The sequence below is a fragment of the Streptomyces sp. RLA131 genome, assembly GCF_056270125.1.
In genome coordinates, this window is record NZ_JBWDOQ010000002.1 from 4111469 (window position 1) to 4226811 (window position 115343).

The 115343-nt window shown below is 70.1% G+C and carries 104 protein-coding genes, 3 tRNA genes and 2 pseudogenes; 55 read left to right on the top strand and 54 right to left on the bottom strand.

Annotation, left to right across the window (positions count from 1 at the left end; all coding sequences use genetic code 11):
• Positions 1-104 precede the first annotated feature (104 nt).
• Together RWE79_RS19655 and RWE79_RS19660 are read left to right on the top strand one after the other, a co-directional pair.
• Positions 105-1001, top strand: coding sequence for a LysR family transcriptional regulator (locus RWE79_RS19655; protein WP_475941378.1), 897 nt, complete (start codon positions 105-107; stop codon positions 999-1001).
• Between the two features lie 67 nt (positions 1002-1068).
• Positions 1069-1596 (top strand): NUDIX domain-containing protein, encoded by a 528-nt coding sequence (locus RWE79_RS19660; RefSeq protein ID WP_475941379.1) that lies wholly within the window; start codon positions 1069-1071, stop codon positions 1594-1596.
• 80 nt (positions 1597-1676) lie between these two features.
• Here RWE79_RS19660 and RWE79_RS19665 read toward each other — a convergent pair whose 3' ends face one another.
• The 3 genes from RWE79_RS19665 to RWE79_RS19675 form a co-directional block, all read right to left on the bottom strand.
• Complete coding sequence (locus RWE79_RS19665; protein ID WP_475945940.1) at positions 1677-3029, bottom strand: globin domain-containing protein; 1353 nt, start codon at positions 3027-3029, stop codon at positions 1677-1679.
• A gap of 189 nt (positions 3030-3218) precedes the next feature.
• Positions 3219-3869, bottom strand: coding sequence for an HAD family hydrolase (locus RWE79_RS19670; protein WP_475941380.1), 651 nt, complete (start codon positions 3867-3869; stop codon positions 3219-3221).
• A 94-nt stretch (positions 3870-3963) separates the two neighbouring features.
• A complete protein-coding gene (locus RWE79_RS19675; protein WP_475941381.1) occupies positions 3964-4419 on the bottom strand; it encodes a carboxymuconolactone decarboxylase family protein in 456 nt (151 codons plus the stop codon).
• A gap of 47 nt (positions 4420-4466) precedes the next feature.
• Here RWE79_RS19675 and pdxR (RWE79_RS19680) point away from each other — a divergent pair, with 47 nt between their 5' ends.
• Together pdxR (RWE79_RS19680) and sigJ are read left to right on the top strand one after the other, a co-directional pair.
• A complete protein-coding gene (gene pdxR, locus RWE79_RS19680) occupies positions 4467-6020 on the top strand; it encodes a MocR-like pyridoxine biosynthesis transcription factor PdxR (RefSeq protein WP_475941382.1) in 1554 nt (517 codons plus the stop codon).
• On the top strand, positions 6017-6910 hold the full coding sequence (gene sigJ / locus RWE79_RS19685) for an RNA polymerase sigma factor SigJ (protein ID WP_475941383.1): 894 nt from the start codon (positions 6017-6019) through the stop codon (positions 6908-6910). Before pdxR (RWE79_RS19680) ends, sigJ begins: the two co-directional genes overlap by 4 nt.
• A 44-nt stretch (positions 6911-6954) precedes the next feature.
• On the opposite strand, the gene RWE79_RS19690 is transcribed toward sigJ, so the two are convergent.
• Genes RWE79_RS19690 through RWE79_RS19700 form a run of 3 tightly spaced genes read right to left on the bottom strand, consistent with a single transcriptional unit; the run spans position 6955 to position 8637 of the window.
• Positions 6955-7494: a GNAT family N-acetyltransferase gene (locus tag RWE79_RS19690; RefSeq protein WP_475941384.1), complete on the bottom strand. Its 540-nt coding sequence runs from the start codon at positions 7492-7494 to the stop codon at positions 6955-6957.
• 16 nt (positions 7495-7510) lie between these two features.
• Positions 7511-7714: a hypothetical protein gene (locus tag RWE79_RS19695; protein ID WP_475941385.1), complete on the bottom strand. Its 204-nt coding sequence runs from the start codon at positions 7712-7714 to the stop codon at positions 7511-7513.
• A complete protein-coding gene (locus tag RWE79_RS19700; protein ID WP_475941386.1) occupies positions 7711-8637 on the bottom strand; it encodes a methyltransferase domain-containing protein in 927 nt (308 codons plus the stop codon). The genes RWE79_RS19695 and RWE79_RS19700 overlap by 4 nt, the downstream gene beginning before the upstream one ends.
• 28 nt (positions 8638-8665) lie before the next feature.
• On the opposite strand from RWE79_RS19700, the gene pdxR (RWE79_RS19705) reads away from it, so the two are divergent.
• A complete protein-coding gene (pdxR, locus tag RWE79_RS19705; protein ID WP_475941387.1) occupies positions 8666-10177 on the top strand; it encodes a MocR-like pyridoxine biosynthesis transcription factor PdxR in 1512 nt (503 codons plus the stop codon).
• 88 nt (positions 10178-10265) lie between these two features.
• Here the strand turns inward: pdxR (RWE79_RS19705) and RWE79_RS19710 are convergent.
• The 5 genes and pseudogenes from RWE79_RS19710 to RWE79_RS19730 all read right to left on the bottom strand — a co-directional run.
• Positions 10266-10496 (bottom strand): annotated as a pseudogene (locus RWE79_RS19710) (quinone oxidoreductase family protein); the annotation flags it as partial.
• Between the two features lie 44 nt (positions 10497-10540).
• Positions 10541-12010 (bottom strand): FG-GAP-like repeat-containing protein, encoded by a 1470-nt coding sequence (locus tag RWE79_RS19715; RefSeq protein ID WP_475941388.1) that lies wholly within the window; start codon positions 12008-12010, stop codon positions 10541-10543.
• 98 nt (positions 12011-12108) lie between these two features.
• Entirely contained in the window at positions 12109-12258 is a 150-nt protein-coding gene (locus RWE79_RS19720; RefSeq protein WP_475941389.1) for a hypothetical protein, read from the bottom strand.
• A gap of 56 nt (positions 12259-12314) precedes the next feature.
• Entirely contained in the window at positions 12315-12707 is a 393-nt protein-coding gene (locus RWE79_RS19725) for a transposase (protein ID WP_475945942.1), read from the bottom strand.
• Positions 12708-12752: 45 nt separating this feature from the next.
• A complete protein-coding gene (locus tag RWE79_RS19730) occupies positions 12753-13700 on the bottom strand; it encodes a LysR family transcriptional regulator (RefSeq protein ID WP_475941390.1) in 948 nt (315 codons plus the stop codon).
• A 71-nt stretch (positions 13701-13771) separates the two neighbouring features.
• On the opposite strand from RWE79_RS19730, the gene RWE79_RS19735 reads away from it, so the two are divergent.
• Complete coding sequence (locus tag RWE79_RS19735; RefSeq protein WP_475941391.1) at positions 13772-14506, top strand: SDR family oxidoreductase; 735 nt, start codon at positions 13772-13774, stop codon at positions 14504-14506.
• Positions 14507-14693: 187 nt separating this feature from the next.
• On the opposite strand, the gene RWE79_RS19740 is transcribed toward RWE79_RS19735, so the two are convergent.
• The 6 genes from RWE79_RS19740 to RWE79_RS19765 all read right to left on the bottom strand — a co-directional run bounded on the left by RWE79_RS19740 (position 14694) and on the right by RWE79_RS19765 (position 18634).
• Complete coding sequence (locus RWE79_RS19740; RefSeq protein WP_475941392.1) at positions 14694-14858, bottom strand: hypothetical protein; 165 nt, start codon at positions 14856-14858, stop codon at positions 14694-14696.
• Positions 14859-15172: 314 nt separating this feature from the next.
• Positions 15173-16222, bottom strand: coding sequence for a TniQ family protein (locus RWE79_RS19745; protein WP_475941393.1), 1050 nt, complete (start codon positions 16220-16222; stop codon positions 15173-15175).
• A 414-nt stretch (positions 16223-16636) separates the two neighbouring features.
• Positions 16637-17233: a hypothetical protein gene (locus tag RWE79_RS19750; RefSeq protein WP_475941394.1), complete on the bottom strand. Its 597-nt coding sequence runs from the start codon at positions 17231-17233 to the stop codon at positions 16637-16639.
• Positions 17234-17502: 269 nt separating this feature from the next.
• The gene (locus RWE79_RS19755; protein WP_475941395.1) at positions 17503-17898 is read right to left on the bottom strand and encodes a hypothetical protein; all 396 of its coding nucleotides are present in this window, start codon (positions 17896-17898) and stop codon (positions 17503-17505) included.
• 38 nt (positions 17899-17936) lie between these two features.
• Positions 17937-18239 (bottom strand): hypothetical protein, encoded by a 303-nt coding sequence (locus tag RWE79_RS19760; protein WP_475945944.1) that lies wholly within the window; start codon positions 18237-18239, stop codon positions 17937-17939.
• A gap of 59 nt (positions 18240-18298) precedes the next feature.
• The gene (locus RWE79_RS19765; protein WP_475945946.1) at positions 18299-18634 is read right to left on the bottom strand and encodes a hypothetical protein; all 336 of its coding nucleotides are present in this window, start codon (positions 18632-18634) and stop codon (positions 18299-18301) included.
• A gap of 200 nt (positions 18635-18834) precedes the next feature.
• Here RWE79_RS19765 and RWE79_RS19770 point away from each other — a divergent pair, with 200 nt between their 5' ends.
• The 3 genes from RWE79_RS19770 (at position 18835) to RWE79_RS19780 (ending at position 21198) form a co-directional block, all read left to right on the top strand.
• On the top strand, positions 18835-20076 hold the full coding sequence (locus RWE79_RS19770) for a hypothetical protein (RefSeq protein ID WP_475941396.1): 1242 nt from the start codon (positions 18835-18837) through the stop codon (positions 20074-20076).
• 325 nt (positions 20077-20401) lie between these two features.
• On the top strand, positions 20402-20800 hold the full coding sequence (locus tag RWE79_RS19775; protein WP_093895073.1) for a hypothetical protein: 399 nt from the start codon (positions 20402-20404) through the stop codon (positions 20798-20800).
• On the top strand, positions 20797-21198 hold the full coding sequence (locus RWE79_RS19780) for a hypothetical protein (RefSeq protein WP_376501253.1): 402 nt from the start codon (positions 20797-20799) through the stop codon (positions 21196-21198). The genes RWE79_RS19775 and RWE79_RS19780 overlap by 4 nt, the downstream gene beginning before the upstream one ends.
• A gap of 12 nt (positions 21199-21210) precedes the next feature.
• Here the strand turns inward: RWE79_RS19780 and RWE79_RS19785 are convergent, their stop codons facing one another.
• The 6 genes and pseudogenes from RWE79_RS19785 to dnaB all read right to left on the bottom strand — a co-directional run bounded on the left by RWE79_RS19785 (position 21211) and on the right by dnaB (position 29547).
• On the bottom strand, positions 21211-23211 hold the full coding sequence (locus RWE79_RS19785) for a LysR family transcriptional regulator (protein WP_475945948.1): 2001 nt from the start codon (positions 23209-23211) through the stop codon (positions 21211-21213).
• Positions 23212-23472: 261 nt separating this feature from the next.
• A pseudogene (locus RWE79_RS19790) lies at positions 23473-23865 on the bottom strand (TniQ family protein); the annotation flags it as partial.
• Positions 23862-24980: an AAA family ATPase gene (locus tag RWE79_RS19795; RefSeq protein ID WP_361251793.1), complete on the bottom strand. Its 1119-nt coding sequence runs from the start codon at positions 24978-24980 to the stop codon at positions 23862-23864. The pseudogene RWE79_RS19790 and the gene RWE79_RS19795, both read right to left, overlap by 4 nt.
• On the bottom strand, positions 24977-27106 hold the full coding sequence (locus tag RWE79_RS19800) for a helix-turn-helix domain-containing protein (protein ID WP_475941397.1): 2130 nt from the start codon (positions 27104-27106) through the stop codon (positions 24977-24979). Before RWE79_RS19800 ends, RWE79_RS19795 begins: the two co-directional genes overlap by 4 nt.
• The gene (locus RWE79_RS19805; protein WP_475941398.1) at positions 27103-27834 is read right to left on the bottom strand and encodes a TnsA-like heteromeric transposase endonuclease subunit; all 732 of its coding nucleotides are present in this window, start codon (positions 27832-27834) and stop codon (positions 27103-27105) included. Before RWE79_RS19805 ends, RWE79_RS19800 begins: the two co-directional genes overlap by 4 nt.
• Before the next feature lie 204 nt (positions 27835-28038).
• Positions 28039-29547, bottom strand: a complete 1509-nt coding sequence (gene dnaB, locus RWE79_RS19810) for a replicative DNA helicase (RefSeq protein WP_475941399.1) — start codon at positions 29545-29547, stop codon at positions 28039-28041.
• A gap of 455 nt (positions 29548-30002) precedes the next feature.
• On the opposite strand from dnaB, the gene RWE79_RS19815 reads away from it, so the two are divergent.
• Entirely contained in the window at positions 30003-31373 is a 1371-nt protein-coding gene (locus tag RWE79_RS19815) for an MATE family efflux transporter (RefSeq protein WP_475941400.1), read from the top strand.
• Positions 31374-31450: 77 nt separating this feature from the next.
• On the opposite strand, the gene rplI is transcribed toward RWE79_RS19815, so the two are convergent.
• The 4 genes from rplI to rpsF form a co-directional block, all read right to left on the bottom strand.
• Positions 31451-31900 carry a 50S ribosomal protein L9 gene (gene rplI, locus RWE79_RS19820; protein WP_475941401.1) on the bottom strand — a complete coding sequence of 150 codons (450 nt, stop codon included), beginning with the start codon at positions 31898-31900 and terminating at the stop codon, positions 31451-31453.
• 17 nt (positions 31901-31917) lie between these two features.
• Positions 31918-32154 (bottom strand): 30S ribosomal protein S18, encoded by a 237-nt coding sequence (gene rpsR / locus RWE79_RS19825; RefSeq protein WP_055590023.1) that lies wholly within the window; start codon positions 32152-32154, stop codon positions 31918-31920.
• A 43-nt stretch (positions 32155-32197) separates the two neighbouring features.
• Positions 32198-32809, bottom strand: coding sequence for a single-stranded DNA-binding protein (locus RWE79_RS19830; protein ID WP_475941402.1), 612 nt, complete (start codon positions 32807-32809; stop codon positions 32198-32200).
• Between the two features lie 61 nt (positions 32810-32870).
• The gene (gene rpsF / locus RWE79_RS19835) at positions 32871-33161 is read right to left on the bottom strand and encodes a 30S ribosomal protein S6 (protein ID WP_329315540.1); all 291 of its coding nucleotides are present in this window, start codon (positions 33159-33161) and stop codon (positions 32871-32873) included.
• A gap of 264 nt (positions 33162-33425) precedes the next feature.
• Between rpsF and RWE79_RS19840 the strand changes: the two genes are divergently transcribed.
• From RWE79_RS19840 to RWE79_RS19850, 3 genes are all read left to right on the top strand, one after another.
• Entirely contained in the window at positions 33426-33761 is a 336-nt protein-coding gene (locus tag RWE79_RS19840; protein WP_475941403.1) for a hypothetical protein, read from the top strand.
• Positions 33762-33836: 75 nt separating this feature from the next.
• Positions 33837-34958: a lipid II:glycine glycyltransferase FemX gene (locus RWE79_RS19845; RefSeq protein ID WP_475941404.1), complete on the top strand. Its 1122-nt coding sequence runs from the start codon at positions 33837-33839 to the stop codon at positions 34956-34958.
• Positions 34959-34978: 20 nt separating this feature from the next.
• Entirely contained in the window at positions 34979-36010 is a 1032-nt protein-coding gene (locus RWE79_RS19850) for an alanine racemase (RefSeq protein ID WP_475941405.1), read from the top strand.
• A gap of 40 nt (positions 36011-36050) precedes the next feature.
• Here RWE79_RS19850 and RWE79_RS19855 read toward each other — a convergent pair whose 3' ends face one another.
• Together RWE79_RS19855 and RWE79_RS19860 are read right to left on the bottom strand one after the other, a co-directional pair.
• On the bottom strand, positions 36051-37469 hold the full coding sequence (locus tag RWE79_RS19855) for a glycosyltransferase family 87 protein (RefSeq protein WP_475941406.1): 1419 nt from the start codon (positions 37467-37469) through the stop codon (positions 36051-36053).
• Positions 37470-37597: 128 nt separating this feature from the next.
• Positions 37598-39853, bottom strand: coding sequence for a transglycosylase domain-containing protein (locus RWE79_RS19860; RefSeq protein WP_475945950.1), 2256 nt, complete (start codon positions 39851-39853; stop codon positions 37598-37600).
• Positions 39854-40664: 811 nt separating this feature from the next.
• Between RWE79_RS19860 and RWE79_RS19865 the strand changes: the two genes are divergently transcribed.
• The 5 genes from RWE79_RS19865 to RWE79_RS19885 all read left to right on the top strand — a co-directional run bounded on the left by RWE79_RS19865 (position 40665) and on the right by RWE79_RS19885 (position 45001).
• A complete protein-coding gene (locus tag RWE79_RS19865; RefSeq protein ID WP_475941407.1) occupies positions 40665-41267 on the top strand; it encodes a PadR family transcriptional regulator in 603 nt (200 codons plus the stop codon).
• Positions 41268-41303: 36 nt separating this feature from the next.
• Positions 41304-42386 carry an inositol-3-phosphate synthase gene (locus RWE79_RS19870; protein ID WP_475941408.1) on the top strand — a complete coding sequence of 361 codons (1083 nt, stop codon included), beginning with the start codon at positions 41304-41306 and terminating at the stop codon, positions 42384-42386.
• Positions 42387-42475: 89 nt separating this feature from the next.
• The gene (locus tag RWE79_RS19875) at positions 42476-43780 is read left to right on the top strand and encodes an MFS transporter (protein WP_475941409.1); all 1305 of its coding nucleotides are present in this window, start codon (positions 42476-42478) and stop codon (positions 43778-43780) included.
• Positions 43781-43825: 45 nt separating this feature from the next.
• Entirely contained in the window at positions 43826-44365 is a 540-nt protein-coding gene (locus tag RWE79_RS19880) for an LppU/SCO3897 family protein (RefSeq protein ID WP_475941410.1), read from the top strand.
• A gap of 165 nt (positions 44366-44530) precedes the next feature.
• Complete coding sequence (locus tag RWE79_RS19885) at positions 44531-45001, top strand: LppU/SCO3897 family protein (protein ID WP_475941411.1); 471 nt, start codon at positions 44531-44533, stop codon at positions 44999-45001.
• Positions 45002-45064: 63 nt separating this feature from the next.
• Here RWE79_RS19885 and RWE79_RS19890 read toward each other — a convergent pair whose 3' ends face one another.
• The gene (locus RWE79_RS19890) at positions 45065-46489 is read right to left on the bottom strand and encodes a CCA tRNA nucleotidyltransferase (protein ID WP_475941412.1); all 1425 of its coding nucleotides are present in this window, start codon (positions 46487-46489) and stop codon (positions 45065-45067) included.
• Positions 46490-46636: 147 nt separating this feature from the next.
• Here RWE79_RS19890 and RWE79_RS19895 point away from each other — a divergent pair, with 147 nt between their 5' ends.
• The 7 genes from RWE79_RS19895 (at position 46637) to trxA (ending at position 56181) form a co-directional block, all read left to right on the top strand.
• Entirely contained in the window at positions 46637-49048 is a 2412-nt protein-coding gene (locus RWE79_RS19895; protein ID WP_475945952.1) for a DUF6049 family protein, read from the top strand.
• Positions 49049-49057: 9 nt separating this feature from the next.
• Positions 49058-51094 carry a murein biosynthesis integral membrane protein MurJ gene (gene murJ, locus RWE79_RS19900; protein WP_475941413.1) on the top strand — a complete coding sequence of 679 codons (2037 nt, stop codon included), beginning with the start codon at positions 49058-49060 and terminating at the stop codon, positions 51092-51094.
• A 117-nt stretch (positions 51095-51211) separates the two neighbouring features.
• The gene (locus RWE79_RS19905; protein ID WP_475941414.1) at positions 51212-53053 is read left to right on the top strand and encodes a protein kinase family protein; all 1842 of its coding nucleotides are present in this window, start codon (positions 51212-51214) and stop codon (positions 53051-53053) included.
• 17 nt (positions 53054-53070) lie between these two features.
• A complete protein-coding gene (sigM, locus tag RWE79_RS19910; RefSeq protein ID WP_475941415.1) occupies positions 53071-53838 on the top strand; it encodes an RNA polymerase sigma factor SigM in 768 nt (255 codons plus the stop codon).
• The gene (locus RWE79_RS19915; RefSeq protein ID WP_475941416.1) at positions 53835-54713 is read left to right on the top strand and encodes an anti-sigma factor; all 879 of its coding nucleotides are present in this window, start codon (positions 53835-53837) and stop codon (positions 54711-54713) included. Before sigM ends, RWE79_RS19915 begins: the two co-directional genes overlap by 4 nt.
• A 103-nt stretch (positions 54714-54816) precedes the next feature.
• Positions 54817-55800, top strand: a complete 984-nt coding sequence (gene trxB, locus RWE79_RS19920) for a thioredoxin-disulfide reductase (RefSeq protein ID WP_475941417.1) — start codon at positions 54817-54819, stop codon at positions 55798-55800.
• A gap of 51 nt (positions 55801-55851) precedes the next feature.
• Positions 55852-56181 carry a thioredoxin gene (gene trxA, locus RWE79_RS19925; RefSeq protein WP_384627482.1) on the top strand — a complete coding sequence of 110 codons (330 nt, stop codon included), beginning with the start codon at positions 55852-55854 and terminating at the stop codon, positions 56179-56181.
• A gap of 54 nt (positions 56182-56235) precedes the next feature.
• Here trxA and RWE79_RS19930 read toward each other — a convergent pair whose 3' ends face one another.
• The 9 genes from RWE79_RS19930 to rpmH form a co-directional block, all read right to left on the bottom strand.
• A complete protein-coding gene (locus RWE79_RS19930; protein ID WP_475941418.1) occupies positions 56236-56853 on the bottom strand; it encodes a GNAT family N-acetyltransferase in 618 nt (205 codons plus the stop codon).
• 285 nt (positions 56854-57138) lie between these two features.
• A complete protein-coding gene (locus RWE79_RS19935) occupies positions 57139-58293 on the bottom strand; it encodes a ParB/RepB/Spo0J family partition protein (protein ID WP_475941419.1) in 1155 nt (384 codons plus the stop codon).
• On the bottom strand, positions 58290-59348 hold the full coding sequence (locus RWE79_RS19940) for a ParA family protein (RefSeq protein ID WP_475941420.1): 1059 nt from the start codon (positions 59346-59348) through the stop codon (positions 58290-58292). Before RWE79_RS19940 ends, RWE79_RS19935 begins: the two co-directional genes overlap by 4 nt.
• 282 nt (positions 59349-59630) lie before the next feature.
• Positions 59631-60344, bottom strand: a complete 714-nt coding sequence (gene rsmG, locus RWE79_RS19945) for a 16S rRNA (guanine(527)-N(7))-methyltransferase RsmG (protein ID WP_475941421.1) — start codon at positions 60342-60344, stop codon at positions 59631-59633.
• 116 nt (positions 60345-60460) lie between these two features.
• A complete protein-coding gene (locus RWE79_RS19950) occupies positions 60461-60958 on the bottom strand; it encodes a Jag family protein (RefSeq protein WP_475941422.1) in 498 nt (165 codons plus the stop codon).
• 12 nt (positions 60959-60970) lie between these two features.
• On the bottom strand, positions 60971-62026 hold the full coding sequence (gene yidC, locus RWE79_RS19955; protein ID WP_475941423.1) for a membrane protein insertase YidC: 1056 nt from the start codon (positions 62024-62026) through the stop codon (positions 60971-60973).
• A 2-nt stretch (positions 62027-62028) separates the two neighbouring features.
• On the bottom strand, positions 62029-62346 hold the full coding sequence (gene yidD / locus RWE79_RS19960) for a membrane protein insertion efficiency factor YidD (RefSeq protein ID WP_475941424.1): 318 nt from the start codon (positions 62344-62346) through the stop codon (positions 62029-62031).
• Positions 62343-62726 carry a ribonuclease P protein component gene (gene rnpA, locus RWE79_RS19965; RefSeq protein ID WP_475941425.1) on the bottom strand — a complete coding sequence of 128 codons (384 nt, stop codon included), beginning with the start codon at positions 62724-62726 and terminating at the stop codon, positions 62343-62345. Before rnpA ends, yidD begins: the two co-directional genes overlap by 4 nt.
• A 19-nt stretch (positions 62727-62745) precedes the next feature.
• Positions 62746-62883 (bottom strand): 50S ribosomal protein L34, encoded by a 138-nt coding sequence (gene rpmH / locus RWE79_RS19970; protein WP_329315469.1) that lies wholly within the window; start codon positions 62881-62883, stop codon positions 62746-62748.
• A 347-nt stretch (positions 62884-63230) separates the two neighbouring features.
• On the opposite strand from rpmH, the gene dnaA reads away from it, so the two are divergent.
• The 12 genes from dnaA (at position 63231) to RWE79_RS20030 (ending at position 79166) form a co-directional block, all read left to right on the top strand.
• Complete coding sequence (gene dnaA, locus RWE79_RS19975; RefSeq protein WP_475941426.1) at positions 63231-64949, top strand: chromosomal replication initiator protein DnaA; 1719 nt, start codon at positions 63231-63233, stop codon at positions 64947-64949.
• 935 nt (positions 64950-65884) lie between these two features.
• On the top strand, positions 65885-67015 hold the full coding sequence (gene dnaN / locus RWE79_RS19980; RefSeq protein WP_475941427.1) for a DNA polymerase III subunit beta: 1131 nt from the start codon (positions 65885-65887) through the stop codon (positions 67013-67015).
• 88 nt (positions 67016-67103) lie between these two features.
• Positions 67104-67979 (top strand): phosphogluconate dehydrogenase (NAD(+)-dependent, decarboxylating), encoded by an 876-nt coding sequence (gnd, locus tag RWE79_RS19985; protein ID WP_475941428.1) that lies wholly within the window; start codon positions 67104-67106, stop codon positions 67977-67979.
• A gap of 51 nt (positions 67980-68030) precedes the next feature.
• Positions 68031-69173: a DNA replication/repair protein RecF gene (gene recF, locus RWE79_RS19990; RefSeq protein WP_475941429.1), complete on the top strand. Its 1143-nt coding sequence runs from the start codon at positions 68031-68033 to the stop codon at positions 69171-69173.
• Positions 69170-69706 (top strand): DciA family protein, encoded by a 537-nt coding sequence (locus RWE79_RS19995; RefSeq protein ID WP_475941430.1) that lies wholly within the window; start codon positions 69170-69172, stop codon positions 69704-69706. Before recF ends, RWE79_RS19995 begins: the two co-directional genes overlap by 4 nt.
• A gap of 245 nt (positions 69707-69951) precedes the next feature.
• Complete coding sequence (gene gyrB, locus RWE79_RS20000) at positions 69952-71988, top strand: DNA topoisomerase (ATP-hydrolyzing) subunit B (protein WP_475941431.1); 2037 nt, start codon at positions 69952-69954, stop codon at positions 71986-71988.
• 51 nt (positions 71989-72039) lie between these two features.
• Entirely contained in the window at positions 72040-74634 is a 2595-nt protein-coding gene (gyrA, locus tag RWE79_RS20005) for a DNA gyrase subunit A (protein WP_475941432.1), read from the top strand.
• Between the two features lie 3 nt (positions 74635-74637).
• Positions 74638-75408, top strand: coding sequence for a DUF3566 domain-containing protein (locus RWE79_RS20010; RefSeq protein ID WP_475941433.1), 771 nt, complete (start codon positions 74638-74640; stop codon positions 75406-75408).
• A 48-nt stretch (positions 75409-75456) separates the two neighbouring features.
• Positions 75457-75530: transfer RNA gene (locus RWE79_RS20015), tRNA-Ile, on the top strand.
• Positions 75531-75692: 162 nt separating this feature from the next.
• Positions 75693-75833, top strand: a complete 141-nt coding sequence (locus tag RWE79_RS20020) for a DLW-39 family protein (protein WP_018559211.1) — start codon at positions 75693-75695, stop codon at positions 75831-75833.
• A 145-nt stretch (positions 75834-75978) separates the two neighbouring features.
• Positions 75979-77898, top strand: coding sequence for a vWA domain-containing protein (locus RWE79_RS20025; RefSeq protein ID WP_475941434.1), 1920 nt, complete (start codon positions 75979-75981; stop codon positions 77896-77898).
• Positions 77899-77900: 2 nt separating this feature from the next.
• Complete coding sequence (locus tag RWE79_RS20030; RefSeq protein ID WP_475941435.1) at positions 77901-79166, top strand: hypothetical protein; 1266 nt, start codon at positions 77901-77903, stop codon at positions 79164-79166.
• A 7-nt stretch (positions 79167-79173) separates the two neighbouring features.
• Here RWE79_RS20030 and RWE79_RS20035 read toward each other — a convergent pair whose 3' ends face one another.
• A complete protein-coding gene (locus RWE79_RS20035) occupies positions 79174-80460 on the bottom strand; it encodes a serine/threonine-protein kinase (protein WP_475941436.1) in 1287 nt (428 codons plus the stop codon).
• 71 nt (positions 80461-80531) lie between these two features.
• The gene (locus RWE79_RS20040) at positions 80532-81080 is read right to left on the bottom strand and encodes a helix-turn-helix domain-containing protein (RefSeq protein WP_475941437.1); all 549 of its coding nucleotides are present in this window, start codon (positions 81078-81080) and stop codon (positions 80532-80534) included.
• 119 nt (positions 81081-81199) lie between these two features.
• Here RWE79_RS20040 and RWE79_RS20045 point away from each other — a divergent pair.
• From RWE79_RS20045 to RWE79_RS20055, 3 genes are all read left to right on the top strand, one after another.
• Positions 81200-81272, top strand: a tRNA-Ala gene (locus tag RWE79_RS20045).
• 31 nt (positions 81273-81303) lie between these two features.
• The gene (locus RWE79_RS20050; protein ID WP_475941438.1) at positions 81304-84501 is read left to right on the top strand and encodes an AfsR/SARP family transcriptional regulator; all 3198 of its coding nucleotides are present in this window, start codon (positions 81304-81306) and stop codon (positions 84499-84501) included.
• A gap of 66 nt (positions 84502-84567) precedes the next feature.
• Positions 84568-86121 carry an MFS transporter gene (locus tag RWE79_RS20055; protein WP_475941439.1) on the top strand — a complete coding sequence of 518 codons (1554 nt, stop codon included), beginning with the start codon at positions 84568-84570 and terminating at the stop codon, positions 86119-86121.
• Between the two features lie 90 nt (positions 86122-86211).
• Here RWE79_RS20055 and RWE79_RS20060 read toward each other — a convergent pair whose 3' ends face one another.
• Positions 86212-86991 (bottom strand): DUF5324 family protein, encoded by a 780-nt coding sequence (locus RWE79_RS20060; RefSeq protein WP_475941440.1) that lies wholly within the window; start codon positions 86989-86991, stop codon positions 86212-86214.
• A 241-nt stretch (positions 86992-87232) separates the two neighbouring features.
• Here RWE79_RS20060 and RWE79_RS20065 point away from each other — a divergent pair, with 241 nt between their 5' ends.
• Together RWE79_RS20065 and RWE79_RS20070 are read left to right on the top strand one after the other, a co-directional pair.
• Positions 87233-87760, top strand: a complete 528-nt coding sequence (locus RWE79_RS20065; RefSeq protein WP_475941441.1) for a peptidylprolyl isomerase — start codon at positions 87233-87235, stop codon at positions 87758-87760.
• A gap of 362 nt (positions 87761-88122) precedes the next feature.
• On the top strand, positions 88123-88977 hold the full coding sequence (locus RWE79_RS20070) for a rhomboid family intramembrane serine protease (protein WP_475941442.1): 855 nt from the start codon (positions 88123-88125) through the stop codon (positions 88975-88977).
• 252 nt (positions 88978-89229) lie between these two features.
• On the opposite strand, the gene crgA is transcribed toward RWE79_RS20070, so the two are convergent.
• Complete coding sequence (crgA, locus tag RWE79_RS20075; protein ID WP_475941443.1) at positions 89230-89484, bottom strand: cell division protein CrgA; 255 nt, start codon at positions 89482-89484, stop codon at positions 89230-89232.
• 142 nt (positions 89485-89626) lie between these two features.
• On the opposite strand from crgA, the gene RWE79_RS20080 reads away from it, so the two are divergent.
• From RWE79_RS20080 to RWE79_RS20110, 7 genes are all read left to right on the top strand, one after another.
• Positions 89627-90394: a DUF881 domain-containing protein gene (locus RWE79_RS20080; RefSeq protein WP_475941444.1), complete on the top strand. Its 768-nt coding sequence runs from the start codon at positions 89627-89629 to the stop codon at positions 90392-90394.
• 15 nt (positions 90395-90409) lie between these two features.
• Positions 90410-91162: a class E sortase gene (locus tag RWE79_RS20085; RefSeq protein WP_475941445.1), complete on the top strand. Its 753-nt coding sequence runs from the start codon at positions 90410-90412 to the stop codon at positions 91160-91162.
• Between the two features lie 71 nt (positions 91163-91233).
• A complete protein-coding gene (locus tag RWE79_RS20090; RefSeq protein WP_475941446.1) occupies positions 91234-91410 on the top strand; it encodes a hypothetical protein in 177 nt (58 codons plus the stop codon).
• Positions 91407-92057 carry an aminodeoxychorismate/anthranilate synthase component II gene (locus RWE79_RS20095; RefSeq protein WP_475941447.1) on the top strand — a complete coding sequence of 217 codons (651 nt, stop codon included), beginning with the start codon at positions 91407-91409 and terminating at the stop codon, positions 92055-92057. Before RWE79_RS20090 ends, RWE79_RS20095 begins: the two co-directional genes overlap by 4 nt.
• A 1-nt stretch (position 92058) precedes the next feature.
• On the top strand, positions 92059-93516 hold the full coding sequence (locus tag RWE79_RS20100; protein ID WP_475941448.1) for a class E sortase: 1458 nt from the start codon (positions 92059-92061) through the stop codon (positions 93514-93516).
• A gap of 30 nt (positions 93517-93546) precedes the next feature.
• Positions 93547-94281 carry a class E sortase gene (locus RWE79_RS20105; RefSeq protein ID WP_475941449.1) on the top strand — a complete coding sequence of 245 codons (735 nt, stop codon included), beginning with the start codon at positions 93547-93549 and terminating at the stop codon, positions 94279-94281.
• A 107-nt stretch (positions 94282-94388) separates the two neighbouring features.
• On the top strand, positions 94389-95429 hold the full coding sequence (locus RWE79_RS20110) for a BRO-N domain-containing protein (RefSeq protein WP_475941450.1): 1041 nt from the start codon (positions 94389-94391) through the stop codon (positions 95427-95429).
• 195 nt (positions 95430-95624) lie between these two features.
• On the opposite strand, the gene pknB is transcribed toward RWE79_RS20110, so the two are convergent.
• The 6 genes from pknB to RWE79_RS20140 all read right to left on the bottom strand — a co-directional run bounded on the left by pknB (position 95625) and on the right by RWE79_RS20140 (position 103680).
• Positions 95625-97607 carry a Stk1 family PASTA domain-containing Ser/Thr kinase gene (pknB, locus tag RWE79_RS20115; protein WP_475941451.1) on the bottom strand — a complete coding sequence of 661 codons (1983 nt, stop codon included), beginning with the start codon at positions 97605-97607 and terminating at the stop codon, positions 95625-95627.
• Between the two features lie 152 nt (positions 97608-97759).
• Positions 97760-99217: a peptidoglycan D,D-transpeptidase FtsI family protein gene (locus tag RWE79_RS20120; protein ID WP_475941452.1), complete on the bottom strand. Its 1458-nt coding sequence runs from the start codon at positions 99215-99217 to the stop codon at positions 97760-97762.
• Entirely contained in the window at positions 99214-100599 is a 1386-nt protein-coding gene (locus RWE79_RS20125; protein ID WP_475941453.1) for an FtsW/RodA/SpoVE family cell cycle protein, read from the bottom strand. The genes RWE79_RS20120 and RWE79_RS20125 overlap by 4 nt, the downstream gene beginning before the upstream one ends.
• Before the next feature lie 28 nt (positions 100600-100627).
• Positions 100628-102199 carry a PP2C family protein-serine/threonine phosphatase gene (locus RWE79_RS20130; RefSeq protein ID WP_475945954.1) on the bottom strand — a complete coding sequence of 524 codons (1572 nt, stop codon included), beginning with the start codon at positions 102197-102199 and terminating at the stop codon, positions 100628-100630.
• A gap of 61 nt (positions 102200-102260) precedes the next feature.
• A complete protein-coding gene (locus RWE79_RS20135) occupies positions 102261-102788 on the bottom strand; it encodes an FHA domain-containing protein FhaB/FipA (protein WP_475941454.1) in 528 nt (175 codons plus the stop codon).
• Between the two features lie 10 nt (positions 102789-102798).
• Positions 102799-103680 carry an FhaA domain-containing protein gene (locus RWE79_RS20140; protein ID WP_475941455.1) on the bottom strand — a complete coding sequence of 294 codons (882 nt, stop codon included), beginning with the start codon at positions 103678-103680 and terminating at the stop codon, positions 102799-102801.
• A gap of 335 nt (positions 103681-104015) precedes the next feature.
• On the opposite strand from RWE79_RS20140, the gene RWE79_RS20145 reads away from it, so the two are divergent.
• Together RWE79_RS20145 and RWE79_RS20150 are read left to right on the top strand one after the other, a co-directional pair.
• Positions 104016-104099 (top strand) — tRNA-Leu (locus RWE79_RS20145).
• Between the two features lie 172 nt (positions 104100-104271).
• Positions 104272-104847 (top strand): TerD family protein, encoded by a 576-nt coding sequence (locus RWE79_RS20150; protein ID WP_475941456.1) that lies wholly within the window; start codon positions 104272-104274, stop codon positions 104845-104847.
• Here the strand turns inward: RWE79_RS20150 and RWE79_RS20155 are convergent.
• Both RWE79_RS20155 and RWE79_RS20160 read right to left on the bottom strand, forming a co-directional pair.
• Positions 104823-106406, bottom strand: coding sequence for an MFS transporter (locus RWE79_RS20155; protein WP_475941457.1), 1584 nt, complete (start codon positions 106404-106406; stop codon positions 104823-104825). The genes RWE79_RS20150 and RWE79_RS20155 overlap by 25 nt on opposite strands.
• A 199-nt stretch (positions 106407-106605) precedes the next feature.
• The gene (locus RWE79_RS20160; protein WP_475941458.1) at positions 106606-107223 is read right to left on the bottom strand and encodes an FMN-dependent NADH-azoreductase; all 618 of its coding nucleotides are present in this window, start codon (positions 107221-107223) and stop codon (positions 106606-106608) included.
• A gap of 149 nt (positions 107224-107372) precedes the next feature.
• Between RWE79_RS20160 and RWE79_RS20165 the strand changes: the two genes are divergently transcribed.
• Complete coding sequence (locus RWE79_RS20165) at positions 107373-107756, top strand: winged helix-turn-helix transcriptional regulator (RefSeq protein ID WP_475941459.1); 384 nt, start codon at positions 107373-107375, stop codon at positions 107754-107756.
• 31 nt (positions 107757-107787) lie between these two features.
• On the opposite strand, the gene RWE79_RS20170 is transcribed toward RWE79_RS20165, so the two are convergent.
• The gene (locus tag RWE79_RS20170) at positions 107788-108303 is read right to left on the bottom strand and encodes a MarR family winged helix-turn-helix transcriptional regulator (protein WP_475941460.1); all 516 of its coding nucleotides are present in this window, start codon (positions 108301-108303) and stop codon (positions 107788-107790) included.
• A 36-nt stretch (positions 108304-108339) separates the two neighbouring features.
• Positions 108340-110904: an ATP-binding SpoIIE family protein phosphatase gene (locus RWE79_RS20175; RefSeq protein WP_475945956.1), complete on the bottom strand. Its 2565-nt coding sequence runs from the start codon at positions 110902-110904 to the stop codon at positions 108340-108342.
• A 215-nt stretch (positions 110905-111119) separates the two neighbouring features.
• Here RWE79_RS20175 and RWE79_RS20180 point away from each other — a divergent pair, with 215 nt between their 5' ends.
• From RWE79_RS20180 to RWE79_RS20190, 3 genes are all read left to right on the top strand, one after another.
• On the top strand, positions 111120-112562 hold the full coding sequence (locus tag RWE79_RS20180) for a DUF2252 domain-containing protein (protein WP_475941461.1): 1443 nt from the start codon (positions 111120-111122) through the stop codon (positions 112560-112562).
• A 125-nt stretch (positions 112563-112687) separates the two neighbouring features.
• The gene (locus RWE79_RS20185) at positions 112688-113494 is read left to right on the top strand and encodes a J domain-containing protein (protein WP_475941462.1); all 807 of its coding nucleotides are present in this window, start codon (positions 112688-112690) and stop codon (positions 113492-113494) included.
• Positions 113495-113538: 44 nt separating this feature from the next.
• Positions 113539-113871, top strand: coding sequence for a rhodanese-like domain-containing protein (locus RWE79_RS20190; protein WP_475941463.1), 333 nt, complete (start codon positions 113539-113541; stop codon positions 113869-113871).
• 121 nt (positions 113872-113992) lie between these two features.
• Here the strand turns inward: RWE79_RS20190 and RWE79_RS20195 are convergent, their stop codons facing one another.
• Positions 113993-115126 carry an acyl-CoA dehydrogenase family protein gene (locus RWE79_RS20195; RefSeq protein WP_475941464.1) on the bottom strand — a complete coding sequence of 378 codons (1134 nt, stop codon included), beginning with the start codon at positions 115124-115126 and terminating at the stop codon, positions 113993-113995.
• Positions 115127-115343 lie beyond the last annotated feature (217 nt).

The window sequence follows — 115343 nt, forward strand, 5'->3', positions numbered from 1 at the left end:
GACCTATCGATATATTTATAGTTGCGGCTTCGACGAACCACGACCGGACCACTCGCGGACCGGTCGCGGACCGGACCAGGACAGGACTAGGAGGGGACGCCCCGATGGACCTGGCTCTGCTGCGGACGTTCGTGACCGTGCACCGGGCCGGCTCGTTCACCCGGGCCGCCCAGCTCCTCGGCCTCTCCCAGCCCGCCGTCACCGGCCAGATACGCACCCTCGAACGCCAGGTCGGCCGCCCGCTCTTCCACCGCCTGCCGCGCGGCGTCTCGCCCACCAGCATCGGCGACGAACTCGCCCACAAGGTCGCCCCGCATCTGGACGCCCTCCTCCAGATCGCCGAGTACGAACTCGACGACGAGTCCGGCGGCCGCACCCTCCACCTCGCCGGCCCGCCCACCTTCACCGCGCTGCGCGCGCTGCCCGCCCTCGCCTCGCTGGCCAGCGAGGGCCTGGAACTGCGCATCACCATCAGCCGCGAGGACGAGGCGCTGGCCGGGCTCGCCGCCGGCCACCACGACCTGGCCATCGGCACCGTGCAGCCCCGCGACCGGCTGCTCGCCGCCACCCCCCTCTGGGACGAGGAGCAGGTGCTGGTCGCCGCCCCGGCCTGGCTGGAACGGATCGGCGGCCCGGCCGCGGTGCGCACGCACGGGCCCTCGGTCCTCGACGAGGTGCCGGTCATCTCGTACGACGAGTCGCTGCCGCTGCTGACCCACTACTGGTCGGCCGTCTTCGACGCCCGCACCTCGCACGTCCCGGCGATCGTCGTCCCCGACCTGCGGGCCGTCCTGGAGTGCGTGGTCGCCGGGGTGGGCATGGCGGTCCTGCCGCGCTACCTGTGCGGCGAGGCGATCGGCGCCGGGCGGGTCGCGCCGCTGCTGGACCCACCGCTGCCGCCGCTGCGCACCTACTTCCTGTCGGTGCGCGCGGGCACACTGGCGCTGCCGAACGTCGCGCGGGCGCACGACCACCTGCTGCGAGCCGCCTCGTCCTGGTGACGGGCGCGTTCCGGATTCGCCGCCCCGGAGGCGTTTGCCGCCGGCCCTGTCGCGGCAGATCTCTGGCATGCCCCCGGACACCGAATCACCGGCCACACCGACCGGGGCCACCCGGCCCGTGGTCAAACGCACCGCCCGTGCCATCCTGCTCGACGGCGGCGGCGACTGCTGGAACCTGATCCTGATCAAGCGCACCAAGCCGGGCCTGTCCCCGTACTGGATCACTCCCGGCGGCGGCGTGGAGCCCGAGGACGCCACGATCGTCGACGCCCTGCACCGCGAGCTCGACGAGGAACTGGGCGCCAAGGCCACCGACATCGTCCCGGCCTTCGTCGACACCATCGAGCACATCGGCGACGACGGCTCGCACGGCGTCAAGGTGCAGCACTTCTTCGTCTGCCGGCTGGCCTCCATGGACCCCGACCGGCGGCACGGCCCCGAGATCGAGCAGCCCAGCGGCGAATACGACGTCGTGCGCGTGCCGTTCAGCCGGATCGGACTGGCCTCCGTCGAGATCGTGCCGCTCACCCTGCGGCACTACCTGGACGCCAATATCGAGGGTGTGCTGGGACTGCTCTCGCCCGACCTGGGCTGAGACCGGCTGCGCCCGGGCCGGGGCAGGCCGGGCAGATCGGGGCAGTCCGGGCCGCAGAGCCGCCAGAGTGGTCAGGGTGGTCAGTCGCCGGCCGCGACGAGTTCCTCGACCAGGTCGTGGCGGATCCGCCGGGAGGGGACGCCGCTGCGCACCAGGGTGTCCACCCCGCTGCGGATCATGCCGGGCGGCCCGCTCAGATACGCGTCGTACTCGTGCCACGGCCCGAACCGCCGTACCGCCTCGGGCAGCGGGTCGTCCACCACAGGACGTACCGACAGCCATGAGGCGTGTCGTTCCTGCAGCCCCAGCATGCTGTCCAGGTCGTAGAGGTCGCGGCCGTTGCGCGCGCCGTAGAAGACCTCCACGGGGCGCCTGCGGCCGTGCTCGGCGACATCCTCGACCAGCGCCTTGATGGGGGCGATGCCGGTGCCACCGCCCAGGCACAGCAGCCCGTTGTCAGTGCTGTGGTCCACAATCATGGAACCGGCCGCAGGACCGAGCCGGATGACATCGCCCGGCCGGGCGCGGTTCACCAGCGCGTTGCTGACCCAGCCGGCCGGGACGGCCCTGATGTGGAAGGACAGCAGGCCGTCGGGACGGGGGGTGGACGAGAAGGAGTAGTGCCGCCATACCCGCGGCCACCAGGGGGTCTCCAGGCTGGCGTACTGGCCGGCGAGGAAGGGGTACGGCTGGTCGGGGCGGACCGTCAGCACCGCCACGTCGGAGGTGCGCCGTTCATGCGAGACGATCTCCGCACGCCACCACGGCGGGGAGTGGCGCTCGTCCTTCGCCGCCGCGTCGATCATGATCTGCGAGATCGCGGTGTACGCCCGCACCCAGGCCGCCTCGACCTCCGGACTCCAGACGGCCGACGCATAACGGGTGAGCGCGCCGATCAGACACTCGCCGACCGCCGGATAGTGCTCGGGCCGGGTGCCGTACTTGCGGTGCCCGCGGCCGAGGTTGGCCAGGTACTCGCTCAGCACCTGGGCGTCGTCGATGTGCTCGGCAGCGGTGAGCAGCGCCTTCAGCAGCCGGTCCCGCTGGGCGTCCATGGCCGCCGGGAAGAGCTCGCGCAGCTCCGGGTGGCGCAGGAAGAGCAAGGCGTAGAAGTACGAGGTCGTCCGGTCGGCGACCGGGGCGACCTCGGCCATCGTGCGCCGGATCAGAACGGCGTCCGGCGAGGCGCCGGGCCGCTCCCGCGGTTCCGGCGGGAGCAGCGGCTCCGGCGGAGCGGGGCGCTCCGGCTGCGTCGTACGGGATGCCCTGCTGCCCACCGGGCGGATCGGTATTCGCCCCTGCCCGGCCGGCTCCGCGACCGGGCCGGCCCGGTCGTGCCGTACGTCCTCCGCCCCCGGCCCGGTCGCCGGTTTGCCGGGGATGAACCAGCCCGAGCCCCCTGAGTCGGCCGGGTCGGTGGTCAGAGCGTCCATGGTCAAGTCGTTTCCGTGTGTCGGCCGCGAGTCCTGGCGGGAGAGCCTGGCACGAGGAAGCGGCCGCACCGGACAAAATGCCGGAAGTACGGAATAGGGGATACCACCGGCGCTACGCTGTCCGACTACGACGTCGCCCCGCGCAGAACGCAGCCGACCCTACCCGGAGCCACTGACTCCGCAAGCGTGTCAGCGCCGCTCGTGATCCTTGCCACGTGCCAGCTCGTACGCCTCCCGGAGATCGTCACCGACGTAGGCGAAGGTGGCCAGATCGCTCACATGGTGATCGCCGTTGACCGCCACCGACACCGGTACCGCCGCGAACAGGGCGGTGTCCGAGAGCGAGTCGCCGTACGCCACGCAGTCCGCCCGCCCCACCCCGTACCGCGCGCACAGCTCGTCGGCGACCGTCACCTTGGTCTCCGGCAGCATGATCCCGGCCGGGTCCAGCGCCGCCCCCACCGGGAACGGCACCTGGGGAAAGCGCGAGGCCCGCGCCTCGTGCGCGCCCCAGGCCAGCAGCCGCGTCACGAAGAAGTCCGGCGACAGCGACACCACCGCGCAGTACTCCCCGCGCGCCGTGATGTCCGCCCACACCTCCCGTATGCCCGCCAGCCACGGCGAGCTGTCGAAGGCCGCGCTCAAGTGCGCCTCGGTCAGGGCCGCCCACAGCTTGTAGGCGTGCCCGGCGTACCCCGGCGGGTCGAGGACACCCCGTCCCAGCCCGGCCTCCAGCTCCCGGAACTCCTCGACCAGACCGAGCTGCCGGGCGATCTCCATGCTCGCCGACGACCCCCGCATCAGCGTCCCGTCCATGTCGAAGATGTGCAGCCGCGCCACGGCTCCCCTCCCCTTCTCGTCCGCGGACTGCGGATGCCCACGCACCCCCCGCCCCGGCATTCTGCCCGTACGGCAGAACCCGCCGTGAGCCGCGCTAGGCGCGGCCCGGAACCTTGCGGGTGGAGACGGCGATCCGGTTCCAGGTGTTGATGGTGAGGATGAGCGCCAGCAGCCGGGCCAGCTCGTCCTCCTCGAAGTGCTCGGCGGCGCGCGCGTAGACCTCGTCGGGGACACCGGCGTCGGCGATCAGGGTGACGGCCTCGGTGAGCGCCAGGGCCGCCTGCTCCTTCGGGGTGTAGAAGTGCGCCGCCTCCCGCCAGACGCCGACGAGGTGGAGGCGCTCGGGGGACTCACCGGCCTTGGTGGCGTCGGTGGTGTGCATGTGCAGGCAGTAGGCGCAGTGGTTGAGCTGCGACGAGCGGATCTGGACCAGTTCCACGAGGACCGGGTCCAGGCCCTCGCGGGCTGCGGCGTCGAGGCCGATGAGCGCCTTGAAGGCCTTGGGGGCGGAGGTGGCGAAGTTCACCCGGTGCGTCTCAGTCGTTGTCATGTCTTCGACTCTAGAGACATGAATGACCGGGACTATGGTGCATTTCCATGGCGAATCCATGGGTCAATTCCCCCGGTCCCGAAGGCCCCGAGGGCCCCGAGAGTCCCGAGGGCCCCGAAGGCTCCCCCGGCGCCGTCGGACTCGATCTCCACCTGGAGCTGCGGACGACCGGCCCCGGCGGCCGGCGGGCCGCCCTGACCGGCTCGCTGCGCGACGCCGTCCGCACCGGCCGCCTCGCCCCGGGCACCCGGCTGCCCTCCTACCGTTCCCTGGCCGCGGACCTGGGCATCGCCCGCAACACCGTCGCCGACGCCTACGCCGAGCTGGTCGCCGAGGGCTGGCTGACCGCCCGCCAGGGCTCCGGCACCCGGGTGGCGTCGCGGGCCCGGCCCCTGCGGGCGGAGCGCGAACGGCCCCCCACCCCCGCCCGGACTCCCCCGGGGCCCGCGCACAACCTGCTCCAGGGCCGGCCGGACGCCGCCTCCTTCCCCCGGGCCGACTGGCTGGCCTGCGCCCGCCGCGCGCTGACCGCCGCCCCCAACGAGGCGTTCGGGCCCGGTGACCCCCAGGGCCGCCCGGAGCTGCGGAACGCCCTGGCCGAGTACCTGGCGCGGGCACGCGGTGTGCGCACCTCGGCCGAACGGATCGTGATCTGCTCCGGCTTCGCCCACGCCCTGCGGCTGCTGACCCGGCTCGCCGCGGTGCGTGCCGGCGGCACCCTGGCCGTGGAGTCGTACGGACTGCCCTTCCACCGGGACATCCTGGACGAAGCCGGCCTGCGCACGCTCCCGTTGCCCGTCGACGAGGACGGCGCGCGCACGCAGGACCTGGCGGGCGCCGGGGCGGGCGCGGTGCTGCTCACCCCGGCCCACCAGTTCCCCACCGGCGGCCCGTTGTGCGCGGAGCGGCGGGCGGCCGCCGTCGACTGGGCCCGCGGCACCGCGGGCCTGGTCCTGGAGGACGACTACGACGGCGAGTTCCGCTACGACCGCCGGCCGGTCGGCGCCGTCCAGGGCCTCGCCCCGGAGCGGGTCGTCCATGTCGGCTCGGTCAGCAAGAGCCTGTCACCGGCGTTGCGGCTCGGCTGGATGGTGCTCCCGGACCACCTCGTCGATCCGGTGCTGGCGGTCAAGGGCGAGCGCGAGGGCTGGGCGGGCGCCCCGGACCAGCTGACCCTGGCGGAGTTCCTCGCCTCGGGCGCGTACGACCACCACGTACGCCGCATGCGCACGCGCTACCGGCGTCGCCGCGATCGTCTCGTCGCCGTCCTCGCGCAGCGCGCCCCGCACATCCGCGTCACCGGTATCGCCGCGGGCCTGCACGCCGTCCTGCGGCTCCCCCCGGGCACCGAGGGTTCCGCGCTGCGCGCCGCCGCCTGGCAGGGCCTGGCCGTGGACGGCCTGTCCGGCTACCGCCACCCCCACTGCCCCACACCCCCGTACGACGGGCTGGTCGTCGGCTACGCCGCACCCCCGGATCACGCCTTCCCCGCCGCGCTGGACGTACTGTGCCGGTCGCTGCCACCGGCGCCCTCGTCACATCCGGCGGGCCCGGACCGTCAGAGCGGCGAGGGAACCACGACGGAGGGAACCGACCGATGAACGAGCACGAGTGGCTGGCCGAACGCTTCGAGGACAACCGCGCCCACCTGCGGGCCGTGGCCTACCGGATGCTCGGCTCACCGGCCGAGGCGGACGACGCCGTCCAGGAGGCCTGGCTGCGGCTCAGCCGCACCGACAGCAACGGGATCGAGAACCTGGGCGGCTGGCTGACGACGGTCGTCGGCAGGGTCTGCCTGGACCAGCTGCGCTCCCGCCGTTCGCGGCGCGAGACGCCCTGGGACAGCGGGGAGGTCCACGTCCCGGAGCCGATCGTCGGTCACGCCGACCGGGTCGACCCCGAGCAGCAGGCCCTGCTCGCCGACTCCGTCGGTCTGGCGCTGCTGGTGGTCCTGGAGACCCTCACCCCGGCGGAACGGCTCGCCTTCGTGCTGCACGACATGTTCGCCGTGCCCTTCGACGAGATCGCCACCGTCATCGAGCGCACCCCCGCCGCCACCCGGCAGCTCGCCAGCCGGGCCCGCCGCCGGGTCCGGGGCACCGCCCCGGTGCCCGACACCCACGCCGGCCGCCAGCGCGAGGTGGTCGACGCGTTCCTCGCCGCCTCGCGCGAGGGCGACTTCGACGCCCTGCTGGCCCTCCTCGACCCGGACGTCATCCTGCGCGCCGACGGCGGCTCCGGCGCGAACGGCCTCTCCAAGATCGTCCGCGGCGCCCGCTCCGTCGTCGAGCAGGCCATGACCTTCTCCCGCTTCGCGCTCTCCGCCCGCCCCGCCCTCGTCAACGGAACCGCCGGCCTCGTCACCCTCTCCGAGGGCCGGCTCTTCGCGGTCATGGGCCTCACCGTCACCGACGGCAGGATCGTGGAGATCGACATCCTCGCCGACCCGGCCCGCCTCAGCCGGATCGACATCACCGTCCTCGACGAATGACCCCGGGGCGCCGGCGGGCGCGCGCGGCGGCCCGCCCGGAGCCCTCAGCGCAGGCCGCCGGGCTCCACGGCGTACATCACCTGCGGCGCGTCCCACTCGGTGAAGGCGTCGGCCAGGCGCATCCCGAGGGATTCGAGCAGCCGACGCGACCGCGTGTTGGCCTCCTGTGTGACCGCCACGACCGACGGCTCACGGGACGGGACCGCCTCCCAGGCCCACACCACGGCCGCGCGCACCGCCTCCCGCGCGTACCCGCGCCCCCAGTGCTCGGGCAGAAAGGAGTACGAGACCTCCCGCCGGCCGCCGAACCGGGAATCCGCCTCGACGGACACCATGCCGACCAGGACCGGGTCCTGGCGGGTGAGCACGCTGAACACATACGGACGGGCCGTGAAATACCGCCCGTAGAGGGCGAGTTCGGCGCCGGCGACCGGGCCTCCGAGGAAACGGCGGACCTCGGGGTCCGTCCACAGCCGGGTGTAGTGGGCCAGGTCGCCGGGTTCGGCCGGACGCAGCAGCAACCGGGACGTGTCGATGTTCGGGGACGCGGGCGCGGCCGGGCTCGGCGGCCTGCTGTCGGGCATGACGCTCCTTGTGGCGCTACCGGACCGCAGGGCCGCGTCGGGCCCGGCGCGGTACGCGGCCGGCGGCGGCGCGCAGTTCGGCGCGGACGCGTTCGGCGTCCCGGTCGGGGACGTCCACGGCTCCGGGCGGGGACCGCCTCGGGTGGGGCCGGCGGCGGTGGGTGCGCTCCAGACCGTAGACCACGAACGCGATCAGGGCGAGGGCGACAACGACCGTCATCGCGCGGCCCGGACGGGGGACGGGTTCACGGCCAGGGCCTTGAAGAACGTGTAGTGGAAGGTGCCCTCGTCGGCGGTCCGGCGCAGGTCGGCGATGCCCCGGTCCCAGTCCGCCGGGGTGGCCAGCCCGGCGGCCAGCGCATCACCCCGGACGGACTCGATCATGGCGATGAACGTGTCACGGGTGAAACCCTCGGCCAGCGCGGGCCGGGTCCGGTCGGCATAGACCGTCCGGGGGCGGACCACGACGTCCTCATATCCGGCCCCGCGCAGCAAGGGCTGCAACTCCCTTCCCAGCAGGGCGTTTCCGCCGGCGCGGGCCTGCAGCCGGACCTGGCAGCCGATCACGGCACGGGCGTGGACGCTGTCCGGGTGGAAGAACGCGGACCCGTGGTCCCCTTCGATCACGGTGACGGTGCCTCCGGGCCGCAGCACGCGCCGCAGTGCGCCGAGCGCCCGCACGGGATCCGTCAGGTGTTCCAGCACGAAGCAGACGAAGACATGGTCGAACTCCGCCTCGGCGAACGGCAGATCGAACAGATCGGCGCGGTGCCACTCCACGTCGGCCCCCGGGAAGTGGGCCGCCACCCGGGCCCCGGCCCGCGCCAGGGAGTCCTCGCAGGTGTCGACCGCCACGATCCGCGCCCCCGGGGCGGACCGCAGCAGGTGGACCGTCTGGGCGCCGACCCCGCATCCGGCCTCCAGCACCCGGCTGCCCGCCGGATAGCCCGTACCGCCGTGCAGCAGCGCCGCCAGCGTGTCCCCCTGGTCGCTCAGCCGAAGGGTCTCGCGCTCCGAGTAGCCGTGCACATAGCCGGCCGCGGTCTCGGGAGCCGCGGTCGGCGTGGCCGACGCGGTCGCCGCCGGCGCTGTCGTGGCCGTCGTGGCTGTCGTGGCTGTCGTGGCTGTCGTGGCTGTGTTCATACGGCCACCCTGCTGCCACTATGGCCCGATGCACAGGTCCAAAGCAGATGCCTCCGACCGGTCCATAACCGCGTCCGGTGCCGACTTCCTGCAGCTGGACATCGGCGACGCCCCGGCAGGCGGCCGGTCCGACTGGCTCGCCCGGCAGCTGCGGCTCGCCGTCGCCGACGGCCGGCTGCCGGTGGGCAGCAGGCTCCCCGCCACCCGGGTGCTGGCCGCGGAGCTCCAGGTGTCCCGTGGCGTGGTCACGGAGGCCTATCAGCGCCTGATCGAGGACGGCCACGCCGCCGGACGCGGGCGCAACGGCACCGTCGTGGTCGGCGCGCCGACGGTGGCACCTACGGCGCCACCGGCACCGGCGGCATCCCGGCCCGGCGGTCCGCCGGCGGCGGGCGCCCTGTTCGCCACCGCGCCCCGGGCGGACGTCTTCGAGGCGATGCGGGCGGCGCCGGCCCGGATCGACCTGTCGCCCGGAGTGCCCGACCTCGCGGCGTTCCCCCGGACCGCCTGGCTGCGCGCCGAACGTTCCGTGCTCAGCGGCCTCTCGGCGTCCGACCTCGGCTACGGAGACCCCCGGGGCGCGCCCGCGCTGCGCCTCGCCGTCGCCAACTGGCTGGCCCGCAACCGCGGGATCCGGGCGGACCCGGGCGAGGTGCTCGTCGTCGCCGGCACCTCGCAGACCCTCAGCCTGCTCGGGCAGGTGCTGCTCGACGACGGGATCTCCTCGATAGCGGTGGAGGACCCGGGGTCGCTCGGGGCCTGTCAGCTCCTCAACGGCCGCCGGCTGGACACCCCGCCCGTCCCGGTCGACTCCGACGGCGTACGCGTCGACGCGCTGCGCGCCACGGGCGCCAGGGCCGTCCTGCTGACCCCGGCGCACCAGTTCCCCACCGGCGTGGTGCTCGGCGGTGTACGCCGCCGTGAGCTGATGCGATGGGCCCTGGACACCGGGGGCCTGATCGTGGAGGACGACTACGACGCCGAGCACCGTTACGACCGGCCACCGGTTCCCGCCCTGCGCACGATGCTCCCCGAGCAGGTCTGCTACGCCGGGAGCGTGTCCAAGCTCCTCGCCCCCGCGCTGCGCATCGGCTGGGTCCTGGCCCCGCCGAAGTACCAGGAGGCCCTCGTCGACGGCAAGCGGTTCTCCGACCTCGGCAACGCCGTCCTGCCCCAGCTGGTGCTGGCCCGTCTGATGGAATCGGGCGCGCTGGAAAGCCAGTTGCGCCTCCTGCGCAGACGCCACAGGCGCCGTCGTGACGCCATGATCGACGCGATCAGGACCCACCTCCCGGACGCCGTCGTGCACGGCGCCGCGGCGGGCCTCCACCTGATGATCACCTTCGGCGCGGACGCGGACTTCCCCGACACCGCACTCGCCGCCGCCGCGCTCGCGCGCGGCGTGAAGGTGCAGCCGCTCTCCTGGCACAGCCACCGCGCGCAGCGCCCGGGGCTGGTCCTGGGCTACGCCGCCAGCACGTCCACGCAGATCACCGAGGGCGTGGCCGCGCTCGGCGAGGCCGTCCGCAGCGGTCTGTAGTGCGATCCAGGTCACCAGCCGGGCTGAGCGGTTGGTCGAGATCGGTGACAAGGCGGCCCGCTCAGAGCAGGTGGTGGACCGCGGACCGCGCCTTGGTGTGCGAGCCCACGGCCGCGACGACCGGTCCGATCCCCTGAAGCCCGGACAGTTGAACCGCGAGATGCCCCACCCCGCTCGCGGCACCCGTGATCAGGACCGGCTCGCTCACGAGGGGGCGGGCCGTGGCGAGGGCGGCGAAGGCGACGTGTCCACTGCGCACGAGCGCGACGGCCCGAATGGCGCTCGCTCCGCCCGGTGTGCGGCTCGCCATGAAGCCGGGCGGGCCGACGCTGTGGGCGCGGGCGCAACGTCCGCAGGGCGCGCTCAGCGGCCGCCCAGCGGCTTGCCGTACTTCTGGGCCGTGGACAGGTACGGGAGGCCGAGCGTACGGGGCGAGAAGGCCGCCGAACCGCCGGCCGAGCCGCTGCGGAGGAGCCATACGGCGCCCAGGGAGGCGTTCTCGCCAGGGGATCCGACCGTGACATCCGGTACACCGTCGGCGTTGCCGTCACCCGAGGCGACCGCCGCGCCGAAGGCGTCGCCCGCCTCGGCGACGCCCGGGACGCCGGGCGTGTCCTGGTTCCAGGAGACGGACGTGGCAGCACCGTCGGCGTCGAGCAGGCCCTGAGCGCCGCCGTAGAGCAGCCAGGCGGCGCCCGCCCCCGCCTTGCTTCCGACGGCCTCACCGGGAGCGCCCGCGATCAGGTCGTCGCGGCCGTCGCGGTTGACGTCGGCGACGGCGAGGGCGGCGCCGAAGCGGTCGCCGTCCTCGGCCACGCCCGGGACGCCCGGCGTGTCCTGGTCGAGGGTCTGGGCGCGGCTGCCGAACGAACCGCCCGCGGGGCTTCCGTAGTGGATGTGGATGCCGCCCCCCTTGGCGAGTCCCTCGGGGCCGCACGGGTCGTCGATGTTCTCGTCGGCGATCTCACGGCATTCGCCGAGCGCCAGGTCGTCGTGGCCGTCGCCGTCGAAGTCGCCGGCGGCCAGGGCGGTCACGCCGGCGTTGTCCGTGTTCCAGAAGTTGGCCATCGCGGACCGATCGGCGTCCCACTTCCACAGGCGCACATGGGACTGCGTGTCGGGGGCGCCCGCGGTCCAGTACGCCACGGCCAGGTCCGCCGTGCCGTCGCTGTCGAAGTCGCCGGTGGCCAGGACGGGGGCGCGGCCGCCCATGGGGGCGGCGACGACGGTGGTGACCATGCTGTCCTCGCCCTGCGCGACACGAGCGACGACCTTGTCCGTGCCGCCGATCACGATCTCCTTGTTGCCGTCGCCGGTCAGGTCGGCCGCCGCGACCGATTTGCCGTACGCAGCCGACGGCGACGGCCCGGTGAGGACCGTCGACCCCGGCCCCGGCCCGTCCTTCGAGCCGCCTACGCAGATGACCATGCCCGCGTCCGTACCGCGGTCGACGAGGTCCTCGCCGGGGACACCGGCGAGCAGTTCCGCGATGCCGTCGCCGTTGAGGTCCACCAGGGCCACGGACGCGCCGAAGCGGTCGCCCGCCTCCGGGGTGCCGGGAACCTCGGGAGTGGCCTGGCTGACACGGATGCTCCCGTAGGCGCCGACGCCCTTCCGGCCGCCCCAGACGATGTTCACGTACCCGGCCTTGGCCTGGCCGGCAACGGTCCCGTCCGGGACGCCGACGGCGAGGTCCGCGTAGCCGTCGCCGTTGAAGTCGCTCGTGGCGGTACGGGGCGCGGCAGCGGCGGCACCGGACGGGAACACGAACCCGGCGGTGGCCGCGGCGGCGGCTGCGATGGCGTACGTCAGGATGCGGCGGCTGTGTCGCACGGAGGCTCCCACTCGGTCGACGGGGGTGCGGGTTATCCGGTGTGACCGTCGAAGGGCGGAGCTGGTTGTACGGAATTCACCGCTGGTTGGCGCCGGGTTCACGGTGGGCGGGGCCACGAACCGAGGCAGCCGGCCGGGCGGCGTCCGGCCGGGCGGCTGCTCATGATCATGGTCATGGACCACAGCATCATGGCTTCGTGCATGGCGGGCAGCGTCTCGTAGTCGCACACCAGGCGACGCGAGCGCATCAGCCGCTTCAGCGTCCTTTCCACCACCCACCTGCGCGGCAGCACCACGAACCCCGTCAATTCCCGTCCGCCCGGACGAGACGGATGGAGAAGTACTGCCGTCGCAGCCGCTCGCGCAGCGGGACGGTGGCGTCACGGTCCTGGACGTTTGCCGCGGTCACCGCGACGGCCAGGACCAGGCCGAGGCAGTCCACCACCAGGTGCCGCTTGCGGCCGCCCACCTTCTTCCCGCCGTCCCACCCGGAGGCGGGGCGCGCGATGTTCGCCGGTGCCCGCACGGACTGCGAGTCCACGATCGCGGCCGTCGGATCCTGCGTCCGGCCCTCCTTCTGGCGGACTTTGTCGCGCAGCCGGTCGTGGGGTCCGGCGGAGCAGCCCCGGGACCTGCCGCATCGCGGTGGCGGGTGAGGGGGTGCCGGCCCTTCTTCGCGCTGGTGGTTGTCTGAAATTGGTGTCCTGCGGTGATCGTCATGGCGAGGGGTGGGTGCCCCCGGTCAGTAGGCCAATGCGGTCAGGTGGTCGGGGTGGTGGGCGGCGACGTCGTGGGCGGCTTGGACGAAGGCGGCGACGGCTGCGGATCGCGAGGTCTCCGGCCAGGCGACCATGACCGCGCTGGGGCTGAGGCCGGTGACCGGCCGGTATGCGATGTCCGGGCGCTGGTGCCGCTCGGTGGTGGAGAGTGACAGGAACGCCACCGCCTGGCCCAGCGCGACCACCTCCAGGAGTTGCTCGACGCTGGCCACGAGCGGCCCCTCAGGAGTGTCGGCCGGCGCCAAGCCTGTGTGGCCATCGCCTGCTTCCGCTCCGTCGTATCCGGTGTAGTAGGCGGTGGTGGAGGGGGCGGCCCCCTTCCAGCGCGGGATCGGTTCGCCCTTGAGGTCGGTCAGCCGCAGTCGCCGGCGTCCGGCCAGGCGGTGCGCGGCGGGGAGGACGGCCAGTCGCGGCTCGACCACGAGTGTCTGGGAATCCAGCCCTTGACCGTCGAACGGGCTGCGCAGCAGCGCTACGTCGGCACGGCCGTCCCGCAGCATGGCGATCGGCTCTCCGCTGCCGCCGACGACGACTTCAGGCGGCGGCAGATGCGAACCCGTTCCCCGGTAGGCGGCGAGGATCTCCCGCAGCAGCCCGGCATCGCCTCCCGGTTTGACCGCCACGACGAGCTGGGGTGTCGGCTGACCGGCCCGGCGTGCACGCCGGGCCGCCGCGTGCACCGCGTCGACCGCGATCCGGGCCTGGTCGAGCAGCACCTGACCGGCGTTGGTCAGCCTCACCTGCCGGGTGGTGCGCTCCAGCAGGCGTACCCCGAGCCGGGACTCCATCTGAGCGATCGCCTTCGACAGCGGGGGCTGCGCCATCCCCAGGCGTTGCGCGGCCCGGCTGAAGTTCAGTTCCTCGGCGACCGCGATGAAGTACCTCAGCTCCCGCACCTCCAGCTCACTCATATCCGTGGACTATAGATCCAGAGTCTTCTGGTCTTTCCCTGCCGCCCGTGGGCGAGGGGAGGCTGGGTGCCATGACGACTTCGCAGAAGACTGCTCTGATCACCGGCGCGAACAAGGGCATCGGCAAGGAAACGGCGCGCGGGCTCGCAGCCCTCGGCATCACCGTGCTGATCGGCGCCCGCAACGCCGAGCGTGGCGAGGCGGCGGCCGAGGAGCTTCGCGCCGACGGCGCCGAGGTACGGTTCGTTCCGCTGGACGTCACCGACGAGACCTCGGTCCAGGCCGCCGCCAAGCACATCGACGCCACGTTCGGCCGCCTCGACATCCTCGTCAACAACGCCGCGATCGCCGCCGGACCGCAAAAGCCGAGTGAAACCCCAGCCGCCACGGTCCGGCAGGTCTACGAGACCAACGTGGTCGGCGTCATCGCGGTGACCCACGCCATGCTCCCCCTGCTACGCCGCTCCGCCGCCGCACGCATCGTCAACATGTCCAGCGAACTCGGCTCCCTCACCCACCTGGCCGACCCGGGCAGCCCGTGGTCCGCCTACTACTCGATCCTCCTCCCTTACTGCACCTCGAAGAGCGCGCTGAACGCGATCACCGTGCTCTACGCCAATGAACTGCGCGCCGAAGGGATCCTGGTCAACGCGGTGAGCCCCGGCTACTGCGCGACCGACCTCAACCGCCACACCGGGATACGCACGGCGGAGGAGGGCGCGGCCGTCGCGGTTGACCTGGCGACGGCGGGAGAGGACGGCCCGACGGGCGCCTTTTGGGCCGAGGACGGGCCGATTCCCTGGTGAGACCATGCCGCGCCGTCTCCGCCCGAAGCCTGCCGGGGTGTCTTCAACCCCCGCCGTGACGATCACCGGCCTCTTGCGCGGCGCCCATCCCCAGGGGCCTTACTGGTAGTTGGTGGGCGCACAAGCCAAGACGGGCACGAGGTGATCACTCATCTCGCGGAGTCAGCGTCAAGGGCTGGGCCGCGGGTCAGCCGGTGGTTTCCATCGCGGTTGTGTGCTCGTCGTGTTCACGCAGCATGCGCATGACGGTGGCGGGTGAGGGGTGCTGGCCCTTCTTCGTGCCGGTGGTGATCAGGATGTGCAGGGCCGCGATGACCCCGGCGGCGCTGCCGGCGGCCGTGGGAGGGGCCATGAACCCAGGCCGGACGGTGGGGTTGGTCAGTGAGCGAGGACCTGACCGCGGGCTTCCGGCCGCGTTGTGGGCATCGAGTACGTCGGCTGGGACCAGGGTCGCGAGGAGGTCGCTTCTGGAGGCGGCCAGGGTTCGGGAAGCGACCGCTCGGAGGTCGGCCAAGGCATTCAACGAAGGAACCTCGGAATGCTCGTAGATCCCGAAGTCCGCGGTGCGACCGGGTAGGGATGGCTTCTTTGCAGGGACCCGCAGTGCGGGCAGATATCCGCGAGGAGCCTGTGGTGTTGGAGACAGGCGAAGGACCATCCGAGCCGCTATTCCAGCTGCCATCGACCGTCGGAGGCTGCCAGGCAGTCGGGACAGTAGCGGGATCCACTGCCTCGGCCCCAGAGCACCCATCGCTTGACCCGTCGGGTGCGGTGATCAAGTAGCAGGGCTCGGTGGTCATAGTGGGCCAGGGTGGCTGCGATGACCTGGTCAGAATCGATGCCGCAGGTATGCGCAATGTCGTTGACCTCCGCAGGTCGGAGGAGCTGCACCCAGTCGCGCGGAATGCCGGCTTCTGGTTCCCTCTTGCGTCTTGCTCTGGCGTGACGGCCCAGCCCCAGCTGGGCCCAGACCCCAGTGGCGGGCCCGTGAACAGCCTCGGCCTCCACCAGCACCCCGCGGGGAATCCCGTGCTCGGGCCAGGCCGCTTCCCTCGGCCAGCTCTCCGGGACCGGGCTTGCTCCTCCGCGGGGGCGGAGAGGGATCTTGTGGGTGTGTGCCCAGCGGGCCATGTTCGCGGGGCTCATCCCCTTCTCCTGGGCAAGGTCGGGCAGGGTCCGGCGGTGACCGACGTACTGCTCGATGAGCCAGTCGCGGTCGATGGTGCCGCGGCGCTTGTAGTCCTGTGAGCCCTCGCGGAGCGGGATGCCGTACTCCTTGGCGAGGTCAGTCAGCACTCTGCGCGAGAAGCCTGTGAGGGTGGCGATCTGCTGGAGGGACCGGTGTTCGTCGAGGTAGAGCTGGGTGAAGCGCTCTGCTGGGATGGCTTGCCGGGCTTGCTGCCAGATGCGGCCGGTGGCTCTGGCGGTGTTCTTCGTCAGCGGGGGTGCGGGGGCCGGGTGTTCGTCGAGGACATGCCGGATGGCCTCGACGGTTGTTCCCAGGACCTTGGCGGCGTGCTGCACGGGGTGCCGGCGTTCTCGGACGAGCTGGTGCAGGCGGGGCAGGTCGACGTGCGCCGGGTTGGGTCCGGGAAGGGAGAGTCCGGCCAGCAGGGCGGTGGGAGGCTGCCAGGTCACGGGCTCGTCGTGGATGTGGTGCGAGGCGAGGAATTCGAGGGCTTCCTGCTGGAGGGCGTGCCCCCGACGGACACTCACCGTCGCAGCGACACCGTCCATCGCGCACCCCCAGCCCACGGGCGGTGGCCCGTGCAGCCAAGGGTGTCAGCGGAACTTCAACGTGCGGTACGAGCCGGAACCCACTCACCCAAAAGGGTGAACGCCCCGACCGGCGAGTCTCACAACGGCGACATAAGTGCCACCGATGTGCCATCGGAGATGAGATTGTGCCGCGAAATCTGAGACCCTACACATTGTAGGTTCTCACTTTCGGTGTCAGGCGCCGACGCTGTGACCTGGACGTTCCCCTTCAGTCTCACGACGTGTCGGCGGGCGGCTGTCTCAGAGCGGTGTCATTTCCTCAGGCTGTCCAGCAGACTGCACCGCTTGTCTGCGTCCCGGTCTGAGTGCACCACTACGTATGGAGATACGTGCACCAGCAAGCCGTTCATGTCATCGCGCGGGCGTGACGGTGGCAGGGCAGCAAACCTCCAGGATGACTGCGGTGCCGGCCACGGCTCGGTCCTCGTGCATGGTGATCTGCTGGCCGGGCTGGACGTGCGTCCAGTGGGAGGGAGTGAGGGGCACAAGGCGAACCGTGGCTCGCCCGCCGGGCTCCAGCATGGGCATGTTCTCAACCCAGAGCCCAGCGATGCTGACCGCATGTCCGCCGGTGGGTGAGAGGAGACCGATATCCCACATGGGCCGCAGAACGCCCGCGCCGGAGATCGGCGTCGTGCGTCGCGCCTCGGCGGCAGGGCGGAGCGTCAAATCCGCCCTGATCACGCCGTTGCGAAGCTCGGAGCATCGCCAATGGCACCAAGCTGCACTCCGCTCCAGCTGGAGCTGATCAGCCGCTTCGGCGAGCTTCTCCCAGAAAGCCAAAGGGAGCGAGCCAGCATCCCCAAACTCCTCCAGCAGACCCAGGGCGATCTCCCACTCGTCGTGAACGAGGTAGTCCCAGACGTCTCCCACCGTGATGTCATTCTCGGTGGCGGTCTCTTCCGGAACCAGCAGGAAAGCTGCTCCGAGCAGCTCAGGGACGTCCATGCGCTCATTGTCGACCACATGAACGTGCTGCCCGGCCGGAGTTGTCAGACCCTGCGCTTAGAGTGCGGCGAGATGGGGCCGGTCCCGAGGCCGCCAACACCGGAAAACGGCAGCCTCCCTGGTCTGCTCGGGGGTGGTTTCGGCCCAACCGGCGTCCAGGCATAGTCGAGGGCCACGAGTGCAGCCTGACAGCCCGGCCCCATCTCACCCGGCGCTCTGTATTCCGTGGTGCACTTGCGGGAGCACGCCGACAGCACTGGCCGGGGGCGTCACGAACCTGCATCGGCAGCCATCCGTTCCATCCACTCACGCACCTTCACTGCTCGGTCGATGCGGCTGACGATGTCCTTCTTGGAGGCCGTGTCCAAGGTCTCCGGGATCTTGTCGAAGGTGTCGGGAAGGACGTCGAGGAGACCCCAGATCTGTTCGCCGGTGCTGACGGTCAGAAGTTGCTGGCACCTCCATTGCAGCGGTGTCTCGGGGCGGTGCGTGAGCCGCTGCACGAGTGTCGGGAACAGGTAGTGCGTCGCCTCTGCCGCGAGGTGCTCTCGGAGCCAGTCGACCGGGAGCCGCTGGCTGAAGCCGTGCATGGCGGCCTCATCGGCCAGGTCCAGCAGCTGAGCTGTGTCGACGGCTCGGACAGTGCGGGGAAGGGGCGGGGTCATGTTGAGATGATGCCAAGAAACCCCGCGGCGCCGAGAGGTCAGCGGGGCCGGGATGCGATCTGGTGACGGGCAGGCCCCCAGACTTCCTCGAACTCCTCGGAGGTGAGTTGTTCGGGGTCGTGACCTTCCCATTCCGAGACGGGCAGTTCGGCTGTGATCCCGAACCTGCTGTCGTAATCACCGAGGCGGCCGGCGTCGTGGGCCCACTGCCACTCGGCGAGGGAGGCAGCTGCGATCGGGATCAGCTCGGGTCCCTCGAGTTCGACCTGCCGGATCACCCAGCCTTCGGCGTCGACCTCGAAGTAGAACCAGGTATCTTCCTCGTCCCAGTAGCAGCGCATCCATGTGGTCACCCGGGACATGATGCCGTGCCAGATGCGCCGTGCTACTCCGCTTTGTCTCATGGTTGAGCGACGAATCCTGCGGATCGGTCGAGCCGGACAGGAGAACCGCCCCGGGTTGGATCCCATCCTCGACCTCGGGCCTCTCGAATGCTGGCAGCGACGTGAGCCGGGCGAATGGGCTCGGTCTCGACGCCCACCCAGTTACTGGGATGGGCCTGGTCGCTGGTGACGATCAAGGTCGTGCCCGGCTGTCTGCCACTGGCCTCTTCGACCGCGTAGGTCATCGGTGTCCAGCAGAGTCCCTGCATGTAGGAGGGCTTCCTGCGGATCCGCCAGCGATACTCGATCCCGTCAACGGTTATGCGCCGGGAACCCTTCTTGTTCAGCGCCATCTTCGCCTCCTCCGCTGTTGGACTGTGCTGTGTCGCCGCGGTCGCGAAAAGCAGGTTGCACGCGAACGTACCGAACGTCATCGCCGACAAGCACCTTCGGGACTACGGATGGGTTGATCAGCCCATAAGTTGGTGTCAGTGCCGAGCGACCCGGCGCATCGCACCCACCCCGGGTGCACTCACCGCGATCGGAGAGCACCGTGAAGAACAGCCCGTTGTGGCGAGTGGTTGACAACGAGAGCGGTACCCAGTCCATCGTCAGCACGCCCTCCGAGGCGGTCGCGTTCGTCAACAGCCGGTTCGACACCGATGACGACGACGAACCCTTCAGCATCACCGAGGTCGGCCCTCTCCTTCCGAAGCCACTCGAGGTAATCACCGCATGGGCCGCCGAGAAGGACGTCGAGCGAACTGACGGGCGTACTGCCCCGATCACCATCAGGCCGGTTGTGACGGACAACGCCAGGGAGTGCGACGACGTCATGCTCTGGGGCGACGTGTACGTCTCCTGGGACCACGACATGTACACCGTCGAGGAGCCGGACAGCTCCGAGTACAGCGAGGCTTACAGCGCAACCGAGTTGAGTGCGATCCTCGACGAGTACGCCGACGACTATGAGTACGCGCCTGAAGGGCCCGACAGCCACAGGTGGCCGAAACCGGAAGAGTTGATCACCTACGGCGCCCAGGAGTGTGCCAAGCGGTTCGGGCACCTCGACGACGACGCCCTGTTGTGGCTCGCTGCCACCCGCATCACGCTCGCCGTGTGGCGCAACACACCCGTCGAGAACTGGCATGCCGGGACGAGTCCGCTCCACGACGGCACCATGATGCGGATCAACACGGCAACCACCCGACTCGTGCGCTCGATGCTGTCGTTCGACCATGTCGACTGGATCGGTCTCGGTCTCGCGATCGTCAACCCGTCCCGGGTTCTACCGACAGGGCAGTCCGTACTCGAGCTCGGGCTGGCCTGTCACAACCCTGACGACCCGGCGCACGAGGTTGATCCGCGAGAAGAACTCGCGGAGATGGCGCAGGTCGCGATCTCATGGGGGCGAAGGTACTGCCTTCACGAGAAGGAGTTCGACCTGCGAACCCTGATCGAATCCTTCTGTGCGTCCGACAACGGCTGGTTCGGAGCACCGAGTTGGGGGCGCATCGTCGAGCGGTTCCTTACGGCTGTCGACGACCGGGAGAATGCGCACTGGCGCATATACCGGGACAAGCCTTGGTTCGACGAGTGGTTCACCACCCGGCCGGCCGACATTGCGGACACCACGGAATTTCGTCGGCTGCTCCTTGCCGGGCCCGACCTGCTTTCCGAGGAGGCCGCCGAATGGTGCGTGGATGGTGCCATCGGCTACGTCTGCCAGGACGACCACGCGAACGACTGCTGGCGGTGCGGTATCCCGCTGGCAACGGAGTCCCCCAACGAGTGAATGTGTGCACCAGCATAGAAAAGCAGCAATCCACTGACCGCACTCTCTCCCGCCTACTCGGCGGCCTCCCCTGCTTGGGGAGCCAGTCGCGGCTCCACTGACTGGAGATGTGCGGGTGCTTCTGACGGATCTGTGGCAGCAACGCTGGCCCGGCTGCCCGCCGGTCGGCCACAAGCTCCGTGAGCCCTACAGGAATGTCTGGGTCCGCTTCCACAGTCCGTCGGGTCTTTGACATCAGTATCACCGGCCTGCCGGTTTCTTGATAACCACGGCTTCCACGACACGGAGGTCGAGCAGGTCGCCGGACCTCCGGGATCATGACGCCATGCAACTCCGATACTTCAATCAGACCGGATGGACCGCCATCTTCAATGGCACTAAGACCGAGATCGGTCGCATGGTGCGCGTGGAGGGATGGGATCCCGCAACCGGGACAGCCTTGGTGGTCGACCCGCAACGAGGGGCACTGCGCCAGGTCACGGACTACGTGGACTTCTCCCACTTGGAGCGGGCCGATCAGGTGGTCGCCGCGATACCCGGTGGGGGATGGCGGGCACACTGGACGGATGAAGGGCCGGGTGGATCACCTCTCACGGAGCAGGTGCTGGCCTGGTTGATCACTTCGCAGGGCCGGGCGACTGCCATCACAGTCGATGCTCAGGGGCATGTGGAGGACGCCGACAGCGCCGACGCCTTCATACCGCCGGGTGAGGAGCTTCAGTGACGGCGTCGATGCCGCAACAGGCGGGCCCGGCGTCCGAGGGTCGGGCTTCTGATGCCGACTGGGAGGCTCCCTACTACCGGGTTCGGGCCGCCGGGTTCCAGGTGCTCTTTCTCGTGGAACCGGACGAGGCGATCGAAGAGGTCTGCAACGTCGATGCCGAGGTTCATCTTGCCGACGGGTCGCGCTGGAGTTCCACGATCTTCACTCTCGCCGAGGTGGATCGGCTCATGCGGAGCTGGGAGGCGAGCGGAGAGGCGGTCTCCGGGCAGTGCTTCTTCTGCGCGGACGGGCTGATCGTGCGGAATCCCGGCATCGGCAGCATGGTGCGCGTGATTGCCGGGCTCGTGGCATCCGGCGAGTTCGACGGGGTGTTTCGACGCATTGCCGACCCGGAATGATCGTGCCGCGTCTCAGGGCATCGTGTTGTCCTGCATCTTTCGAATGGCCTTGAGCACCTTCTTCCCCAGGGGAGTGAGCGTCATGGGCCTACCGCGTTCCGCCCGGACAAGGAGTGGTCCACCGAGTTCTCGTTCGATCCGGTTGATCTGTGCGACGAGGGTGAACGTGTTGAGGCCGAGGCCGCTCGCTGCGGCACCGAGGCTGGGGTAGGCAGATGCAGCCGCGAATCGGCTCAACCGTTCGCTGGCCCCCTGGCCGCCGAGTGCCGGCCGAAGGATGCTTGGTGCTCGGCTGGCCTGGTCGATTGCCCGAAGTACCCGGCTGTGACTGGATCCTCCGCGTGGTCGCAGCGGAACGTTGTGGGTCTTGGCCCAGCGGGCCATGTTCGCGGTGCTCATGCCAGCTTCTCGGGCGAGGTCCGGCAGGGTCCGGCGGCGGTGGACGTACTGCTCGATGAGCCAGGCCCGTTCGACGGTGCCGCGGCGCTTGTAGTCCTTGGGGCCCTCGCGGAGCGGGATGCCGTACTCCTTGGCAAGGTCGGTCAGCACTCTGCGGGAGAAGCCGGTGAGGGTGGCGATCTGCTGGAGGGACCGGTGTTCGTCAAGGTAGAGCCGGGTGAAGCGCTCTGCCGGAATGGCTTGCCGGGCCTGCTGCCGGATGCGGCCGGCGGCCCTGGCGGTGCTCTTCGTCAGCGGGGGTGCAGGGGCTGGATGTTCGTCGAGAACATGTCGGATGGCCTCGACGGTCGTGCCCAGAACCTGGGCGGCGTGCTGAACAGGGTGCTGGCGTTCGCGGACAAGCTGGTGCAGGCGGGGTAGGTCGACGTGTGCCGGGTCGGGGCCGGGAAGGGAGAGCCCTGCCAGCAGGGTGGCGGGCGGCTGCCAGGTCATGGGCTCGTCGTGGATGTGGTGTGAGGCCAGGAAGTTGAGGGCTTCCTGCTGGAGGGCGTGCGCGAGTTCAGGGGTCTGAAGCGCGGTGAACCGCAGGGACGTTGCCCGGAACTCTGCACTGTCGGGCCCGCCCAGGTCGTCGGGGGCAGACTCGGCGGGCAGGCCGCTGAGACGTTGGAAGAGCTGGCTGCGTGCGATGCGTTCGCGCCGTCCGGTTCCCGGTGGTGTTCCGGTGCGGCGGCAGATCTCCAGCCAGCGGTCATGAGGAAGCAGGCCGGTGTAGTCGAGGAGTCGGCGCCGACCGTAGTCGATGGGGGTGCTGTTGGCACCGAGGTAGTCCGCGAGCCGGTCCAGAGCAGTGGCGATGTCCGGCCATTGCGGAAGGTCGTCGACTTCCTGGAGGAGGCGTGACACCTCAGTGCCGTCGATGACGTCACCGATCAACCCGGCTGCCTGGTCCAGGGATGTGCGGCTGTCGGGAATCAGCAACAGGGCGGCGAGAACGGGAGCCAGAGCCCGCGCATGGATTCCTTCAGGTGGTGCGAGGCGGATCGTCCAGGGCGGCCAGAACATCGTGGGGATCTTCCTGGCTCGCTGCTCGATGTCCCGAGTGGTCCGGGTCGGCCGGCGGGGGGTCTCGGTCATGATGCGGTAGCGGACGTATTCGCTGGGGCGGAGGGAAGTGGCGAGGGCCGCCAGGTGCACGGACTGCAGCACCGGGCTGATGCCCCTGCCCCAGCTGTCGATGCTGGTCGCCGAGATCTGCGTGAGTTCCTCGCGTACTGCTTCCAGCAGGCTCCGCAGGGCCTCGCCGGCCGGGTGGATTCCTGGTTGCTCCAGGATGCTCAGGGCCATGGTGACCGCGACGGCCGTGTCCGCGGCTCGGGGCGGGGCCATGAACCCCGGACGTTCCATGGCCTGTCCGGTGTGCGGGGAGACCGCATCGGTGCTGAGGTGAGCTTCTGCGATGTCAGCCGGGATCTGTTCTCGTAGGACAGCTGCGGGCAGGTCGCTCAGGACGCGTATGCCCAGGGCCCGGATGTCGGCCAGCACCGCCGAGGCCGGCTGGGGAGAGGTTTGGTAGGGGCCGAAAGCTGCCGTTGCCCCGTCGATGATCTCCATCACTCGGTCCTGCGCCGTGAGAACCGGATGGCCAGGAGGCAGGAGGAGCGTCGAAGCGCGGGTCAGATCGGTGCCGCAGCCCGCCGAGAACGGGCGGGTGGGGCGGGTCGGTGGATGGCCGCAGAGTTCAGGCCGGGGGACGGAACGGCCGGAACGGGGCCGCTGCCGCGGCACCCTCCCGCAGTGCGGGCAGCAGTCCGCCAGCAGCCTGCGGTGCCGGGTGCAGGCGAAGGAGAAACCGAGCCTCCAGGACAATTGCCATCGCCCACCAGTGGCATGAAGGCACTCCGGACAGAACCGGGATCCCCCTCCGCGGCCCCAAAGGACGTGCCGTGACACGGCCCGGCCCCCGGCACTCAGGTGGAGGGCCCGTCCGTCGTAATGAGCCAGGGTCAGGGCAGCGACTGTCTCCGGGGACGTCCCGGTGGCGTGCGCGACGGCATTGGTCTGCTGCTCGTCGAGGACGATCGTCCAGTCTGCTGGGATGCCCCTGAACTGGTTTCCGGCCCGGTGCCGGACCGGGAAGCCGAAGTGCAGCAGGACATCACCGAGCGCGGTGTCCATCCGCCTGGCCATCGCCTCCAGCCATGAGTCCAGAGCCTCGCCGGGCAGTGGAGGCAGCCGGATCGGCAGGGTGCGGACCGGCGTTCTCATGCGGGTCGCCGGCTCCGGGGCCGCGGGCGGCTGGTCAGCCGTTTCTTCTCCAGCGCGGCCTGCAGTTCGAGGCGGGCGGCCTCGGATGCCTCGTCGTTCTTCACCCGGTCCATGAGCTCCTGGTCAAGACGTTCGGCGCCGGTGCGGACCGCCCGCTGGCAGCTGCGGTTGATCAGCGTCATCAGCGAGCCGATGTGTCCGGTGCTGCGGGCGAAGAGGTAGTCCGACAGGTCGTCCGCGAGCATGCCGGGATGCTTGTCGGTGAGCACGACTCGCTGTTCGAGGGCCAGCAGCATCTGCCGCCACTCCCGGCGCCCGGCCTCCATATCGATGGTGAACGGACGAAGCCCGAGGCGGGTGGTGCGGCGGCCGGTCTGGGCCAGAGCGGTGTCGCGCCCGTTCGTTCCCTCGCCGAACAGGCCCTTCTTCGCGAGCTCGACCCCCACCATCAGCAACGTCACCGGAAACTCGTTGGCGATCCACTTCAGGTGGTTGCTCACCTCGATGCCGCTCTTCTGTCCCCATTTCAAAAAGTGCAGATCGTCCAGAACCACCAGGCGGACATCACAGGACAGCACGCAGTCCAGCACCCGCCGCCCGAACTGGGCGGTGGTCCCCCGCATCTGTCCGGGGTGGCCGAAGAACTCCAGCATGGCCCGGTTGAGATCCTTCATTCCGGTGTTCCCGGTCAGCCCGACCCGGCAGACCGGGATCCGCTCGTGCCCCTGGCTGGTGAAGGCTCCTGACTCTTCGATCTCCCGCTGGTGGAAGTCGCGGGCGAAGGCAAGCACCGAGGTCGTCTTACCCAGCCCTGGGAACGCGTCGACGGCCACCGCCCCCTTGGCCTTGTCGCCGTCCTGCTCGTTGCTGTCGACGATGTCCCATAGGTCTTCATGGAGCTCTGTCAGTTGCGGCGTCTTGACCGGGCCGATGTTCGCGTGCCACTGCCGGCGCTGACGGTCGTAGTCCGCCCGCGCCTGTGTGGGCAGGGACTTCAGCTGCTTGCGGGTCAGCAGGTCGGGCCGGCTGCGGCGAGGGCTCTCTGCGAACGCCTTGAAGTCCTCCTTCCGCGACAAGGCAAGACTGCCCGGATGCGGAACGCTGCCGTCGTTCACACGTCCTCCAGGGCATCAGCGTAGAAGTCGTCCTCCCCGGCGAGGTCCTCCAGATCGGCCTCGTCGTCATCCCCCGTCTCCGTCACCACGTCGGGCTCCCGCAGTTCCGCGGTCTGCTCGTCCTGGCCGAGGGCCTTGCGTACGGACGGAAGCGAGACGACCGTCTCCGCCTCACTCTCCGGAAGCTCGATGGCGGTCTGCTCGCGCGAGAGCCGCAGGGCCATGCGCCGCTCGGCGATCGTGGTGCCCAGCCCGAGATTCCACCGCTCCAACAAATCAGCGACGGCAAGCCGGTCGTCAGGAAAGCGATACTTCGAGGCCGCCAGCTGCCGGGCGAACGTCAACGCGTCCTCGCTCAGCGGCATCTCGGCCGACGGCGCGTGCTCCCAGACCAGCATGCGCCAGGCCCGAGTAGCCGGATCGCGGAAGTTGATCCGGGTGATGTCGTCGGGGTCCACCTGGAAAGGCCAGCCGTTCTTGACCGGACTGTCGTAGGGGCTACGGACTCCCGGCTCGGGCAGGCCGGGGCCGCTGTAACGGCGGCGGCCGATCTCGACCCCGTAGTGCTGGACCGTGCGCCACTTCGTCTGCAGGAACTCGTAAGCCAGGTCCCGGTCGCGGGGCGCCTCGATGTAACCCGCCCGCGCCATGCCGTGCTCGAACATCTTCGCCGGGGACATCCGCAGACCCGGCAGACCCGGATCGACCAGACTGGAATGCGGCCGGCAGTGATAGACCGCCGCGGTCCACTCCCGGATGATCGCCTCAAGCTCGTCGAGGAAGAAGAAGGCGTCGTCCTCCGGGCTCTCACCCCGCGAGTGGATGTCGGGGCCCTTATAGCCGGGCAGCGCCTGCAGCAGCCCCTCCCGCAAAGTCCGGAAGTAGCGCTCGACCGGCCCCTTATCGCGGCCCGTCCGCAGCCGGGCCGGCTGGATGGAGATGCCCATCCGTCGGCAGACACTGGTCAGGTGCTCCGAGACATAGACCTTGCCGTGGTCGACGACCAGCGTCTCGGGAACCAAAGGCGGCGAGGCCAGCCCCGGCCCGGTGGCGCCCTTGACGTCGACCAGGACGGTGCGGGGGATGCCGTGCTCGGGCCAGACCGCGTGCCGCGGCCAGTCCCGCCCCGCAGGCCGCGGCCGAAATGACTGGAACAGCACTGCGCTGACATCCACCGCCTTCGTCGAGACCGGCGTGAGCCGGATCCCCGTGATGCAGCGGGTGTACCAGTCCATCCCGACACTCAGCTCGGCCTGCACCCACTTCAGGGTCAGCGGGTCGAACGCGAAGACGTCCAGGCGGGTGGAGTCCATCAGCAGGTACTCGCCCGGCCGCGTCGGCCGCAGCTTGCCGTACGGACCCTCCGGCCGATCGGCGATATCCCGGTTGCGCTTCGTACTCAGCCGGAACAGCGGGTGTCGCCGCTCCAGCTCTGTGAGCACCCGGTAGGCCGTGGCTTGGCTGGGCTGGGGTACGACTTCAGGACCGAACCGCGCGATCACCCGGGCCTGAGTCCGATCTATGACCATCTTGCGTGATGGCTTCGACTCTCCGGTGTGCTCGACCATGACTTCCAGCGCGGTCTCCACCCATCGGTCATCGGCCCTGCCGAAGGACCGTGCCTGGGGACTTGTCCGCTGGACCAGGCCGGCCTCACCGTGTCGGCGGTAGTCGGCGACCCACCGTCGAATAGTGCGATCAGTGACTCCGAGTTCCGCAGCTTTCGCCGCATAGCGGGCGTCCAGCGACAGCGTCGGCGCGTACGGAGCTCGCGGTTCGCCTTCACGCGCAAGTTCGGTGCTGCCGGACCGATATCCCGTGAGGAGTTCCCGAATATGCTCGGCCCGCTCCAGGATCTGCTGTCTGTCCTTCTCGTCCAACTGCCCCAGTACCACCGAGGCAATCTCCTCGGCGTCGTCCGAGGACGGTCCAGGCCCCTCGGGGATAAGAGTGGCCCGGTCGGAGAAGAGCAGTTCCCGCAATGACAGACGCAGGAGCCTGCCGTGGCGGTCCTTGAGGACGACCTCGTTGCCGGCCGTGGTGGCGGCCATCTCGGCCACCTCGACGGTCTCCCCGTCGTAGCGGAAGTGTGTACCGACGCCGACCCGCGCTCCGGCCCTGGTCACGCCGTTCTCCTGAGCAAGTGCGCCGGGCTGAACGGCCGGTCGAGGTCCACCGTGAACTCGTGCGTCCACAGCAAGTGATAGACCGCAGATCGGACTTGCTCCTCCGGGCGACCGGGCAAGCTGGCCGCCGCACGCCGCAGAGAGACTCCGTTGAGATCAGCCCCACGGAGCTCGTCGACGAGCCCACGGTCGAACAGCCAGTCTCTGCGGTAGCCCGACAAGAAGCGGACGTTCTCCAGCTCAGCCGTGGGTGGCTCGCTCCAGACCTCGTACTTCCACCCGAGGGCCTCCACCGCCTCACGGGTCCAGCCGAAAGTGAAGGCCACCTCCGGCTTCGACAACCGGTGCAGTGGCTTCACATCCACGACCACGGGCCCCTCGTCGGTGACGAGGAGGTAGTCCGGGATGTGCTTGCGCACAGCCCCGTCCACCTCGGCCTTGAGCAGAAATGGCTGGGCCACGACACGCCGTACGGACGGATCGAAATCAGCGAAGAGGAGCCTCGCCAGTTCGAGGCGCGACTCGTAGATCACGTGGTCGCGCATCGTGGCGGACCAGTAGGTGCCCGAGTAGTGCCGCTGGCCCCTATACCAGCGAAAGGTTCGCCAGGGTGACGCCGCCGCAAGCAGGTCGATCGAGGACGCGCTCCACTCCCGGTTCTCAACCTGGCTGCCATCCGAGCCCCGCAGGCTCACGGTGATCGATGCCGCTCTCAGCCCTGCCGCCATGCGTCACCCCCGGATCGTCGGCCGCCTCCTCCGCGAGCGCTACGTTCGCATCCGTGCGAGGCTCCCACGCCGGACCTAAGGCAAGGTCAGCCGAACGAGTGAAGGCAGTGGCCAGCGATTCTCAATCCCATGTCAGTTCGGCCAATCAGATGACATTGCGACTGAGAAAATGACACGGAATTTGAGAACCTACACACATTTCCCTCAGGTCTGTGCCATGTCCACAAAGCGCGAATAATGGCCCTGGAAGGCCACGGTGATGGTCGCCGTGGGGCCGTTTCGGTGCTTGGCGACGATCAGGTCCGCCTCGCCGGCGCGGGGGGACTCCTTCTCGTACGCGTCCTCGCGGTGGAGCAGGATGACCATGTCCGCGTCCTGCTCGATGGAGCCGGACTCACGGAGGTCGGAGACCATCGGCTTCTTGTCGGTGCGCTGCTCGGGGCCACGGTTCAGCTGCGACAGCGCGATCACCGGGACCTCCAGCTCCTTGGCGAGCAGCTTGAGGTTACGGGACATGTCCGAGACCTCCTGCTGTCGGCTCTCGGGGCGCCGGGAGCCGCCCGCCTGCATCAGCTGGAGGTAGTCGATGACGACCAGCCTCAGGTCGTTGCGCTGCTTGAGGCGGCGGCACTTGGCGCGGATCTCCATCATCGACAGGTTGGGCGAGTCGTCGATGTAGAGCGGTGCCGCCGAGACGTCCGGCATACGGCGGGCGAGCCGCGTCCAGTCGTCGTCCGTCATCGAACCGGACCGCATGTGGTGCAGGGCGACCCGGGCCTCCGCCGACAGCAGACGCATCGCGATCTCGTTGCGGCCCATTTCCAGGGAGAAGATGACGCTGGGCATGCCGTTGTTGATCGAGCAGGCGCGGGCGAAGTCCAGGGCGAGAGTGGACTTACCCATGGCGGGGCGGGCCGCGATGACGATCATCTGGCCGGGGTGCAGCCCGTTGGTGAGGGAGTCCAGGTCGGTGAAGCCGGTCGGGACGCCGGACATCTGGCCGCTGCGCGAGCCGATGGCCTCGATCTCGTCGAGAGCGCCTTCCATGATGTCGCCCAGCGGGAGGTAGTCCTCGCTGGTGCGCTGCTCGGTGACGGCGTAGATCTCGGCCTGGGCTGAGTTGACGATCTCGTCGACGTCGCCGTCGGCGGCGTATCCCATCTGCGTGATGCGCGTGCCGGCCTCGACCAGGCGCCGCAGCACCGCCCGTTCGTGGACGATCTCGGCGTAGTACTCGGCGTTGGCGGCGGTGGGCACCGCGTTGACGAGCGTGTGCAGGTACGGCGGCCCGCCGACCTTGGTGAGCTCGCCGCGTTTGGTCAGCTCGGCGGCGACGGTGATGGGGTCGGCGGGCTCGCCCCGGGCGTAGAGGTCGAGGATGGCGGCGTAGATGGTCTCGTGGGCGGGGCGGTAGAAGTCCGCGCCCTTGAGGACCTCGACGACGTCGGCGATGGCGTCCTTGGACAGCAGCATGCCGCCGAGGACGGACTGCTCGGCGTCCAGGTCCTGCGGCGGTACGCGTTCGAAGCCGCCGGAGAAGCCCGATTCGTCGCGGCGGCTGTCGCGGGAGTCCCGGGAATCGCGGGAGTCGTCCTTCTTGCGGAAGCGGGAGACGGGGAGCCGGTCGCCGGGGCCGGTGTCCGGGAGTGCCGCGTCAGGGGGGAAGGGGGATTCCTCTCCCCAGTGATCGTCCGTGGGTTCGGGCTGGCTCACCCCCGTCACCTCCTCCCGTGCTGCAGACGCCGTCCGTGCCGCTGTCGTGCCGCTGTCCGTGCTGCTGTGTGCCTGATTCTGTACGTCTTCCTACGCCACAGCTCCGAGCATCCGAGCGCGCGGGCGACGGTCCACGGTAGGGGTGTCGGGGGCTGTCGGCCAAGACGGTTATCCACAGGCGCGGGGACAGCCTGGGGACGAAAGTGCCCACCCCTGTGGACAAGCCGCTCCAACCTGTGCACAAGGCGGGGGACAGCCACGTGGACAACCACACAATCGCCCAATGACCACCGCCCTGACCTGCGGATTCGTCATCCATAGACTGTGGACAAGAAAAACTTTCACGACTGGTTCACCGTCGCGACAAACGGCACGGAGGAGATCACTCTGTGCAGTCGTCCGTAATGGATGGATGCCACTTGCGGTCATTACATGTGGATGATTACCCTGAGCCAATGACACAGGCGGACGAAGAGCTCCGGCACAGCCCCCGGCGGCAGGACCGGGAGATCGTCGCTCTCGCCCTGCCCGCCTTCGGAGCGCTCGTCGCCGAGCCGCTCTTCCTGCTCGCCGACAGTGCCATCGTGGGCCATCTCGGCACCGCGCAGCTCGCCGGGCTCGGGGTGGCCGCGACCTTCCTCGCCACCGCCGTCGGGGTCTTCGTCTTCCTCGCCTACGCCACCACCGCCGCCGTGGCCCGCCGGGTCGGCGCGGGCGATCTGCCCGCGGCCATCCGTCAGGGCCTGGACGGCATCTGGCTGGCGCTGATCATCAGCGCCGTCGTCGTCGCCGCGGCGATCCCGGCCGCGCCGGCCCTCGTCGACGCCGCCGGCGCCTCGGCGACATCGGCTCCGCACGCGGTGACCTATCTGCGGATCAGCGCCCTCGGCATCCCGGCGATGCTGGTGATCTTCGCCGCCACCGGTGTCCTGCGCGGCCTCCAGGACACCCGCACCCCGCTCTACGTGGCCGTGGGCGGCTTCGCCGCCAACGCCGCGCTCAACCTGGGCCTGGTCTACGGCGCCGGCCTGGGCATCGCCGGCTCCGCCTGGGGCACGGTCGTCGCGCAGAACGCGATGGCCGCCGTCTACGTCGCCGTCGTCGTACGGGGCGCCCGCAGACACGTGGTGGGCGGCGGATCCCGGCGGGGGTGGCGGACCGCGCTGCGGCCGGACGCCGCCGGGATCCGGGCCTGCGCCAGGGCCGGCGGGCCGCTGCTGATCCGTACGCTCTGTCTGCGGGGCATCCTGCTGATCGCCACCGCCGTGGCGGCCCGGCTGGGTGACGTCCCGATCGCCGCCCACCAGGTCGCCTTCACCCTGTGGACGCTGATGGCCTTCGCCCTCGACGCCATCGCGATCGCGGGCCAGGCGATCATCGGCCGCTACCTCGGCGCCGACGACCCGGCCGGCGCCAGGGCGGCCTGCCGCCGCATGGTGCGGTGGGGCGTGCTCTCGGGCATCGTGCTGGGTCTGCTGCTGGTCGTGGCCCGCCCGCTGGTCGTGCCCCTGTTCACCGGCGATCCGGCCGTCCGGGGGGCCCTGGTCCCGGTGCTGCTGCTGGTCGCCCTGACCCAGCCGCTGATGGGGGTGGTCGCCGTCCTCGACGGTGTGCTGATGGGCGCCGGCGACGGCCGCTACCTGGCCTGGTCGATGCTGGTCACACTGGCCGTCTTCACCCCGGCCGCCTTCGCGGTCCCCGCTCTCGGCGGCGGCCTGACGGCCCTGTGGTGGGCGATGACGCTGATGATGCTCACCCGGACGGCCACCCTCCAGCTGCGGGCCCGCTCCGGGAAGTGGCTGGTGACCGGCGCCGTACGGGCCTGAGCCGAGCCGCACAGCGGCAACGCGGGCCCGGAACCTGGGAGGTTCCGGGCCCGCGTTGTCACTGCGTGGTGCCTGCGTCAGGCAGCAACGACCTCGACGTCGATGCTGGCCGTGACCTCGGGGTGCAGACGCACCGAGATCTTGTGCGAGCCCAGCGTCTTGATCGGCGAGCCGATCTCGACACGGCGCTTGTCCACGTCCGGACCGCCGGCGGCCTTGATGGCCGCGGCGATGTCGGCCGGGGTCACCGAGCCGAACAGGCGGCCGGCGTCACCCGCGCGGGTGGCCAGCTGAACCTTGACGCCTTCGAGCTGGCCCTTGATGGAGCTGGCCTGCTCGACGGTCGCGATCTCACGGATCCGGCGCGCACGGCGGATCTGCGCGACGTCCTTCTCGCCACCCTTGGTCCACGCGATCGCGAAACCGCGGGGGATCAGGTAGTTACGGGCGTAACCCGGCTTGACGTCGACAATGTCGCCGGCAGTGCCGAGGCCGCTGACCTCGTTGGTGAGGATGATCTTCGACATGCTTGATTCACCCTCCCTTAGCGAGCGGTCGAGGTGTAGGGCAGCAGCGCCATCTCACGGCTGTTCTTCACGGCCGTGGCGACGTCACGCTGGTGCTGGGTGCAGTTGCCGGTGACACGACGGGCACGGATCTTGCCGCGGTCGGAAATGAACTTCCGCAGCAGGTTCGTGTCCTTGTAGTCAACGTAGTTGATCTTGTCCTTGCAGAACACGCAAACCTTCTTCTTAGGCTTGCGAGCAGGCGGCTTCGCCATGATCTCTCTCCAGTGTGATCAAGAAGTTTTCGCGGATCCGCCCCTAGAAGGGCGGCTCGTCCGAGTAGCCGCCGCCGGAGTTGCCGGAGCCGCCGCCCCAGCCACCACCGCCGGAACCGCTGCCCTGGCCACCACTGGCCGGAGCGCTGGTCGCCCACGGGTCGTCGGCCGGAGCGCCGCCCTGGCCGCCGCCGGAGCCACCGCCCCAGCTGCCGCCCTGGGCACCGCCGCCGGCCTGGCCGCCACCGCCGCCGTAACCGCCGGCCTGGCCGCCGCGCGAGCCGCCGCCACCAGCGGTCTTGGTGACCTTGGCGGTGGCACTGCGCAGGCTGGCGCCGACCTCGTCGACGTCCAGCTCGTAGACCGTCCGCTTGACGCCTTCACGGTCCTCGTACGACCGCTGCTTCAGCCGGCCCTGGACAATGACGCGCATGCCGCGCTGCAGCGACTCGGCCACGTTCTCCGCGGCCTGCCGCCAGACCGAGCAGGTCAGGAACAGGCTCTCGCCGTCCTTCCACTCGTTGGTCTGCCGGTCGAAGGTGCGGGGAGTGGACGCGACACGGAACTTCGCGACCGCCGCACCCGACGGGGTGAAGCGCAGCTCGGGATCGTCGACGAGGTTGCCGACGACCGTGATGACGGTCTCGCCTGCCATGTGGGTGACCTTTCGGCGTTCTTTGGCTGCTCGGTTTCCCGATTGCCTTGAGCCGTCAGGCTCAGTGGGTGTCGGGGCGGAGGACCTTGGTCCGGAGGACCGACTCGTTCAGGTTGAGCTGACGGTCGAGCTCCTTGACAACCTCAGGAGTGGCGTTGAGGTCGATGACCGAGTAGATGCCCTCGGGCTTCTTCTTGATCTCGTAAGAGAGACGACGACGGCCCCAGGTGTCGACCTTCTCGACCTTGCCGCCGCCATTGCGGACGACGCCGAGGAAGTTCTCGATCAGCGGGGAGACAGCGCGCTCCTCGAGATCGGGGTCGAGAATGAGCATCAGCTCGTAGTGACGCATGTGGAACCCACCTCCTTTGGACTCAGCGGCCACGGCATTTCCGTGGCAGGAGGGTTTTTCATCGCGTCGCAACGGTATCGCGGGCCACTGACAATCGAGCTGGACGCTCGTTTGGGCAGCGCAGACACCGGTGCAGACGGTCCACACTACCCGCACCCCGGCTTCCGGTTGAAATCCACCGGGCAAAGCCCTCAATCTGTACACATCGGGTGTGACCGGCGCTACGATGCGCCACCCCGCCACTCTCCATCACCGGAGGTGCCCATGGCACAGGCAGCGCGGCAAGAGTCCCAGCAGCCCTCGCGGTCCCCTCACCGGGTCACGCTCAACAGCGACGGACAACCCCATCCGCTGGAGAACACCCTGGTCGCCGTCACGGTGGCACTGGGGCTGATCTCCTTCGTCACCGCCGGCTTCTACAACCTGCACCTGATCAGCTCCTGGACCGGGCTGCTGGGCGTCCTGGCCGGCGCCTACGGCCAGTACCGGTCGGTGACCACGGCCGAGCGCTTCGCGGTGGTCATCGGCCTCGGCCTGGCGGCGGTCGGCTTCTACCTGGGCATGGCGCACGGAGGACTCTTCGGAGGCGTAGTGGGATAGCCCGGCAGGGGCGTTGCCCGTTCACAGTAGGCTTCGGCGGAGTAAAGGCCGTAGCAGCGATGGGGAGCGCCCCGCATGAGCTTGACCCTGAAGAACATCAGTCGGGAACAGCACCTGGCGTACATCCAGAGCCTTCCTTCGGCAAGCCACTGCCAGGTACCGGCCTGGGCGGACGTCAAGAACGAGTGGCGGTCGGAGAACCTGGGCTGGTTCGACGACAGGACCGGTGAGCTGGTCGGCGCCGGACTGGTGCTGTACCGGCAGCTGCCCAAGGTCAAGCGCTACCTGGCGTACCTGCCCGAGGGCCCGGTGATCAACTGGTACGCGCCCAACCTGGACGAGTGGCTGCGGCCGATGCTGGCCCACCTCAAGCAGCAGGGCGCCTTCACCGTGAAGATGGGCCCGCCGGTGGTCATCCGCCGCTGGGACTCCACCGCCATCAAGGCCGGTATCGCCGACCAGGACGTCAAGCGGCTGCGCGACGTCGAGGCCACCGTCATCGAGCCGCGCGCCTTCGAGGTCGCCGACCGGCTGCGCCGCATGGGCTGGCAGCAGGGCGAGGACGGCGGCGCCGGCTTCGGCGACGTACAGCCCCGCTACGTCTTCCAGGTGCCCCTGGAGGGCCGCAGCCTGGACGACGTGCAGAAGGGCTTCAACCAGCTCTGGCGGCGCAACATCAAGAAGGCCGAGAAGCTCGGCGTCGAGGTCGTGCAGGGCGGCTACGACGACCTGCCGGTCTGGCAGGAGCTGTACGAGGTCACCGCCGTCCGCGACCACTTCCGGCCGCGCCCGCTGTCGTACTTCCAGCGCATGTGGACCGCGCTGAACAGCGAGGACCCCAACCGCATGCGGCTCTACCTCGCCAAGCACGAGGGCGAGGTGGTCGCCGCCGCGACCATGCTGATCGTCGGCGGCCACGTCTGGTACTCCTACGGCGCCTCGGCCAACCACAAGCGCGAGGTGCGCCCCAGCAACGCCATGCAGTGGCGGATGCTGCGGGACGCGTACGCGCTGGGGGCGAGCGTGTACGACCTGCGCGGCATCTCCGACTCGCTGGACGAGAACGACCATCTGTTCGGTCTCATCCAGTTCAAGGTGGGCACGGGCGGCCAGGCTGCCGAATACTTGGGCGAGTGGGATTTCCCGCTGAACAAGCTGCTCCACAAGGCCCTTGACATCTACATGTCCCGCCGCTGAGAAAGGTCTCCGCCCCCGCCATGGCCCTCACCCTGTACGTCGACACCGCACGCTGGCGTGCACACCAGCAGTCCGTGGCGGAGCAGTTCCCCGGCCTCGTCCCCGTCTGCAAGGGCAACGGCTACGGCTTCGGCAACGAACGGCTGGCCGACGAGGCCACCCGGCTCGGCGCCGACACCCTCGCCGTCGGCACCACCTACGAGGCCGCCAGGATCAAGGACTACTTCAGCGGCGACCTCCTCGTCCTCACCCCGTACCGGCTCGGCGAGGAGCCGGTGCCGCTGCCCGACCGGGCCATCCGCTCGGTGTCGTCCGTGGAGGGCGTACGCGGGCTGGTGGGCGCCCGGGTGGTCATCGAGGTCATGAGCAGCATGAAGCGCCACGGCGTGAGCGAGGACGACCTCGTCAAGCTGCACTCGGCGATCGACGACGTACGCCTGCAGGGCTTCGCCATCCATCTGCCGCTGGACCGCACGGACGGCTCCGACGCGGTGGAGGAGGTCTTCGGCTGGATGGAGCGGCTGCGGGCCGCCCGGCTGCCCCTGAACACCATGTTCGTCAGCCATCTGAAGTCCAACGAACTCGCCCAGCTCCAGCAGCAGTTCCCGCAGACCCGGTTCCGCGCCCGGATCGGCACCCGGCTCTGGCTGGGCGACCACGACGCCACCGAGTACCGCGGCGCCGTCCTGGACGTCACACGGATCGCCAAGGGCGAGCGCTACGGCTACCGGCAGCAGAAGTCCGCCGACGAGGGCCATCTGGTGGTCGTGGCGGGCGGTACGTCGCACGGGGTGGGCCTGGAGGCCCCCAAGGCCATGCACGGCCTGATGCCGCGCGCCAAGGGCGTCGCCCGGGCCGGGCTGGCGACCGTCAACCGGAACCTGTCGCCCTTCGTGTGGGCGGGCAAGCAGCGCTGGTTCGCCGAGCCGCCGCACATGCAGGTCTCGATCCTCTTCCTGCCCAACGACGTCGCCCCGCCGGCGGTCGGCGACGAGCTGGTGGCGCATCTGCGGCACACCACGACGACCTTCGACCGGGCCGTCGACCGCTGAGAGACCTCTTACCTCTTACGGCACCGGCCCCGGAGCCGTCTCAGGCGCGGGACGCCTCCGCCGCGCCGCCCAGCACGAACACGTCCTCCGCCTCGTCCAGCACGCCCCCCGAGGGGTCGTCGGAGCCGTCCGCGCGCACCGGGTCCCGCTCCGGGCGGAGCACGTCCCGGACCACCACGGCGCACAGGTACAGCGTGCCGAGCAGATGCAGCCCGATCGCGAGGTCGTAGCCGTCCTGCGGCAGCCCCTTGTTGTTGCCGCCGCTGGTGTAGGCCAGGTACAGCCAGATGCCGAGGAAGTAGGAGACCTCACAGGCCTGCCAGATCAGGAAGTCCCGCCAGCGGGGCCGGGCCAGGGCCGCCAGCGGGATCAGCCACAGGACGTACTGCGGTGAGTAGACCTTGTTGGTGAGGATGAAGGCCGCGATGACCAGGAAGGCCAGCTGCGCGAACCGCGGCCTGCGCGGCGCGCAGAGCGCGAGGGCGCCGATGCCCGCGCAGAGCAGCAGCATCAGGGCGGTGGCGTACGCGTTGGCGCCGGTGATGGTGGTGCCGGTCCAATGGGACAGGACGAGCCAGACCGAGCCGTAGTCGACGCCCCGCTCCTGGCTGAACGTGTAGAACTTCGCCCAGCCGTCGCCGGCGAAGGCCATCACCGGCAGGTTCACCACCAGCCAGGCCAGGACCGCGCCGCCGAACGCCACGCCCCAGGCCCGCATCCGCCCGCCGCGCAGGCAGAGCACCAGCAGCGGGCCCAGCAGCAGCACCGGGTACAGCTTGGCGGCGGTGGCCAGCCCGATCAGGATGCCCGCCGCCAGCGGGCGGCTGCGGGACCACAGCATCATGCCGGCGGCGGTGAGGGCCACGGCGAACAGGTCCCAGTTGATGGTGGAGGTCAGCGCGAAGGCGGGCGCGAAGGCGACGAGCAGCGCGTCCCAGGGGCGGCGGCGGTTGGTGCGGGCCACGCACACCGCGATGATCACGGTGCACACGAGCAGCATGCCCGCGTTGACCATCCAGTAGATCTGCTCCCGCTCCTGGATGGTGCCGCTGTGCGGGGTGAGCCAGGACGCGACCTCCATGAAGGCGCCGGTCAGGACCGGGTACTCCAGGTAGCCCATGCCGCCGGAGACGGCGTCCGGGATGTGGTCGAAGTACGGCACCAGGTCGTCGGCGAAGCCGCGGCCGTAGTAGAGGTGCGGGATGTCGGAGTAGCAGGCGTGCGAGTACTGCGCGTTCGCGCCGTAGAACCAGCCGCTGTCGTAACAGGGGATCTTCTGCACCATACCGAGGGCGAACATCCCGATCGCCACGAGCACGATCACCCGCAGCGGGTTCCACCAGCCCGACCTGCCGATGGCCGCCCAGCGGCCCAGCGGGCCTCCGATGACCTCGCTCCCCGCCCGGGCGACCGGATCCTCCGCCGTCGGCGCCACGGTCTCTTCGCGCACACTCGTCATGCGGGACATCCTGCCCTACGGAGCTGAGCGCGGGCTGTCGCAGGCCGGGAAACGGCCGGGGCCGCGGAGAGCGAGTGCTCTCCGCGGCCCCGGGTGGCTCACGGTCCTACGCAATGCCGGCCGCCTTGCTAGCCGTCATTGCCGCCGATGAAGTTGCCTCCGGTACTGGTGTCCCCGTTGGTGGTGCCGCTGGTGTCCGCGCTCTCCGACTCCGTCGGACTCGCCGAGCTGCTGGTTCCGCCCGTGTCGTCCTCGCAGTTCGGGTTCCACGCCTTGCAGGTCGAGGACGTCGTCGGGCTGGGGGTGGCGGACCGGCTCGGCGACAGCGTCGGGGAGGCGGTCGGCGTGGTGGACGGCGTGATCGTGATGGACGGGCTCGGCGACGGGGCGCCGGACTCGTTCTGGACCTTGCCGATCTTGGTGGCCGCCGGGAACTCCGCGTCGGAGGCGCCCTTGAACGCGGTCTTCATGTACTCGGTCCAGATCGCGGTCGGGATGTCACCACCGTGGATGGACTCGACACCCGCCGTGCCGTTCATGGAGAGCAGCTTGGGCTTCTTCTCGTTCTCCCGGAACATCGCGATCGAGGTCGAGAGCTTCGGGGTGTACCCCACGAACCAGGCCGACTTGTTGCTGTCGGTGGTGCCGGTCTTGCCGGCCGCCGTGAGCCCGAGCGCCTTGGCCTTGGTCGCCGTACCGTTCTGGACCACGTTCTCCAGGACATCGGTGACGTTGTTGGCCACGTTGGGCTCGATCTTCTGGGTGCCCTTGCCCGTCGGCTTGGTGAAGCTGGGCACCTCGGCGCCGTCCCGCTCGACCGAGGTCACCGAGTACGGCTCGGCCTGCTTGCCCGAGGCGGCGAAGGTCGCGTAGGCGTCGGCCATGCGGATCGCGCTCGGGGTGGAGGTACCGATCGAGAACGAGGCGTTCAGCGTCTCGAAGCCGTTGTTGATGCCGGCGTTCTGAGCCATCTTCTGCACATTGCTCAGGCCGACGTCCTCACCGAGCTGCACGAACGGCGTGTTGATGGACTGCTCCATCGCCTTGCGCAGGGTGATGTAGCCCCAGGCGTGATCGCTCTCGTTCTCCTGGTAGAACGGCGTGTTGTCCTTGTTGAGGACATAGCTGCCGTCGGGTTCCTTGATCTTCAAGTGGTCGTTGCCGTTGTACTTGCTCAACGGGTTCACGCCCACGTCGGGGTTGTTGACCGTGCCGTACTGCATGGCGGCGGCGAGAACGAACGGCTTCCACGTCGAACCGACCGGCACACCCGAGGTGTTGGCGTTGTTGGTGAAGTGGTTGTTCTCGTAGCCGGCGCCGCCGTAGATCGCGACGATCTTGCCGTCCCCGGGCACCACGGAGGCACCGCCGAACTGGACGTACTTGTCCTTCTCGCGGGTCTTCGGCTTGATCCGCTCCTTCTTGACCTTCTCCACGGCCTTCTTCAGAGCGTTGACCTTCGTCTTGTCGAAGGTCGTGTAGATCTGGTAGCCGCCCTTGTCGAGCTGGGCCTCCGAGATCTTGGAGTGTTGCAGGACGTAGTTCTTGGCGGTGTCGACGAGATAGCTGATCTGACCGGTCATACCGGCGGTCGCCTTGAGCCCGTCGGGCTCCGGGTACTTCTTGACGGCCTTGTCGTAGTGCTCCTGGTCGAGGTGGCCGTCGTTCAGCATCTCGCCGAGAATCCACTTCCAGCGGTACTCCGAGCGCTCCCGGTTCTTCTCGGCGGTCGCCGCGGTGTCGATCTCGGTGTGGCCGACCGGGTCGTAGTACGTGGGGCCCTTGAGGAGGGCCGCCAGGAAGGCGCACTGACTGTCGTTCAGCTTCTCGGCGTCCACGCCGTAGTAGGTCTGGGCGGCGGCCTGGATGCCGTAGGCGCCGCGGCCGTAGTACGAGGTGTTCAGATAGCCCTTGAGGATTTCATCGGGCGACTTCTTCGCGCGGAGCTTGATCGAGATGAACAGTTCCTTGAACTTACGGCTGACCGTCTGCGACTGGTCGCCCAGGAGCGCGTTCTTGACGTACTGCTGGGTGATGGTCGAACCACCCTGCGTCTCACCGCCCTTGGCCATGTTGACCAGTGCACGGGCGATGCCCATGGCGTCGACGCCGGAGTCGGTCTCGAAGGTCTTGTTCTCGGCCGAGATCACCGCGTACTGCATGGCCTTGGGGATCTTGGCGATCGGCACGATCTGCCGGTTGTCACCGGTACCGGAGGTGGCCATCTGGCTTTTGTCGGCCCAGTAGTAGACGTTTCTCTGCGACGTGGCCGCCGCCAGCTCCTCGTTCGGGACGCCCACCATCGCGTACCCGATGCCGGCGACGGCGATGATGCCGCCGAAGAACGTCAGGCACAGCCCCGTGACGAGCTTCCAGGACGGCATCCAGCGGCGCCAGCCCTGCTTGCCCCAGCGGGGGTAGTCCACGACGCGCCACTTCGGGCGCGGTTTGCCACCCCCGCCCCCGTCCCCACGACCGCCACCGCGGCCGTTGCCGTTGCCGGACCCGCCGCGGCCGCCACCGGGCCCCCCTCCCGGGGGTCCCGAGGGATCGGCGCCACGGCGTCTGCCGCCGCCACCACCACCCTGTTGGGCGCGGCGGGCCGCGGCGCGGCCCTGGTATGGGCCTTCGGGCTCGGCAGGTGCCGGGCCCTGGCCCGGTCCACGGCCCGGCTCGTAGCCCGAGTCGTGCGACTGGGACTGCGGTCGGGCGTCAGGGGCGCCCCGGCGTCCAGCGGACGGCGGGGGCTGCTGCTGCGCGCCGCGCCGGGCGGCTGCGCGGCCACCGCCGGGCGACTGCGGCGGCTTGCGACGGTGCTCGCTCATTGAACAGCTTCTCCTATGACAGGCGGCCAGGCGGCATCGCACCTGAAGGCGGCAAGGAATCCCGGTCCCCCCGGAGTGCGACCGTATCCCCCGATGGCCGCACCACACCAAGGAACAGGACGCTCACTTGCGTCACTCGGTTCCCAGTGCTCTGCATGGCGAACAGAGTACGCACGGTCAAAACGCGCAGCGCACGAACGTTCATCACATAACGGACGGTTGGCACCGTACAGATTTGCCTATGTGACGCCGCTCACGGTGGGCCGCCTTGCCGGACTCCGCAGCCCGTTCTATCGTCGTGATGTATCGAGTCGATACATCAAGGCGAGATAAGTGGCCACGAGGACCTGGGGACGAGGAGGATGCGGGCATGAGCAAGCGCGCCGGCATCCTTGAGTTCGCCGTCCTCGGCCTGCTGCGCGAATCCCCGATGCACGGTTACGAGTTGCGCAAGCGGCTCAACACCTCGCTCGGTGTGTTCCGCGCGTTCAGCTACGGCAGCCTCTATCCCTGTCTCAAGACACTGGTCTCCCAGGGCTATCTGGTCGAGGAGACCGGTGACCCGGAACTCGATCCGCTGCTCGCCGTGCCGCTCGCCGGCCGCCGGGCGAAGATCGTCTACCGGCTCACGGCAGCGGGCAAGGAGCACTTCGAAGAGCTCCTGGCCCACTCCGGCCCCGACGCGTGGGAGGACGAGCACTTCGCTGCCCGTTTCGCCTTCTTCGGCCAGACGTCACGTGACGTACGGATGCGTGTCCTCGAAGGACGGCGCAGCCGCCTGGAGGAGCGTCTGGAGAAGATGCGCGCGTCCCTCGTGCGCACCCGTGAGCGGCTCGACGACTACACGCTCGAACTGCAGCGGCACGGCATGGAGTCGGTGGAGCGTGAGGTCCGCTGGCTGAACGAGCTGATCGAGACCGAGCGAGCCGGGCGGTCCAAACCACCGTCCGGTGAGCCGGACACAAATGACTGATGACGATGAACGATGAACGATAAACAAGGAGCAACCGTGGGTTCGGTTCGCGTAGCCATCGTTGGCGTGGGCAACTGCGCCGCGTCGCTGGTGCAGGGTGTCGAGTACTACAAGGACGCCGACCCGAACGGCCGCGTGCCTGGTCTCATGCACGTGCAGTTCGGCGACTACCACGTACGTGACGTCGAGTTCGTGGCCGCTTTCGATGTCGACGCGAAGAAGGTCGGCCTCGACCTCGCGGACGCCATCGGCGCCAGCGAGAACAACACCATCAAGATCTGCGACGTCCCGCAGACCGGTGTGACCGTGCAGCGCGGCCACACCCTCGACGGCCTCGGCAAGTACTACCGGGAGACCATCGAGGAGTCGGACGACCAGCCGGTCGACATCGTCTCCGTCCTGCGCGAGCAGCAGGTCGACGTCCTCGTCTGCTACCTGCCCGTCGGGTCCGAGAACGCCGCGAAGTTCTACGCCCAGTGCGCCATCGACGCCAAGGTCGCCTTCGTCAACGCGCTGCCGGTCTTCATCGCCGGCACCAAGGAGTGGGCGGACAAGTTCACCGAGGCCGGCGTGCCGATCGTCGGCGACGACATCAAGTCCCAGGTCGGCGCCACGATCACGCACCGCGTGCTCACCAAGCTCTTCGAGGACCGCGGCGTCGTCGTCGAGCGCACCATGCAGCTGAACGTCGGCGGCAACATGGACTTCAAGAACATGCTGGAGCGCGAGCGCCTGGAGTCCAAGAAGATCTCCAAGACGCAGGCCGTCACCTCGCAGATCCCCGACCGCGACCTGGGCGCCAAGAACGTCCACATCGGCCCGTCGGACTACGTGCAGTGGCTCGACGACCGCAAGTGGGCCTACGTCCGCCTCGAAGGCCGTGCCTTCGGCGACGTCCCGCTGAGCCTGGAGTACAAGCTGGAGGTCTGGGACTCCCCGAACTCCGCCGGCGTCATCATCGACGCGGTGCGTGCCGCCAAGATCGCCAAGGACCGCGGTATCGGCGGCCCGATCCTCTCGGCCTCCTCCTACTTCATGAAGTCCCCCCCGGTCCAGTACTTCGACGACGAGGCCCGCGACAACGTCGAGAAGTTCATCCGCGGCGAGGTCGAGCGCTGACCCGTCCGGCTCCTCGCGACAGCCGCGCAACACGACAGGCCCCCGGGTGCTCCACCCGGGGGCCTGCGTGCCGTGTGAGGCTGTGACCCATGGGTGTGGTGCGGGATCTCCGGGTGTTGCTGCGGCTGCGTGACTTCAGGCGGCTGCTGCTGGTGCGGCTGCTGTCCCAGCTCTCCGACGGGGTCTACCAGGTGGCGCTCGCCGCCTACGTGGTCTTCTCGCCCGAGAAACAGACCTCACCGGCCGCCATCGCCTCCACGATGGCGGTCCTGCTGCTTCCGTACTCCCTGCTCGGGCCGTTCACCGGGGTGCTGCTCGACCGGTGGCGGCGCCGCCAGGTACTGCTGCACTGCAATCTGCTGCGGGCCGTGCTCTCCGCCGGGACCGCACTGCTGATACTGGCCGATGTCCCGGACTGGCTGTTCTATCTCTCCGCCCTGTCGGTCACCGCGGTCAACCGCTTCGTCCTGGCCGGCCTGTCGGCGGCGCTGCCCCGGGTGGTCGACACCGAGGAACGGCTGGTGATGGCCAACTCGGTCTCCCCGACGGCCGGTACGCTCGCCGCCACGGCCGGCGGCGGTATCGCCTTCCTGATCCATCTGGGCCTCGACCAGGGCACCAGGGCCGACGCGGTGGTGGTGCTGACAGGGGCACTGATCTACCTGTCCGCCGGGCTGGCGGCCCTGCTGATGCCCCCGGACCTGCTGGGCCCCGACCCCTGCCTGCTGCGGCCGGGCGTACGCGCGGCGGTCGCGCACACCTCCCAGGGGCTCGTGGACGGCCTGCGGCAGCTGCGGACGCACCCGGTCACGGCACGGACGATGGGCGCGATGGCCGTCATGCGCTTCTGCTACGGCGGGCTGACGGTCACCGTGCTGATGCTGTGCCGCTACGCCTGGGCCGACCCGGGCTCCGACGGCCGGCTGGGGCTCCTGGGGCTGGCGGTGGCGGTGTCCGGCGCCGGATTCCTCACCGCCGCGGTGATCACCCCGTGGGCCACGGGGCGGTTCGGCACCTCCGGCTGGATAGCGGTGTGCGCGGGTGCGGCAGCGGTGCTGCTGCCCGTTCTCGGCACCCCCTTCGACCCGGTGCCCATGCTGGCGGCGGCCTTTTTCATCGGCACCGCCACCCAGGGCGCGAAGATCGCCACCGACACGGTCGTGCAGTCCTCCATCGACGACGCCTTCCGCGGGCGGGTCTTCTCCCTCTACGACGTGCTGTTCAACGTGGCCTTCGTCGGCGCGGCCGCGGTCGCCGCCCTGATGCTCCCCCCCGACGGCCGCTCGGCGGTACTGCTGGCCGTACTGGCCGCTCTCTACGCCCTGGTGGCGGTCAGCGTCGCCGCGGGAACGGAACGCGCGCGTGACTGGCTGCGCGTCAGCGCGCGCCGCTAACGTACGTGACCGATCGCGCATCCGATCGCCAACGAGGGGAACCCCATGTCGTATCCGCCGCCACCTCAGGGTGGTTACCCGCAGCAGCCGCAGCAGCCCTATCCGCAGCAGGGCGGCTACGCGTATCCGCCCCAGCAGCAGGTGCCACCTCAGCCGTATCCGCAGCAGGCGCCGCAGCAGGGGTGGGGAGCGCCTCCGCAGCCACCGATACCGCAGGGGCCCGCACCGGCCCGGGGCGGCGGCGGGGGCGGCGGTGACAACGACAGCATCAAGAAGAACCTCTTCAAGATCGTCGGACTTCTGGTGGTCATCGGTGTCATCTGGGCCGGCGCGTCCTGGTTCAGCAGGTCCGACGCCAAGAACGCCGCCGTCGGCGACTGCATGAAGAACACCAGCTCGTCGTCGAAGGCCAACCTCGACATCGTGGACTGCGGTTCGTCCGAGGCGCAGTACAAGGTGATGGCGGTGCGTCAGCTCACCAGCGTCTCCGACTGCGACGACTTCGACTTCTCCTACACCGAGCGGTACGGCACCCGGAAGCACCGCAAGACCGTGCTGCTGTGCCTGAACGAGCTCAAGAAGTAGGCATGCAGGCCTCGGTGACGTTTCACGTGAAACATCCGCATCCGGCGGCCCCGTGTTTCACGTGAAACAACCCGAACCCCCCAGATGACCCGCTCGTACCTCTCCAGTAATGTTCGCTGGCCTGTCCACAGTGAACGGACAGTTTTACCTGAGGGGACTTTCACCATGGCGACTCCGCCGCCACCGCCGCCGCAGAACACCAACCCGACCGACCCGCAGCCGGGAGCCACCCCGGCGCCCGGAGCCTTCCCGCCGCCGGCTCCCGGGGCCTTTCCGCCGCCGGCTCCCGCTCCCAAGTCCCGTGCCGGACGTGGCATAGCCAGGGGCTTCATGCGGATCGGCATCACGCTCGTCATCGGGATCCTGGTCTCCGTCGGCTTCTACTTCTTCAACAGGACCGACGCCGAGACCTCGGCCGTGGGCGACTGCCTCCACAACAAGGGCACGAACTCCTCGCCGGACCTGGTGAAGGCCGACTGCTCGTCCGGCGACGCCGAGTTCAAGATCCTCGGCAAGTTCGACGACACCAGCGACGACAGCAAGTGCGAGTCCGTCGCCAAGACCGAGGTCAGCTACATCCAGTCGGGCAGCGACGACCACAACGTGGTGCTCTGCCTGCGGGCCGTCTCCAAGTGATGACGGAGGGGGTCGTGTTTCACGTGAAACACGACCCCCTCCGCACCGCACCGGACTTTCGCGTCAGGCCTGGGCGCTCTGCTCCGCCCACCACTGCCTGAGCGCGGTCACCGCCTCGTCCTCGGTCATCGGACCGTGCTCCAGCCGCAGCTCCAGCAGGTGCTGATAGGCCCTGCCGATCACCGGGCCCGGCCCGACATCCAGGATCCCCATGATCTGGTTGCCGTCGAGGTCGGGCCGGATCGCGTCCAGCTCCTCGCGCTCCTTGAGCTCGGCGATCCGCGTCTCCAGCTCGTCATAGGTCCGCGACAGCGCCGCGGCCTTGCGCTTGTTGCGGGTCGTGCAGTCCGAGCGGGTCAGCTTGTGCAGCCGGTCGAGCAACGGCCCCGCGTCGCGGACATAGCGTCGTACCGCCGAATCCGTCCACTCGCCCGAGCCGTAGCCGTGAAAGCGCAGATGCAGCTCCACCAGACGGGCGACATCCTTCACGATGTCGTTGGCGTACTTGAGCCTGACCATCCGGGCCTTGGTCATCTTCGCGCCGACCACCTCGTGGTGGTGGAACGAGACCCGCCCGTCGGACTCGAAGCGCCGGGTCCGCGGCTTGCCGATGTCGTGCAGCAGGGCGGCGAGCCGCAGCACCAGGTCCGGGCCCTCCGTCTCCAGGTCGATGGCCTGCTCCAGGACGGTGAGGCTGTGCTCGTAGACGTCCTTGTGACGGTGGTGCTCGTCGCTCTCCAGCCGCAGCGCGGACAGCTCGGGAAGCACCCGGTCGGCGAGGCCGGTGTCCACCAGCAGCCGCAGTCCCTTGCGCGGATTGTCGGAGAGCAGCAGCTTGTTCAGTTCGTCCCGCACCCGCTCGGCCGACACGATCTCGATCCGGTCCGCCATCGCGGTCATCGCGGCGACCACCTCCGGGGCCACCTCGAAATCCAGCTGCGCGGCGAACCGGGCGGCCCGCATCATCCGCAGCGGATCGTCCGAGAACGAGTCCTCCGGGGTGCCGGGGGTACGCAGCACCCGCTGCGCCAGGTCGTCGAGCCCGCCGTAGGGGTCCACGAAGGTGACCTCGGGCAGGGCCACGGCCATCGCGTTGACGGTGAAGTCGCGGCGGACCAGATCGTCCTCGATGGTGTCGCCGTAGGAGACCTCCGGCTTGCGCGAGGTGCGGTCGTACGCCTCGGAGCGGTACGTGGTCACCTCGACCAGGTAGCCGTCCTTGCGGCACCCGACCGTGCCGAAGGCGATCCCGACCTCCCAGACCGCCTCGGCCCAGGGACGGATGATCTTCAGAACCTGCTCGGGCCGGGCGTCCGTCGTGAAGTCGAGGTCGTTGCCGAGCCTGCCGAGCAGCGTGTCCCGGACCGAGCCGCCCACGAGGGCGAGCTTGAATCCGGCGTCCTGGAAGCGGCGACCGAGGTCTTCGGCCACCGGCGCGACCGTATGGGCGGGCCGCAGGGTCTGGGGGGCGTTGTTGGCATTCGGCACAACTGAAAAGGGTACGTGGCCCGGCGCCTCCCGGCTCCCGGGTTTCCCGGCCGCCGCCGCACGGTCTCCCGGCGATCTTGTAAGGCGGTCCGCAGCACTTTGACTCAGCGAGCATCGTTACCATGCCAGGACGCACATCCGATGACGATGCAGACGAGGGACGGCCAGCACGTGGGCGAGGCGGCACAGCACCCCGGGAGACCACAGGCCCGTTCGTGGCGGCTGCGGCGGATGGCCGCGCTGCTCGTGGGAGCCACGCTCCTCGCCGGGCTCCTCCAGGCCCAGGCCGCGCCCGCCGCACAGGCGGCCGGCGCGAGCGACGGGCGGACCGTCGCTGTCTCCGTGGACTCGCTCACACCGACCGTGCCCGCCAAGGGCGACACGATCACCGTCTCCGGCACCGTCACCAACAAGGGCAGGGCGACGGTCGGCAACGCCCACATCGGCCTGCGGGTGGCCCCTGGCGGCCCGCTGAACAGCCGCAGCGCGATCGGCACCGCCGCCGCCCGCACCGGCTACCAGGACGGCGACGGATACGAGCTGGCAGGCCACCAGGAGGCCGTGAAGGACCTCGCGGCCGGGGTCACCCGTTCCTTCACCCTGAAGGTCCCGGTGAGCGCCCTGGGGCTCGGCAAGGACGGCGTCTACCAGATCGGCGTCTCCCTCACCGGGCAGATCCGCACCGTCGGCTACGCCCAGATCCTCGGCATCGAGCGGACCTTCCTGCCCTGGTACCGGGACGGCGGCGCCAAGAGCACCCAGTACACCTTCCTGTGGCCGCTGATCGACCGCCCGCACCTGACCGTGCGCAGCGACAACGACGACCAGCAGAGCCCGATCTTCCTCGACGACGACCTCGCCAAGGACCTGGCACCCGGTGGCCGGCTGCAGCAGATGGTGGCGCTGGGCAAGGACCTTCCCGTCACCTGGGTGATCGACCCGGACCTGCTGGCGACCGTCGACGCGATGACGAAGAAGTACCAGGTGGCCGGCGAGGACGGTGATCTGGAACACACCAGGGCCGGGACCGGCACCGACAACGCCAAGCAGTGGCTCAAGGACCTCAAGGCGGCCGTGGCCGACCGGGAGGTCGTGGCGCTGCCCTTCGCCGACCCGGACATCGCCTCCATCGCTCACCACGGCCGTAACGTGTCGGGCACCCTGGGCAACCTCAAGACCGCCACCGACCTGTCCACCAACACCGTGCAGACCGTTCTCGGCGTCACCCCCACCACCGACGCCGCCTGGCCCGTGGAAGGCGCCGTCGACTCGTCCGTCATCGATGTCGCCACCTCGGCGGGCGCCGACAAGGTCATCGCCCGCAGCGACAGCCTCCGCGAGGCGGGCAGCCTCAGCTACACGCCCTCCGCCGCACGGCCCCTGGGCGGCGGCACCACGGCCCTGGTCGCCGACGCCGTCCTGTCCAAGTCCTTCCAGGGCGACATGCTGAACGCCGGGAACGAGACCCTCGCGGTCCAGAAGTTCGTCTCCCAGACCCTGATGGTCACCCTGCAGGCGCCGGAGAAGAAGCGCAGCCTCCTCGTGGCCCCGCAGCGGATGCCCACCGCGTCCCAGGCCCAGGCCATGGCGAAGGCCGTAACCGAGGTCACCGACAGCGGCTGGGCCGAGTCGGCGACGTTCGCCACCACCGCCAAGGCGACCCCCGACCCGGCCGCCAGCCGCAAGGTCCCCGGGAGCTCCGCCTACCCGGCGGCCCTGCGCAAGCGGGAACTGGGCACGGAGGCCTTCCGGAGCATCCAGGCCACCCGGAGCCGCCTCAGCGGCTTCCTGGTCATCCTCAGCCGCAAGGACCGGGTCAGCGTCCCCTTCGGCACCGCCCTCCTGCGGTCGATGTCCACGCAGTGGCGCGGCGACGGCCAGGACGCCAAGGAGTTCCGGGACGCCATCGGCGACTACCTCCAGGAGCTGCGGGGTCTGGTCCACATCCTGTCCAAGGGCGGCAAGCTGACCCTCTCGGGGCGCAGCGCCACCATCCCGGTCACCGTGAAGAACGAGCTGGGCCAGACCATCACCGGCCTGGAGCTGCGGCTCACCTCCGGTCAGGACAACAACCTCGCCATCGGGGATCCCCAGACCGTCACCGTCGGGGGCGGCCACACCCGCTCCCTGAAGTTCGACGCCGACGCCAAGCGCAACGGCCAGACCACCGTCACCGCGCAGCTCTACACCAAGGACGGCGCCCGCTACGGTTCGGCCATGACCTTCCAGGTGAATGTCACCTCCATCACCTCCACGGTCATGCTGGTCATCGCCGTCGGTCTTCTGCTGCTCGTCCTCGCCGGGGTCCGGATGTACCGCCAGCGCAAGCGGGCCGGCGCCGCGGAGACCGCCGGAGACCCCCGGGAGGCCGAGGACGCCGAGCAGCCCGAAGGGGTCGAGGAAGCCGAAAGCACCAACGAAGCAGACAGCACGGACAACGCGGATATCAGGCCCAACGGGGACACCAGGGACCACACGGGTACCGAATCCGCCGGACCGCACGACCCGGAGCCGGAGAACGGCAGTCCGCGCACCAGCAATCCCGCGTCCATTCAATAAGGTGGGGCAGTGACGAACGCGCCGTACGACGGTGACCGCAGCCGGGAAGCGGGGGATGCATTCCCCCAGCAGCCCGGGCAGCGCTCCGCCGCGCCCGACCCGTACCTGCAGGACACCTATGCCCGCGATCCGTACCAACGGCACGACCCGACCCAGCAGGACCCGGTCGGTGAAGCCCTGTACGACCGTGCCGCGCACCCGCCGTACGCCCAGCCCGTGCCGCAGCAGCCGCAGGCCGCCCCCGCGCAGTACGTAGGGATCGACGAGCTGGTCTCGCGCGCCGCGTACGACGACCAGGCCCAGTCCGACCCGTACGACCACCTCTTCCGCGAGCAGCCGCAGCCCCCCGCCCCGCCGGCGCCGGCCGAACCGCCGGCCGGCGCGCCGGAGCCGGCCAAGGGCGGCGGCAGGGCGAGCAGCCTGCTGAAGTCGAGCGCCGTCATGGCGGCCGGGACCCTGGTCTCCCGGGCGACCGGCTTCCTCAAGACACTGATGATGGCCGCCGCGATCGGCGTCAGCACCCTCAGCGACAGCTACCAGGTCGCCAACACCCTTCCGACGACGATGATCTACATCCTCGTCGGCGGTGGCGCCCTCAACGCGGTGTTCATCCCGCAGCTGGTCCGCGCCATGAAGAACGACGACGACGGCGGCGAGGCCTATGCCAACCGCCTGCTGACCCTCGTCATGGTGGGTCTGGCCGCGATCACCGCGCTCTGCGTCATCTTCGCGCCGGCGTTCATCCAGATGATGTCGCCCACCATCGCGTCCGACCCGGTCAAACGGGATGTCGCCGTCGCCTTCGCGCGGTTCTGCATCCCCACCATGTTCTTCATGGGCGTCCATGTGGTGCTGGGTCAGATCCTCAACGCGCGCGGCCGGTTCGGCGCCATGATGTGGACCCCGGTTCTCAACAACATCGTCGTCATCGCCACCTTCGGCGCCTTCATCTGGGCCTTCGGCTCCTTCTCCGCCACCAATGTGGACTCGGCGTCGATCACCCCCGAGGGCGTACGGCTGCTCGGTCTGGGCACCCTGCTCGGACTGACGGTGCAGGCCCTGGCGATGCTCCCGTACCTGCGCGACGCGGGCTTCCGGATCCGGCTGCGCTTCGACTGGCGCGGTCACGGCCTCGGCAAGGCGGCCCGGCTCGCCAAGTGGACGTTCTTCTTCGTCCTCGCCAACCAGCTCGGCATGATCGTGCTCACCCAGTTCGCCACCGCCGCCGGCTCCCAGGCCGCGGCGCAGGGCCACCGGGGCACCGGTATCACCGCCTTCAACTACGCGCTGGCGCTCTGGCAGATGCCGCAGGCCATCATCACGGTCTCCGTCATGACTGCCGTTCTGCCGAGGATCTCGCGTGCCGCCGCCGACGGCGACGCCGCCGCGGTCCGTGACGACCTGTCGTACGGGCTGCGCACCTCGGCGGTGGCGATCATCCCCTGCGCCTTCGCCTTCCTCGCCCTCGGCGCCCCCATCTCCACCCTGCTGTACGGGAGCTCCGGCGAGAGCGGGGCCCTGAACATCGGCTTCGTCCTGATGGCCTTCGGCCTGGGTCTGATCCCGTACTCCGTGCAGTACATCGTCCTCCGTGGCTTCTACGCCTACGAGGACACCCGGACGCCCTTCTACAACACCGTGATCGTCGCGGCGGCCAACGCGATCGCGGCCGCCGTCTGCTATCTGGTGCTGCCCGCCCGCTGGGCCGTGGTCGGCATGGCGGCGGGCTACGGACTGGCCTACACGCTCGGCGTCGGTGTCGCCGTACGGCGGCTGCGCAAGCGGCTCGGCGGCGATCTCGACGGAAAGCGTGTCATTCGGACGTACACGCGCCTTGTGGGGGCAGGCGTTCCGGCAGCGGCTCTCGCCGGCGGCGCCGTATACGGCATCATCCACGTCATGGGGCACGGCGCTTTCGCGTCCCTGCTGTGCTTGGTGGTCGGGTTCGGGATCCTGTTCGGTGTCTTCATCGTGGCCGCCAAGCGCATGCGGATCGAGGAGATGACGGCCATGGTCGGCATGGTCCGCGGCCGGCTGGGTCGCTGACGGCCCGAATGCAACCATCGCGGTCCGCCGCGTGTCGTGCACAGCGGCGGACTGTTGGCACAATTGTCCTTGGCTGTGTTGTCAGATCTTGCAACGGATGGGGAGGCAGGAACGACGGTGGCGGAACGGAGCACGGCTGCCGTTGGAGTGGCCAACGAGAGCGGCGACACAAAGCCGCTCACCGTCCAAGCGGACAGTGCCACGGCCGACGACGCGACGGACCGAAGCAAGAACAAGGACGCGCCGCAGCAGAGCGTCCCCGAGGGGACAGCGGCAACACCACCCGAGCCGACGGACAACCCGAGCGACCGGAACGACAAGGCGGACGCAGTCGGCAAGGCCACCAAAGCCACCAGTACCGCCGCGGACGACAAGGGTCCCAAGGCCGCCCGGAGCACGGAACCGCCGGAACTCCACAGCGGTCACAAGCTCGCCAGGCGCTACCGCCTGGAGGAGTGCCTCACCCGTGTCGACGGCTTCAGCAGCTGGCGGGCGGTCGACGAGAAGCTGCGCCGGGCCGTCGGGATCCACATCCTGCCCGCCGACCACAGCCGGGCCCGTCCGGTGCTCGCCGCCGCCCGCTCGGCGGCGCTGCTCGGCGACCCACGCTTCGTTCAGGTCCTGGACGCGGTGGAGGAGAACGACCTCGTCTACGTCATCCACGAGTGGCTGCCCGACGCCACCGAACTGACCGCGATCCTGGCCTCCGGCCCGCTGGAGGCGCATGACGCCTACCAGATGGTCAACCAGATCTGCCAGGCGATGGCCGCGGCACACCGGGAGGGGCTGTCGCATCTGCGGCTCAGCCCCGACTGCGTACTGCGCACCGAGTCCGGCCAGTACCGGATCCGTGGCCTGGCCGTCGTGGCGGCGCTGCACGGGCTGAGCTCCGACCTTCCGCAGCGCGAGGACACCGAGGCGATCGGTGCCCTGCTGTACGCGTCGCTGACCCGGCGCTGGCCGTATCCCCAGGACGAGCACGGGCTCACCGGGCTCCCCAAGGACGTCGGCCTGGTGGCACCCGACCAGGTGCGGGCGGGCGTCCACCGCGGGCTGTCGGAGGTCGCGATGCGGGCGCTGGTGAACGACGGCGCGACCGCGTCCCGTGAACTGCAGCCGTGCACCTCGCCGGAGGAACTGGCCAAGGCGGTCGCCGCGCTCCCCAGGATCCGGCCTCCGGAGACCCTGGCACCCGCGTCGCCCTACCAGCGGACCACCTACCAGCAGGGTGCCTACCGCCAGCCGTCGGCCCGCCAGACCCCGCCCGGCCCGCAGCCCACCACCGTCCTCCAGGAGGGGCCGCCCCCCGCCCTGCCCGGCCGCACCGGCAAGGCCCTCAAGTGGGCCGTCGCCAGTCTGCTCATCGCAGCCCTCGGCCTCGGCAGCTGGCAGATCGCGGACGCGCTCATGAGCCGCGGCGACACGTCCGGGGACGACAACACCTCCGCCAGTGCCTCGCCGTCCGACAACGAGACCGACGGCACCTCGGGCAAGTCCGGCTCCTCGGGCAAGCCGATCACCATCAGCGATGTCAAGGACTTCGACCCGGAGGGAACCGACGGCGGCGAGAACCCCCGGGACCTCGCCAACGCCTACGACGGCAAGTCGGCCACGTACTGGCAGACCAGCTTCTACAACAGCGCCAAATTCGGCAACCTCAAGTCGGGAGTCGGGCTCATCCTCGACCTCGGCAAGTCCCGGCAGGTCGGCTCGGTCAAGATCGACTTCATAGGGGACACCACCTCGGTACAGCTGCGGGCCGCCTCCTCCGGTGCCACGTCCATGCCGACCGGCCTGAGCGACTACTCGATGGTGGCCTCCGGGAACGGCAGCACGGTGACACTCAAGCCGGAGAAGGCGATGAAGACCCGGTACGTTCTGGTCTGGCTGACCTCTCTGTCTCTGACCAGTGACGGCAACTACCGCGGCAGGATCGCCGAGATCAACGTCACGAGCTGAGCTGAAAGCGGGGGAGCGTGACAGACGCGGGAACGGGCGAGGAGGTCAGCGACAGCGACCTCCTCGCCCGTCATGTGGCGGGGGACCCGCAGGCGTTCGGGGAGCTGGTGCGCCGTCACCGCGACCGGCTGTGGGCCGTGGCCCTGCGGACCCTGGGGGACCGCGAGGAGGCGGCCGACGCCGTGCAGGACGCCCTGGTCTCGGCCTTCCGGGCGGCACACACCTTCCGGGGGCAGTCCGCCGTCACGACCTGGCTGCACCGGATAACCGTCAACGCCTGCCTGGACCGGGCCCGCAAGTCCGCCTCCCGGCGTACCTCGCCCGTCACCGACGACAAGCAGTTCGAGGAACTCCTCGAACCCCATGAGTCCGCCGAGGCCCCCGCCGAGCGGGGCGAGCTGCACCGCGAGTTGCTGGACGCGCTCGCCACGCTGCCCCCCGAGCAGCGCGCCGCGCTGGTCCTGGTCGACATGCAGGGCTACCCCGTCGCCGAGGCCGCCGCCGTCCTGGAGGTGCCCACGGGCACGGTGAAGAGCAGATGCGCCAGAGGCCGCGCCAGACTCCTCCCGCTCCTCACCCATCTGCGCGCCGGTACCAGGGGTAGTGGTGAGACCGGTGGGGGAAGGAACCGGACGGAGAAGCCATCCGTCCCAGAGACGGGGGCCGGGACCGGAGCCGGGACCGGGACCGAACCCAGAGCCGGAGCCGGGACCACGGCCGGCCAGGCCCAGGCTCAAGGCCAGGGCGTCGCAGGCATCACGAAGGGCGGAGGTGGACACCAGTGACCCACCCCAGCGGCACGACGGACACCGACGGCCACCCCGAGGTCGCGGAGATCTCCGCCCTCACCGAAGGGGCCCTGCCGCCCGAGCGATCCGCCGACGTACGCGGCCACCTCGGCCACTGCGTGCTGTGCGCCGACGTACGGGCCTCGCTGGACGAGATCCGGGGTCTGCTCGGCACCCTGCCGGGCCCGCCGCAGATGCCGGCCGACATCGCGGGCCGGATCGACGCCGCGCTGGCCGCCGAGGCGCTGCTCGACGCGGCGCCGGCGCCCTCCGCTGTTTCACGTGAAACAGCGACCACCCCGGTTTCACGTGAAACATCGCCCGCCGCCGACCGCCCGAGCGGTCACCCGTCCGCCGCCGGCGGTCCGGGCCGGCCGCGCGGGCGCCGGCGTCGCTGGACCAGGGTGACCAGGGGACTGCTGGTGACCGCATCGGTCGCCGCGGTCCTGGGACTCGGCGGTCTGCTCTCGCACTCCCTCACCGCCGGGAGTGGCAGCTCCAGTGACTCCGGGGCGGCCGACAGCTCTGCGGCCAAGTCCGACCCGGCCCTGGAGAGCCTCGTCCACCAACTCCTGGCGACCGCGGGGGCCACCCAGCACATCCAGGGCGAGGGCCAGGGCGTCCAGAACGGCGGGCCGTCGATGAAGGCCATGGAGAGCCTCCCGTCCTGCGTGGCCAAGGGCATCGGCCGCACCGGCACACCGCTGGCCTTCGACCACGGCACCTACGAGGGCACCGACTCCTACCTGGTCCTCCTGCCCAACCCGGAGAACGAGACACGCGTCGACGCCTATGTGGTGGACGCGTCCTGCGTCACAGCCGGCACCTCACAGCCGGGAACGGTTCTGAGCAAGGACACGTACGCGCGATAGCGGCGACGGGGTGTTGGGAATGCTGGGCCCGTAGGATCCGTTAGGCGGGGTGAGAGTCCCCGCCAGGACCCAGCAGTAGTCGGCAGAGACGAGGAAGAAACCCGTGACGACCGTCCGCAACGTCATCATCATCGGATCCGGGCCCGCGGGCTACACGGCCGCGCTCTACACCGCCCGTGCCTCCCTGAAGCCGCTGGTCTTCGAGGGCGCGGTCACGTCAGGGGGCGCTCTGATGAACACCACCGAGGTCGAGAACTTCCCCGGCTTCCGCGACGGCATCATGGGTCCCGACCTGATGGACAACATGCGTGCCCAGGCCGAGCGCTTCGGTGCCGAGCTGATCGCGGACGACGTGGTCGAGGTCGACCTGAGCGGGGACATCAAGACGGTCACCGACTCGGCCGGCACGGTGCACCAGGCCAAGACCGTCATCGTCACCACCGGCTCGCAGCACCGCAAGCTGGGGCTGCCCCGCGAGGACGAGCTCTCCGGCCGTGGCGTGTCCTGGTGCGCCACCTGTGACGGCTTCTTCTTCAAGGAGCACAACATCGCCGTCATCGGCGGCGGCGACACCGCGCTGGAAGAGGCTACGTTCCTCTCCCGCTTCGCCACGTCCGTGACCGTGGTCCACCGCCGGGACACGCTGCGCGCCTCGAAGGCGATGCAGGAGCGTGCCTTCGCCGACCCGAAGATCAAGTTCGTGTGGGACAGCGAGGTCGCCGAGATCCACGGTGAGTCCAAGCTCTCCGGTCTGACTCTGCGCGACACCCGGACCGGCGAGACGTCCGAGCTGCCCGTCACCGGACTCTTCATCGCCATCGGCCACGATCCGCGCACCGAACTCTTCAAGGGTGTCCTCGAACTGGACGACGAGGGCTACCTCAAGGTCGAGTCCCCCAGCACCCGTACGAAGATCCCCGGTGTCTTCGCCGCGGGCGATGTCGTGGACCACACCTACCGGCAGGCGATCACCGCCGCCGGCACCGGCTGCTCCGCCGCCCTGGACGCCGAGCGCTACCTGGCCGCGCTGAGCGACGCCGAGGCCCAGCAGACCCAGGAGCCCGAGAAGACCACCGCGGCCGTCTGATCCGCCGCTTCCGCACCCGTACGCACGCACAACCACACCGAGGAGAACGCAGTGGCCGGCAACACCAAGATCGTGACCGACGCGACCTTCAACGACGAAGTCCTGAACAGTGACAAGCCCGTCCTCGTCGACTTCTGGGCCGAGTGGTGCGGCCCGTGCCGCCAGATCGCGCCGTCGCTGGAGGCCATCGCCGCCGAGCACGCCGAGCAGATCACCATCGTCAAGCTGAATATCGACGAGAACCCGGTCACCGCCGCCAAGTACGGCGTGATGTCGATCCCGACGCTCAACGTCTACAAGGGCGGCGAGGTTGTCAAGACCATCGTCGGTGCCAAGCCGAAGGCCGCGATCGAGCGCGACCTCTCCGACTTCATCGGCTGACGTTTCACGTGAAACGGGCCCGCTCCTGATCGGAGCGGGCCCGTTCGCGTTCTCTCACAACGGCCGGAGCACCGGCTCCTTCTGAACCGCCCCCAGCAGCCGGTCGATGGCCATCTCGACGTCCTCCTTCCAGGAGATCGTCGTACGCAACTCCAGTCGCAGTCGTGGGAACCGCAGGTGCGGACGGACCGTCTTGAAGCCCACCGCGAGCAGATGGTCGGCGGGCAGGACACATCCCGGCTCCTCCCAGCGCGCGTCGCCGAAGGCCTCGATCGCCTTGAAGCCCCGCCGCACCAGATCCTTGGCGACCGTCTGCACCAGCACCCGGCCCAGTCCCTGCCCCTGATAGCCCGGCATGATCCGGGCCGTCATCAGCTGGACCGCGTCAGGGGAGACCGGACTCGTGGGGAAGGCAGTGGAACGCGGGACATAGGCCGGAGGCGCGTAGAGCACAAAGCCGGCCGGGACGTCGTCGACATACGCCACCCGTCCGCACGAGCCCCACTCCAGAAGGACGGCGGAGATCCACGCCTCCTTCTCCAGCTCCGGCTTGCCGGTCTGGACCGCGGCTTCACCGCTTACCGGATCGAGCTCCCAGAAGACACACGACCGGCAGCGGTTGGGGAGGTCCGGGAGGTTGTCCAGCGTGAGCGGAACGAGCCGACGCCCCATGTGGTCAGACCCTCGTTTCTGTCGTGGACCCAACTGCCGACGAATCCGCCCACGGCCCCTAGACCCAGGCCCGCCGCTACCAGAGCGCTCGTCTGCCACTCGTGCTCCACCCCACCACGCCGCACAGACCGCATGGGCTTCCCTCCCCTGAGGTGATGCTCCATCCTCTACGCATCGTAGCTGTGAGAGGACAAGTCCGACACCGGAGGCATGCAAAGAGCGGGCCTGATCCGCTTCCGGATTCGGGCCCGCTCCTGTCCGGCGGGGCGGTGTCACCAGGCGCGGCTACTCGCCGTCCTCCTCGTCGAGGCCCTCGACGCCCTCGGATCCCCCGGTCAGCCCGCGCTCCAGCACCTTGCCCTCCCCGGGGGCGAGGGTGCCGAGGATGCGCTCCAGATCTTCTATCGAGGCGAACTCGACGACGATCTTTCCGCGCTTCTGCCCCAGGTCCACCTTGACCCGGGTGTCGAAGCGGTCGGAGAGCCGCAGCGCGAGATCCGTCAGCGCCGGTGCCATCCGCCGGCCGGCCCGCGGGGAGGCGGTCTTCTTGGCCGCCTTGGGCTCCGCGTTCATCAGATGGACGATCTCCTCGACCGCACGCACCGACAGCCCCTCGGCCACGATGCGGCTCGCCAGCCGGTCCTGGTCCTCCACCTCCTCCAGGGCCAGCAGCGACCGGGCGTGGCCCGCGGAGAGGACACCGGCGGCCACCCGGCGCCGCACGGGCACGGAGAGCCTGAGCAGTCGCAGGGTGTTGGAGACCTGCGAGCGGGAGCGGCCGATGCGGTCCGCCAGCTGCTCATGGGTGCAGCCGAAGTCCTGGAGCAGCTGGTCGTATGCCTCGGCCTCCTCCAGCGGGTTCAGCTGGGCACGGTGCAGGTTCTCCAGCAGTGCGTCCAGCAGCAGCTTGTCGTCGTCGGTGGCCCGGACGATGGCCGGGATCAGCTCCAGCCCCGCCTCGCGGCAGGCCCGCCACCGGCGCTCGCCCATGATGAGCTCGTAGCGCTCGATCCCGGTCTGGCGCACCACGACCGGCTGCAGCAGACCGACCTCCGTGATGGAGGTGACGAGCTCGGCGAGCGCGTCCTCGTCGAAGACCTCGCGGGGCTGGCGCGGGTTGGGCGTGATGGAGTCGATCGGCAGTTCGGCGAAGTGCGCTCCCGCGACCTCCGCGGGTGCCTGCGGCTGCTCGGACGCCTCCTCCGTCTCCCGGGAGGCCGGGATGGTGGCCACCGCCCCCTCGGCGTACTGCTGCCCGTTCCGCTCCGTCAGACCGGCCACCTTGGCGGCTGCGACACCCCGCTCGGGGGTGAGGACCGGAACCGCCGACGACGAGGCGGCTGCGGCCACTGCCGTCGCGGCGGCCTTGTCGGCCCCGGACGGTGCGGCCGGAATCAGCGCGCCCAGACCGCGGCCGAGCCCTCTGCGTCGCTCACTCACTGGATCCCCTCCGACATGCTGTGCTCGTTCTTGGCTTTGAACTCCGGGGTGCCCGGAATACCGCGCAGCGCCATCTCCCGCGCGGCTTCGAGATAGGACAGCGCCCCGCTGGAGCCCGGGTCGTAGGTCAGCACGGTCTGACCGTAGCTGGGGGCCTCCGAGATGCGGACCGAGCGCGGGATGTTGGTGCTCAGCACCTCCCTGCCGAAGTGCGTGCGCACCTCTTCGGCGACCTGGGACGCCAGCCGGGTCCGGCCGTCGTACATGGTCAGCAGGATGGTGGAGACATGCAGCTTGGGGTTGAGGTGGCCACGAACCAGCTCGACGTTGCGCAGCAGCTGCCCCAGTCCCTCCAGCGCGTAGTACTCGCACTGGATCGGGATGAGCACCTCGGCACCGGCCACGAGGGCGTTGACCGTCAGCAGGCCCAGCGAGGGCGGGCAGTCGATGAGGATGTAGTCCAGCGGCTGCTCGTACGCCTGGATGGCGCGCTCCAGCCGGCTCTCCCGGGCCACCAGGGAGACCAGCTCGATCTCGGCGCCGGCCAGGTCGATCGTGGCCGGGGCGCAGAACAGTCCTTCGACGTCGGGGACCGGCTGGACGATCTCGGAGAGCGGCCTGCTCTCCACGAGGACGTCATAGATGGACGGCACCTCGGCGTGGTGGTCGATACCCAGGGCCGTGGAGGCGTTGCCCTGCGGATCCAGGTCGACGACCAGCACCCGCGACCCGTGCAGGGCCAGTGAGGCCGCCATGTTGACCGTGGTGGTGGTCTTGCCGACGCCGCCCTTCTGGTTGGCGACGACGATCACTCTGGTTTCGGCGGGCCGGGGGAGTCCTTCACCGGCCCGCCCCAATGCCTCGACCGCCAGTTGGGCGGCACGGCCGATGGGGGTGTCGTCCATCGGGGGCGGTGTTTCACGTGAAACATCCTCCCCATACGACTCGGTGCGGGGACCGGGGACCGGATCGGCCATCGGTCCCGCGATGTTGGCGTCGGACCGCAAGGATTCACTCTCCTCGACTACAAGCTCGCAATGAGCAGAGCCTGCCATGCTTTCGGGGTTGCGAACCAGTGAGGCCCGGTCTCCTGTGGATGAATCCACCTGTTGAGTCGTCTCGGCGGCCTTGTACGAGAGCGTTCCGGCCGCCGCGCGGGCCCGGCCGAGGATTCCTGGAAGCAGGGAGCGACGTTTCACGTGAAACACGATGCGCGGCAGCGCACGCCGTTTCCTACCCGACACTCCGCATTATGTCGTTTTGACCTTTTGTAGAGGCCTCAGCGCCGACCTCGGGCCGGCCTCGGTGCCGGCCTCAATGGCGGCGCAAAAATGCTTTCAGCCCTGCCGACGCCGGGCCCGCGCGGCCTTGGCCCGGCGGGTGGCGGCCCGCACACCACCGGGGCTCTCCCCCACCAGGACCCGCACCACCGTCGACATCGGATCCACGATCCCCTCGCCGACCTGGACCACCGAGGTCTCCACCGCGCCGAGCCGGGCCAGGGCGGCTCGCGCCGCCTTGAGCTCCTCCTCGGCGGTGTCACCCTTGAGGACGGTCATCTCGCCGTGCGGGCGCAGCAGGGGCAGTCCCCAGCCGGCCAGCCGGTCCAGCGGGGCCACCGCGCGGGCGGTCACCACGTCGACGGCGGGAAGCTTGCCGATCATCTCCTCGGCACGGCCGCGTACCACCGTCACATTGGACAGCCCGAGCAGCCGGACCACCTCTTCCAGGAAGGTGGTGCGCCGCAGCAGCGGCTCCAGAAGGGTGATGGACAGATCGGCGCGGGTGAGGGCCAGCGGGATCCCCGGCAGCCCGGCGCCGGAGCCCACGTCACACACCGAGACGCCATGCGGAATCACCTCGGACAGCACGGCGCAGTTCAGCAGATGGCGCTCCCAGAGCCGGGGCACCTCCCGGGGACCGATCAGCCCTCGACGCACTCCTGCGTCGGCAAGCAGCTCCGCATAGCGCACCGCGTCCGCGTAGCGCTCCCCGAAGACCTCCCGCGCCGTTTCCGGCGCCGGGGGAAGCTCCGCTGCTGCCTCCGTCACGAGGACCGTCCTTCCCGCTTCGTGCTCTCGACTACTACCAGGCTGACAAGACTCGGCCCCGCCTGCGAGCAGACGGGGCCGATCGATCACGTACCTCAGCGCCTACCGGGTCCGGATCAGACCGGGAGGACGACCACCCGGCGCTGGGGCTCCTCGCCCTCGGACTCGCTGCGCAGACCCGCGGCGGCGACCGCGTCGTGGACGACCTTGCGCTCAAAGGGCGTCATCGGGTCCAGCTTGACCGGCTCACCGGTGCCCCTGGCCTCCTCGGCCGCCTTGGCGCCCAGCTCGGCCAGTTCGGTCCGCTTGCGCGCCCGGAAGCCCCCGATGTCCAGCATCAGCCGGCTGCGGTCGCCGGTCTCCCGGTGCACCGCCAGGCGGGTCAGCTCCTGGAGCGCCTCCAGCACCTCACCGTCCCGCCCGACCAGCTTGCTCAGGTCCCGGCTGCTGGAGCCCTCGCCGATGATCGAGACAGAAGCCCGCTCACCCTCGACATCCATGTCGATGTCCCCGTCGACATCGGCGATGTCGAGCAGACCCTCCAGGTAGTCGGCCGCGATCTCGCCCTCCTGCTCCAGGCGGGTCAGGGCGTCGGTGGTGTTGCCGTCCGTCACGGATGGACTCCTCTACTTCTTCTTCGACAGGTTCGGCTTGGGCTGCGGCTTCGCCTTGGGCTGCGCCTGTGCCTGCGGTTGGTCCTTGGCCTCCGGCGACGGGGACGGGGCCGTGGACGACGTGGACGGAGCCGTGGTGGCCGTCGTCTGACGCTGGGCCTTGGTCTGCCGCTTCGGCTGCGTGCGCTTCACGGGCGCGGCGTCGGCCGCGGCACCCTTGGCGGCGACGGCGGGATCGTCCTTCAGCTTGCCCTGGGCCTTCAACCGCTCCTGGCGCTGCTTGAAGGCGAGGCTGCCCGGGGTCGGGTTGCGGCGGATCACGAACATCTGCTGGCCCATGGTCCACACGTTGGTGGTCAGCCAGTAGATGAGGACACCGACCGGGAAGTTGATACCGAACACGGCGAACATGATCGGGAACACGTACATCAGCATCTTCTGCTGCTGCATGAACGGCGTCTTGACCGTCATGTCGACGTTCTTCGTCATCAGCTGGCGCTGGGTGTAGAACTGCGAGCCCGACATCAGGATGATCATGATGACGGTCACCACACGCACGTCGGCGACCGTGGCGCCCAGGCTGTGGAGCGTGCTGGCGCTGTCGGTGAACTTGGCAGCCAGCGGAGCGCCGAAGATGTGGGCATGCTGCGCGCTGGTCACCATGTCCTGCTTGATGACACCGACTTCCTTGCCCTGCGCGATGTAGCTCAGCACGTGGTACAGCGAGAAGAAGAAGGGCGACTGGGCGAGGATCGGCAGGCACGAGGAGAGCGGGTTGGTGCCCGTCTCCTTGTACAGCTTCATCATCTCTTCGGACTGGCGCTGCTTGTCGTTCTTGTAGCGCTCCTGGATCGCCTTCATCTTCGGCTGGAGCGCCTGCATGTTCCGGGTCGACTTGATCTGCTTCACGAAGAGCGGGATCAGACAGATCCGGATCAGGATCACCAGCGAGATGATCGACAGACCCCACGCCCAGCCGCTGTCCTTGTCGAAGACAAGGCTGTACAGCGAATGGAACTGGACGATGATCCAGGAAACGGCGTCATAGAGGGGGTTGAAGATCCCCACGGTCAGGCTCCTTGGGCGTTAGGGGTCTCGACGGGTTCGGATGTGACGGACCCGCCTCCGCGGCCCCGCAAGTAGCGCCGCAGCCGATCGTGCCACGGCGGCCGCTTGCGCGGCGGAACATGGTCCACCCCGCCCGGCGACCAGGGATTGCATCGCAGGATCCGCCATGCGGTCAGGGCCGTGCCCTTGACCGCACCATGCCGGTCGATGGCCGTGTACCCGTAGTGGGAGCACGAGGGGTAGTACTTGCAGACCGGACCGAGCAGCGGACTGATCGTCCACTGATAGATCTTGATCAACGCCAGCAGCGGGTACTTCATCGCGCCACCCCCAGGAGCCGTTGCAACGCGGCATCCAGGTCTCGGCCCAGCTCTTCGTGGTCGGCGTCGCCCGCGGCGGGCAGCGCTCGTACGACTACCAGGCTACCGGGGGGCAGCAGACTCAGACGCTCCAGGACGAGGTGACGAAGTCGGCGCTTGACCAGATTGCGCACGACCGCATTGCCCACGGCCTTGCTCACGACGAAACCCGCACGCGCCGGGGGAGCACTCCCCCCCGCCGTGTGCGGGTCCGTGATGTCGGCCAGGTCACCGTCATTACGCAGGTGGACGACCAGCAAAGGGCGTCCGGCCCTGCGTCCTCGGCGTACCGCGGTCGCGAAGTCCTGGCGCCGCCTCAGCCGATTCTCGGTGGGCAGCACGACATGAGGCCTGTCGCGATCAGGCGGACAGCTTGGCGCGGCCCTTACCGCGGCGGGTCGCGAGGATCGCGCGACCGGCGCGCGTACGCATACGCAGCCGGAAGCCGTGGGTCTTGGCGCGACGACGGTTGTTCGGCTGGAAGGTGCGCTTGCTCACTCGGGGGCTCCAGGATGATTTCGTGTGTTGCGGGGCGTCGCCTGGCTGTCACCGTGTGCCCACGAGGAAACTCGCGGAACAACCGGGTGTACCGCTTCTTCGCCCATCGGTAGGCAGGCGGCAGCAGCCATCGACAACTCGACCTGGTTACGGTACGCGCGGCCGGGTCATCAGGTCAAACCGGAACCGACGGCCTGTGGAGCACGTCCATCCGGACAGGCTTTTACACAGCCTGTGGACAACGACTTGAACCGGGCGCCGTACGCTGACTACCGTGGCTGAACCCCGATTCCTTCCCGCCCGTCCCTAGAACCACACCTTCGTGGGATTTCGAGAGAGCGTGCACTGTGGCCGACGTAACTGCCGATCTTGCCTCAGTGTGGCCAAGGGTCCTGCAGAAGATTCTGGCGGACAGCGAGGACCTCAAGCCCAAGGACGTGGACTGGCTCAAGCGCACCCAGCCTCTCGCGCTCGTCGCCGGCACCGCGGTGCTCTCGGCCCCCAACGAGTTCGCCAAGAGTGTCCTCGAAGGCCGGCTCCTCCCGCTGATCACCGACGTACTGAGCCGTGAGTTCGGCCACCCCGTCGGGATCGCCATCGCCGTCGCCTCCGGCGGGGACGCCGAGCCCGGCCCGGCCGCGCCCGAGCCGCCGCAGTACTCCGACCAGCCGTACGGCGTCGGTCAGGAGTCCCCGCAGACGTACGGGGGCGGCCAGCACCGCCGTGAGTACGACGAGACCTACGACCGCCAGGCCGACGAGGGCCCCCGTATGCGCCGCGCCTACCCGGACTCCGGCTCCGGCGGCTGGCCGCCCCGCGAGCCCGCGCCCGACGGCTGGGGACAGCACCGCCCGGGACCGCCCGGAGGCTACGGGGGGCGGGACCCCTATCTCCAGGCCCCGCAGCCCCGGTACGACCCCCACCCCGGCTCCCAGCACCAGTCACACCAGCCGCAGCACCAACAGCATCAGCAGCACCCGTCGCGTCCCGAGCCGCCCGCCAAGTCCTCCGGGACGTCCAACGGACCGGCCGAGCCGACCGCCCGGCTGAATCCGAAGTACCTCTTCGACACCTTCGTCATCGGCGCCTCCAACCGCTTCGCCCACGCGGCGGCGGTCGCGGTCGCCGAGGCGCCGGCCAAGGCCTACAACCCGCTGTTCATCTACGGCGAGTCCGGACTGGGCAAGACCCACCTGCTGCACGCCATCGGGCACTACGCGCGCAGCCTCTACCCGGGCACCCGGGTCCGGTACGTGAGCTCCGAGGAGTTCACCAACGAGTTCATCAACTCGATCCGGGACGGCAAGGCGGACGCGTTCCGCAAGCGCTACCGGGACATGGACATCCTGCTGGTCGACGACATCCAGTTCCTGGCCAGCAAGGAGTCCACGCAGGAGGAGTTCTTCCACACCTTCAACACCCTGCACAACGCCAACAAGCAGATCGTGCTGTCCTCCGACCGGCCGCCCAAGCAGCTGGTCACCCTGGAGGACCGGCTCCGCAACCGTTTCGAGTGGGGCCTGATCACCGACGTCCAGCCGCCCGAGCTGGAGACCCGGATCGCGATCCTGCGCAAGAAGGCGGTGCAGGAGCAGCTCAACGCGCCGCCGGAGGTGCTGGAGTTCATCGCCTCGCGGATCTCGCGCAACATCCGCGAGCTGGAGGGCGCGCTGATCCGGGTCACCGCCTTCGCGAGCCTCAACCGGCAGCCGGTGGACCTTCAGCTGACCGAGATCGTGCTCAAGGACCTGATCCCCGGCGGCGAGGACTCGCTGCCCGAGATCAGCGGCCCGGCGATCATGGCGGAGACTGCCTCGTACTTCGGCCTGGACGTGGAGGACCTGTCCGGGTCGTCACGCAGCCGGGTTCTGGTCACCGCCCGGCAGATCGCGATGTACCTGTGCCGTGAGCTCACCGACCTGTCGCTGCCGAAGATCGGCGCGCTGTTCGGCGGACGCGACCATACGACGGTGATGCACGCCGACCGGAAGATCCGCTCGCTGATGGCCGAACGGCGCTCCATCTACAACCAGGTCACCGAGCTCACCAACCGCATCAAGAGCTAGCGGCAGCGCGCCTCGCAGGCCCCCGCAGGCCCCTTCCCCGTCAACGGAGGGGCTTTCCCAGGCTCTTTCGTGACGGCTTCGCCGGGCCCCTTCGCAGACCTTCTCGCGGGCCTTCGTCGCAGGCCCGCGAAGCCCCTCCGAGGCCGCTACGACCACGACAGCACGGCCTGCAGCGCCCCGGGATCCGGTCCCGGGGCGCTTTTCGCTGTTCGAATCCGCCGCCGGCCCGACCCGACAGGAACGTCTCTCCACACTTTTCGGCCCCCAAGCCCGTCCACAGCCTGGGGATGCCCAAGTTGTCCCGACCCTGTCCACAGCTGGGGCTGCGCGATACTCATGACGCCAGGTGGGAGGGCTGGGGATTTGTGGGCAACCGTAATCCCCAGGCTGTGGACAGACCGGTTGCCCACAGCGACCATCGGGAGTTGTCCACCGGCCGCCCACAGCCCGGGGCAGGTTGTCCCCAGCTTCTCCACAGCTCTGTCCACTGTTCGGCAACGGAACAGGCCCTCTCCCCGGTACGAGTGAAAGCCGTCACATCAAGGTGGTGGATTGGCCTGTTGAGAACCTGGGTATTCCTGGGGACAGAGCTGGGGAGAACCGGGGTCGTCCTGTGTATCCCGTGTGCACAACTTTCGGCCGTCCACAGAAGCGGCTGTTCGTCCCCAGGCGCGGTCCACAGCCTCGGTGGACAAAAAAGGGGACCTGACCTGCGCAGGAACCGGTTATCCACGGTATCCACAACCCCTATTACTACGACTACACATAGATCCCGGGAAACCTGCTTCGAAGTGGGTCCTGTGCACAACCGGGCCGCGGGCCGTCGGGCCGCCGGCGCATCGGCTTGACTCCAACCAGCACCGGTTGTCGGCGACGGCTGTCAGACTGTTCCCCGGCAGAAGGACAGCCAGCAGCAACAGCAGGAGGCGGTTCCGGTGAAGATCCGGGTGGAGCGCGATGTACTCGCGGAGGCAGTGGCCTGGGCGGCCCGCAGTCTCCCGGCCCGTCCCCCGGTGCCCGTTCTCGCGGGACTGCTGCTGAAGGCCGAGGACAGCCAGCTGAGCCTGTCCGGATTCGACTACGAGGTCTCCGCACAGGTCTCCGTCGAGGCCGAGGTCGAGGAGCAGGGCACCGTCCTGGTCTCCGGCCGGCTGCTCGCCGACATCTCCCGGGCACTTCCCAACAGGCCTGTGGAGATCTCCACCGAGGGGACCCGCGTCACCGTCGTCTGCGGCAGTTCGCGGTTCACACTCCACAGCCTCCCTGTGGAGGAGTACCCGGCACTGCCCGCGATGCCGGTCGCCACCGGCACCGTGCCCGGCGAGGTCTTCGCCGCGGCAGCCGCCCAGGTGGCCATCGCCGCGGGCCGGGACGACACCCTTCCGGTGCTCACCGGCGTACGGATCGAGATCGAGGGCGACACCGTCACCCTGGCCTCCACCGACCGCTACCGCTTCGCGGTCCGCGAGTTCCTGTGGAAGCCGGAGCAGCCCGACATCTCCGCCGTCGCCCTGGTGCCCGCCAAGACCCTGCTGGACACCGCCAAGTCGCTCACCAACGGCGACACGGTCTCCATCGCCCTGGCCGGTTCCGGCGCGGGCGAGGGCCTGATCGGCTTCGAGGGCGCGGGCCGCCGCACCACCACCCGGCTGCTCGAAGGCGACCTGCCGAAGTACCGCACGCTCTTCCCGACCGAGTTCGCCTCGATCGCGGTGATCGAGACGGCGCCCTTCGTCGAGGCCGTCAAGCGCGTGGCGCTGGTCGCCGAGCGCAACACCCCGGTCCGGCTGAGCTTCGAGCAGGGTGTGCTCACCCTGGAGGCCGGTTCCAGCGACGACGCACAGGCTGTGGAGCGGGTCGACGCCAGGCTGGAGGGCGACGACATCTCGATCGCCTTCAACCCCCAGTTCCTGCTGGACGGGCTGAGCGCGATCGACTCCCCGGTGGCCCAGCTGTCCTTCACCACCTCGACCAAGCCGGCGCTGCTGAGCGGCCGTCCGGCGGTCGACGCGGAGGCAGACGAGGCCTACAAGTACCTGATCATGCCGGTGCGCCTGTCGGGCTGAGGTCTGTCCGCTGAGCCTGCGGCACCGGGGGTACCAGCCGGACGTAGGGTCGACGTAGGTCAGGCAAGGCTCGAACGAAGGATCAACGATGGAGCTCGGTCTCATCGGTCTCGGCAAGATGGGCGGCAACATGCGCCTGCGCATCCGCCAGGCCGGCCACACCGTCATCGGCTACGACCGCAACCCGGACATCGCCGATGTGCACAGCCTCCAGGAACTTGTGGACAAGCTGCCGGCCCCACGGGTCGTGTGGGTGATGGTTCCGGCCGGAGCCGCCACCCAGTCGACGGTCGACGAGCTGGCCGAACTGCTCTCCCCCGGTGACGTGGTGGTGGACGGCGGAAACTCGCGCTGGACCGACGACGAGAAGCACGCCGAGGAGCTCAAGGCCAAGGGCATCGGCTTCGTCGACTGTGGTGTCTCCGGCGGCGTATGGGGCCTGGAGAACGGCTACGCGCTGATGTACGGCGGCGAGAGCGAGGACGTGGCGAAGGTCCAGCCGATCCTCAACGCCCTCAAGCCCGCGGGCCCGTACGGCTCGGTCCACGCCGGCAAGGTCGGCGCCGGGCACTTCGCCAAGATGGTCCACAACGGCATCGAGTACGCGATGATGCAGGCGTACGCCGAGGGCTGGGAGCTGCTGGAGTCGGTGCAGTCGGTCACCGACGTCCGCGAGGTCTTCCGGTCCTGGCAGGAGGGCACCGTCATCCGCTCCTGGCTGCTGGACCTGGCGGTCAACGCGCTGGACCAGGACGAGCACCTGGAGCAGCTCAGGGGCTACGCGGAGGACTCCGGCGAGGGCCGCTGGACGGTGGAGGCGGCGATCAACAACGCGGTGCCGCTGCCGGCGATCACCGCCTCGCTGTTCGCGCGGTTCGCGTCCCGCCAGGAGGACTCGCCGCAGATGAAGATGATCGCCGCGCTGCGCAACCAGTTCGGTGGCCACGCGGTCGAGAGCAAGTGAACACGTGAGCACGTAAAAGCTGACAGAAGCGGAAGGAGGCCGGCGCACAGCATGCATGTCGCGCATCTCTCCCTCGCCGACTTCCGCTCCTACGCCCGGGTCGAGGTTCCGCTCGATCCGGGCGTCACCGCCTTCGTGGGGCCGAACGGGCAGGGCAAGACCAATCTCGTCGAGGCGGTCGGCTATCTGGCGACCCTGGGCAGCCACCGGGTGGCCGGCGACGCGCCCCTGGTGCGGATGGGCGCCGACCGGGCGATCGTGCGGGCCGCGGTCGTCCAGGGCGAGCGCCAGCAGCTGGTCGAGCTGGAGATCAACCCGGGCCGGGCGAACCGCGCGCGGATCAACCGCTCCTCGCAGGTGCGGCCGCGCGACGTCCTGGGCATAGTCCGCACCGTCCTGTTCGCCCCCGAGGACCTGGCCCTGGTCAAGGGCGATCCGGGCGAACGCCGACGGTTCCTGGACGAGCTGCTCACCGCCCGCGCCCCGCGCCTGGCGGGCGTCCGCAGCGACTACGACCGCGTGCTCAAGCAGCGCAACACCCTGCTGAAGTCGGCCGCGATGGCCCGCCGCCACGGTGGCGGTTCCGGCGGCGGCGGTTCGGCACTGAGCACCCTCGACGTGTGGGACCAGCACCTGGCCCGGGCCGGTGCCGAACTCCTGGCCCACCGTCTCGACCTGGTCCAGGCCCTGCAGCCGCTGGCCGACAAGGCCTACGAACAACTGGCACCCGGCGGCGGTCCGCTGGCCCTGGAGTACCGGGGCTCGATCGGTGAGCGCATGGCCGGCGCGTCCGGGCGCGAGGAGCTGTACGCGGCCCTCATGGAGGCCCTGACCGAATCGCGCAGGCAGGAGATCGAGCGCGGGGTGACGCTGGTCGGGCCGCACCGCGACGACCTGGTCCTCAAGCTGGGGCAGCTGCCCGCGAAGGGCTACGCGAGCCATGGCGAGTCGTGGTCGTTCGCGCTGGCGCTGCGCCTGGCCTCGTACGACCTGCTGAGCGCCGACGGCGGTGAACCGGTGCTGGTCCTGGACGACGTCTTCGCCGAACTGGACGAGCGGCGCCGCACCCGGCTCGCGGAGCTGGTGGCGCCGGGCGAGCAGGTGCTGGTGACGGCGGCGGTGGACGACGACGTACCGGGTGTGCTGGTGGGCGCCCGCTACGCGGTGGAGAACGGTGCGGTGGAGCGGGTATGAGCGACCAGAACATCCCGGAACAGCCCGCGGCCCCCGAGGTGTCCGGCGTGGACCTGGCCCGGGTCGCGTTGCGCGCGGCCAAGGAGCAGGCGCGCGCCCGTGGTGCGGCGGCGCAGCAGAAGAAGCAGGCCAGGCGCGGCGGCCTGCGCAGCGGCGCCCGCGCGGACGGGCGGGATCCGCTGCCGCTGGGCGCCGCCATCAACCGGCTGATCACCGAGCGGGGCTGGGAGGCCCCGGCGGCCGTCGGCGGGGTGATGGGGCGCTGGCCCCAGCTGGTGGGTGACGACATCGCGCTGCACTGCGAGCCGCAGAAGTACGACGAGGACGCCAGCGTCCTGACCGTGAGCTGCGATTCCACGGCCTGGGCGACGCAGCTGCGGCTGCTCGCTCCCACCCTCGTGGCCAGGCTGAACGCCGATCTCGGCCATGGCACCGTCAAGATGATCAAGGTGCTCGGCCCGGCCGGACCGACCCGTTCCTACGGGCGGCTGCGGGCGCCGGGCAGCCGCGGTCCGGGCGATACCTATGGGTAGTGGGGGGTTGACAGCCCGAAGCCCTGAGTGCCCGCGTGAGCGGTTTTCGGACCGGGTCCGCGTGTAGGGAGTCGCCCGGAGGCGCATTAGGTCGGCACATGGGAACTCAGGTACCGGCAAAGCCCCATCTATGTCGGCGCTACCGGTAGACTGGTAGCTAACCGCCCACCCCGGCCTCCGGCACGGGGGACCCCAGCGGAACATGTCGAACGACGCAGCCGCTCCCGCCGTGCGAGAGACGGCTAGTGCTGTGCCAGAAAGGGCGCTTCGTGGCCGATTCCGGCAACCCCAACGAGATCAATAAGTCCACAGCAGCCGGCTCCGACGTGCCGTCCAGCGGCTCGTCGTACGACGCCAGCCAGATCACGGTCCTCGAAGGCCTGGACGCGGTGCGCAAGCGCCCCGGTATGTACATCGGCTCGACGGGCGAGCGTGGTCTTCATCACCTCGTCCAGGAGGTCGTCGACAACTCGGTCGACGAGGCCCTCGCCGGTCATGCGGACACCATTGATGTGACGATCCTGGCCGACGGCGGCGTGCGCGTGATCGACAACGGCCGCGGCATCCCGGTGGGGATCATCCCCTCCGAGGGGAAGCCGGCGGTCGAGGTCGTGCTGACCGTACTGCACGCCGGCGGCAAGTTCGGCGGTGGCGGTTATGCCGTCTCCGGCGGTCTGCACGGTGTGGGCGTCTCCGTCGTCAACGCGCTGTCGAGCAAGGTGGCGGTGGAGGTCCGGACGGAGGGTTTCCGCTGGACGCAGGACTACAAGCTGGGTGTGCCGACGGCTCCGCTCCAGAAGAACGAGCCCACGTCGGAAACCGGCACCACGGTGACCTTCTGGGCCGACGGTGACATCTTCGAGACCACCGAGTACTCCTTCGAGACGCTGTCGCGGCGCTTCCAGGAGATGGCCTTCCTCAACAAGGGACTGGCCATCTCGCTGACGGACGAGCGCCCCGAGCACGTGGACGAGGAGGGCAAGCCGGTCTCGGTCCGGTACTACTACGAGGGCGGCATCGTCGACTTCGTGAAGTACCTCAACTCGCGCAAGGGCGAGCTGATCCACCCCACGGTGATCGACATCGAGGCCGAGGACAAGGACCGGCTGCTCTCGGTCGAGGTCGCGATGCAGTGGAACACCCAGTACAGCGAGGGTGTCTACAGCTTCGCCAACACCATCCACACCCACGAGGGCGGCACCCACGAGGAGGGCTTCCGCGCGGCGATGACCGGACTGGTCAACCGCTACGCGCGCGAGAAGAAGTTCCTCCGGGAGAAGGACGACAACCTCGCCGGCGAGGACATCCGCGAGGGTCTGACGGCGATCATCTCCGTCAAGCTCGGCGAGCCGCAGTTCGAGGGCCAGACCAAGACCAAGCTGGGCAACACCGAGGCCAAGACCTTCGTCCAGAAGGTCGTCCACGAGCACCTCACCGACTGGCTGGACCGCAATCCGAACGAGGCCGCGGACATCATCCGCAAGTCGATCCAGGCGGCCACCGCCCGGGTCGCGGCCCGCAAGGCGCGTGACCTGACCCGTCGCAAGGGCCTGCTGGAGACGGCGTCGCTGCCCGGCAAGCTGAGCGACTGCCAGTCCAACGACCCGTCCAAGTGCGAGATCTTCATCGTCGAGGGTGACTCGGCCGGCGGCTCGGCGAAGGCCGGCCGTAATCCGCAGTACCAGGCGATCCTCCCGATCCGGGGCAAGATCCTCAACGTCGAGAAGGCGCGGATCGACAAGATCCTGCAGAACACCGAGATCCAGGCGCTGATCTCGGCCTTCGGCACGGGCGTGCACGAGGACTTCGACATCGCGAAGCTCCGCTATCACAAGATCATTCTGATGGCCGACGCCGACGTCGACGGGCAGCACATCAACACCCTGCTGCTGACGTTCCTGTTCCGCTTCATGCGCCCGCTGGTCGAGGCCGGGCACGTGTACCTGTCGCGCCCGCCGCTGTACAAGATCAAGTGGGGCCGGGACGACTTCGAGTACGCGTACTCCGACGCCGAGCGCGACGCCCTGATCGAGCTGGGACGCCAGCAGGGCAAGCGCACCCGCGAGGACTCGATCCAGCGCTTCAAGGGTCTCGGCGAGATGAACGCCGAGGAGCTGCGGATCACCACCATGGACGTCGACCACCGCGTCCTCGGCCAGGTCACCCTGGACGACGCCGCGCTCGCCGACGACCTGTTCTCGGTGCTGATGGGCGAGGACGTCGAGGCCCGGCGCTCCTTCATCCAGCGCAACGCCAAGGATGTCCGGTTCCTCGACATCTGAGTCGGCCCCCGCGCGATCAGCAGCCGCAGCTCGAAAGGACTTTGACCAGCAATGGCCGACGAGACCACCCCAGCAAGCCCCGAAGACGTCCCCGGCATCCCCGCCGAGGGCGAGACCGTCCTGCGCATCGAGCCGGTCGGCCTCGAGACGGAGATGCAGCGCAGCTATCTCGACTACGCGATGTCCGTCATCGTGTCGCGTGCGCTGCCGGACGTCCGTGACGGTCTCAAACCGGTGCACCGCCGCGTCCTGTACGCGATGTACGACGGCGGCTACCGGCCCGAGAAGGGCTTCTACAAGTGCGCCCGCGTCGTCGGCGACGTCATGGGCACGTACCACCCGCACGGCGACTCCTCGATCTACGACGCCCTCGTACGCCTCGCCCAGCCCTGGTCGATGCGCATGCCGCTGGTGGACTCCAACGGCAACTTCGGCTCCCCGGGCAACGACCCGGCCGCGGCCATGCGTTACACCGAGTGCAAGATGATGCCGCTGTCCATGGAGATGGTCCGCGACATCGACGAGGACACCGTCGACTTCACGGACAACTACGACGGCCGCAACCAGGAGCCGACGGTCCTGCCGGCCCGGTTCCCGAACCTGCTGATCAACGGCTCCGCCGGTATCGCGGTCGGCATGGCGACCAACATCCCGCCGCACAACCTGCGCGAGGTCGCCGAGGGCGCCCAGTGGTTCCTGGCGAACCCCGAGGCCACCCCCGAGGAGCTGCTCGACGCGCTGCTGGAGCGCATCAAGGGTCCGGACTTCCCGTCCGGCGCCCTGGTGGTCGGCCGCAAGGGCATCGAGGAGGCGTACCGCACCGGGCGCGGCTCGATCACGATGCGCGCGGTCGTGGCGGTCGAGGAGATCCAGGGCCGGCAGTGCCTGGTGGTCACCGAACTGCCGTACCAGACCAACCCGGACAACCTCGCGCAGAAAATCGCCGACCTGGTGAAGGACGGCCGGGTCGGCGGTATCGCCGACGTGCGCGACGAGACCTCCAGCCGGACCGGCCAGCGCCTGGTGATCGTGCTCAAGCGCGACGCGGTGGCCAAGGTCGTGCTGAACAACCTCTACAAGCACACCGATCTGCAGTCGAACTTCGGCGCCAACATGCTGGCCCTGGTCGACGGGGTGCCGCGCACGCTGTCCCTGGACCTGTTCATCCGCAACTGGGTGGCCCACCAGATCGAGGTCATCGTCCGGCGGACCCGCTTCCGCCTGCGCAAGGCCGAGGAGCGCGCGCACATCCTGCGCGGTCTGCTCAAGGCTCTGGACGCGATCGACGAGGTCATCGCCCTGATCCGGCGCAGCGACACCGTCGAGATCGCCCGCGAGGGCCTGATGGGCCTGCTCACGATCGACGAGATCCAGGCGAACGCGATCCTGGAGATGCAGCTGCGCCGGCTGGCCGCCCTGGAGCGGCAGAAGATCGTCGCCGAGCACGACGAGCTGCAGATCAAGATCAACGAGTACACCGCGATCCTGGCCTCGCCGGAGAAGCAGCGCTCGATCATCAGCGAGGAACTGACCGCGATCGTCGACAAGTTCGGCGACGACCGGCGCAGCAAGCTGGTGCCCTTCGACGGTGACATGTCCATCGAGGACCTGATCGCCGAGGAGGACATCGTCGTCACCATCTCGCGTGGCGGCTATGTGAAGCGTACGAAGACCGAGGACTACCGCTCGCAGAAGCGCGGCGGCAAGGGTGTGCGCGGCACGAAGCTGAAGCAGGACGACATCGTCGACCACTTCTTCGTCTCCACCACGCACCACTGGCTGCTGTTCTTCACCAACAAGGGCCGGGTCTACCGGGCCAAGGCCTATGAGCTGCCGGACGCCGGCCGTGAGGCCCGCGGCCAGCACGTGGCGAACCTGCTGGCCTTCCAGCCGGACGAGCGGATCGCCCAGATCCTGGCCGTCCGCGACTACGAGGCGGCGCCCTACCTGGTGCTGGCCACGAAGTCGGGCCTGGTGAAGAAGACCTCGCTGAAGGACTACGACTCCCCCCGCTCGGGCGGCGTCATCGCCATCAACCTGCGCGAGACCGACGACGGCGCCGAGGACGAGCTCATCGGCGCGGAGCTGGTGTCGGCCGACGACGATCTGCTGCTGGTGTCGCGCAAGGCGCAGTGCATCCGGTTCACAGCCACCGATGAGACCCTGCGACCGATGGGGCGCGCGACGTCCGGTGTGAAGGGCATGTCGTTCCGTGAAGGGGACGAACTGCTCTCGATGAATGTCGTGCGGCCGGGTACTTTCGTCTTCACCGCCACCGATGGCGGGTACGCGAAGCGAACCAATGTGGACGAGTATCGCGTCCAGGGTCGTGGCGGGCTCGGTATCAAGGCGGCGAAGATCGTCGAGGACCGTGGCTTGCTGGTCGGGGCACTGGTGGTGGAGGAGACCGATGAGATCCTCGCCATCACCCTCGGCGGCGGTGTGATCCGTACGCGGGTCAACGAGGTCAGGGAGACGGGCCGTGACACCATGGGCGTCCAACTGATCAACCTCGGCAAGCGGGACGCCGTCGTAGGCATCGCGCGCAACGCCGAGGCGGGTGCGGAGGCCGAAGAGGTCACCGCCGCCGATGAGCTCGAAGACGCCGAGGGCGCGCAGCCCGCGGTCGCCGATTCTGAGGAGTAAGCCGTGAGTGGAGCCACGGGTGCCGCGGGCGGGACGGGCGCCGAGGGAGGCCAGCCGCTGCCGGCTGCCCTGCCCGACGCGCCCGGCGGTGCCCCTGGCTCGCCCACGGGCAGCGGCCCGCAGCAGGGGGGAAGAACCACCGTGACCGACACCCGTCCACCGCACCACCAGCACTCGGTGCGCCAGCAGACCTACGGCGGCGGCCTGCCGTCGTCACCGCCGGAGCCACCCGGTGTGCTGCCGGCCGGCCAGCCCGGCGCGCCGGCGGCTCAGCCGGCGCAGCCCGTACAGCCGCCACAGGCCTATGTGCCGCCGTCCGGTCCCCCGGAGAAGGCCGGCGTGCGCAGGCCGCGCCCGGCGGCCCGTACGGGCACGGGCACCGGCGCAGGAACCACCGTCCCGCGCACGCGCAAGGCGCGGTTGCGGGTCGCCAAGGCCGACCCGTGGTCGGTGATGAAGGTCAGCTTCCTGCTCTCCATCGCGCTGGGCGTCTGCACCATCGCGGCCGTCGCCGCGCTGTGGATGGTCCTGGAGGGCCTGGGGGTGTTCTCCACCGTCGGCGGGACCATCAGCGAGGCCACCGACTCGGGCACGGGCGGCGGCTTCGACCTGGAGTCGTTCCTGTCGCTGTCCCGGGTGCTGACCTTCACCTCGGTCATCGCGGTCATCGACGTCGTCCTGGCCACGGCGCTGGCCACCCTGGGGTCGTTCATCTACAACCTGTCCGCGGGCATGGTGGGCGGCATCGAGCTGACGCTGGCGGAGGACGAGTAACCGATTTTGGGACATGGCCCCGGGTGCGCTAATCTTTCAACGCAGCGCGGGGCTATAGCTCAGACGGTTAGAGCGCTTCCCTGATAAGGAAGAGGCCACAGGTTCAAGTCCTGTTAGCCCCACCGCGTGGTGGGAACGGCTCGTACGGATCAAGATCCGTACGAGCCGTTTCCTTATCCGCACTGTGGAAGTTGGGCGGGTGGCAGGTCACCGTTCGATATCGACCGGTGTGTATAGTCGGGCCCGTCGAAGGACCCCCAACGCAAGAAGGACGAGGTCGCGCGGTGAAGAAGTTTCTCCTGGTCGCACTGGCCGCCATCGGCGGTCTCCTCGTGTACCGCCAGATCCAGGCGGACCGCGCCGAGCAGGACCTGTGGACGGAGGCCACGGACTCCGTGCCGGCAGGTTCCGGTGCCAGCGTCTGAGACGCCAGGTTTTCCAGGAAGCCCCGACCGCTTGGCGGTCGGGGCTTCGCTGTTGCCGGACCGTGACGGACAACCGGTTGAATTTGCTCTCGCAAATCAATAGCTTCGCGGTAGCAAACGCGGTGTGAGGGGGAGGGAGCGGCAGATGCGAGGACGGTGGGTCGCGCTGGCCGGCGGGCTGCTGCTGGCGCTGGTCGCCGGGCCGTCGGGCCCCGCGCACGCGGCGGGGACGCCCCAGGACAGCCTGGTGATGGTGCTCGACTCCTCCGGGTCGATGGCCGGTGCGCGCATGACGGCCGCCAGGAAGGCCGTGGGCGACGTGGTGGACACCCTGCCCGACGGCTATCCGACGGGGCTGCGGGTCTACGGCGCCGGCAAGACGCACGGCTGCGACGACACCTCACTGGTGGAGCCCGTGCGGCCACTGGACCGGGCCGCGATGAAGAGGGCGGTGGCGGCGGTCCGGCCCAGGGGGGACACCCCGATCGGGCTGTCGCTGCGCAAGGCGGCCCAGGACCTTCCCGAGGGCGGCCGGGGGACGATCCTGCTGGTCTCGGACGGCGAGGACAACTGCGGCGACCCGGAGCCCTGCGAGGTCGCCCGGGACCTGGCGGACTCAGCGGGCGGGGGCACCGCCCTGCGCATCGACACCGTGGGCTTCCAGGTGCGCGGCACGGCCCGTACGCAGCTGGAGTGCATCGCGGGCGCCGGGCACGGCGCCTACTACGACGCGCCCGACGCCGCCGCCCTGGCCCGCCAGTTGGAGCGGGCCTCCCGGCTGAGCGCGGACGCCTACCGGGCCGAGGGCGAGCACGTCACGGGCGGCACGAGCGCCAAACGGGCGGCGACCCTGCGGACAGGGCAGTACGTGGACACCATCGGGGCCGGCGAGACGCGCTGGTACGCGGTCGGGCTGGACGCGGTGTCGGCAGCCGACCTGGCGGTGACGGCGGTGCCGCCGGCGGGGGTGCGGGTCGCCTACGGGGACGGGATCGAACTCGGGCTGCGCACGACCGGCGGCTACGCGTCCACCTGCGACAGCGCGTCCGCGCACTTCGGGCAGGACGAGGGCGCGATGGTGCTCAGCACCGCCGTCAGCCGGGTGCCGAGCGCCGAGGGCGGCGGGACGTGCGACAAGAAGGGGCGCTATCTGCTGTCCGTGCACCGCACCAGCGAGGCGGCCTCCGACCGGGCCCGCTGGACGCTGGAACTGCGGTACGCCGAAGAGCCGCCGCTGGCCACCGGCGTCACCCCGGCCCCGGCCGCGACGGTGTACGGGGACACCCCGGCCGCGATCACCGGCGCGCCCCGGGAGGTGACGGGCGGCACGGGCTTCAACGACGCGGTGAAGGTCGGGCGGGGCGTGTGGCGGGACAGCCTGCTGCCGGGTCAGACCCGTTTCTACAAGGTGCGGGTGGGCTGGGGACAGCGGCTCGACTACACGGCGGAGTTCGCCAACGAGCCGGTACTGAAAGGCTCTTCGGCCTCGGACTGGTCCTTCGTACGGACCGCGGCCTACGGGCCGCAGCGGCTTCCGGTGCGGGACGCGTCGGGGGCGACGGAGCAGCGGACCTACTTCGGCAAGCCGTTGTCAGTGGGGCTCGGTACGGTTGCGGTGACGTGGACCAACCGCTGGGTGAGCGGCGGCGCGGCCCCGGCGGTGCACAGCGCGGGCGACTACTACGTCGCGGTGTCGCTGGGTCCCGGGGCGGCCCGCCTCGCGCGGAACGCGGCGGTGGGGGTGGTGCTGCGGGTGAATGTGACGGGGACGGAGCTGGCCGGGCCCGTACGGCGGCCCGGTCCGCCGGCCCGGCTGGTGGTTCCGGTACTGGCCGGGCCGCAGTACAGGGCGCCGGCGGCGAGCGGCGGGGGGCCGGCCGGCCGGAGCCCTTCCGTAGCGGCGGATTCGGTGAAGGCGGGGGACACGGCTGTGGCGCACGGGGGAGGATCGGTGACCGGGAACGACCTGATCGCGGCGGGCGCGGGCGGCGCGGTGGCGCTGGCGGGCCTGGCCGTGGTGGCGGCCGTGCGGCGACGCGGCCGTGCGGACGGGGGCGGGACATGAGGGTGGGCAGGGCACTCACGGTGGTCGTGGCGGTGCTGGCGACGGTGGCCGGCCCCGCGGGGGCCGCCTGCGCGGACCCGGGAACGCCGGTCTACCGGACCGCGGGCAAGCCGGTGAAGGGCCAGGCCAGCAGCACGGACGCCCCGACGATCCAGCCGGGGATCTACACCGACACCATCGGCATGGGCGCGGGGCAGAAGAAGTACTACGGCGTGGATCTGGACGACGCCTCCAGCGCCTTCGTCTCGGCGGTGGCCGCGCCCGCACCGGGTACCCAGGTCGGGTACGCCGACGGCATCTCGGTCTCGCTGCAGGACATCAACAGCAACTCCTGCAGCCTCGGCGGCGACGCGTCCTTCGGTTCCGGCGAGTTCGCCCGGCCGATCGCGGACTACGCGAGCCGCCGGATCGTCAAGGACGGCCCGTGCCAGAAGGCCGGTCACTACCTCTTCGTGGTGGAACGTGACAGCGCCGCGACCTCGGACCAGGGTGCCTGGCCGGTCGAGATCCGCTTCATGCTGGAGCCGGGAGTCGAACAGACCGCCACCACCCCGCCCGCGGCCGGGAGCTGGAGCTCGGCGACACCCGCGCCCCCCAAGGCCACCCCCGAGCGGGTCGGTGGAGGCACCGGGTTCAACGACGCGACGGAGCTCGGCACCGGCGTCTACAAGGACCGGGTCACACCCGGGAAGGCCCTGTTCTACAAGGTGCCGCTCGACTGGGGGCAGCAGTTCTTCGGCACGGCCGAGTTCGGCAACTCCCAGGTGACGCGCAGCGCCGCCCTCGCCTCCGGCGGCATCCGCATGGACCTCTACAACACCGCCCGCGGAGCCGCCGGTTACGACTCCGTCTCCTACAGCGGCGAGGCGGCCTCCGTCGCTCTGGGCACGGCCCCGGTCGCGTTCGCCAACCGCTTCGACAGCGCCGCCGCGGTCAGCGCCATGCGCTTCTCCGGCTGGTACTACCTGGAGATATCGCTCAGCCCGGCGGTCGCGGACTTCGTGGACGGTGACGTCGGCTTCACGCTGCGGATCAACGTCAAGGGCGCGGCCACGTCCGGGCCCTCGTATCTGAGCGACCCGGCCCGGGCGGGGTTCGGGCTCGGCGCTGACTCCTCGGACACAGCGGGCGGGGCGGGCCCGGGCGGCGGCTCCGCGTTGCGCGCGGCGGGCTTCGCGGCCCTGGGGGCGGGCAGCGTGCTGGTGCTGTCGATGGCGGTGTGGACGCTCGCCGCCCGCAGGCCGGGCACCCGGGACGCGGCCGGGTAGACCCCGCTCAGCCCGCCGCCAGCGCCCAGATGCCGAAGGCGAAGCACAGGGCGGCGACGGCCAGTACCGGAACCACCAGCCGGGCCGGCGGACCGGGCCGCCGTACGGGCACGGGAGCGGCCCCCTGCGCGAACTCCTGCGCGGACCCCTGCGCGGGGGACGCGGGGACCGGCGGCGCCGTGTAGGCCCGGGTGGCCGGGGGCGCGGCGGGCGCCTGGGTCGGCGGTGTCGGCACCGGCGCGGGCCCGTGGGACTGCGCTTGGACTGCCCCGGCTGCCTCGCCTGCCCGCGCCGGCGGGGTGGCCGGTCGCTCCGGGACGGGAACGGACAGCGGCGGCGCGAGGCGGAAGCCGCCGGTCTCCTCGGCGGAGGCCGGGCCCGCCACCGGGCCCGCCACCGGGGCCGCCTCGAACGGTCCCGCCGGGCCCGCCGGACCGAACCCCTCGGGCAGCGGGCCGACCTGGTCGAAGACCTCGACCGGCTCCTCGTCGACGCCGGGCTCCGGCAGCAGCTCCACGGCCGCCGCCAGCGCCTTGCGGGCCCCCGTCGCGGTACGGAACCGGGCGTCCGGGTCCGGCTGCAGCAGGCTGCCTATCACCTGCCACATCGGGTCGGGCACGCCCAGGGGCGCCCGGGGCATGCCGTGCTCGTACATCGCGAAGATGCCCTGCTGGTCGGGCTTCTTGCCACTGAGCAGATACAGGGCGACCAGTCCGGCGGCGTACAGGTCGGCCGGGAAGTCCGGCTCGGCACCGAGCATCTGCTCCGGCGCGAAGTAACCGGGCGTGCCGACCACGTAGTTGGTCTCGGTGAGCCGGGGCTCGCCCTTGCGCATCGCGATGCCGAAGTCCGACAGGCGCAGATGCGGCTGCCCGGTGCCGGTGGCCTCCAGCAGGATGTTCGCCGGCTTGATGTCGCGGTGCACCACGCCCTCGGCGTGCACGGCGGTCAGCCCGGCCAGCAACTGGTCCAGCAGCAGGCACACATAGCGCGGCGGCAGCGGCCCGTAGTCCCCGATGACGTGCGACAGCGAGCCGCCGCGCACCAGGTCCATGGTGAACAGCACCTTGTCGTCGTCGGCCGCCCAGCTGGCCGGGGCCAGCACATGCGGATGGTCGATGCGCAGCGCCTGCTCCCGGACGAAGCGCAGCAGCGAGTGCGCGTCGCTCTGGAGCAGCACCTTGGCCGCGACATAGCGGCGGCGCCGCCGGTCCCAGGAGCGCCACACCGCTCCCGCCCCGCCGCGCCCGATCGGGTCCACCAGTTCGTACCGGCCCGCGAAGACCTCACCCATGGCCTGCGTCCGCCCCCTGCTCCGTGCCTCGGTCGTGCTCGGTCCTGGTCGGTCCTGGTCGGTCCCGCCGGTCAGTCCTGGTGCGCCTCGAAGTGCGCGACCGCGTCGTCGGTGCGCCCGGCGCCGTACACACGGAGGAACTCTGCCAGTTGGGGGTGGCCCGGGGCGAGGGAGTCGGCGGCCCGGTTGACCTCCTCGGCCGACGCCACCGACCGCAGCAGCGACTGGATCTCCCGTACGACCCGCCGCGCGGGCGGCAGCCGCTCGCCGGAGGAGGTGCTGTGCGCGGTGTTGAGCAGCGAGGATCCCTCGGAGTGCCGGATCTCCTCCATGCGCGCCGTGGTCTGTGCGGCGGACAGGTTCTGGTCCGTGACCTGTCCGGCCAGTTCCTGCAGGGCCTGGAGACGCTGGGCCACCGCCGGATTGCCGATCTTCGCCCGCTGCCCGCTCATCAGCTGGGAGAGCATCGGCGCCGACAGCCCCAGCACGGCCGCCAGCCGCGACTGGTTGAGCCCCAGATCGCCGATCAGCCGCCGGAACAGGTCCCCCAGCGGCTCGCCGTACCAGCTCCGCTGCAGCTCCTGGGCCCGTACGGTGGCGTCCTGCGGCGTTGTCTCCATATGCGCTCCCGGAAGGCTCGGCACTGGGGTTTGCGGCTGCGAATCCTGCAAAACCATCCTACGGACGCGAATTCCCGGTCGGTGATCCGCGCGGCACCCGGTACCCTGGTGTGCGGCACGGGGCCTTAGCTCAGTTGGTAGAGCGCTGTCTTTGCATGGCAGATGTCAGGGGTTCGACTCCCCTAGGCTCCACAGATCACCGTCCGTACGTAAGAATCATGGCGTGCGGTTCGGCATCCTGGGGGAGACGCAGGCGCGGCTGGCTGACGGGAGCGCGGCTGCCGTCGGCGGGCCCGGTCGTCGTGCGCTGCTGGCCATGCTGCTGCTGGAGGCGGGACGCATCGTCACCGTCGAGCGGCTGATCGACGGGCTGTACGGGGAGGATCCGCCGGCCGGAGTGGCCAACGCGCTGCAGTCGCAGGTGTCCCGGCTGCGGTCGGCGCTGCGGGTCCCCATCGAGAACCACCCCGCCGGGTACCGGCTGGCGATCGACTCCGACGACATCGATGTGCACCGCTTCCAGCGTCTCGCCGAGCAGGGCCGCGACGCGCTGGCCGCCGGTGAACCGGCGCGCGCGGCAGGTCTGTTGAAGGACGCGCTGGCCCTGTGGCGGGGCTCGGCACTGGCGGACGTGGGCTACGCGCCCTTCGCGGAGCCCCAGGTGACCCGGCTGGAGGAGCTGCGGATCGCGGCGCTGGAGGACCGGATCGCCGCGGAACTGACCCTGGACGCCCACCGCCATCTGGAACTGGTCGCCGAACTGCGCGAGCTGGTCACGGAGTATCCGCTGCGGGAACGGCTGCGGGCCCAGCTGATGAGGGCGCTGGCCAGCTGCGGACGGCAGACCGAGGCCCTGCAGGTCTACGAACAGGCCCGCCGTGAGCTCGCCGAGTCGCTGGGCACCGACCCCGGGACGGAACTGGTCCAGGCGCATCTGGCCGTGCTGCGCGGGGACCCTCCCGCCGGCGGCGGAGCCGGTGCTGTTTCACGTGAAACATCGGCCGTCCGGCACACCCACACGCTGCCGGCCCAGCTCACCAGTTTCGTCGGCCGGGACGAGGAGCTGGCATGGATCGGCTCGCTGCTCGCCGGCGCCCGCCTCGTGACCCTCATCGGGCCCGGAGGCGCCGGCAAGACCCGGACCGCCGTCGAGGCGGCGGCCGGCTGCCCCGGTGAGGCCTGTTTCGTCGACCTGTCCGGTCTGACCGACGGCGGAGACGTACCGCAGACCGTCGCCGCGGCCCTGGGGCTGCGCGAGTTCGGACTGCTGACGCCCGCCACCGGGGCCCGGGACAGCGCCGCGCCCGAGCCGCTGGCCCGGCTGGCGGCCGCGCTCGCCGACCGCCAGCTGCTGCTGGTGCTCGACAACTGCGAGCATCTGGTCGCCGACGCCGCCCGGTTCGCCGCCGGGCTGCTCAGCGCCTGCGCGGCGGTACGGATCCTCGCCACCAGCCGCGAGGCGCTCGGGATCACCGGCGAGAAGCTGTGCCCGCTGGCGCCGCTGCCCGGCGTCAGCGCGGCGCAGCTCTTCGCCGAGCGCGCCGCCGCCGTACGGCCGGACTTCGACCCGGCCGCCGAGACTGAGGCGGTACGGGCCATCTGCACGGCCCTGGACGGCATGCCACTGGCCATCGAACTGGCCGCCGCACGGCTGCGGTCGCTGTCGGCCACCGAGATCGCCACCCGGCTCGGCGCGGACGACCGCTTCCGGCTGCTCTCCCGCGGCAGCCGCACCGCGCAGCCCCGGCAGGCGACGCTGCGCGGAGTCGTCGACTGGAGCTGGGACCTGCTGCCCGACGAGGAGCGCGCGGTGCTGCGCCGGGCCTCGGTCTTCGCCGGGGGCTGGACACTGGCCGCCGCCGAGTCGGTCTGCTCGGACGGCGAGGTCATCGACCCGGGCGACGTCCTCGACCTGATCGACTCGCTCGTCGACAAGTCCCTGGTGGTGGCCTACCACCCGGACGGCGGCCACCAGCTGCGCTACCGGCTCCTGGAGACCATCCGGGCCTACAGCGCCGAGCGGCTCGCGGCGGCCGGAGAGGCCGAGTCGCTGCGCCGGGCACACGCCGAGTACTTCATCGGCCTGGCGATGACCGCCGATCCCTTCATGCGGCGGGCCGAGCAGGTGCACTGGCTCCAGGTGCTCGGCGCCGACCACGACAACCTCCACGCGGTCCTGCGCCGCGCCGTCGCGGCGGGCGACACGACCAGGGCCCTGCGGGTGATCGCCGCCCTGTCCTCGTACTGGCTGCTGCGCGGGGTGCGTTACGAGGGCGCGGCCCCGGCCCGGCAGGTACTGGCGGCGATCGGCCCGAAGGCGCCGGAGGGCCGGGACGAGGAGTACGCGCTCTGCGTGCTGGCGGCGGTCTCGGACCTGCCGGACCCGGCGGCGCTGGCCGACCATGTGGCCGTGGCCACCACGATCCTCGACGGGCTCGGCAGGATCTCCCGCACCTACCCCTCCCTCACGGTGCTCTGGGCGCCCTTCGCCGGTGTCCCGGAGGACACCGAAGCCTCGGACCGGTTACTGACCGCCTTCCTCGCCGTGGAGGACCACCCGTGGCTGCGGGCCCTGGCCCGGATCGGCGCCAGCTTCCAGAAGTGGCTGGTCGAGGTCGACGCCGAGAGCACCGAGCGGGAGTGCTCCGCCGCCCTGGACACCTTCCGGGAACTCGGCGACCGCTGGGGGATGATCACCTCCCTCAGCCTGCTGTCCGAAGTCGCCGACTACCGGGGCGACCTGATACGTGCCATCGACCTCACCGACGAGGCACTGACCCTGGCCACCGAGCTCGACGCCCTCCAGGACATGGCCGAACTGCTCAGCCAGCGCGCCGGTTTCAGCGTCCGGGCCGGCCGGTACGAGTCGGTCCGCGCCGACGGACTGCGGGCCGCCGAACTGGCCCACCGGGCGGGTGCGCCCGAGTTCGCCGCCCGCGCCCACCTGGGACTGGCCGAGGCCGCCCGGCTCCAGGGCGACCTGCCCCAGGCCCGCCGGCTGTGCGAACAGGCACTGGCCGAGTGCCCGGCCGGGTACTACTCCAGCAACAGCACCCGCGTGGCCGTGCTCGGCGCCCTCATCCGGATCGCCGTCGCGCAGGGCGACGCCGCCGGGGCCCGCGTGTACTACCCCGAGGCGGTCGCCCTCGACCACGCCCGCTTCCTGCCGCTCGCCGGCGCCGTGGCCGCCGAGACCTTCGCCGGACTGGCCCTGCTGGAGGGCGACCCGCAACGGGCCGCCGAACTGCTCGGCACGTGCCGGGCGCTGCGCGACGGCGGGATCGTCTCCGACCCGGACGCGCTGCGCACGGCGGAGGCGACGCGCGCGGCGCTCGGCGACGCCGCGTACGAGGCCGCCTTCGGGCGCGGCGCCGCCCTGGGGAAGGACCAGGCGCTGCGGGCGCTGACCGACCCGCTGTGAGGTCCTGACCGCGTCCGGGCGGGCACGGTACGCGGCCGGTCAGCGGCGGCGGGCACGGTGTGCCGCATGAAGAAGACGACCGACGAAACCCCGAACCCGCGCCGCTGGGCGGCGCTGGTGGTGTGCTGCCTGGCCGGGATGCTGCTCGGCATCGACAACAGCGTCCTCAACTACGCCATCCCCTCCCTGGTGAAGGACCTCCAGCCGTCCGGCACCGAGATCCTGTGGATCGCCGACGTCTACGGCTTCGCGATGGGCGGACTCCTGGTCGTCATGGGCAACCTCGGCGACCGCTTCGGCCGCAAGCGGCTGGCGATGACCGGAGCCGCCGCCTTCGGCACGGCCTCGCTGCTCACCTCGTACGCCACCAGCCCGGAGATGCTGATCGCCGGGCGGGCCCTGCTCGGCATCGCCGGCGCGATGATCATGCCGTCGACACTGTCCATCGTGCGGCACGCCTTCACCGACCCCAGGGAACGCACCACCGCGATCGGCCTGAGCGGCGGGCTCGCCGCCGCCAGCTTCGCGCTGGGCCCGGTGGTCGGCGGACTGCTGCTCGACCACTTCTGGTGGGGCTCGGTCTTCCTGATCAACGTGCCGGTGATGGTCGTGGTGCTGGTCGCGGGCGCGCTGGTGCTGCCGGAGTCACGCAACCCGAGGCCGGGACGGCTCGACTGGGCCAGTGTGCCGCTGTCGGTCGTGGGTCTGCTCGGCGTGATCTACGCGATCAAGACCGGTGCGCGGGACGGCTTCGACGAGGGCCAGGTCTGGGCCGCCGCCGCGGTGGGCGTGGCGGCGCTGCTGGCCTTCGGGCGGCGGCAGTCCCGGGTGGCGGAGCCGCTGATCGACCTGCGGCTGTTCCGTAACCCGGCCTTCAGCGGGGCGGTCGGCTCCAACCTGGTGATGATCTTCGCCTCGTCGACCCTGTCACTGGCCTTCGCGCTGTACTTCCAGGTGGTGCGCGGCTGGTCGCCGCTGGTCGCGGGCCTCGCGCTGCTGCCGGGCCCGCTGGCGGCGGCGTTCGCGGCGCCGCTGGCCTCCGTGCTGATCCCGAGGATCGGGCGGGCCCGGGTGGTCGCCCTCGGGCTGGCGCTGCTGGCGGTGAGCACCGCGGTGCTGGGCCAGGTCTCCACACCGGACGCCCGCTACTGGGTGGTGATCCTCGGGCCGCTGGTCGCCAACGGCATGGGCATCATCCTGATCATGTCGGTCACCTCCGACACCATCCTGGCCAGCGCCCCCAAGGAGCGCACCGGCGCGGCCGCCGCGATCTCCGAGACCGCGATGGAACTGGGCGGGGCCCTGGGCGTCGCGGTGCTCGGCTCGGTGCTCACCACGGTCTACCGGGGCGCGCTCCGGCTGCCCGCCGGAACGTCCGGCCCGGCGGCGCGGGCCGCCCACGAGTCGGTGGGCGGCGCCGCCCAGGCGGGGCCCGAGGTGGCGGACGCGGCGTACGCGGCCTTCTGCCACGCCATCCGGGTCACGACGCTGGTCGGCGCGGTCCTCATCGCCGCGGGCGCGGTGGCGGCGCTGTACACGCTGCGGTCGGTGCCCGCGGTGATCGAGGTGCCGGAGTCGGAGGAGGAGTCCCAGGGCCGTCCGGTGGGCGCCCCGGCCTGACACGCCGCACCGAGCGACCGCAGCGGCCACCCACAGCTCCGACGTGGGTGGCCGCTCCGGTCGTGCCTACGTGCCTACGTGCCTACGTGCCTACGGGTACGTCTCGCCACGTCCCCGGCGCTCGGCCGCTTCCTCCTCGGCCTGCTTGGCCTGGACCTCGGGGTCGAGGGCATCGACGGGCGAGCCGTCGACCTGGCCGAGCGAGGCGTCGGCGGCCACACCGCCGTTGAGCGGCGCCCGGTCGGCGACCTCCGTGGCGGGGGCGGGCTCCACCAGCCAGTCCGGGTTGGTCTGCTTGCGCCACCAGCTCCAGGCGGCGAAGCCGGCTCCGCCGACGAGGCCGAGCACCGCCAGCCGCTTGGCGATCCGGCCGTTCCTGGCCCGGCGGACCAGCCGGCGGTCCAGCTTCTCGATGTCGGCGGCCGTCACATGGCTGCGCAGCGCGGCAACCGCCGCCGTGCTGCGCGTGATGGCCTCGTCGCGGGCCGGGCCCGCCGCGGCACGGACCTGGGTCACCGCCTGTTCCACCCGCGGTGCCGCGTAGTCGGCGGCCTGCCGGGCGGTCTTACGGGTACGGTCGGCCGCCGTCGAAGCGGCCTGCTGCACCCCGGGCGGCACCGCCGCGAGAGCCTGGTCAAGGGCCTGGTCGACGCGCGCCGCCAGATGCGCGTCGTACTGCGAACGGGCCGCTGTCCTGGCCTGCTGGGCGGCCGACGACACCTTTGGCGCCAGTAGCTGCCGGGCTTCGTCCGCGTAGTGCACGGCACTGTCCTTGGCCGTGCTCGCGTACGGCGCCACCACGTCCGCGGCGTGCCGCACGCTGTCCTTGGTCTTGTCGGCTGCGTGGCGCACGCTGTCGATGCGGGTCACGAGAACCTCCTCCTCGGTGGCGTACTGTAGGTCGCCTTTCCACCCGGTTTGAAATCATGCCCCTGGGCGGCGTATCCGGCATGCGCGCGCGGGCATACGGGTCAGAAAGGGACAAGTGCGGGGACAGGGGGGAGCTGTCACCGACAATGCCACGGTGCGGGCCCGGGCGCGATGGTTAGCCCGTGAATACCGGGCCGTGCGAGGATTTGTCCCTGTCAGTGAGGACTATGGAAGGTAGAACGTGGCCGAGCAGCTCCATGCCACCCTGAAGACCAACCACGGTGACATCGTGCTCCGGCTCTTCCCGGACCACGCGCCGAAGACCGTGAAGAACTTCACCGAGCTGGCCGAGGGCACCCGGGAGTGGACCGACCCGACGACCGGGCGGCCCTCCAACGCGGGGCTGTACGACGGCACGGTCTTCCACCGGGTCATGTCCGGCTTCATGATCCAGGGCGGTGACCCGCTGGGCAACGGCACCGGCGGCCCCGGCTACCGGTTCGCCGACGAGTTCCACCCCGACCTCTCCTTCAACAAGCCGTACCTGCTGGCCATGGCCAACGCCGGCCCGGGCACCAACGGCTCGCAGTTCTTCATCACGGTCTCCCCCACCGTGTGGCTGACCAACAAGCACACCATCTTCGGCGAGGTCGCGGACCCGGCCAGCCAGAAGGTCGTGGACGCCGTCATCAGCGTCCCCACCAACCCGCGCACCAACCGTCCGCTGGACGACGTGGTCATCCGCTCCGTCGTGGTCGAGCGCCGCTAGGGCGTGTTGCGAAAGTCCCGCCTGCTCCACGACGCCTGGCACGCACGCTCGCCGCGTTGTCGGGATCATCCAAGTACGTCCAGTACGAGGACGACCCTCCGCCTTGCGATCGCACGCACCAGACGCCGCGGAGCCCGCCCTGCGGGCGGACGGCGCTACTTTCGCAACACGCCCTAGTACGGATGGCGGCGCCGGTTCACCGGGTCCGTCCGGTGACCGTTCGTCCTCGGTCGCCGGACGGGCCGGTCCTTCAGCCCGTCCAACGATTGAGGACACCCCCCGCGGGAACCGAATCGCACCGCCCACACGTATGACGGGCGGGGCGACTGCCCCGGCGAAGTCATGAGGAGATGGGCCACGACATGATGGACCAGACGGTCTGCTGCTACCGCCACCCGGACCGGGAGACCGGTGTCCGGTGCACGCGCTGCGAGCGGCCGATCTGCCCCGAGTGCATGGTCAGCGCCTCCGTGGGCTTCCAGTGCCCGGAGTGCGTGCGTGAGGGCCGCGCGGCCGCGGCGGCGGCCGAGCCCCGTACGGTGGCCGGTGGCGGCATGGCGGCCGACCCCCGGCTGGTGACCAAGATCCTCATCGGTCTGAACCTCGCGGTCTTCCTGGCGGTGTTCACCCAGGGCGACCGCCTGGTGTGGGACCTGGGGCTGTACGGACCCTGCTTCAGCGGGACGCCGGTGCACTGCGGCGTCGCCTCGGGTGCCGATCAGTGGTACCGGATGCTCAGCTCGGTCTTCCTGCACCAGGAGATCGCGCACATCGCCTTCAACATGCTCGCCCTGTGGTGGATCGGCGCGCCGCTGGAGGCGGTCCTCGGCCGGGCCCGCTACCTCGCGCTCTATCTGCTCTCGGGCCTGGGCGGCAGCGCCCTGGTGCTGCTGCTGGCCCCGAACACCGTGACGCTGGGCGCCTCCGGTGCGATCTTCGGGCTCTTCGGTGCCACCGCCGTCTTCATGAGGCGGCTGCGGCAGGACATGCGCCCGGTGCTGATCCTGCTGGGGCTCAACCTGCTCTTCACCTTCACCTGGTCCAACATCAGCTGGCAGGGCCACATAGGCGGCCTCGTGGCCGGCACGCTGGTCGCCACGGGGATGGCGTACGCGCCCCCCGGGCGGCGGCGGGCGGTGCAGTGGGGGACCTGTGCGGCGGTGCTGGTCGCGGTGGTCGCCGTGTCGGCGGTCGCGGTGGCCCGGATCAGCGGCTGAAGCTTCGCCGTAGGCCGTAACCAGTGGGCTAGTCACACGTTATCCACAGCGGACGGGGTGGCCTGTGTATGAGGCAGGGGCCTGTGGGAAGCCCCGCACGTCACCGGGTACGCATGCGTTTTCCCTGCAAGATCAATGAATGACCGGTGGCCCGTACACCGGACCACCGGTCACACCACTGTCAACGCGGTAGTGGTTATCCACAGATCATGCGACCTTTTCAACACTGTGGACAGCCCTGTGGATAACTCGCTACTTCCACTGTGTGGAGACGACGAACCCACCCGCGATGAAGCCGAAGCCGACCACGATGTTCCAGTTGCCGAGCGCCTCGATGGGCAGCTGTGTGGCGGACACGTAGAAGACCACGATCCAGGCGAGCCCGATCAGGAAGAGCGCCAGCATCAGCGGCGCGACCCAGCCACGGCCGGTCTTGAGCTTTATTACGGCGGTCTTCGCCGGCGGCGGCGTGAAGTCGGCCTTCTTGCGGATCCGTGACTTCGGCACGAGGAACTCTCCTGTCGATGCGCTGCGTAACCGCGCGAGTGATATGTGATCTTGCCGGGCGGTGAAGCGGAGATGGGGACACTACCGCCGCCGGGCGTCCGTTAGCGTAGTGCTTCCTCGGGTTGGAAGGAGATAAGGCTAGGTGAGCGATTCCGGCGACGCCTCCTCCGCCCGGCTGTCTGTCCGGTCTGTGGTACTCCGTACCCTCAGTGCGGGTGTCTTCGCACTCGCCGGCCTCATTTTCTGGATGAGCTTCGACACCGCCAAGGGCGTCGACATCCGTACCGACACCCCACTGCTGCGGCTCTCGGACCGGATCCAGGACAAGAGCGAGCAGAACGCCGAGCTGGAGACCGACCTCGCCGGTGTGCGCGGCGACATCGACCAGCTCGCCCACACCGACAGCGGGGTCAGCGGCACCGCGCGCAAGCGGCTCGACGCCCTCGGCGAGGCGGCCGGCACCAAGAAGCTCACCGGCCCCTCGGTCAGCGTCACCCTCGACGACGCCCCGTCGAACGCGACCGCCCTGATCCCCGGCGTGCCCGACCCGCAGCCCAACGACCTGGTCATCCACCAGCAGGACCTGCAGGCCGTGGTCAACGCCCTGTGGGCGGGCGGCGCCACCGGCATCCAGGTGATGGACCAGCGGCTGATCTCCACCAGCGCCGTGCGCTGCGTCGGCAACACCCTGATCCTCCAGGGCCGCGTCTACTCGCCGCCCTACCGGATCACCGCCGTGGGTGACCAGGACAAGCTCCACAAGGCCATCGACGACAGCACGGCGATCCAGAACTACCTCCAGTACGTGGCCGCGTACGGGCTGGGATGGAAAGTCGAGGACGCCGACCGCGTGACTCTGCCCGGCTACTCCGGCACCATTGATCTGCATTACGCCAAGCCGGTGGGCTGACGGGGGTGATCGGGCGTGCGCCTGCTGGTGCGGACGCTCAGCGAGCTGTGCGTCACCTCCGGCGCGGTCATCGTTCTCTTCGTCGTCCACATCCTGTTCTGGACGGGCGTGCAGGCCGACAGCTCGATGAACCACGAGGTCAGCAGACTCCAGGCCGACTGGGCCACCCGGCCGGTCGCGACCGCGTCCCGGCCGGGCACGAATACGGGATCCGGTACGGGAGCCGGGACGGGGTCCGGTACGGGATCCGCGCAGGCGTCCGCGGCGGCGACCAGCGCCCCGCAGCGGCCCGCTTACCGCGACGGCACCGCCTTCGCCGTGATGTACATCCCCCGTCTCGGCCGTTCCTGGCACAAGCCCGTCCTCCAGGGCACGGCCGTCGCCACCCTGAAGAAAGGGCTCGGCCACTACGCCGGCACCGCCCGCGCCGGGGCGAGGGGCAACTTCGCGGTCGCCGGCCACCGCCGCACGTACGGCGACCCCTTCAAGGACTTTCCCGACCTGCGCAAGGGCGACAAGGTCGTCCTCACCGACGGCACCACCTGGTACACGTACGTGATCGACCGTGGCCCCTACCGGACCGTGCCGACCGACATCGGGGTCATCGCCCCCGTACCGGAGAAGTCCGGCTTCACCACCCCCGGGCGGTATCTGACGCTGACCACCTGCGATCCGGAGTGGGGCCACAGCCACCGGCTGATCACCTGGGGGCACCTTGAGGCCACCCAGCCCGTCGAGGACGGCATGCCGGCCGCCTTGTCCGGCTAATCTTGGGCCGGGAATCCGGTGATCCAGGAACCGGGAGCCGGGACGACGGGACCAGAAGGGCAGCGCATCGCATGTACGGCTGGATCTGGCGGCATCTGCCGGGCAACGTGTGGGTGAGGTCGCTGATCTCGCTCCTGCTGATTCTGGCCGCCGTGTACGTGCTCTTCCAGTACGTTTTCCCGTGGGCGGAGCCACTGCTTCCGTTCAACGATGTGACGGTCGACGAGGGGATGGCAGCCGTCCGATGACCGCGCGGATTCTTGTCGTGGACAACTACGACAGCTTTGTCTTCAACCTGGTCCAGTACCTCTACCAGCTCGGCGCCGAGTGCGAGGTGCTGCGCAACGACGAGGTCGCTCTCGCGCACGCGCAGGACGGCTTCGACGGCGTCCTGCTCTCGCCCGGCCCCGGCACGCCCGAGGAGGCCGGGGTCTGCGTCGACATGGTCCGGCACTGCGCGGCGACCGACGTCCCGGTCTTCGGGGTCTGCCTGGGCCTGCAGTCCATGGCGGTGGCGTACGGAGGCGTGGTGGACCGCGCGCCCGAGTTGCTGCACGGCAAGACCTCTCCGGTGACCCACGAGGGCGCCGGGGTCTTCGCCGGACTGCCCTCCCCCTTCACGGCGACCCGCTACCACTCGCTGGCGGTCGAACGGGACACGCTGCCGCCGGAGTTGCTGGTCACGGCCTGGACCGAGACCGAGGCGGGCGGAAGCATCGTCATGGGCCTGCGGCACCGCACCGCGCGGGTCGAGGGCGTCCAGTTCCATCCCGAGTCCGTACTCACCGAGTGGGGTCATCGCATGCTCGCCAACTGGCTTGTGGAATGCGGGTATCCGGGCGCCGTCGAGCGCTCTGCGGGCCTGGCGCCCGTGGTCGGCAAGGCCGGGGTGTGAGGTGACGGCGGAGCGCCGTCACTTCGGAGACACCGCCGAATTCGCCGCCGCCGTCGAACAGTTGGTCGATCCGCTCAGCGATCCGCTGCCGGGCCGGACGGCCGCTGTTCCGGCCGCGGCGCCCGCCGCCACGCCCGCGCCCGCCGCCGAGCCGGGCCCGCAGGCCGCGGAGGCCCCGCAGCCGGGCTCGCCGTGGTTCCGGCCCCACCAGGAGGCAACGCCCGCTCCGGAGCCGGAACCCGTCCGGCCGGAACCCGTCCAGACCCGGCCGGAACCCGTCCAGCCGCAGCCGCAGCCCCGGCCCCAGTCGCAGCAGCCGCAGCCGGAGCCCGTCCAGCCGCAACCCCGGCCGCAGCAGCCCCGCCCGCAGCCGCGCGCCCCCGAGACCCCGTACGACCGCGAGGCCGCCCGCCGACGCGCCGCCGGGGCACCCGGGGACACCGCCGCGATGCCGCTGTTCGTACCCACGCCGGAAGCCTCCTCCCCGACGCCCTCCCCGGCCCCGGCACCACCGCGCCCGCAGCCCCCGGACCCGGCCCCCGCCGCGGCCCCCGGCGTCCCGCCGGAGGGCGGGCGCGCCGCGCGCCGTAAAGCCGCCCAGGAGGCCGCGAAACGGGGCGGCAGGGGGCGCAGGGCCGCCGGGGCGGGGAAGCCCGCCACAGAGCCGCGGGAGGCCGCGGGCAGCCCGGTGAACGGCCCGGCGAACGGCCCCGGGGACGCCCCCGCGGAGCGGCCGCCGCTGTCCAGGGTGGAGGCCCGCAGGGCGGCGAAGGCGGCCAAGGAGAGCCCGGCGGTGATCGCCAGCCGGGTCCTGGGCGAGATCTTCATCACCATGGGCGTGCTGATGCTGCTCTTCGTCACCTACCAGCTGTGGTGGACCAATGTGCTGGCCCATCAGGAAGCCGGCGGCACGGCCAAGAACCTGGAAAAGCAGTGGGACGGCTCGTCGAGCTCGCAGCGCGACCCGGGCACCTTCTCCCCCGGCGAGGGCTTCGCGATCATCTATCTGCCCAAACTCGACGTGAAGGCCCCCATCGCCGAGGGCACCGACAAGCACAAGGTCCTCGACAAGGGCATGGTCGGCCACTACGACGGCAAGCTGGAGACCGCCATGCCCTGGGACAAACAGGGCAACTTCGCGCTCGCCGCGCACCGCAACACCCACGGCGAACCGTTCCGCTACATCAACAAGCTCGCCAAGGGCGACAAGGTCGTCGTCGAGACCGAGAGCACGTACTACACGTACGAGATCACCAGCATGCTCCCGTCGACCTCGCCCTCCAACACCTCCGTCATCACACCCGTTCCGACCGGTTCCGGCTTCACCAAGGCGGGCCGCTACATCACACTCACCACCTGTACGCCGGAGTTCACCAGCAAGTACCGGCTGATCGTGTGGGGCAAGATGGTCGAGGAACGGCCGCGCAGCAAGGGCAAGCCCGACGCGCTGGTCGAATGACCTCAGTACGCGGACGGATCGGGGCTAGCGGTGACAACCACGGAGCAGGGCCAGGACAGCGAGGTCGCGCCGCCGCCGCGCCGCCGCACCCGGGACCGGGTCGCCGCGGTGATCAGCTTCGTCGGTGAACTCCTCATCACCGCCGGGCTGATCCTGGGCCTCTTCGTCGTCTACTCGCTCTGGTGGACCAACGTCATAGCGGACCGCCACGCCCGCAAGGCCGGCGACGCGGTCCGCCACGACTGGGCCGCCGCCGACAGCACTCCCGGCCGGCTCGACACCAAGGACGGCATCGGCTTCCTCCATGTCCCCGCCATGGGACGGAACTTCGAGGTCCTGGTCAAGAAGGGCACCGCCACCGACGTCCTCAACGAGGGTGTGGCCGGCTACTACACCGACCCCGTCAAGGCCGCCATGCCCTGGGCGAAGCAGGGCAACTTCACCCTCGCCGCGCACCGCGACGGCCACGGCGCCAAGTTCCACAACATCGACAAGATCAAGAACGGCGACCCGGTCGTCTTCGAGGACCGCGACACCTGGTACGTCTACAAGGTCTACAAGGTCCTCCCGCAGACCTCGAAGTACAACGTCAAGGTCATCAACCAGGTCCCCAGGGCGAGCGGGAAGAAGACCGCCGGCCGCTACATCACCCTGACGACCTGCACGCCGGTCTACACCTCGCGCTACCGCTACATCGTCTGGGCCGAGCTGGTCCGCACCCAGAAGGTCGACGCGGACCGTACGCCGCCGAGCGAGCTGGGGTGATCATTCGGTCAGCTGTGTGAGCGGCTGCACTCGAATGGCTTAACTCGGCTTATTTCCTGGCATATTCGTTTTACGACGCTCTACGTTCCGCCGAGGAGGTGGTTCGTATGAGCGAACACATCACGCCGCCCGAGCGGGCGGTTCAGCAGGACGCCATCGACATCAACGACTTCGTCTACGCGGCGACCGGCGCGCGCGTGCGGCGGCTGACGATGCCCGACGGGACACACTGGTTCCCGGCGGTGGACATCTGCAGCCAGCTGGGCTACGCGAACACCAGTGACGCGGTACATGATCTCGTCCCAGCGGCTTCGCGAAAGAACCTGGCAACTGTCGTCCAGAACTATAGGTCCTCCGTTCCTGCTGGTCACGGGCTCAAAAGGTCCATGAACATGATTAACCTGCACGGACTGATCCGGCTCGTGGGCGCTTGCACGAAGCCGACTTCCGAACCCTTCAAGGAGTGGGTCACAGAAGTCATCGTCGCGGTTCAGCGTGACGGTTCGTACGAGCTCGACAGGTCCCCGATTCCCACGGCGGGCCGGCAGCCACTGCTCCTGCCCGAGCCGCTCGCGGAAGTGATCGTCCGCCTGGAGGAGCGCAACCTGCGGCTGGACGAGGAGTTCGCCGCCGCGCAGCGCGAAGCGGAGATCACCCGCAAGGGACGGCTCGAGAGCCAGCAGGAAATGGTCCACGCACAGCACGAGTTGCTGCGTCTGCAGCACGAATCCCTGCAGACGCAGCGCGAGATGTCGCAGGTTCAGCGCGAGATGTCGCAGGCTCAGGGCGTCATGGCTCGGGCGTTGCAGCGGATCGCCGACTCGCTTGACGCGTTGGCCGGACGTGTCGGGACCCCGGCATCGGCCGAACGGCCGGCCCCGGCACGGCTCACGGCCGAGGCGGTGCTCGCGGACTGGAGGACGCGGATGTCGGTCACCGAGGATGTGTGGGCGGTGGCGATCGTGATCGCTCCCGTGCTCGCCGAGCGTGGCGAGGTCCGGATGTCGCTGGAGTCGATCGCCGACCGGACGGGGCTGACGCTGCACCGGGTCAACGAGTGCCTGAGGTTCATGCGGAAGCACGCCTGCATCCGCTCACTCGGCGGGACGGCCGACGGGGCCCCGGTCTACGTCCTCAACCGGCCGTAGGCAGAGGGAGCACCGGGAAAGCGGAGGAGGGCCGGTCGCAAGACGAATTTGCGGCCGACCCTTCGTCGACAGGCTAGCGGTTCGGCCTCGTCGCGCGTGGTGTTTCGCGCCTGCGCGACGATGCCGGTGCCCAATGGCGGAGGGGCCGCGGACATGATGTCCGCGGCCCCTCCGTCGTGTCACCCAGCGGCGCCGCTAGCCGCCGTTGCCGCCGATGAAGCCGTTGCCGTTGTTGTTGCCGCCCACCGTGGTGAGGGTGACGGTGGTGTTGTCGGCGTCGGCCTGGGTGTTCCCGCCCGGGTCCTGGGCGGTGACGATGGCGTTGTCGTCGTCGGAGCTGCCGTCGGCGAACTGGATGTCCGTGAAGCCCTGCGCCTGAAGGGTCGCCTTGGCCTGCTTGACCGTCTGGGTGACGACGCTGGGCACGGTGCTCTGGCTCGGGCCGCTGGATACGGTCAGGGTGATCTGGGTGCCGGCGTCGTAGGACGCGTTGCCGGCCGGGGTCTGGGCGATGACCTGGTCCTTCGTCTGGTCGGAGGACTGGGTCTGGGTCTGGACGTTGGTGAAGCCCTTGTTCGCCAGCAGCTTCTTCGCGTCTTCGACGCTGGAGCCCACCACGTTGGGCAGCTCCACCTTCTCCGGGGCCTTGGCGACGGTGATGGTGACCTTGGCGCCCTTGGCGGCCTTGGAGTCGCCCTTGGGGTCCTGGTCCAGGACGTTGCCCGGGTCGTCGCTGGTCGTGGTCTTGGTCGTGACGTCGACCGTGAAGCCCTTGCCCTCCAGCTCGCTGGTGGCCTCTTCCTGGGTCTTGCCGGTCACGTCGGGGACCGTGACCTTCGCGGCGCCCTTGGAGAGGTTCAGGGTGACCGTCTGGTCCTTGGCGATCTGGCTGTCCGCCTCGGCGGACTGCTTGCAGACCTTGCCCTTGGCCTGGTCCTCGCAGAAGACCGAGTCGCCCCAGGCGATGGTGACGCTGGCGTTGTCGGCCAGTGTCTTCGCCTCGGTCTTGCTGGAGCCGATGAACTGCGGCACCGACACCGGGTTACCGGTGCTGTCGTTGCCGGAGAACAGCGCCTTGCCCATGAAGATCGCGCCGACCAGGACCAGGATGCCCGCGACGACGAGCAGGATGGTCGAGGTGTGGTTCTTCTTGGGCTGGCGGCGGCGGTCGGGGCGCTCGTCGTAGCCGTAGCCGCCGTCGTCGTCGCGCATGGGCGGCAGCATCGAGGTGCCGGCGTCCTGCTGCGGCGGGAGGGCGGTGGTGGGGGAGTCGGAGCCGTAGCCGCCGTATCCGCCGCCGTAGCCCACCGAGCCCATGGCGGCGGTGGCGGCGACCGGCTGGCCGTCGAGGCAGGCCTCGATGTCGGCCCGCATCTCGTCCGCCGACTGGTAGCGGTAGTCGGGGTCCTTGGTCAGCGCCTTGAGGACGATCGCGTCCATCTCGGGGGTGACCTCGGGGTCGTAAAGGCTCGGCGGCTGCGGCTCCTCGCGCACGTGCTGGTACGCCACGGCCACCGGGGAGTCGCCCACGAAGGGCGGCCGGACCGTCAGCAGCTCGTAGAGCAGGCAGCCGGTCGAGTACAGGTCGGAGCGCGCGTCGACCTGCTCGCCCTTGGCCTGCTCGGGGGAGAGGTACTGGGCGGTGCCGATGACGGCCGCGGTCTGGGTCATGGTCATGCCGGAGTCGCCCATCGCACGGGCGATGCCGAAGTCCATGACCTTGACCTGGCCGGTGCGCGTCAGCATGACGTTCGCGGGCTTGATGTCGCGGTGGACGATCCCGGAGCGGTGGGAGTACTCCAGCGCCTGCAGGATGCCGCTGGTCATCTCCAGCGAGCGCTCGGCCAGCAGCTTGCGGCCGGAGTGCAGCAGCTCACGCAGGGTGGAGCCGTCGACGTACTCCATCACGATGTACGGGATGGACACGCCGTCGACGTAGTCCTCGCCGGTGTCGTAGACCGCGACGATCGACGGATGGTTCAGGGAGGCGGCCGACTGGGCCTCACGGCGGAACCGGGCCTGGAAGGACGGGTCGCGGGCTAGATCCACCCGCAGCGTCTTCACAGCTACGGTGCGGCCGAGCCGGGTGTCCTGGCCGAGGTAGACCTCGGCCATGCCACCACGGCCGAGCACCGAGCCCAGCTCGTACCGGCCGCCGAGGCGACGCGGCTCTTCCATAGCGCTAGCCCTTCCTTAACCGTCCGTGTGGCTGCTCGGGCATACCGTACCCGTCGTGCTGTGCCGATCCTGGCCCCGACCGGCAGCCGATACCCGACCGGTATCGCGACGTGCCCGGCACGTCCGCATACATCAGTACGGAGTGACCGGCATCACTTGTTCAGAACCGCCTCCATGACCTTCTTGGCGATCGGGGCGGCCAGGCCTCCACCGGTGATGTCGCCGCGGTTGGCGAGACCGTCCTCGACCACGACCGCGACCGCGACCGGCGAGCCGCTGTCGGTCTTGGCGTACGAGATGAACCACGCGTACGGGCTCTTGTCGTTGTTCACGCCGTGCTGCGCGGTGCCGGTCTTGCCACCGACCGTGACACCGTCGATCTGGGCCTTGGTGCCGGTGCCGCTCTTGACGACCGTCTCCATCATCGCCTGGAGCTTGGCCGCGTTGTCCGGGGTGAGCGGCTCCGAGTACGTGGTGGGGTCCGTCGTCTGCTCGATCGCCGTGCCGTTGGAGTCCAGCAGCTCCTTCACCATGTACGGCTTCATCAGCTTGCCGTCGTTGGCGACCGCGGACGCGACCATGGCCATCTGCAGCGGGGTCGCCGCCGTCTCGAACTGGCCGATCGACGACAGCGCGGTCTGCGGCTGGTCCATGGTGGTGGAGAAGTTGCTCGCGGCCGTGCGGACCGGGACGAAGAGCTCGTCGTTGAAGCCGAACTTCTTCGCCTCGGCCACCATCTTGTCGCGGCCGAGCGTCGCGCCGACGTGGCCGAAGACCGTGTTGCAGGACACCCGCAGCGCCTCTTCGAGGGAGACGTTCTCGCAGTTGATGCCGCCCTCGTTCTTCAGCTCGGTGGAGGTGTTCGGCAGGATGTAGGGCACCGGCGAGTCGGTCTTCTCGGTGATCGACTTGTACAGCCCGTTCTCCAGGGCCGCCGCCGCCGTGACGACCTTGAAGGTCGAGCCGGGCGGGTAGGTCTGGCGCAGCGCCCGGTTGAGCATGGGCTCGTCCTTGTCGCCCTTGAGCTTGACCCAGTTCTTCTCGTCGGTCTTGGAGTTCCCGGCGAAGGTCGAGGGGTCGTACGAGGGGGTGCTGGCCAGCGCGAGGATCGCGCCCGTCTCCGGGTCGATCGCGGCGACCGCGCCCTTCTTGTCGCCCAGGCCCTCGAAGGCGGCCTTCTGCGCGGCGGCGTTGAGGGTGGTGACCACGTCGCCGCCCTGCTTCTCCTTGCCGGTCAGCACGTCGATGGTCCGGCGGAAGAACAGCCGGTCGTCGTCGCCGGTGAGGATCTTGTCCTGGACGCCTTCGAGCAGGCTGGTACCGAACGCCTGCGAGGCGAAGCCGGTCACCGGGGCCCACATGGCGCCGTTCTTGAAGGTCGCCTTGTACTTGAAGTCGCTGCCGCTGGTCTCGGTGTGGCCGGTGACAGCCTTGCCGCCCACGATGATGTCGCCGCGCGGGGACGCGTACTGGTTGATGGTGACCCGGCGGTTGTGCGTGTCGTTCTTGAGTTCGTCGGACTGCACGAACTGCACGTAGTTGACCCTGATCAGCAGGGCGAGGACTAGCAGGCCGCAGAATACGGCGACCCGGCGCAGGGGCTTGTTCACTGGACTCGAACCACCTGGGTCGGCTCGGCATCGGGGGACGGGGCGGGGGCGGGCGCAGGGCGTCTGGCGGTGTCGCTGATCCGCAGCAGGATCGCCACCAGCGCCCAGTTGGCGATGACGGACGAACCGCCCTGGGCCAGGAAGGGCATGGTCATACCGGTCAGCGGGATCAGGCCGGTGACTCCGCCGGCGACCACGAAGACCTGGAGTGCGAACGCGCCGGACAGGCCGATCGCGAGCAGCTTGCCGAAGGGGTCACGGGCGGCGAGAGCGGTGCGTACGCCGCGCTCGACCAGCAGTCCGTAAAGCAGCAGCATCGCCATCAGGCCCGCGAGGCCGAGTTCTTCCCCGACGGTGGCGAGGATGTAGTCGCTCTTGGCCGCGAAACCGATCAGCCGGGAGTAGCCCTGGCCGAGCCCTGATCCGAAGAGGCCGCCGGATCCGAAGGCCCACATGGCCTGCGCGGGCTGGTTGGCCTGGCCGGTCTCCTGCACGGTGCGGAAGGGGTTGAGCCAGTCCTCGACGCGGGTGTGCACGTGCGGTTCGAAGGTCGCGACCGCCACAGCGCCGCCGACCGACAACAGCAGGCCGAAGACGATCCAGCTGGTGCGCTCGGTGGCCACATAGAGCATGATCACGAAGAGGCCGAAGAAGAGCAGCGAGGTACCCAGATCGGTCTCGAAGACCAGGATCAGGATGCTGAGTCCCCAAATGACCAGGATCGGGCCCAGGTCGCGTCCGCGCGGCAGGTACAGGCCCATGAAGCGGCGGCTGGCCAGTGCGAGGGCGTCCCGCTTGACCATCAGGTAGCCGGCGAAGAAGACGGCGATGATGATCTTCACGAACTCGCCCGGCTGGATGGACATCCCGCCGATGGTGATCCAGATCCGGGCGCCGTACACCGCCGGGAAGAAGACCGGCAGGACCAGCAGGACGAGCGCCACCGCCATCGAGATGTACGTGTAGCGCTGAAGGATCCGGTGGTCCTTGAGGAAGATCAGTACACCCAGAAAGAGCGCGATACCCAGCGTCGACCACATCAGCTGGGTGGGCGCGGAGGCGCTGCCCAGCGAGGATTCCTGGTCGAGCCGCCAGATGAACACCAGGCCCATGCCGTTGAGCAGCGTGGCGATCGGCAGCATCAACGGGTCGGCGTAGGGCGCGAATTTGCGGACGATGATGTGGGCGATTCCCGCGAGGAAGCCCACCCCGGCGCCGTAAGTCAGGAGCCCGGCCGGCAGCGAGCCGTTCTTGGCCAGGCCCACGTTGGCGTACGCGAAGACCGGGATGGCGACCGCGAAGATCAGCAGTGCCAGCTCGGTGTTGCGGCGGTTCGGCGCGCCTACGGACGTGATGGTCGTGGTGTTGCTGATGACGGACATGGTGGTCGGCCGCCCCCTCCTGTGACTGCTACTGGCCGCTGGGGCACTGCTGGGCCAGCGTCTGATCCTCAGGGGAGAGGGTGGTGCTGGCGGATGCCGATGCCGAGGGCGACGGAGTGGCCGAGGCGCTGGCGGACGCCGACCCGGAGGCAGCGTTGCCGCTGCCGGTGGACGTGGCCGAAGGCGACTTCGTGGCCTTGCCGACCGCCGCCTTCGCCTTCTCGGACTTGGCCGCCTTGGCGGCCTTGTCGATGGATTCCTTGGTCTGACAGACCTTCGCCTGCTTCTCCAGCTGGTCGGCGGTGTCCTTCGCGTCGGTGAGACTTCCGGCGGCGATGGTGTCCTCGACGTTCCTGCGCTGGTAGTCGGGGAGGTACTTGAGTTCGATACCGGGGCGTTCCTCATGGACCTTCGACAGGCTGACCCAGGCCAGCTTCTGCTCGATGCCCTGGTAGATCGCCGCGTGGTCGCCCTTGACGCCGACGTAGTACTGCGTCTGCGTCCAGCGGTACGCGCCGTACAGGCCGCCGCCGATGAGGCCGAGCACCACGACGAGGGCCGCCGAGCGCTTGAGCCATCTGCGGGACTTCCTGGGCTTGTCCCAGTCCGCCGGGTCCTCCGCGTACTCGCCCTCGAAGGCTCCGAAGCTGCCCAGGGGCGCCCCGCCCGCCGCCAGGTCGCCGGGCGGCCCGAAGGCGCCCTCCGGGGCCTGTGGGCGGCCCAGCTCCGAGGCACGGCCGGCCGGGGTCTGGAGGTGCCGCGAGTCGCTCAGCGGCAGCTGGTGGTCGGCCACGGCGCCGACGACGACGGGGGCGTCGTGCAGCCGGCCCGCCAGGGTGTCGCTGTCGTCGATGTCGAGGACGTCGGCGACGATGCAGGTGATGTTGTCGGGGCCGCCGCCGCGCAGCGCGAGCTGGATCAGCTGCTGCACGGTCTCGCCCGGATCCTGGTAACCCGCGAGGGTGTCCTCCAGGGTCTGGTGGCTGACGACGCCGGACAAACCGTCCGAACAGATCAGATAACGGTCACCGGCCCGGACCTCGCGGACCGACAGGTCGGGCTCGACCTGGCCGCGGCCGTCCAGGGCACGCATCAGCAGCGAGCGCTGCGGGTGCGTACCGGCTTCCTCCTCGGTGATCCGGCCCTCGTCGACCAGCCGCTGCACCCAGGTGTGGTCCTGGGTGATCTGGGTGAGGATGCCGTCGCGCAGCAGATAGGCGCGGGAGTCGCCGACGTGGACCAGGCCGAGCCGCTGGCCGGTCCACAGCAGGGCGGTGAGCGTGGTGCCCATGCCCTCCAGCTGGGGGTCCTCCTCGACCATGACGCGCAACTGGTCGTTGGCCCGCTGCACGGCGGTGCCCAGCGAGGTGAGGATGTCGGACCCGGGGATGTCGTCGTCCAGCGTCACCAGGGTGGAGATCACCTCGGACGAGGCCACCTCACCGGCGGCCTGGCCGCCCATGCCGTCGGCGATCGCGAGCAGGCGCGGCCCGGCGTAGCCGGAGTCCTCGTTGCCCTCCCGGATCATGCCCTTGTGCGAACCGGCGGCGAAGCGCAGCGACAAGCTCATGCGCACCTCGCCCGTCGGCTCCGGGTACATCCGCACGCTGCCCACCCTCTCGCTCGCTGGCGGTACTCCCTGGGCTTGCCCATTGACGCGACTACTTCCGCAGCTCGATGACGGTCTTGCCGATGCGGATCGGGGCACCGAGCGGGATCGGCGTCGGCGTGGTCAGCCGGTTCCGGTCCATGTAGGTGCCGTTGGTGGATCCCAGGTCCTCGACGATCCACTGGCCGTCACGGTCCGGATAGATCCTGGCATGCCGGCTGCTCGCGTAGTCGTCGTCCAGGACAATCGTTGAGTCGTGAGCACGGCCCAGCGTGATCGTCTGGCCCTGAAGGGCGACGGTGGTGCCCGTGAGTGACCCTTCGGACACCACGAGTTTGGTGGGCGCGCCGCGTCGCGCCCTGTTGTTCTGCGGCGGTTGTTGTTGCTGCTGCTGTCGCTGCGGCGCCTGTTGCTGGCGCTGCTGCGGCGGCCGGGAGCCGGACTCGGCGCGCCGCGAGGCGCGCTGGGTCACCCGCGTCCCGAACAGATCGCTGCGGATGACCTGTACGGCCACGATGACGAACAGCCACAGTACGGCGAGGAAACCCAACCGCATGACCGTCAGGGTCAGCTCTGACATTGCCCCCGCTTCACCCTTCGGCTTGCCGGTACACGATGGTGGTACTGCCCACGACGATTCGGGAGCCGTCGCGGAGCGTAGCGCGCAGGGTGTGCTGCCCGTCCACCACGATGCCGTTTGTCGATCCGAGGTCCTGGACCACGGAAGGCGATCCGACCCGGATCTCGCAGTGCTTGCGCGAGACTCCTGGGTCGTCGACCCGGACGTCCGCCTCGGTGCTGCGACCCAGCACGAGCGTCGACCGGGAGATCTGGTGCCGGGTGCCGTTGATCTCGATCCAGCGGCGTGTCTGGCCGGCGTCCGCGGGCGAGCCGGTGCCGGGCAGCCGGGTCACCGGCGACGGGCCCGGGCCCGGTCCCGGGCGTCCGCCGCCCGGCGGCGGTCCGGCCGGCATCGGCGGCGGTCCCCCGGGGCGCGACGGCGCCAGGTACGAGGCCCCGCCGGGCGACGCCGGGCGCGACGGCGCCTGCTGGCGGCTCTCGGCGGCCTGGCCCTGCTGCGGCTGGAACTGCGACTCGCTGGAGGCGAGCGTCCGGCTGCGCACCCGGTACAGGCCGGTGTCGAGGTCGTCGGCCTTCTCCAGGTGGACCTTGATGTGGCCCATGAAGGTGTAACGCTGCTGCTTGGCGTAGTCGCGGACCATGCCGGCGAGCTCGTCGCCGAGCTGGACCGCGTACGGACTGAGCCGGTCGTAGTCCGAGCCGCTCAGCTCGACGATGAAGTCGTTGGGGACGACGGTCCGGTCGCGGTTCCAGATCGTCGCGTTGTTGTCGCACTCGCGCTGGAGCGCGCCCGCGATCTCCACGGGCTGTACCTCGGACTTGAACACCTTGGCGAAGGTGCCGTTCACGAAGCCCTCGAGACGCTGCTCGAACTTCTTGAGTACTCCCACGGTGCACCTCCCTCCTAGAGGTCCTGCGGCGGACCGCGGTGGTGTGGCCGCCGCGATCCTTCCGGTACTGCTTACTGATCGTATCCACGCGCCAGGAAAACCCGTGGTTCCCCACTCCTGCCCAGCCGGCCAGTGTCAACGCTCACACGCCGCACTGCCGCTCCCCCACTGGGATGGTAGAGGTGCCTCCTGTCAGTGTCCCGCAACAGCGGCGGTTCCCCGCCCCCAGGGGGTGTGCGTCCGGCCACGGGAAACGGATGTGATTCCACCCTGGGGCCCGTGCTAATCTTCTGGATGTCGGAAGGGGCCAGCGGGTCCCGGACGACACACCCAATGCGCGGGTGGCGGAATAGGCAGACGCGCTGGATTCAGGTTCCAGTGCCCGAAAGGGCGTGGGGGTTCAACTCCCCCCTCGCGCACAGTGAGATCCCGCAGGTCTTCGGACCTGCGGGATCTTTTGTTTTGCCGATGTTTTGCGGCGGCCGGGTGAGGGAGCGCGTGACGGGGAACCGGGGCGGGTAGGTGGGCGTTGGATCCATTGGGCAAAGGAATCGTCAAGGGGCGCGGCCCGCGCCGGATTGAGGGAGATCCATGGGTGTCAGCCTTTCCAAGGGCGGCAATGTCTCGCTGACCAAGGAGGCCCCGGGACTGACCGCGGTCACCGTCGGTCTGGGCTGGGACGTGCGTACGACCACGGGCACGGACTTCGACCTCGACGCGAGCGCGCTGCTCGTCGGTGAGGACAACAAGGTCGTCTCGGACAAGCACTTCGTCTTCTTCAACAACCTCAAGAGCCCCGAGGGCTCGGTCGAGCACACCGGCGACAACATCACGGGCGAGGGTGAGGGCGACGACGAGCAGGTCAAGGTCAGCCTGACGACGGTCCCGGTCGAGGTCTCCAAGATCGTGTTCCCGGTGTCGATCTACGATGCCGAGACCCGCCAGCAGAGCTTCGGCCAGGTCCGCAACGCGTTCATCCGCGTCGTGAACCAGGCCGACAACAACGAGCTCGCGCGCTACGACCTCACCGAGGACGCCTCGACCGAGACCGCGATGGTCTTCGGCGAGCTGTACCGCAACGGCGCGGAGTGGAAGTTCCGCGCCGTCGGCCAGGGCTACGCCTCCGGCCTGCGCGGCATCGCTCAGGACTTCGGCGTCAGCATCTGACGCGCGGCCGCGGCTGCGGCCCCGCTTTCGGTCGCGGGCTCGGTTGCGGGTTCCGGTTCCGGTCCGGTTTCGGTGGAGGGTCGTACGGTGGTGACCGCCGTACGGCCCTTCGCCTTGCCGGGGATGAACGCGGCGACGCCCAGGGCCAGCACGCCGGCCGCGCAGGCGATGGCGAAGGCGGTGCGGAAGCCGTCCAGGGAGGGCACCGACACGGGCCCCAGCGGCTGCGTCAGATGGGCCAGGACGACCCCGACGACCGCGCTGGAGGTGGAGGTGCCGATGGACCGCATCAGGGTGTTGAGGCCGTTGGCGGCGGCGGTCTCCGAGGGCGGCACGGCGCCCATGATCAGGGCGGGCATGGCCGCGTAGGCGAAGGCGATACCGGCGCCGATCACGGTGGCGACGATCACGAGCTCCCACACCGCGTTCAGCAGGCCGAAGCCCAGGGCGTAGCCGCCGGTGGCGACGACGATGCCGATCAGCAGGGAGACCTTGGGGCCCTTGGTGGCCGAGATCCGGGCCGAGAGGGGGGAGATCACCATCATGACCAGTCCGCCCGGCGCCAGGCACAGGCCGGCGGCGACCATGCTCAGGCCGAGGCCGTAGCCGGTGGCGCTGGGCAGTTCCAGGATCTGCGGCAGTGCCAGCATCTGGGCGTAGAGGACGAAGCCGACCAGGACCGAGGCGAGGTTGGTCATCAGCACCTGGCGGCGGGCCGTGGTGCGCAGGTCGACCAGCGGTTCGGCGGTGCGCAGTTCCAGGAAGCCCCAGCCGACGAGGATCACTACCGCGGCGCCGAAGAGTCCGACGACGGTGCCGCTGCCCCAGCCCCAGTCGGCGCCCTTGGTGATGGGCAGCAGCAGGCAGATCAGGCCGGCCGTGAGGCCGGTCGCCCCGGCGATGTCGAAGCGCCCCGGCGTGCGCACCGGGGACTCGGGAACGAGCAGGGCGACCAGGGCGATGGCGACGAGGCCGAGCCCGCCGGAGACCAGGAAGAGCGTGTGCCAGTCGGAGTGCTCGGCGATGGCTGCGGCGCCGGGGAGGCCGAGGGCGCCGCCGATGCCCAGGGAGGAGCTCATCAGGGCCATCGCGGACCCCATCCGCTCACGCGGCAGCTCGTCCCGCATGATGCTGATGCCGAGCGGGATGACACCCATGGCCCCGCCCTGCAGGGCCCGGCCGATCACCATCGGCACGAGCGAGGACGTGAAGGCGCACAGCGCCGAGCCGGCGACGAGCAGGCCGAGGCTGACGAAGAGGATCCGCCGCTTGCCGTACATGTCTCCGAGGCGGCCCATGACGGGTGTGGCGACGGCGCCGGCCAGCAGGGTGGCGGTGACCACCCAGGAGGCGTCGGAGGCGGAGGACCGCAGGAGCGTCGGCAGCTCGGATATGAGCGGTACGACGAGCGTCTGCATCACGGCGACGACGATGCCCGCGAAGGAGAGCACGGCGACGATGGCGTTGCCCTGCCGCCGGGCGTCGGCGGCGTCGGCGGCGTGCGCGGTGCTGCCGTGGCCTTCGGCGCCGGTGCCGGGCGGTGCTGGTGCTGCGGTCATGCGGAGGGTCCCCCTGGGAAAGGTGATCGGAATTAGTCATCGTAGGCAACTTGTGTATCGCCCACATTTCATCCCGGGGGAAGGCAAAGAGGTGCTGAAGCGGCCCCGCTCCCAGTGGGGGCGGGGCCGCTTCGAGGCGGTGCCGCGGCAGTGCCGTAGCGCTGCCTCGGCAGTGCCGTCAGGCGTCAGGTGTCAGGTGTCAGGCGGCCTTGGCGGCCTTGGCGGCCAGCTCCTTGGCCTTGGCGGCGGCTTCCTCGTGGGCCTTGGTCTTGGAGGCGTCGGAAAGCTCGACCAGGTCGGCCATGGCGGGTACGACGCGGGCCAGGGTCAGCTCGGGGACGACGAACTGGATGTCGAGGCCGAGGGCGCCGAGGGCCTTCTCCAGGTACGTGATGACGAACTCGTGGTCGGCGCGCGGGGTGCCGGGTCCGTAGCCGCCGCCACGGGAGGCGACCACGACGGCCGGGGTGCCGGCGGCGGAGGGGGTCTCGCCGGCGGTGCGGCCGAGGATGATCACCTGGTCCAGCCACGCCTTGAGGGTGGAAGGAATCGAGAAGTTGTACATCGGGGCGCTGATCAGCACCGCGTCGGCCTGCTCCAGCTCGCCGGCGAGCTGGTCGCGCAGCGGGTGCTCGGCTCCGCCGAGGTAGTGGGCGGCGTCGATGTGCGGGACCGGCTCGGCGGCCAGGTCGCGGTAGATGACCGTGCCGCCCGGGTGCTGGGCCTCCCACTCCTTGCGGAAGGTGGCGGCCACATCGCGGGACGTGGAGCCCTCGGCGGGCCAGATGGAGGAGTCGATGTGCAGCAGCGTGGGCATTGGGGTGCCTCCACTCTCGGGGTGCTGGACGTGTGTACGTGAATGTTGAATCATTTGTACGTAGCTATTGGTACCACAGGTACTTACTTTTCTACAGTGGAAGCTTACTTATCTGCAGTGCCTAGTGACAAGGGTAGTAATCTGGGGAGATGGCGCAGCAGCAGGAGCAGGCGGTGGAGCCCTGTACGGGGGTCGATGTGGCCATGACCCGGGTCTTCGCGTTGCTCGGCAAGCGCTGGACCGGCCTGATCGTCGCCGTGCTCACCCAGCGGGCCGTGTACTTCTCGGAACTGCGGCGGGCGATCCCCAAGATCAGCGAACGGATGCTCTCGGACCGGCTCAGCGAGCTGGCCGAAGCCGGACTGCTCACCCGTGAGGTCGAGCCCGGTCCGCCGCTGCGGGTGGCCTACCGGCTCACCGCGGCCGGGCGGGCGCTGGGCCCCGCCCTGGAGGAGCTGCGCGTCTGGGCGGTGGCCCATCTGCCGGAGCGGTCACCCTGCCTGGAGGCCGTGCCGGAGGACGAGAAGTGCTGAGCGGCCGCCGGGCGCCGGTGCCGGGCCGGGGTCAGTCCTGTCCGTCCTCGCGGGTGCGGTGCGGATCGTTCGTGCCGTACGCGTCGCCGGCGTTGTAGCGGACCAGGTAGGCGGCGAACCGGTCGAGGTCGGCCTCGTCCCAGCCGGTCAGCCGGGCCCGTACGGTCTGCCGGCGGGCGGTCCGCACGGCGGCCAGGACGGCGGCACCCGCCGGGGTCGGCCGCAGCAACTGCACCCGGTGGTCGGCCGGGTCGGGGCGGCGCTCGATGAAACCGAGCCGCTCCAGACCGCCGACCTGACGGCTCACCGTGGACTTGTCCAGGGTGAACTCGGCCGCCAGATCGGTGGCCCGGCAGCCGTCCGCCTCGTCCAGGTGGGCCAGGATCGTGTACGAGAACAGGGACAGCTCCGGGTGCGTCCGGGCGGCCACCCCACGGGCCCGGCGGGCGAACGCGGCCAGCTCACGCTGGACGGTGTCGACCGCCTGGTCGCCCAGCTCGCCGCTCCCCGCGCCCGCCGTACCCGCTGTGCTTCCCGTGCTCCCCATGGGGCCAATCGTATAGACGCGCTGGTCGGGGCGGCTCTACCCGGGTAGCGGAAGCTCGAACCAGACCACCTTGCCGACCGCCTTGCGGCTGGTGCCCCAGCGGCGCGACAGATGACTGACGAGGGTCAGGCCCCGGCCCTCCTCGTCGCTCGCGTCCGCGCGCCGCAGCTGGGGGAGGTTGTGGTCGTCGTCACTGACCTCGACCAGCAGATTTCCGGCCCGCATCAGACGCAGGCTCACCTCGTGCGAGGCGGCCCGCAGGGCGTTGGTGACCAGCTCGCTGACCAGCAACTGGGTCAGTTCGCTGATTCCGGTCAGCCCCCAGCGGCCGAGCTGCTCACGGGTCAGCTCGCGGGCCCGGCGCACCTCGGAGCGGTCCATGGCCAGCTTCCACTCGGCGACGTCCTCCGAGGGGATGCCCTGGAAGTTGGCGACCAGCAGGGCGACATCGTCACCCCGGTCGTCGGTGTGTACACGGCTGAGGATCTGCTCGCAGACGTCCTCGGGCGTCTGGTCCGGTTCGATGACGTTGGAGCACAGGGCGGCCAGCCCCGCGTCTATGCCCTGGCCGCGGACCTCGACCAGCCCGTCGGTGCACAGCACCAGCCAACTGCCGTCCGGGACCGGGATCTCGACCGTCTCGAAGGGCACGCCGCCGACCCCGATCGGGGCGCCCTTGGGGATCTGCAGCAGTTCGCTGCGGCCGTCGTGACGGGCCAGGACCGGCGGGATATGACCGGCGTTGGCGAGCGTGAGGGAGCGGTGGACCGGATCGTATACTGCATACACGCAGGTGGCGAGGTGCTCGGCGCCCAGCCGGTGCGCGAGGTTGTCCAGATGCCGCAGCAACTGGGCGGGCGGCAGATCCAGGGCGGCCATGGTGATCACGGCCGTACGGAACTGGCCCATCACGGCGGCCGACAGCAGGCCGTGCCCCATCACGTCGCCGACGATCAGCGCCACCCGCCCGCCGGGAAGCTGGATGGCGTCGAACCAGTCCCCGCCGACCTGCGCCTGACGGTCACCGGGCATGTAGTGGTGCGCGATCCGCACACCGGGGAGCCGGGGCGGACGGGTCGGCATCATGCTGCGCTGCAGCGTCGCGGCGGCGCGCGACTCCAGGCGGTGCAGCCGGGCGTTGTCCAGATGGACGGCGCCCCGGGCGACGACCTCGCCGGCGGTCTGGGCGTCCTTGACGTCGAAGGGGCGGCGGCCGGGGCGGCGCAGCAGGCACATCCGGCCCAGTACCGTTCCGCGCGCGGTGAGCGGGACGACGACCAACGAGTGCTGCGGAAGTAACGGCCCGAGCGCGGGGACACCCAGATCGGCGGCGATGTCCTCGGCGATGGCCGGGTCGATGACCGGCACGAGCAGCGGTTCGCCGAGCCGCGGGCTGATCTCGTTGGCCGCCAGCGGGATCAGCTCGCCCTCGGGGAGGGCCGTGTCCCAGGCGTTGCCCGGGCTGCCGTTGTGCGCGACGGCCACCCGGCGGGCGGTGATCAGGCCGGACGGGATGTCGTCCTTGGGCAGTTCGGTGTCGGAGAACAGCTGGTCGACGATGAGGATCGCGGCGTAGTCGGCGAACCGCGGCACGGTGACCGAGCACAACTCCCGGGCCGTGGTGTCCAGGTCGAGGGTGCTGCCGACCTTGGTGCCGATCTCCCGCAGCAGGGCGAGCTGTTCGTCGAGGGTGTGCCCGGGCACGGGGAACGCCAGTCCGGCCGGCGGCACCGGCACCAGGGTCGGGATCCCGGCCAGGCCGGCGGCGGGGTTCGTGGCGGGGTTCGCGGGCTCGGCTTCCGGGGCTGCGCCGAGGACACCGGGGGCGCCGGAGGTCGGGCGCGGGCCGGGGAGCAGCTGCTTGCGGGCGGCCGGCCGGGTGGGGCGCGCCGGGCGGCCGGAGACCGGGTTGGCGGCGCGGCCCTGCTGCTCGTACGGCAGCACCGGCAGCCGTACCGTGCCCTCCACCTCCAGGACGGGATAGCCGTACGGCACGATCTGCCGCATGATCCGGTCCAGCCGGCCCGCGCTCACCCGGGGCAGCACCGCGCCCAGCCGTGGCGCCAGTTGGGCGGCGTGCGCGGCGTCGGACACCGCGGCCAGCCGGGCCGCCACCGCCACATCCTCCCGGCGAGGCGGGTGCCCGGCGGTGTCGGCGGCCGCGTACGGCAGCATGCGGTCGCCCAGCGCGATGCGCAGGCCGCCTGCGCGCAGCGGCTTGGCGTCGGCCGCGATGACCAGCAGGCTGCGGCCGGCCGGTTCCATGATCCGGTACGCCCACCACAGGGCGTCCCGTACCGCGCCGTCACGGTTGACGGCCGGCAGCGCGCCGGCCCAGGCGGAACGGGTGAGGTCGTCGAGCTGGTCCAGGACGTCCTGGCGCTCGTCGGCGGGGCTGGGCAGCAGGCCGGAGGCCCGCAGGCCGAAGACCCCCTCCCAGCGATGGCCGAAGAGCTCCTCGGAGCCACGGTTCCAGTACGAGACATGGCCGTCGGGATCGACGCACAGGACGGCAAGCCGGAGCAGGGCGCAGACACCCGATGCCCCGATCGGGCTCGGGCTCGCGTTCGTCGTCATGGCGGCGGCGGACAGCCGGGTCATCTCATCCAACTCGTGCACCTGCGGTTCGGGCCGGTTCGGGCCTGAGGGAGTATTCGGTGTCGGTGGGCGATCTGGGTGCCGTGTCGTACTGCGGTCCAGGCAAGCATGAATCACCGGTAGTGGTCCGGTAAATGGCCAGATTGCCCCAGGTACGACCAAGCCGGGCAAGTTCGTTCGGCGAAAGCGCTTTCGGGCTGGGAGGGGATGAGGGACCGATGACCGATCAGAGAGTGCCGCGCGTGCCGGGATTCGCGCGCTGGCCGCACGACGGCTCGCCGAAGGAAGAGGGCAAGGCGCTGCGGGAGAGCGCGCCGCGTGCCGCGCACGCCGCCTTCGAGGCGAGCCCCGGCCGGCCCGGCGCCGTGGAGTCGGTCGTGACCTCCAACGCCGGACGGATCCCCGGACTCGTACCGCTGCGGGTCGGACGGATGGCCGCCGGCCCCTTCGCCTTCCTGCGCGGCTCCGCCGGCCTGATGGCCGCCGACCTCGCCGCGGGCACCCCCGTCACCGGCATAGGCGCCCAGCTGTGCGGAGACGCGCACGCGGCCAACTTCGGCCTGTACGGGGACGCGCGCGGCGGACTCGTCATCGACATCAACGACTTCGACGAGACCGCGCACGGCCCCTGGGAGTGGGACCTCAAGCGGCTCGCCGCCTCCCTGGTGCTGGCCGGACGCGAGGCCGGCGCCGGCGAGGAGGCCTGCATGGCCGCGGCCTTCGACGCGGTCGGCGCCTACCGGCGCACCATGCGGCTGCTGGCGAAGCTGCCGGTGATGGAGGCGTGGAACGCGATGGCCGACGAACGGCTGCTCGCGCATGCCGACGCGCGGGACCTGACGGGCACCCTCCAGCAGGTCTCGGACAAGGCCCGCAGGAACACCAGCGCCAAGTTCGCGGCCCGGTCCACCGAGGCCGTGGAAGGTGGCGGACGACGCTTCGTCGACGCCCCACCGGTGCTGCGCAGGGTGCCGGACGCGGAGGCGGCGGCGGTGGCCAGGTCGCTGTCGCTGTCGGCATCGGAGCCGGCGTCGGAGCGGGCGTCGGATCCGGCGTCGGCGTCGGCGGACGGGTACCTGAGCACGCTGGGTGAGGACCGGCTGCCCCTGCTGGCCCGGTACGCCGTCCATGACGTTGCCTTCCGGGTGGTCGGGACGGGCAGCGTGGGCCTGCGGTCCTATGTGGTGCTGCTCCTCGACCACCTGGGGGAGCCGCTGGTGCTCCAGGTGAAGGAGGCGCGGCCATCGGCCCTCATGCCGTATCTGCCGACGGTGCCGCCGGCCGCCCACGAGGGCCGGCGGGTGGTGCTCGGGCAGAAGCGCATGCAGGTCGTCAGCGACGCGCTGCTGGGCTGGACGACGGTGGAGGGGCGTCCGTACCAGGTGCGGCAGTTCCGTAACCGCAAGGGCAGCGTCGATCCCGCGTCGCTGGAGGCGGGACTGATCGACGACTACGCGCGCATGACGGGCGCGCTGCTGGCGCGGGCCCATGCGCACAGCGCCGACCCCAGGATCATCGCCGGGTACTGCGGCAAGGGCGAGGAACTGGACGAGGCGCTGGCGGTGTTCGCGGTGGCTTACGCGGACCGTACGGAGGCGGACCACGCGGAGCTGGTGGAAGCGGTGCGCTCCGGCCGGATACCGGCCGAGCTCGGAATATGACCAGCGCTCGGGGTGAGGGTTCCGGCCTTCTCGCCCTGGCCTCCCGTGCCGTAACCGGAGTGCGGACGGCCGGTGGAACCCCGTGTCCATCCGAACCGCCGCCAATACCGGATTAGGCTGTCCCGGTGACGAACTCCTCCGTGAATCCTGAGAACGCCGCGCAGGCCGTCCCGCCCGAGGACCGGCTGGCGAAGGCGGTGCGGGCGGCCGAGCGGGCGCTGATCGAGTTCGAGATCGCGGTGGAGACCTACCGGGTCGAGGTGGAGAACTTCTCCCGGCTGCACCACCAGAAGCTCGGCCCGATGTACGCCCGGCTCGACGAGCTGGACGCGTTGATCGCGGAGGCGGTCGCGGCGAACAGCGGCGACCGGGACGACATCCGGCGGGCGTGGGAGGCCAGGGCGCTGGTCATGCCCATGCCGGGCGTTGAGGAGCTGTTCGGGGGACTCCTCGGCTCCGACGGCGTCCGGCCGGTCGAGGACCCGGATCCGCCGCGCCGGGTCCGGCCGGGCAAGGAGGCGCAGCGGCTCTACCGCGAGCTGGCCCGCGCCGCCCACCCCGACCTGGCGCAGGACGAGGCGGAGAAGCAGCGGCGCAGCGAGTTTATCGCCCGGGTCAACGAGGCGTACGCCCACGCCGACGAGACCCAGCTGCGCGAACTCGCCGAGGAGTGGGCGGCCGGCCCGGTCACCGAGCGGGAGCTGCCGACCGAGGCCGAGGTCCTGTACGCCCGGCTGGAGTGGCTGGCCGAGCGCAAGGAGACGCTGGCGGTGATCGCCGCCGACCTGGAGGGCAGCGCGATCGGTCAGATGATGAAGCTCTCCCCCGACGACCCGGACGGGCTGCTGAACGAGATCGCCGAGTCCCTGCTCAACCAGGTCGCGCACCGCGAGGCGCGGCTGCAGGAGCTTGTTCGCTCCACGAAGGGCTGAGCGGTACGTTCGTCCGAGTACGTCGTTTCGAGGAGGCCGATTTCATGTTCAACGCCCATCTGCCCGCGGTGGACGCCGCCGCCGTGCCGGCCGACTCCGTTCTGCTGGATGTGCGTGAGCACGACGAGTGGGCCGCCGGGCACGCCGAGGGCGCGCTGCACATCCCGATGAGCGAGTTCGCCGGCCGGGTGGGAGAGGTTCCCTCCGACGAGCGGGTGCATGTGGTGTGCCGGGTGGGGGGCCGCTCGGCGCAGGTCGCCCAGTATCTGATCGGGCAGGGCGTGGACGCGGTGAACGTGGACGGCGGCATGCTCGGCTGGGAGGCCGCCGGCCGCCCCCTCGTCGCGGAGGGCGGCGCCCAGGCGTTCGTGCTGTAGCCCGGACGGGGCAGGGCGGCTGGGTGCTGTGCGGCCGGGTGCTGTGCTGTGCTGTGTTGCGCTGCGCTGTGCTCCGCTGTGCTCCGCTGTGCTCCGCTGGGGTGAGCCCAGCCGGGCCGGGTCAGGCCTCGGCGGCCAGGAGATCGCCGAGGGCCTCTTCGTGGGCGGCGGCGGAGCCGAGCGAGAGCTCCAGCTGCTTGGCCCAGGCGTGGTAGCGGTGCAGCGCGTAGTCCGTGTCGGCGCCGAAGCCGCCGTGGAGGTGCTGAGCGGTCTGGACGACGCGGCGGACGCCCTCGGAGGCCCAGATCTTGGCGACGGCCACGGCGGTCGGATCCAGGCGCCAGGCGGCCTGCCAGAGGGTGACCTCCATGGCGCGCAGGTCGATGTAGCGGTCGGCGGACTGCATGGCCACGGCCTGGAAGGTGGCTATCGGGTGACCGAACTGCTCGCGTTTGCCGGTGTACTCGCCGGTCATGCGCAGGACGGCGGAACCCAGGCCGAGGGCGAGCGCGCAGGTGCCGACGGTGAGCAGGCGGCGGAGCCAGTCCCAGGCACCTTCGTCGGTGATGAGGTCGGCGGAGGAGACGCGGACACCGTCCAGTCGGACCTCGGCGAGCCGTTCGCCGCTGGTCGAGACCTGGTCGGCCAGGACGGCGTCGGCCCGGGGAAGCACGGCGACGACCGGCCGTCCGTCCGGGGTGACGGCGGGGATCAGGATGCGGTCGGCGTGCTGGGCCCAGGGGACGGCGGTCTGGACGCCGTCGAGGATCCACGAGGTGGGGGGCCCTCCCCCCTCCCCCTCCCCGCCCCTCTCCCCCTCCACCTGGCGTGCGCTGACCGCCAGTTCGGCCCCGTCGTGCCCGGTCCTGCCGTTCGCGGCCACGGTGAGCACCACGCCGCCGCGGCCTGCGTCGGGCAGCAGCCGGTCGCGCAGCTCGGGCGGCCCGTACCGCTGGACGGTGAGCGCGGCGGCGCAGGTCTCCAGCAGCGGGACGCGGGCCAGTACGCCGCCTGCCTCGCGCAGCACCACGCACAGCGCGACCGGGTCGAGCCCGGCGCCGCCGTACGCCTCGTCCAGGACCAGGCTCAGCAGGTCGGCCTGGGCGAGCCGACGCCACAGCGCCCGGTCGAAGTCCTCGGCCACCGCTCCCGCCCTGAGCGCCGGACTGGGCACCGCGTCCGGTGAGACGTCGGAGAAGATCGCCCGGGCCGCCTCGGCGGCGGCGAGCTGTTCCTCGCTGAAGCTGAAGTCCATGACCCCGACCTCCCCGCCGGCGCTGCCGCCGGCACCACTTATCTGACGATGTGTCAGATTAGGTGGGCCGGGCGCCGAAGTCCACCTCCTTGGCGTCGTCGACCGGATGTGAGCGACCGGCGGGCCGACCGATCGTTCGGTTCTATGGTGTGCCGACCGCGGGGCACGGTCAAGGCCGGTCCCGAGGGCCTGTGGATAACGCGGACAGCGCGGATAA

What these genes read in the sequence shown, in the direction of transcription:
- RWE79_RS20130 (WP_475945954.1), bottom strand. Translation starts at nt 102,199, where the DNA reads ATGTACCCGGAGCCGACGGGCGAGGTGCGCATGAGCTTGTCGCTGCGC.
- RWE79_RS19850 (WP_475941405.1), top strand. Translation starts at nt 34,979, where the DNA reads ATGGCCCTCACCCTGTACGTCGACACCGCACGCTGGCGTGCACACCAG.
- RWE79_RS20155 (WP_475941457.1), bottom strand. Translation starts at nt 106,406, where the DNA reads ATGACCGCAGCACCAGCACCGCCCGGCACCGGCGCCGAAGGCCACGGC.
- RWE79_RS19995 (WP_475941430.1), top strand. Translation starts at nt 69,170, where the DNA reads ATGAGCGACCAGAACATCCCGGAACAGCCCGCGGCCCCCGAGGTGTCC.
- RWE79_RS20170 (WP_475941460.1), bottom strand. Translation starts at nt 108,303, where the DNA reads ATGGGGAGCACGGGAAGCACAGCGGGTACGGCGGGCGCGGGGAGCGGC.
- RWE79_RS20070 (WP_475941442.1), top strand. Translation starts at nt 88,123, where the DNA reads ATGATGGACCAGACGGTCTGCTGCTACCGCCACCCGGACCGGGAGACC.
- pdxR (WP_475941382.1), top strand. Translation starts at nt 4,467, where the DNA reads ATGGCGAATCCATGGGTCAATTCCCCCGGTCCCGAAGGCCCCGAGGGC.
- RWE79_RS20190 (WP_475941463.1), top strand. Translation starts at nt 113,539, where the DNA reads ATGTTCAACGCCCATCTGCCCGCGGTGGACGCCGCCGCCGTGCCGGCC.
- RWE79_RS19755 (WP_475941395.1), bottom strand. Translation starts at nt 17,898, where the DNA reads ATGACCCCGCCCCTTCCCCGCACTGTCCGAGCCGTCGACACAGCTCAG.
- RWE79_RS19785 (WP_475945948.1), bottom strand. Translation starts at nt 23,211, where the DNA reads ATGGAGATCATCGACGGGGCAACGGCAGCTTTCGGCCCCTACCAAACC.
- RWE79_RS20090 (WP_475941446.1), top strand. Translation starts at nt 91,234, where the DNA reads ATGTACGGCTGGATCTGGCGGCATCTGCCGGGCAACGTGTGGGTGAGG.
- RWE79_RS19695 (WP_475941385.1), bottom strand. Translation starts at nt 7,714, where the DNA reads ATGACGGTCGTTGTCGCCCTCGCCCTGATCGCGTTCGTGGTCTACGGT.
- RWE79_RS19740 (WP_475941392.1), bottom strand. Translation starts at nt 14,858, where the DNA reads ATGGCCCCTCCCACGGCCGCCGGCAGCGCCGCCGGGGTCATCGCGGCC.
- RWE79_RS20035 (WP_475941436.1), bottom strand. Translation starts at nt 80,460, where the DNA reads ATGGGTGAGGTCTTCGCGGGCCGGTACGAACTGGTGGACCCGATCGGG.
- RWE79_RS19860 (WP_475945950.1), bottom strand. Translation starts at nt 39,853, where the DNA reads ATGCCGTCCTGGAAGCTCGTCACGGGGCTGTGCCTGACGTTCTTCGGC.
- RWE79_RS19885 (WP_475941411.1), top strand. Translation starts at nt 44,531, where the DNA reads ATGGCGACTCCGCCGCCACCGCCGCCGCAGAACACCAACCCGACCGAC.
- RWE79_RS19675 (WP_475941381.1), bottom strand. Translation starts at nt 4,419, where the DNA reads ATGACAACGACTGAGACGCACCGGGTGAACTTCGCCACCTCCGCCCCC.
- RWE79_RS19855 (WP_475941406.1), bottom strand. Translation starts at nt 37,469, where the DNA reads ATGACGAGTGTGCGCGAAGAGACCGTGGCGCCGACGGCGGAGGATCCG.
- RWE79_RS19840 (WP_475941403.1), top strand. Translation starts at nt 33,426, where the DNA reads ATGGCACAGGCAGCGCGGCAAGAGTCCCAGCAGCCCTCGCGGTCCCCT.
- RWE79_RS19720 (WP_475941389.1), bottom strand. Translation starts at nt 12,258, where the DNA reads ATGCGCTCGCGTCGCCTGGTGTGCGACTACGAGACGCTGCCCGCCATG.
- RWE79_RS19805 (WP_475941398.1), bottom strand. Translation starts at nt 27,834, where the DNA reads ATGGCGGCAGGGCTGAGAGCGGCATCGATCACCGTGAGCCTGCGGGGC.
- RWE79_RS20095 (WP_475941447.1), top strand. Translation starts at nt 91,407, where the DNA reads ATGACCGCGCGGATTCTTGTCGTGGACAACTACGACAGCTTTGTCTTC.
- RWE79_RS20135 (WP_475941454.1), bottom strand. Translation starts at nt 102,788, where the DNA reads ATGTCAGAGCTGACCCTGACGGTCATGCGGTTGGGTTTCCTCGCCGTA.
- RWE79_RS20180 (WP_475941461.1), top strand. Translation starts at nt 111,120, where the DNA reads ATGACCGATCAGAGAGTGCCGCGCGTGCCGGGATTCGCGCGCTGGCCG.
- RWE79_RS20125 (WP_475941453.1), bottom strand. Translation starts at nt 100,599, where the DNA reads ATGTCCGTCATCAGCAACACCACGACCATCACGTCCGTAGGCGCGCCG.
- RWE79_RS20160 (WP_475941458.1), bottom strand. Translation starts at nt 107,223, where the DNA reads ATGCCCACGCTGCTGCACATCGACTCCTCCATCTGGCCCGCCGAGGGC.
- RWE79_RS20055 (WP_475941439.1), top strand. Translation starts at nt 84,568, where the DNA reads ATGAAGAAGACGACCGACGAAACCCCGAACCCGCGCCGCTGGGCGGCG.
- rpsF (WP_329315540.1), bottom strand. Translation starts at nt 33,161, where the DNA reads ATGCGTCACTACGAGCTGATGCTCATTCTCGACCCCGATCTCGAGGAG.
- RWE79_RS19865 (WP_475941407.1), top strand. Translation starts at nt 40,665, where the DNA reads ATGAGCAAGCGCGCCGGCATCCTTGAGTTCGCCGTCCTCGGCCTGCTG.
- RWE79_RS19815 (WP_475941400.1), top strand. Translation starts at nt 30,003, where the DNA reads ATGACACAGGCGGACGAAGAGCTCCGGCACAGCCCCCGGCGGCAGGAC.
- RWE79_RS20040 (WP_475941437.1), bottom strand. Translation starts at nt 81,080, where the DNA reads ATGGAGACAACGCCGCAGGACGCCACCGTACGGGCCCAGGAGCTGCAG.
- rplI (WP_475941401.1), bottom strand. Translation starts at nt 31,900, where the DNA reads ATGTCGAAGATCATCCTCACCAACGAGGTCAGCGGCCTCGGCACTGCC.
- RWE79_RS19735 (WP_475941391.1), top strand. Translation starts at nt 13,772, where the DNA reads ATGACGACTTCGCAGAAGACTGCTCTGATCACCGGCGCGAACAAGGGC.
- RWE79_RS19750 (WP_475941394.1), bottom strand. Translation starts at nt 17,233, where the DNA reads ATGGACGTCCCTGAGCTGCTCGGAGCAGCTTTCCTGCTGGTTCCGGAA.
- sigJ (WP_475941383.1), top strand. Translation starts at nt 6,017, where the DNA reads ATGAACGAGCACGAGTGGCTGGCCGAACGCTTCGAGGACAACCGCGCC.
- RWE79_RS19700 (WP_475941386.1), bottom strand. Translation starts at nt 8,637, where the DNA reads ATGAACACAGCCACGACAGCCACGACAGCCACGACAGCCACGACGGCC.
- RWE79_RS19660 (WP_475941379.1), top strand. Translation starts at nt 1,069, where the DNA reads ATGCCCCCGGACACCGAATCACCGGCCACACCGACCGGGGCCACCCGG.
- gyrA (WP_475941432.1), top strand. Translation starts at nt 72,040, where the DNA reads ATGGCCGACGAGACCACCCCAGCAAGCCCCGAAGACGTCCCCGGCATC.
- pknB (WP_475941451.1), bottom strand. Translation starts at nt 97,607, where the DNA reads ATGGAAGAGCCGCGTCGCCTCGGCGGCCGGTACGAGCTGGGCTCGGTG.
- RWE79_RS20165 (WP_475941459.1), top strand. Translation starts at nt 107,373, where the DNA reads ATGGCGCAGCAGCAGGAGCAGGCGGTGGAGCCCTGTACGGGGGTCGAT.
- RWE79_RS19775 (WP_093895073.1), top strand. Translation starts at nt 20,402, where the DNA reads ATGCAACTCCGATACTTCAATCAGACCGGATGGACCGCCATCTTCAAT.
- RWE79_RS19930 (WP_475941418.1), bottom strand. Translation starts at nt 56,853, where the DNA reads ATGGGGCGTCGGCTCGTTCCGCTCACGCTGGACAACCTCCCGGACCTC.
- RWE79_RS19665 (WP_475945940.1), bottom strand. Translation starts at nt 3,029, where the DNA reads ATGGACGCTCTGACCACCGACCCGGCCGACTCAGGGGGCTCGGGCTGG.
- RWE79_RS19830 (WP_475941402.1), bottom strand. Translation starts at nt 32,809, where the DNA reads ATGGCAGGCGAGACCGTCATCACGGTCGTCGGCAACCTCGTCGACGAT.
- RWE79_RS20150 (WP_475941456.1), top strand. Translation starts at nt 104,272, where the DNA reads ATGGGTGTCAGCCTTTCCAAGGGCGGCAATGTCTCGCTGACCAAGGAG.
- RWE79_RS19875 (WP_475941409.1), top strand. Translation starts at nt 42,476, where the DNA reads ATGGGTGTGGTGCGGGATCTCCGGGTGTTGCTGCGGCTGCGTGACTTC.
- RWE79_RS19895 (WP_475945952.1), top strand. Translation starts at nt 46,637, where the DNA reads ATGCAGACGAGGGACGGCCAGCACGTGGGCGAGGCGGCACAGCACCCC.
- RWE79_RS20110 (WP_475941450.1), top strand. Translation starts at nt 94,389, where the DNA reads ATGAGCGAACACATCACGCCGCCCGAGCGGGCGGTTCAGCAGGACGCC.
- RWE79_RS20195 (WP_475941464.1), bottom strand. Translation starts at nt 115,126, where the DNA reads ATGGACTTCAGCTTCAGCGAGGAACAGCTCGCCGCCGCCGAGGCGGCC.
- RWE79_RS20175 (WP_475945956.1), bottom strand. Translation starts at nt 110,904, where the DNA reads ATGACCCGGCTGTCCGCCGCCGCCATGACGACGAACGCGAGCCCGAGC.
- rpsR (WP_055590023.1), bottom strand. Translation starts at nt 32,154, where the DNA reads ATGGCGAAGCCGCCTGCTCGCAAGCCTAAGAAGAAGGTTTGCGTGTTC.
- RWE79_RS19940 (WP_475941420.1), bottom strand. Translation starts at nt 59,348, where the DNA reads ATGGCAGGCTCTGCTCATTGCGAGCTTGTAGTCGAGGAGAGTGAATCC.
- RWE79_RS20025 (WP_475941434.1), top strand. Translation starts at nt 75,979, where the DNA reads ATGCGAGGACGGTGGGTCGCGCTGGCCGGCGGGCTGCTGCTGGCGCTG.
- gnd (WP_475941428.1), top strand. Translation starts at nt 67,104, where the DNA reads ATGGAGCTCGGTCTCATCGGTCTCGGCAAGATGGGCGGCAACATGCGC.
- RWE79_RS19765 (WP_475945946.1), bottom strand. Translation starts at nt 18,634, where the DNA reads ATGGCGCTGAACAAGAAGGGTTCCCGGCGCATAACCGTTGACGGGATC.
- recF (WP_475941429.1), top strand. Translation starts at nt 68,031, where the DNA reads ATGCATGTCGCGCATCTCTCCCTCGCCGACTTCCGCTCCTACGCCCGG.
- RWE79_RS19690 (WP_475941384.1), bottom strand. Translation starts at nt 7,494, where the DNA reads ATGCCCGACAGCAGGCCGCCGAGCCCGGCCGCGCCCGCGTCCCCGAAC.
- RWE79_RS19730 (WP_475941390.1), bottom strand. Translation starts at nt 13,700, where the DNA reads ATGAGTGAGCTGGAGGTGCGGGAGCTGAGGTACTTCATCGCGGTCGCC.
- yidD (WP_475941424.1), bottom strand. Translation starts at nt 62,346, where the DNA reads ATGAAGTACCCGCTGCTGGCGTTGATCAAGATCTATCAGTGGACGATC.
- RWE79_RS19760 (WP_475945944.1), bottom strand. Translation starts at nt 18,239, where the DNA reads ATGCGCTGCTACTGGGACGAGGAAGATACCTGGTTCTACTTCGAGGTC.
- RWE79_RS19655 (WP_475941378.1), top strand. Translation starts at nt 105, where the DNA reads ATGGACCTGGCTCTGCTGCGGACGTTCGTGACCGTGCACCGGGCCGGC.
- RWE79_RS19880 (WP_475941410.1), top strand. Translation starts at nt 43,826, where the DNA reads ATGTCGTATCCGCCGCCACCTCAGGGTGGTTACCCGCAGCAGCCGCAG.
- pdxR (WP_475941387.1), top strand. Translation starts at nt 8,666, where the DNA reads ATGCACAGGTCCAAAGCAGATGCCTCCGACCGGTCCATAACCGCGTCC.
- RWE79_RS19845 (WP_475941404.1), top strand. Translation starts at nt 33,837, where the DNA reads ATGAGCTTGACCCTGAAGAACATCAGTCGGGAACAGCACCTGGCGTAC.